The following is a 113,001-nucleotide window of genomic DNA, read 5'->3' as shown; positions in this document are numbered from 1 at the left end:
GGTGCGGTGCCCTGCGGATCGGGAACGACGACCGGTCGGCCGTGCGCATCCGAGCCGACGGTCACCCGCACCAGCTCACGCTTGGCGGCTCGCGCCCGACATCCGACGCACATCCGGACCGGTTCGCTCGCCACCAAGGGTCAACACTACCGCTCCGGGGCCCTGTTCCCGAACCCGGGCGCGTCCGGGCGGTGGGTAGCGTGCTGGGCATGACCGCGCTGCAGTGCGCCTCGACGCTCGTCATCGCCCGCCACGGCGAGGCGGAGTACGAAGCGCCGACGTGGCAGGAGGAGGGCGGCTCCCTCACCCTGCGCGGGCGGCAGCAGTCGGCGCAGCTCGCGGATTCGCTCGCGGACCGCCGGGTGGCCCACGTGTGGACCAGCACGCTCGCGCGTGCGGTGCAGACCGGCGAGATCGTCGCCGCCCGGCTGGGGGTGGGCGTCACCACCCGCCAGGCCCTCAGCGAGTTCCACGTCGGCGACCACCGCGGCGTGCCGCTCGAGGAGGACCCGTTCGCCGCGACGTACACCCGCTGGATGGAGGGTCACCTCGACGAGCGGGTGCCCGGCGGCGAGACCGGGCGCGAGATCGCCGAGCGGGTGGGCGAGGTGCTCCGCGAGGTGGCCGACGCGCACCCCGGCGAGACGGTGCTCGTGGTCTCGCACGGCGGCGCGATCGGCCTCGGCGTGCCGTACGCCGCCCGGATGGACGTGCCGCTGCAGCGGCTCGGCAACTGCGACACCGTCGAGGTGCTGGCCGACGCCGACGCCTGGGTCTGCACGCGGTACGGCGCAGCGGCCTCCGAACCGTCGTAGGGTCGACCCATGGGTGCCCCGGAGCCGGGAGGGTCGTCCGACTGGTGCGCCATCCCGCCGCGCGACCCCGCCCTCCAGGACCCGCCGATCCTGCGGCGGATCCGCGAGTCGGTGATCGGCGACGACCAGCTGATGCACGGTCCGTTCGGGCCGCGCCGGGTCACCTACGCCGACTACACCGCCAGCGGCCGGGCGCTGGGCTTCATCGAGGACTTCATCCGCGGCGAGGTGCTCCCCCGCTACGCCAACACCCACACCGAGAGCAGCGGCACCGGCCTGCAGACGACCCGCCTGCGCGAGGACGCCCGCGCCCAGATCCACCGCTCGGTCAACGGCGACGACGACACCGTGGTGATCTTCGCCGGGAGCGGCATGACCGGCGCGCTGGACAAGCTCGTCGGCATCCTCGGCATCCGGCTGCCCGCCGACCTCGACCACCGGCACCAGCTGTCGGCGCAGATCCCGCGCGAGCAGCGGCCGGTGGTCTTCATCGGTCCCTACGAGCACCACAGCAACGAGCTGCCGTGGCGCGAGTCGATCGCCGACGTCGTGACCATCCACGAGGACGCCGACGGCCACATCGACGTCGACCAGCTCCGCACCGAGCTCGAGCACCACGCCGACCGCGCGCTGCTCATCGGCTCCTTCAGCGCGGCCAGCAACGTCACCGGGATCGTGACGGACACGCACCGGATCACCCGGCTCCTGCACGAGCACGGCGCGCTGGCCCTGTGGGACTTCGCCGCGTGCGCGCCGTACGTCGAGATCGAGATGAACCCGCACGACCCCGCTGACACGGCGGCCCGCAAGGACGCGATCCTCCTCTCGCCGCACAAGTTCATCGGCGGCCCCGGCACCCCGGGGGTGCTCGTCGTGAGCCGCCGGCTGCTCACCAACTCGGTGCCCGACGTGGTCGGCGGCGGCACGGTCTCCTACGTCAACCCGCAGGAGCACCGCTACGTCCTCGACCCCGCTCACCGCGAGGAGGGCGGCACGCCCGCGATCGTGGAGTCGATCCGCGCGGGTCTCGTCTTCGGGCTCAAGGAGGCCGTCGGCGTGGCCACGATCCGGGCGCACGAGGAGGACTTCCTGCGGCGCGCGGTCACCGCCTGGCGCGACCACCCCGCGATCGAGGTGCTCGGCAACCCCGAGGCGGAGCGGCTCTCGATCGTGTCATTCGTGATCCGGCGGCCCGGCGGCCGCTACCTGCACCACAACCTCGTCGTCTCGGTCCTCAACGACCTCTTCGGCGTCCAGAGCCGCGGCGGCTGCTCGTGCGCCGGTCCCTACGGCCACCGGCTGCTCGGCATCGACCTGGAGCGCTCGCACGAGTTCGAGCGCGAGATCACCGGTGGCTGCGAGGGCATCAAGCCCGGCTGGGTGCGGATCAACTTCAACTACTTCCTGAGCGAGCCGGTCTTCGAGTACGTCGTCCGGGCGGTCGCGCTGGTCGCCGACCACGGCCACAAGCTCGCGCCGGCGTACCGATTCGACCCGATGACCGGCCTGTGGCAGCACCGCGCCGGGCCCGTCGAGCCGCCGCTGCGGCTGACCCACCTGGCCTACGACGCCGACGGCGCGCTCACCTACCCGCGCGAGCACGACAGCGCGCCGGAGTCGGCGCTGGCGGGCTACCTGGCCGAGGCCGTCGCGCTCTTCGACTCGCTCCCCGAGGTGACCTGCGAGGACGGCGTCGGCGACCGCGTGAGTGCCGACTTCGAGCACCTGCGGTGGTTCGACCTCCCGGCGGAGTGCCTCGACGGCTGACCTGTGGGGATCGGCGAGCTGGCCGGGACGGTCAGCCCGCGAGCAGCGCCTCGAGGTGGGGCCAGACCAGGGCGCCCAGGGCTGCGTCGGCCTCGGGAGAGCCGCCGTGGACGAGATGGGACGGCGGGTGCGGCGCCTCGCCGGGCAGCAGCACCCGGTGGCCGGCCCGCGGGTGGGTGAGCAGCTCGGTGCGCAGCCCCGAGGCGCTGCGCCGCTCGGCGATCCGCTCGGCGAAGTCGCACGAGGGCCAGAGCCGGTCGTCTCCGCCCGCGACGAGCAGCACCTCCCCCGCGATCCGCTCCACGGGGATGCGGGCGGCCGGCACCCGGTCGGCGTAGGTCTCCAGGCTCTGCTCGTACATGCCGACGTACTCCGGAGGGTCCGTGTCGGGCTCCCAGCCGTCGTCGTAGGGCACGAACGGCAGCGGCTCGCCGGCGCTGGTCCACGACGACCGCTGCGGCCGCTCCTGGCTCAGCGCGGCCCACGCGACGTCGCTGGGCGAGACTGCGACCACCGCGTCGACCTCCACGTGGCGCGCGCCCAGCAGGAGGGCGGCCTCCGCACCGCGCGAGGTGCCGAGCACGACCAATCGGTCGCAGCGCTCGTGCAGGGTCGACAGCGGCTCGTCGAACGACTCCAGCGGCACGCGGTCGACGGTCTCGCCGAACCAGCGGTACGACGCCGCGGTGGCACCCGCCTCGGCGAGCACCCGGCACCGCTGCTCCTCGACGCGGCCGCTGGAGCCGGACAGGACGAGGACGCCAGTGGGACCGTCGCCGACGACGTACGGGTCGGGCATCGCAGTCACCTTCCAGCCTCGGCTTGCGTGGTTTCGACGCGCCGACGCGACTTCGTCCCTCAGTCGCGTCGCTTGCTCAACCTGCGCCGACCCACGCGTCGCCTTCGTTCCTCAGGCGCCGCTGTCGGCTTGCTCGGCAGCCTCGTCGGACCTGATGTCGATCCGCCAGCCCGTGAGGCGGGCGGCGAGGCGGGCGTTCTGCCCCTCCTTGCCGATCGCCAGCGAGAGCTGGAAGTCGGGCACGACCACGCGCGCCGAGCGCGCGTCGAGGTCGACGATCTCGACGGAGTTGACGCGGGCCGGCGACAGCGCGTGGGCGACGAGCTCGGCGGGGTCGTCGGACCAGTCGACGATGTCGATCTTCTCGCCGTGCAGCTCCGACATCACGTTCCGGACCCGCTGGCCCATCGGGCCGATGCAGGCGCCCTTGGCGTTGACCCCGCTGACCGTCGAGCGGACCGCGATCTTGGTGCGGTGGCCGGCCTCGCGGGCGATGGCCGCGATCTCGACGGTGCCGTCGGCGATCTCGGGGACCTCGAGGGCGAACAGCTTCTTGACCAGGTTGGGGTGCGAGCGCGACAGCGTGATCTGCGGGCCGCGCATGCCCTTGCGCACCGAGAACACCAGGCACTTGATGCGGGTGCCGTGCTCGTACTTCTCCCCCGGCACCCGCTCGGCGGTCGGGAGCAGCGCCTCGAGCTTGCCGAGGTCGACCAAGACGTCGTCGGGGTTGCGGCCCTGCTGGATGACGCCGGAGATGATGTCGCCCTCCTTGCCGGAGAACTCGCCGTAGCGGATGTCGTCCTCCGCCTCGCGCAGCCGCTGCAGCATGATCTGCTTCGCGGTCGTCGCGGCGATCCGGCCGAACCCCTCGGGGGTGTCGTCGAACTCCCCGATCTTGGTGCCCTCGTCGTCGAGCTCCGCGGCGAAGACCGTGACGTGGCCGCTCTTGCGGTCGAGGACGACGCGCGCGTGCTCGGCGGCCCCCGGCGTCTTCTGGTACGCCGTGAGGAGCGCCTGCTCGATGGCCTCCACGAGCACGTCGAAGGAGATCTCCTTCTCGCGCTCGAGGCTGCGCAGGATGGTCAGGTCGATGTCCATGGTCAGCTCTCCTCGGTCTTGCGGTTGAACTCGACCTGGACCAGCGCCTTGGCCACGTCGGCGTACGTGACCTGGCGGCGGGTGCCGTCCACGTCGAGGGTCGCCGAAGCCTCGCCCGAGTCGATGATCCGGCCGGTGAAGGACTCACCGTGGACGTCGGTGACCGCGACCAGCCGGTCGGCGTTGCGCCGCCAGTGCCGGGGCAGGGTCAGGGGCCGGTCGACGCCGCGCGAGGTGACCTCGAGCGTGTAGGGCTGCTCGCCCATCACGTCGCTGGCGTCGAGCACCTCGGAGACCTTCTTCGTGGCGTCGGCGACGGCGTCGAGGGTGACCCCGTCGTCGCCGTCGACCGCGATCCGCAGGATCCGGCGCTTGCCCGCAGGGGTCAGCTCCACCGCCTCGACGTCGAGCCCGAGGGCACTCAGGGGGGTCGCGATCTCCTGCTCGATCTGCTCCCGGACGGCGTCCTGCTGCCTGGCCACGGAAAACGACCTCCTGTGTGCTGTTGTGGGTGCTGCCGACGTTCCCGGCCACCATAGCGGCCCCGGGGCGAGACGGCGGCTATCGTCGCGCCGTGCCCGACCGTCCCCTCGCCGCTGCGGCGCTGCGTCGACGTACGGCGATCCTCGGGCTGGCCGCGGCGGCCCTCGCCACCGGGTGCGACACCGGCGACGACCTCGGCGAGGGCTCCCGCAGCGCCTCGCCGTCGCGTTCCTCCGAGCCGTCTCCGTCGCCGTCGGCCTCCGCGTCGGCCGAATCGGCTCGGACGCCCGACCAGGCCCTCGTGGACGAGGTGCTCGCCGAGCTGACCGGCGCGCTCGCGGTGCTCGCCCAGGCCCGCAAGGCACCCCTGCTGCGACGCCCGGTCGCCCAGCTCCTGCGCGCCCACCGGCGGCACGTCGAGGTGCTCGAGGGCGACGCCGTCGTCCCGGACGCGACCGGTCCCACCCCCGACCCCGACGTCTCGCTCCGGTCGGTGCGGCGCAGCGAGACCACGCTGCAGGCGGCGCTGGTCGACGCCGCAGGCCGGGCCGAGAGCGGCGCGCTGGCCAAGCTGCTCGCGTCGATGTCGGCGTCGGTCACCCAGCACCTCGGCGTCCTGCCCCAGAAGGCCGGATGACGACCGAGCTCGAGGCCCTGCAGACGACGCTGGCGGCCGAGCACGCCGCGGTCTACGTCTACGGACTGCTCGGCTCGCGCACCTCGCAGTCGGCCGAGCGCGAGCTCTACGTCGCCCTGCGGGCGGGCTACGAGGCCCACCGCGGACGGCGCGACATGCTCATCGGCCGCATCGCCGCGCTCTCGGCGGTGCCGGAGCCCGCCGCGCCGGCCTACACCTCGCCGGCCGGCCTCGACACGACCGAGGGTCGCTACCAGGCGGCGCTGGCGCTGGAGCGGGCCTGCGCGTCGACGTACGCCGCGCTCGTGGGCGCCACAGCGGGCGAGCGGCGGCTGGAGGCCATCGCGCTCCTGAACGACGCAGCGGCCCGCGAACTGTCGTTCCGGGGAATTCCCGAGATATTCCCCGGAGCCGACGAGTACGCGGACCGCTGAAGGCGAACGCTCGGGACCCCCTGGCTTGGGCCGTCCCCACCTGCTTCGTCCTGACCACGACTATGCAATGCGGAGCCGGGGATCGCGAGGCGATGGTCTCTGCACAAGTCTGCATTGCAAGTTCTTGCAAAAGTTGTACTGGCGGGGGTATTCGCCCCCGCGGCGCCGCACCGCTGCGACTTCGTGCGTCGGCGCAGGTCAGAGGCCGTTTCTGACCAGCGCCGGCAGCTCAGCCACGGACTGCACGACGGCGTCGGGCGTCCCCTCGGTGTGGCCGACCTGCTCGGGCGGGATCGCGCTGTGGGGCAGGTGGACCGCCTTCAGGCCGGCGTTGCGGGCGCCCCACACGTCGTCGAAGAGGCGGTCGCCGACGTAGACGCAGCGCGCCGGGTCGGTGACTCCCACGGCGTCCATGGCGGCCGCGAAGGCCCGCGGCGAGGGCTTCGTCCACGGGATCTCGCTGGTGTAGACGGCGCCGTCGAGCAGCTCGAGGACGCCGTCGCGCTCGAAGAAGTGCTCGTGCCAGGCCCGCGGCCAGATCGTGTTGGAGAGCACCCCGACCTTGATGCCGTCGGCGCGCAGGGCCTCCCACGTCGGCCGCACCACCGGGTCGGTGTAGGTGTGCGGCTCCCAGAAGTCGTAGTAGGCCTTGAGCAGCTCGGGGTCGTGCGCGAGCCCCGCCTCGGTGAACAGGTCGGCGACCGTCGCGCTCTGCTGGTGGTCGCGGGAGCGACCCCAGATCGTGCTGCCCGCAGCGTGCAAGAGTCGCTGCGAGACCTCGACGTCGTGGTCGGCGTCGACCACGGCCTGGGCCAGCGCCAGCGACTCGGCGTGGAAGTCGATGTCGTGCCACGCGGTGAGCGTGCCGCCCCAGTCGAAGATCACGGCGTCGATCGGCATGGGCCGCACCCTAGTGTCCGGTCCGCGCACGTCAGGCCTTGACGACCGCCACCAGGTGGTCGACGACCGCGTCGACGGGGACGTCCTCGCGCGCTCCGGAGGCGCGGTCGCGGACCTCGATGGTGCCCTCGGCGAGGTTGCGGCCGACGACGACGATGGTCGGGACGCCGATCATCTCGGCGTCCTTGAACTTCACGCCCGGGCTGACCTTCGGGCGGTCGTCGTAGAGCACGTCGACCCCCGCCGCCGACAGCTCGGTGGCGATCCGCTCCGCGGCGGTGAAGACCTCGTCGTCCTTGCCCGTCGCGACCAGGTGCACGTCGGCCGGGGCGACGTTGCGCGGCCACGACAGGCCGAGCTCGTCGAGGGTGCCCTCGGCGATCGCGGCGACCGCACGCGAGGGGCCGATGCCGTAGGAGCCCATCGTGACCGTGACGAGCTTGCCGTTCTCGTCGAGCACCTGCAGGTCGAGCGCGTCGGCGTACAGGCGGCCGAGCTGGAAGATGTGGCCCATCTCGATGCCGCGGGCCGACTCGAGGATGCCGCCGTCGGTGTGGCCGCAGACCGGGCAGGGGTCGCCGTCGCGCACCTCGGCGACGTCGATGAGGCCGTCGCTGGTGAAGTCGCGGCCGGCGACCAGGTCGAGCACGTGGCTGCCGTCGACGTCGGCGCCAGTGACCCACGCCGTGCCGTCGACCACCCGCGGGTCGAGCAGGTAGCGGACACCGGCGGGCTTCTTCTCCCCGAGCGCGCCCGGCCCGATGTAGCCCTTGGCCAGGGTGGGGCGAGCGGCGAAGTCCGCCTCGCCGAAGGGCTCGAACACCACGCCCTCGCCGAGCTTGGACTCCAGCCGCTTGGCGTCGACCTCGCGGTCTCCCGGCAGCCCCACCGCCAGCGCCTCGACGGTGCCGTCGGGGTGGCGGACCGAGAACACGACGTTCTTGAGGGTGTCGCCGGCGTGCCACTCGCGGTCGGCGCGCGGGAACCGCTCGTTGAGGTGGGCGACCAGCGAGTCGATGGTCGGGGTGCCGGGCGTCTGCTCCGTGTGCGCGGCCGGCGCGTCGTCGAAGGGCCTGGCCGGGGGCCGCGGGGTGTCGACCGCCTCGACGTTCGCGGCGTAGTCGCAGCGCGTGCAGCGCACGTAGGTGTCCTCGCCGACCTCGGCCTTGGCGAGGAACTCCTCGGACTTCGAGCCGCCCATCGCGCCGGCCTCGGCCTTGACGATGACGTACTCGAACCCGAGCTTGTCGAAGATCCGGATGTAGGCGTTGCGGTGCCGCTGGTAGCTCTCGTCGAGCCCGGCGTCGTCGATGTCGAAGGAGTAGCTGTCCTTCATCACGAACTCGCGGCCGCGCAGCAGCCCGGCGCGGGGGCGCGCCTCGTCGCGGTACTTGTTCTGGATCTGGTAGATCGTCAGCGGCAGGTCCTTGTACGACGAGTACAGGTCCTTCACGACGAGGGTGAACATCTCCTCGTGGGTGGGACCGAGCAGGTAGTCGCCGTCCTTGCGATCCTTGAGCCGGAAGATGCCGTCGCCGTACTCGGTCCAGCGGCCGCTCGCGTCGTAGGGCTCGCGCGGGAGCAGCGCGGGGAACAGCAGCTCCTGGCCGCCGATGGAGTCCATCTCCTCGCGAATGATGTCCTCGATCTTGCGCAGCACCCGCAGCCCCAGCGGCAGCCAGGTGTAGATGCCGGGCGCCGCGCGGCGGATGTAGCCGGCCCGGACCAGGAGCCGGTGGCTCGGGACCTCGGCGTCCGCAGGGTCGTCACGCAGGGTGCGCACGAACAGGCTGGACATCCGCAGGATCATGCCGAGAAGGGTACGGGCGCGCCGCCGGCGACTTCGACGCGGTTTCGGTCCGGACACCGCTGCGGCCGGACCTGCAACCATTCTGCAGGCCCGGGCGTCTTCCCTGTGCTGACCAACTCCACCCGAAAGGACGCGCCATGCGCCCCCTGTTCCGCCCATTCGTGGGCACCCTCGCCGCCCTCGGCGCCGCCGCCCTGACCACCACGCTCCTCGCGTCGCCGGCGACTGCGAAGCCGGCCATCACGCTGACGCCGGGCGATCTGCCGCGCGGTGCCGACGTGGCCGTGCCCCACGTCGAGGGCACGACGGTGGTGGACGGCGCCGTGCGGGTCACGATCAGCGCCCCGGTGGTGCGGCTGCTCGGCAAGTCCGGGTCGGCGTACGTCGTCGCCACCGCCAACAAGCAGGGCGGCCACGGCCGGATCTTCCGGGTCACCGCGCAGGGTGACCGGACGCTGCTGACGAAGGCGAACGTCTACCAGACCATCCTCTCCGGGGACGGCGCCCGCATCGTGGCGACGAAGAACACCCGCACCTCGAAGAGCACGATCACCGCCTACGACGCCACGACCGGCGCCCAGCTCGCGTCGCGCAGCTTCAAGGGCTACCCCTCCGCGCTGGACGCCGAGACCGACCGGGTGCTGATCGGCACCGTCGACAAGACCCTGCTCTGGACGACGACCGGCGACTCGGTCGGGGTGGTCAACGCCAAGCCGGGCTACGTCGGCGACCTGTCGAGCGACGTGCTCGCGACGTTCACCAAGGACCCCTACGACGGCGGCTGCACGCTGGTCACCCGCATCACGACCGGCGCCAAGCTGTGGCGGTCGTGCACCGAGGCCGTGGCGGCGTTCAACCCCGACGCCACGCGCATCGCTACCGTCGGCATCCTCTCCGACGGCCCCGGCCCGGGCCGGGTCGACGCCCGCACCATCGACGGCAAGCACCTCGGCCGCTACCAGGTGCGCGCCAACTGGTTCGGGGAGATCACCTGGGAGTCGCAGACGGCGCTGCTGCTCGAGGTCAACGGCGCCCGCAAGGCGTTCACGGCCCGCTGCACCGGCACCGACTGCGAGCGCGCCAGCAAGCTGCGCCCGGCCGAGACGCTGCGGGCGGCCTGACCGGTCCGCGACGCGCGGTCCGCGCCCGGGGTCGAGACGACCTCAGCGCGCGGACCGCGCGGCCGCGACCGCGGCTCCGATCATCGGGACCTGCAGGGGCATACGGCCCCACGCGAGCGCCTTGAACGCCGTGCTGCGCGACCGGTTGCTGTCGAGCGCCATCTTCAGGTTGCCCGGCCAGACGCCGAGCAGCAGCGCGACGCTCGCCCAGCCCGAGACCCGGCGGGTGCGGGGCAGCGCCATCCCGACCGCGCACGCGAGCTCCGCCACGCCGCTCGCGAGGATCACCTCGCGGTGGGCCGGCAGCCACGCCGGCATCAGCGGCTCGTAGACCTCGGGCCTCGCGAGGTGGACCGCGCCGCTGGCGAGGAAGCCGCCGACGAGGAGGCGCGAGCTGCGCGGTAGTGGCATGGGCCGCAGGCTAACGCCCTGACCGGGCACCGCTGTCAGAACATCACCGTCGAGAACCGCGCGGTCTCGCGGAAGCCGACGCGCTCGTAGGCGCGCCGCGCCGGGGTGTTCCACTCGTTGACGTAGAGCGAGACCGTCGGGGCGATCTCGCGCCGCACGAGGTCGACCACCGCCGCCATGCCCGACACGGCGTGCCCCTGGCCGCGCAGGTCGGACGGCACGAACACGCCCTGGATCTGGGCGGCGTACGGCGAGGCGCAGGCGACCTCGGCCTTGAACACCAGCCGGCCGCCGTCGAAGCGGGCGAACGACCAGCCGCGGCTGATCAGCTGCTGGACGCGCGCCCGGTAGAGCTCGGCGCCACCGCCCACCTCGGGCGAGACCCCGACCTCCTCGGTGTACATCGCCACGCAGGCCGGGTAGAGGAGGTCGAGGTCGCCGCGGGTGGTCCGGCGTACGTCGGGATGGCCCTCGACCAGGGGCGAGCGGTCGATCTCGAGGTGCGGCTGCCGCCAGCGCAGCTCGCGCGGCCGCTCCCACTGGTCGGCGACCGTGTGCCAGAACGGCTCCACCGCCTCGTGGCGCCCGACGATCGTCGACGCGGTGCGGCCGCGCGTCAGCGCCCGCTCCCCGAAGGCGCGGGCGTCCTCCTCCGTCGCCTCCACCGGCACCAGGTTGGCGCCGACGTGGCACGCCGCGACCAGGTCGCCGCCGTCGAACCGGCCCCACACCTCACCGCCGAGCCAGCGCGGCTCGAGGTTGGTGGTGCGGGCGCGGTGGTCGACGAACACGTTGACGACCGGGTCCTTGCTGGTGAGCTCGAGGAACGCGTCCAGGTCGGCCGCACCGAGGGCGCGGACTCCGTGGCGCGTGGTGAGCACGGGACGAGCCTAGAGGTTGGCGCTCAGCTGACCGAGACGGTCGCGCCGGCGCCGTCGACGCTCTCCATGCCCTCGGCGATGCGCATGGCCTCCTCGATGAGGGTCTCCACGATCTGCGACTCGGGCACGGTCTTGATGACCTCGCCCTTGACGAAGATCTGGCCCTTGCCGTTGCCGGAGGCCACGCCGAGGTCGGCCTCGCGGGCCTCGCCCGGCCCGTTGACGACGCAGCCCATGACCGCGACGCGCAGGGGCACCTCGAGGCCGTCGAGGCCGGCCGTGACCTGCTCGGCGAGCGTGTAGACGTCGACCTGGGCCCGGCCGCACGAGGGGCACGAGACGATCTCGAGACGGCGGGGCTTGAGGTTGAGCGACTCCAGGATCTGGAGGCCGACCTTGACCTCCTCGACCGGCGGCGCGGACAGCGAGACGCGGATCGTGTCGCCGATGCCCTGCGAGAGCAGGGCGCCGAACGCCGTCGCCGACTTGATCGTGCCCTGGAACGCCGGCCCGGCCTCGGTGACGCCGAGGTGCAGCGGCCAGTCGCCGGCCTCGGCGAGCAGCTCGTAGGCACGCACCATCACGACCGGGTCGTTGTGCTTGACCGAGATCTTGAAGTCGTGGAAGTCGTGCTCCTCGAACAGCGAGGCCTCCCACACCGCCGACTCGACCAGGGCCTCGGGGGTGGCGCGGCCGTACTTCTCGAGGAGCCGCGGGTCGAGCGAGCCGGCGTTGACGCCGATCCGGATCGAGGTGCCGTGGTCCTTCGCGGCGGCCGCGATCTCCTTGACCTGGTCGTCGAACTTGCGGATGTTGCCCGGGTTGACCCGGACTGCCGCGCAGCCCGCCTCGATGGCGGCGAAGACGTACTTGGGCTGGAAGTGGATGTCGGCGATGACCGGGATCTGGGAGTGCTGCGCGATCTCCGGCAGCGCGTCGGCGTCGTCCTGCGAGGGGCACGCGACCCGCACGATGTCGCACCCGGTGGCGGTGAGCTCCGCGATCTGCTGGAGGGTGGCGTTGACGTCGGCCGTCAGGGTCGTCGTCATCGACTGGACCGAGATCGGGAAGTCGCTGCCGACGCCGACCTTGCCCACCTTGATCTGGCGGGTCTTGCGGCGCGGCGCGAGCACCGGCGGGGGTGCCGCGGGCATCCCCAGGTTGATCTCCGTCATGGTCTCCAGCGTACGGCGCGGGCGGAGGCCCTCCCCAATCAGAAGCGGGCCGTCAGCCGATGGGGACGTGGAGCGGCACCACGAAGTCGCCGACGATCAGCACCACGCTCATCGCGAGCATGAACGACGCCATCACGTAGGCGACCGGCAGCAGCCGGGCGGCGTCGACGTGACCCGGGTCGGGACGGCCGCGCAGGCGGGCGAGCCCGCGGCGTACGGCCTCCCACAGGGCACTGGCGATGTGCCCGCCGTCGAGCGGCAGCAGCGGGATGAAGTTGAAGGCGCCGATGAAGAAGTTGAAGCCGCCGATGAGCATCAGCAGGTAGACGATCTTCTGCTGCACCGGGAAGCCCTCGAGCGAGACGGTCTCGCCCGCCAGCCGGCTGCCGCCGACGATGCTCACCGGGCTGTCCTCGTCGCGGTCCTGGAGGCCGATGATGGCCTTGCCGACGCCCCAGACCCGTTGCGGGAGCCGGATGACGGCCTCGACGGTCTGCTCAGCGGTGTAGCCCATCTGCACGGTCGTGTAGAGCGGGCCGCCGGTGACGAGGTGGGTGGTCGGCTGGATGCCGAGGAAGCCGACCTCGACCATGCCGCTGCCGTCGGAGTCGGGCCGGGACTGGATGAGCGTGTGGACCGTGGCCTCGGCGGCGGTGCCGTCGCGGGTGTAGCCGATGACGGCCTCACCGTCGGCGTTGGCGCGGATCAGCTCGGAGAGCTGGTCGTAGGACGAGATCGCGGTGCCGTTGAAGCTCGTGATCACGTCGCCGCGCTCGAGGCCCGCCTGGGCGGCCGGGCTGACCGGGTCGCCGGGCTCGCAGGTGGTGCGCTGCTCGGTGTAGGGGATGACGCAGTCGCTGACGTGGCTGATCGCCGGCTGGCCGGCGTCGATCTCGCGGTCGGCCGGGTTGCCGTAGAAGGCGAACACGCCCCAGAACAGGAAGAACGCGATCGCGATGTTGACCGACGGGCCGCCGGCCATCACGACGACCTTCTTCCACCAGGGCATCTTGTAGAACAGCCGCGGCTCGTCCTCGGGACCGATCAGCTCCCACTCGGCCGCGCGGGCGTCGGAGATCAGCTGGGTGAACAGGCCGGTGTTGGACTTGCGGATCTTCGTGACCTGGTTGCCCTGCTCGTCGTAGGTCACGGTGCCGAGCTGCTCGGCGCCGGGCGGCAGCATCCCGACGATCTTCACGTAGCCGCCGAGCGGGATCGCCTTGACGCCGTACTCGGTCTCGCCGCGGCGCCGGCTCCAGACGGTCGGCCCGAAGCCGATGAAGTACTGGGTGACCTTCCCGCCGAAGGCCTTCGCCGGGATCATGTGCCCGAGCTCGTGGAGCCCGATCGAGATCAGGATCGAGCCGAAGAAGATCACGACCCCGAGCGCGTAGTAGAGGCTGCTCACCCTCTGTTCCCCCCTTGTCCTGCGACCACGCCACCCTGGACGACCTCCGCACGGGCCCACGCGTCAGCGGCGAGGACGTCCTCGACCGCCAGCGACGTCCCCGGGGTCAACGGTACGTCGTGGCGGGCGAGCACGGCGGAGATCGTTGGCACGATCTGCGTGAACGCGAGCCTGCCTTGTCGGAAGGCCTCGACACATACCTCATTTGCGGCGTTGTAGACGGCAGGCGCCGTGCCGCCGGTCGTCGCGGCCCGCTTCGCCAGTGCCACCGCGGGAAAGGCCTCGTCGTCGAGGGGGAAGAACTCCCACGTCTCCGGTCTGGTCCAGTCGACGGCGGGGGCCGTGTCGGGCACCCGGTCGGGCCAGCTCAGGCCCAGCGCGATGGGGATGAGCATCGTGGGTGGGCTGGCCTGGACCAGGGTCGCACCGTCGACGAACTCGACCATCGAGTGCACGACGCTCGTCGGGTGCACCACGACGTCGATTCGGTCGATGGGGATGCCGAAGAGCAGGTGCGCCTCGATGACCTCCAGGCCCTTGTTGACCAGCGTCGCGGAGTTGATGGTCACGACCGGGCCCATGTCCCACGTGGGGTGGGCCAGTGCTTCCTCGACGGTCACGTCGTGCAGCTCCTCGACCGTCCGCCCGCGGAAGGGGCCGCCGCTCGCCGTCAGCACCAGGCGGCGTACCTCCTCGGGCGCGCCGCCGCGCAGGCACTGCGCCAGCGCGCTGTGCTCCGAGTCGACGGGCACGATCTGCCCGGGCCGGGCGCGCTCGAGGACCAGCGGGCCGCCCACGATCAGGCTCTCCTTGTTGGCCAGCGCCAGGGTGTTGCCCGCGTCGAGCGCGGCCAGCGTCGGCCGCAGGCCCACCGCGCCGTTGACGGCGTTGAGGACGACGTCGCACGCCATCGCGGCGGCCTCGGTGGAGGCCTCCTCACCGAGGCCGGAGTACGCCGGCGCGAACTCGGCCACCTGCTGCTCGAACAGGTCGGGGTTGCTCCCGCCCGCGGTCAGCCCCACGACCCGGAACCGGTCGGGGTTGGCGCGCACGATGTCGAGCGCCTGGGTGCCGACCGACCCGGTCGACCCGAGGATCACGACGTCACGCACCGCACCATCCTCCCTCACCGGCCACGGACTGCGAGAACGGCGGGCGCGCCGCGTCGAAGCGGGCGCTAGATTGCGGAAATGAGCACCGGCGGCCCCTCGCTCCCCCAGCAGCGCAACCTCGTCACCAGCATTCCCGGCCCGGAGTCGCTGGCGCGTCTCGACCGCAAGAAGGCGCACGTCGCCGACGGGGTCGGCACGATGCTGCCGGTGTTCGTCGTCGCTGCCGGTGGTGGCGTGCTGGTCGACGCCGACGGCAACTCGCTCATCGACCTCGGCTCAGGCATCGCGGTGACCAGCGTCGGCAACGCCGCCCCGTCGGTGGTGTCGCGGGTCCAGGAGCAGGTGGCGGCGTTCACGCACAGCTGCTTCATGGTCACGCCCTACGACGGCTACGTCGACGTGTGCGAGCAGCTCGCCGAGCTCACGCCGGGCGACCACGAGAAGAAGTCGGCGCTGTTCAACTCCGGGGCTGAGGCGGTCGAGAACGCCGTCAAGATCGCGCGCGTCGCAACCGGCCGCGACGCGGTGGCGGTGTTCGACCACGCCTACCACGGGCGCACCAACCTCACGATGGCGATGACCGCGAAGAACATGCCGTACAAGAACGGCTTCGGCCCGTTCGCCGGCGAGGTCTACCGGGTCCCGATGTCCTACCCGTTCCGCGACGACCTGTCCGGCGAGGAGGCCGCGAAGCGCGCGATCGACGTGATGGACAAGCAGATCGGCGCCGACAACCTGGCGTGCGTGGTGATCGAGCCGATCCAGGGCGAGGGCGGGTTCGTGGTGCCGGCGCCGGGCTTCCTGCCGGCGCTGTCCGCGTGGGCGAAGGACACGGGGGTGGTGTTCGTCGCCGACGAGATCCAGACCGGGTTCTGCCGCACCGGCGACTGGTTCGCCTGCGACGACGAGGGCGTCGAGCCCGACCTGATCACGCTGGCCAAGGGCATCGCGGGCGGGCTGCCGCTCGCGGCGGTCACCGGGCGGGCCGAGCTCATGGACGCCGTCCACGTCGGCGGCCTCGGCGGCACCTACGGCGGCAACCCGGTCGCCTGCGCCGCCGGCCTCGGGGCGCTCGAGGAGATGCGCAGCCACGACCTGACGGGTCGCGCTCGCGACATCGGCACCCGGATGGCCGACCGGCTGCGCAAGATCGCCGCCGACCACCCGGTGATCGGCGACGTCCGCGGGCGCGGGGCGATGATGGCGATCGAGCTGACCACGCCCGGGACGCTCTCCCCCGAGCCGGTCCGCACGGCCGCGGTGTCGTCGTACTGCCACCAGCAGGGCGTCGTCACCCTCACCTGCGGCACCTGGGGCAACGTCGTCCGCTTCCTGCCGCCGCTCTCGATCTCCGACACGCTCCTCGACGAGGCGCTCGACGTCGTCGCCGAGGCGTTCGCAGCCACGGCGTGAGGGGTCGGTCCATCCGCGAGTGATGAGTTCCGGCACCCGCGCCCGTCACACCTACGACAGGGCACGACGAGGCGGAGGGATCACGCGATGGGTGCGGACATGCTGGTGGAGGGGCCGGGGATGAGCGAGGCCGGGCTGGGTGAGATCGACGAGCCGGCGTTCGCACGCCTGGCGGAGCGGCACCGGCGCGAGCTGCACGTGCACTGCTACCGGATGCTCGGGTCCTTCGACGATGCCGAGGACACCGTGCAGGAGACCTTCCTCAGGGCCTGGCGAGGCCGGGAGACCTTCGAGGGGCGGGCGTCGTTCCGCGCCTGGCTCTACCGCATCGCCACCAACGCCTCGCTCGACCTGCTGGCGAAGGTGCGGCCCCACCCCGCGACCGGCGGCGAGGTGCGGTGGCTCCAGCCCTACCCCGACGCGCTCCTCGACGAGCTGCCCGCGGAGGGTGCCGACGAGCCGGAGTCCGCGGCCCTCGCGCGCGAGACGGTCGAGCTCGCGTACGTCGTCGCGGTGCAGCACCTCGCGCCTCGACCGCGCGCCGTGCTGATCCTGCGCGACGTGCTCGGGTGGCCGGCGAAGGACGTCGCCGAGTGGCTCGGTGACTCGGTCAACTCGGTCAACAGCGCGCTCCAGCGCGCCCGCGCCGGCATGCGCGAGCACCTGCCGGCCGAGCGCCAGGACTGGACCGGCCGCGAGGACGACGCCGCGACGCGCGACCTGGTGCGCCGCTTCACCGAGGCCAGCGTGGCCACCGACGTCGACCGGCTCGCGGCCATGCTGCGCGACGACGTCCGGTGCTCGATGCCGCCCACCCCCGGCCTGCAGGTCGGCCGCGACGCGGTCGTGCACGACTGGGTCGCGGACGGGTTCGTCGGCATGCAGGGCCTGCGGGGGGTCCACACCGCGGCGAACCGGCAGCCCGCGATCGCGTTCTACCAGTGGCGCGAGCAGGAGGGCGCCTACCTGCCGCTGACGCTCGACGTCCTGCGCATCGCCGGCGGCGCGGTCGCGGAGATCGTGACCTTCCACGCCGACCAGTTCGCCCGCCTCGGGCTGCCCGCGCGGCTGGCGTGACCGCTCGCCTCGCGGCTAGCGTGACCGCACACTCGCCGACCCCACGGGCGAGCACGGTCCCGGAGGTCGCGCGATGCACGTGCTGTTCGCCGACAAGCTGCCCGCGCAGACGATCGAGGACCTCGAGGCGCGCGGCCACGTCTGTGTCGTCGAGCCGGACCTCTCGGCCGACGACCTGCCGGCGCGGATCGCCGGGTTCGACGCGTTGGTGGTGCGCAGCACCAAGGTGAAGCGGGCGGTGTTCGAGGCGGCGGACCGGCTGACACTGGTGATCCGGGCCGGCGCGGGCACCAACACCATCGACACCGACGCCGCCGCCCGCAGCGGGGTGTTCGTCTCCAACGTGCCCGGCCGCAACGCCGCCGCCGTCGCCGAGCTCACCATGGGGTTGCTGCTGGCGATCGACCGGCGGATCGCCGACAACGTGGCCGACCTGCGCAGCGGCCGCTGGGACAAGCAGCGCTACAGCAAGGCCGGCGGGCTCCTCGGGTCGACCATGGGCATCATCGGCCTCGGCTCGATCGGTCTCGCCGTGGCCGAGCGCGCCTCGGCGTTCGGCATCCGGCTGCAGGCGCTCGCCAAGCCGGACCGGTCGGCGTACGTCGTCGACCGGGCCGAGGAGCTCGACATCACGATGTGCGACTCGCTGGAGGACCTGGTGTCGTCGTCGGACGTGGTGAGCATCCACGTGCCGTCGGGCAAGGACACCCGGCACCTCGTTGACGCAACGTTCCTGTCGTGGATGAGGCCCGGCGCGATCCTGCTCAATACCTCTCGCGGCGACGTCGTCGACGAGGGTGCGCTGCTCGAGGCCCTCGACACCGGCGCGGTGCGCGCCGGGCTCGACGTCTTCGCCGACGAGCCGGGCTCCGGCAAGGGCACGTGGGAGTCGCCGCTCGGCCGGCACCCGCACGTCGTCGCGACCCACCACATCGGCGCCTCGACCGAGCAGGCGCAGCGCGCGATCGCCGCGGGCGTCACCGAGATCGTCGACGCGTTCATGTCGGGCGAGCCGCGGCACTGCGTCAACCTCGAGCCCGACCGGATCGGCGCGGTCACCCTGACGATCCGGCACCGCGACCGGGTCGGCGTGCTGGCCCAGGTGCTCGACCGGCTGCGCGCCGCGGGGCTCAACGTCGAGCACATGCAGAACCGCATCTTCCGCGGCGGAGAGGCCGCCGTCGCGTCGATCGACGTCGCCGGCCCGGCCCCCGAAGAGCTCCTGACGGCCCTGCGAGAGATCCCCGACGTCCTGAGTGTGTCCGAAGTGACGCTCGGCCCCGATGCCGAGCGCCGCCCGTGAGCACCGTCCGCCCGTTCCCGGCTCGCGTCGTCCGCCCGGAGTGGGCACCGCGCCTGGTCACCGGGCTGGCCGAGCTGCCCGAGGACACCGGCACGCTCCCGCCGATCGCACCGGTCGACCTCTCGGCGTACGACGAGTCGGAGGCGGCGCTCTACGTCTACCGGCAGGAGCGCGGCGACCTGTCCTGCACCGGGGTGGTGTGCGAGGTCGGCGTCGGCGCGTTCGTCGACGGCCAGGTGCGCGGGCACGAGGCCGTGCAGGCGCAGCGGGTCGAGAGCCTGGTCCACCACCACGCGACCACCGACGCACCACCCGCCCTCGTGGCGCTGCTCCACCACGCCGGCCCGGCGTACGCCCGGACCGTCGAGGAGGTCTGCGCCACGGCGCCGATCCTCGACTTCACCGGGCCGCGCGGCGTGCGTCAGCTGGTCTGGCGGGTGCCGCCGGGCTCGGCCACCCGGAGCCTCGCCGACGAGCTGGCGGCCTCGGACCACTACATCGCCGACGGCCACCACCGGGTCGCCGCCGCGCTGGCCGTGTGGCGCCTGGGCGGCGAGCCCCCCGAGGCCGGCGTGCTGTGCGTCGTCCACCCGATGGACGGCCTGCGACTCTCGGCGTTCCACCGCCGCGTCTTCGGCCCGGTCGACACCGCCGCGCTGGTCGGGCTGCTCGCGCCCACCTTCGTCGTCGCTGCGGCGCCCGCGCCGCCGGTCCCCGCGCCCGGGACGATCGGGCTGTACGCCGACGGCCGCTGGCACACCGCGGCCATCCGCTCCCCCCGGGCCGCGCTCGACGTCGAGGTCCTGCAGTCCGAGGTGCTCGACCGCCTGTCGCAGCCGGTCGAGATCGCGCCCGCGAAGACCCTCGTCGAGGAGCTCACCCGCCGCTGCGACTCCGACGAGGGCGTCCTCTTCACGCTCGCGCCTCCCCCGCTCGAGACGCTGACCTCGCTGGCCGACGCCGACGCGGTGATGCCGCCCAAGACGACCTACTTCGAGCCGAAGCCGTGCGCCGGCATCTTCCGGCGGCTCAGCGCCACGGGTCGGTGACGTCTCTGAGGTCACGCAGGATCTCGTGCAGCTGGTCGAGCCGCTCTTCGCCGACGTGCTCGGCCCACTCGGCCAGGACGCGCTGCACCTCGGCGTCGGCGGCCCGGACCACCGGGCCAGCGTGCGCGGTCAGCCGGACGAGACGCGCCCGGCCGTCGGTCGGGTCGGGGACGCGCTCCACGTAGCCCGCCCTCTCGAGCTGCTCGACCAGGAACGCGGCGGTCTGCTTGGTCACGCGCGCCTGCTCCGCCAGGTCGGACACCCGGGTGCCGTCCGGACCGATCCTGGCGGCGACGCGGGCCTGGGCCAGCGTGATGTCCGTGATGCCCGCCGCGACGACCGCGTCGAACGCGCGCTGCTCGAGGGCACGGTTCGCGACGAAGAGCAGGACGCCGAGGTCCTGGCGTTGACGGCGATCTCCCACCGTGCCAGATTAGACAGATAATCTGTCTAACTCGCGCACGTGGGAGGACGCGTCGTGGACCGCGAGACCATCTGGCAGCACATCGACGACGAACGGCGGTGGCTCGCCGACCTCCTGGACTCGCTGCCGGAGCACGCGTGGGCGACCCCGAGCCTGTGTGCCGGCTGGACGGTCCGTGACGTCGCGGCGCACCTGGCCCTGGCCCAGACCCGGGTCCGCGACCTGGTCGTCCCCGCGGTCCGCGCCGGGTTCCGCTACGACGTGCTGGTCAGGGACACGGCGCTGCGCAGCCCGCAGTCGCACGCGGAGATCGTGGCCACGCTGCGGGGATTCATCGGGTCGCGCAAGCGCGTCGCGTTCATCACCGATCTCGAACCGCTGATCGACATCCTGCTCCACAACCAGGACATCTGCCGGCCGCTGGGCATCGACCACCCGATGCCGCCCGAGGCAGCGGCCGCCGCGGCCGACCGGGTGCTGAGCACGCCCTGGCCGCTGCGGCGATGGGCGCCGCCGCGCGGGGTGCGCCTCGTCGCCACCGACGTCGACTGGTCCTACGGCAGCGGCCTCGAGACCGAGGCGACCATGCAGTCGCACCTCCTGACCCTCACCGGCCGGCCCCTGGCCTAGACACGGCCTAGTCGGACGGGTTCCGTCCGGAACGGGTGGGATGCTGCCGCGCATGGCCACCACGCACGAGCTGTCGATCACGTGGGCCCGGGCGCTGGGGTGGCGGCTGGAGCGGCAGCTGCTCGACCCGGTCGGGTCGATGTCGCCGGCCGAGGTCGTGCGCCGGCTGGGCGCCGTGCTGTCGATGGACGAGTCGCTCGCCGAGCTCGCGGTGCGCACGCGGCGCGGCTCGTCACGGGCCGGCGAGCTGCGGGAGGCCCATGCCGACGGCAGCGTGATCAAGGTGTTCGCCTTTCGCGGGTCGGTGCACTACCTCTCGCCCGAGGACGGCGGCCTCTTCCTCTCACTCCGTCAGGCCGGGCGCCAGTGGGAGCTGCCGAGCTGGGTGGACCACTACCGGCTCGGTCCGGCCGACTGGCCCGACTTCCGGGCGGCAGTCCGCGAGGCGCTGGCCGACGGTCCGCTGACCGTCGGTGAGCTCGGCGAGGCGCTGGCCAGGCACCGGGCCTACCGGCACCTCGAGCCGGTGTTCGCCGAGGGCGCCGGCACGCTGATCAAGCCGCTGACATGGCAGGGCGACATGTGCTTCGGCCCGGTCCGCGACGGGCGACCGACGTTCCAGCGGCTCGACCGCAACCCGCGGTGGCAGGGGATCCCCGAGCTCGACGACGCCGGCCCGCGCGCGATCGCGATGTACCTCCGCTCCTACGGCCCCGCCACGCCCGACCACGTCCACTACTGGCTCGGCAGCGGGCTGAGCGCGGGCCGCAAGCGCCTCGACCGCTGGTGGGCGGAGCTCGGCGACCGGCTGGTCGCGGTCGACGTCGAGGGCACGACGGCGTACGTCGTGGCCGAGGACGCCGAGGCACTCGCGGCGGCGCGGCCCTCGGACTCGGTCCGGCTGCTGCCCGGGCACGACCAGTGGGTGATGGGACCCGGCACCAAGGACGCGTACGTCACCCCCGCGCGGCTGCGTGACGCCGTGACCCGCAAGGCCAACCTCGTGCTCGCCGGCGGCGTCGTGCGCGGCACGTGGGCGGTCGTGCGCGACGAGGTCACCGTCAGCTGGCTCGACGAGGCGCCGCCGCCGCGCGCGGCCGTCGAGGCCGAGGCGACGCGCGTAGCGGAGATCCTCGGCTCCTGAGCCCTACCGCGCGCCGGTCATCGCCTCGGCGGCGTCGCCGGAGAGGCGCTGGGCGAGGTAGATCGGGATGACGGAGAACAGCACCAGCGCGGCCGCGACGCAGTTGACGATCGGGGCCGCGTTGGGGCGGAAGAGGTTCTGGAAGATCCAGATCGGCAGGGTGCGGTCGGTCGACGACGCGGTGAACTGAGTGACCACGATCTCGTCGAAGGACAGGCCGAACGACAGCAGCCCGCCCGCCAGCAGCGCGGACCGGAGCATCGGCAGCGTGACGAGCCGGAACGTCGTGAAGGGCCCGGCGCCGAGGTCCATCGACGCCTGCTCGAAGTTGCCGCCGAGACGGGCGAACCGCGCCTGCACGTTGTTGAACACCGTGACGATGCAGAACGTCGCGTGCGCGATCACGATCGTCCAGAGCGAGAGCTGGAGCCCGAGGATGGTGCGGAAGCCGTTCTGGAACGCCAGGCCGGTCACGATGCCGGGCAGCGCGATCGGCAGGATGATCAGGAGCGAGACGACGTTGCGGCCGAAGAACCGGGTGCGGCGCAGACCCATCGCCGCCAGCGTGCCGAGCACCAGCGCGATCGCGGTCGCGGCGAGCGCGACCCGCACCGACGTGAACAGCGCGTCGCGGGCGCCCTCGGAGTGCCAGGCGAGCGACCACCAGTGCGTGGTGTACCCGGGCGGGGGCCAGCCGAAGGTGCGGTCGGTGTTGAAGGAGTTGAGCAGCACCAGCAGCAGCGGCACGTAGATGACCACGAGCACCACGAGCGTGACGACCGTGACCGAGACGCGGAGCCCCGCGGGGAGCCTCACGAGCGGCACCTCACAGCTGCTCCAGGGCGCCGGTGCGGCGCGCCGCCGCGAGGTAGGCCAGCATCACGACGATCGGGATCGTCGCCATCGCGGCCGCGAACGGCAGGTTGTTGGCGGCGCCCTGGTTGTCGTAGACGACGTTGCCGAGCAGCTGCGAGGTGCCGCCCACGATCTTGACCGCGATGTAGTCGCCCATCGAGAGCGAGAACGTGAAGATCGACCCGGCTACGAACGCCGGGAACACCATCGGCAGCACCACCCGCCGCAGCGTCGTCCACGACCCCGCGCCGAGGTCGGCGGAGGCCTCGAACAGCGAGTTGGGCAGCCGCTCGAGGCCGGCGTAGATCGGCAGGATCATGTAGGGCAGCCACAGGTAGGCCAGCGTCATCGTGGTGGCCAGCAGCCCGTAGCCCGGCGTACCGAGGCCGAACGGCGACGCGATCGACTCGACCAGGCCGTTGGACGACAGCATCCCGCGCCAGGCGTAGGCCTTGACGAGGTACGACGCCCACAGCGGCATCAGCACCGCGATCACCAGCAGCCGCTGGTAGCGCGGCGAGGCTACCTTCGCCATGAACAGCGCGATCGGGAACGCCAGCAGCGCGTCGACCACGGTCACCAGCGTCGCGATCCCGATCGTGCGGAGCGTGATCGTCCGGTAGACCTCGATGGTGAACAGGTCGCGGAAGTTGTCGAGCGTCCAGGTCCGCTCGATGTTGCCGGTGAAGTCGTTCTGCGCCCACAGCGAGGTCACCAGCAGCGCCGCCAGGGCCCCCAGGTAGGCCACTCCCAGCCACAGCATCGGTGGCGTGAGGAGGAGGCCCACCCGGAGACCCGGGCGGCGGCTGATGAGGGACACCGGTCAGGTCAGCCCTTGATCTCCGTCCACGCGGTCGTCCAGTCGCCGTAGTCGGTGCACTTCACGTCGGTGCGACCGTCCAGGCACTGCTCGATCGGCGTGGTCCAGTAGTGGATCTGCGCGGCGTAGTCGGCGTCCGACACGTGGTAGGTCTCGCAGAACGTGTCGTCGGTGACCGAGTCGCAGGCCTTCGGGTTGGCCGGCGCCTCGCCGAACCACTCCGCGACCTGCGCCTGCGCATCCGGGCTGGCGATGTAGTCCATCCACGCGTAGGCGCAGTTGGGGTTCTTGGACTTCGAGCTGATCATCCACGTGTCCGACCAGCCCGTGGAGCCCTCGTCGGGCAGGAACGCCTCGACCGGCGCGCCCTCGCTCTGCGCGAGCGAGGCGATGACCTGCCAGGTCGTGCCGATCACGGTGTCGCCCTGCTTGAAGGCCTGGATCTCCTTCAGGTAGTCCGACCAGTACTCCGACACGTTCTCCTTCTGCGCCTTGAGCACCTCCACCGCCGCGGCGAGCTGGTCCTCGTCGAGCGCGTAGGGGTCCTTGATGCCGAGGTCGGGCTGGGTGTTCATGAGGTAGAGCGCCGCGTCGGCGATGTAGATCGGCGAGTCGTAGGCCGTCACCTTGCCGGCGTACTGCGACGCGTCGTCGAAGACCGCGGCCCACGAGGTCGGCGCCGGGCTGACGGTCTCGGTGTCGTACATCAGCAGGTTGGCGCCCCAGCCGTGCGGGACGCCGTACATCTGGCCGTCGACGGAGTTGTAGCCCTGGTCCTTGAGGAACGGCGAGATGTCGGCGTAGTTCTCGATCAGGTCGGTGTTGACCGGCGCCACGTCGCCGGCCGCGATGAGGCGCAGCGTGGCGTCACCCGAGGCCGAGACCACGTCGTACTCGCCGGTCTTCATCAGCTGCACGGCCTCGTCGGAGGTGCCGAACGGCTTGACGTTGGCCTGGCAGCCCGAGGCCTCCTCGAACGGCGTCACCCAGTCGACGGTCTCGTCGGTCGAGCCGTCCTCGGCGTAGCCCGGCCAGGCCAGGATGTTGACCTGCCCCTCCGGGTCGCCCAGCGACTCCAGCATCGGCACGTCGGGCGGGGTGAAGCCCTCCGAGCCCGGGTTGTCGCCCCCGCTCTTGTCGTCGTCGCCCGAGTCGGTGCCACAGGCGGCCATCCCCAGCAGCAGCACTGCCGCACCGGCGACGACCGTGATTCCACGGCTTGGTGTTCTCCTCATGATTCCTCCTCAGGTGATGGCGTCTCGGGGTCGGGAGCACGACCCAGGGCCACCAGGTGGTCGCGTCGCCACGACAGCACGACACGTTGCTGGCGCCGCTCGAGAGCGGCGTCGATGGAGCGGTCGGTGTTCTGGTGCGCGACCGTCAAGGTGGCGCCCGCGTCGAGCTCGACCACGGAGTGGGTGCTAGCGCCGAGGTAGACGACCTCCCGAACGACGCCGGGCGCGACCGCGGTGTTCCCGTCCGCGGCCGGCGCGCCGTCCTCGGCGTGCATGACGAGCTTCTCGGGGCGGATCACGAAGGTGCCGTCCTCGCCGACGAGCTCCTTCGCCACCTGGCCGTCGAGGAGGTTGGAGGTGCCCACGAAGCCGGCGACGAACGCCGAGGCCGGCTGCTCGTAGAGCTCGACCGGCGTCGCGAGCTGCTGGATGCGCCCGTCGTTGAAGACCGCGATGCGGTCGCTCATCGTGAGCGCCTCCTCCTGGTCGTGGGTGACGAAGACGAAGGTGATGCCGACCTCGCGCTGGATCTCCTTGAGCTCGACCTGCATCTCGCGGCGCAGCTTGAGGTCGAGCGCGCCCAGGGGCTCGTCGAGGAGGAGCACCTTGGGCCGGTTGACCAGCGCCCGCGCCAGCGCGACCCGCTGGCGCTGGCCGCCGGAGAGCTGGTGGGGCCGCCGCGCGGCGTACCCCTCGAGCCGGACGGTCGCCAGCGCCTCCTCGGCCCGCCTGCGCCGCTCGGGCTTGGCGACCCTCTTGACGCGCAGGCCGTACTCGACGTTCTGGAGCACGCTCATGTGCGGGAAGATCGCGTAGTCCTGGAAGACCGTGTTGACGTCGCGGTCGTACGGCGCCCGGTCGGTGACGTCCTCGTCGCCCAGCCGGATCGTGCCCGCGGTGGGTGGCTCGAAGCCGGCGATCAGCCGGAGGACGGTGGTCTTGCCGGACCCCGACGGGCCGAGCATCGAGAAGAACTCGCCGTCCTCGATGTCGAGGTCGAGGCCGTGGACGGCGCGCACCTGGTCGTAGTGCTTGCTCAGGCCCCGCACCGAGATCGCGGGTGAACCTGCACCGACCATGATCGCAACCTAGTGACGCCGGGCATCGAGTTCCAGCACCATTTCGGCACGTTGACGACCGTTTGCGCTGCCGGGACGGTCGAGAACCGCGGGATCCGTGTCGCGGGCACCTACTCCGGGCCGTGCTTCAACGCCGCCTCGGTCCTGGCAAGGGCCGCCTCGAGCTGCACCTCCGGCGTATCGGTTCCACCGACCTGCACCAGTCGCGCGGCGCCGACACGGACCGGCCGACCGTCGTCGCGCGGGTCGTCGGCGTGCATCGATCCGATGAGCGAGGCCTTCCGCCCCACCTGTTCGCACCGACCCGAAGCCCTGCCGGGCGTCCGGATCCGAGTTGAGTGCGTCTGGCGGCAGGGTGGCGTAGCCGAACGTAGCGATCGCCAGCCCGACTTGGCCTCCCACGCTGAGGCCGGCACGCAGCATCGTCGCTCGCTACGTCCGAATACGTGCGAGTCGCCGGTCAGCAGTCCGCTTGAGAGTGTGGTGCTGAAGATCAGCTCGTCTCATCCGCAGCACCACACTTGTGCGCGTTGCCACTGTTCGCACGCGGACGTAGCCGCAGATAGCGCGCTGCGGCCGGATCTGCTTGTTTGCTCCGATGTGCGCGCGTCAGGGTCTCGGATAGAGAACGGCCAGTCGGCGCTCGACCTCGTCGTGGTCGAGCCGACGCTGGCGCGCGACGTGATCCGGCGGCACCTCGCGACCGTGCGCGATCAACGCGCCGGCGTCGATGCCGTGCACGACGTCCAGCACGGCCCGCCATACACGGCGGACGATGCTGCGTTCGGCGGGCACCGGCGCGGCACTGCCGTTCAGGTGGGTGATGGACCTGGTGGGGACCGGGCGTGGGCTCATGCCCCCCACGATCCGCCGACCGGTGCGCTCGAAGTAGTGGCAAGATCGACAATGAATGCTAACTTCTTGCCATGCCTTCGCGACGGTCGATCGCCATACCGATCATCGACGGCATGACGCTCTTCGAGATCGGCATGCCACTCGAGGCGCTGGGCTACGACTGGGACCGCAACGCCAGTCCGTTGTACGACGTCGCCCTGTACGGCGACCTCCGCGGCGTGCGCGTCCATGGCGGGCCTCGACTGGTGCCGCACCGACCGCTCACCGCGCTCGCCGAAGCCGACACCGTCGTCGTGCCCGCGATCCGCCCCGAAGAGCCCGTGAACGCGGCACTGGTCCGCGCGCTGCGCCGGGCCGCGGCCGCCAACGTACGCATGGTCTCGCTATGCACCGGCGCCTTCGCGCTGGCCGAGGCGGGCGTCCTCGACGGGCACCGAGCTACGACGCACTGGCGCTGGGCCGACCTGCTGCAGCGCAGCTACCCGGCAGTCGACGTGGATGCTCGCGCGATCTACGTCGACGACGGGGTGCTCACCAGCGCCGGCTCGGCGGCCGGCCTCGACCTCTGCCTCCACCTGATCCGCACCGACCACGGCCAACAGGCCGCGAACACGATCGCGCGCAACCTGGTGATCGCAGCGCACCGCGACGGCGACCAAGCGCAGTACGTCGCCGCGGACCCGCTGACCCAGCAGGCCCACTGGCTCGACGAGCTCCGCGCCTGGCTGCACTCCCACCTGCACGAGGACGTCACCCTCCAGCGGCTCGCCCGGGCGGCAGCGGCGTCACCCCGGACCCTCGCCCGTCGCTTCCAGCGTGACCTCGGGACCACGCCGATGCGTTGGGTGGCGGCCGAACGGATCGCGATCGCCAAGACCCTGCTCGAGACGACCGATCTGTCGCTCGACCGGATCAGCCACGAGGCGGGCTACTACTCGCCTGCGACCTTCCGGGCGAGCTTCACCTCGGAGGTCAGGGTCACCCCTGGGCGCTACCGGCGCCGCTTCGCGAGTCGCACCGCCTGACCGGCCGGAAACTGGTTGGGCGGGCGTGTCCGGCCGTTGGCAAGAACGCACGAATCCAGCCGCGATCCGGTCGCTCCAGGGCCGCATCAGGCCGCGATCACCGGCCACAGCACGGCGACGACGCTGTCGGGGATGTCCTCCCTGGACTCGCCCCGGTAGAACGCGCCGAAGTAGCTGCCGAAGCACATGGTGGCGATGGTGTGCGCATCGATCCCCTCGGACACGGCGCCGCGCTGCTGCAGCTGGGCCAGCACGTCCTCCAAGAGCGTGACGCGCGGCTCGACGGCATGCTGCCGGAGCATCTCGAGCAGCTCGGGGGTGTGGATCACCTCGCCGGCGAAGTTGCCCATGAGGACCATGGCGTCCGGGTTGAAGTACGCCGGGTCCAGGCGGCGGACCGCTTCGGTGAAGGCCTCGCGGGGATCCAGGCTGGCGATGTCGATGTCGTACTGGTCGCGCTGCTTGCGGAAGCCGTAGTCCAGCGCATCGGCGACCAGCTCCAGCTTGGTGTCCCAGCGGCGGTAGAGCGTCGGGCGGCTCACCCCGGCGTCAGCGGCGATGTCGCCCAGGGTCATGCGCGAGTAGCCGTCGCGGACGAGCCGGGCGCGCGTCGCGAGGATGATGGCCTCGTCGAGGGCGGGGTTGCGCGGGCGTCCACCGGCTGTCATGGCGGCATCGTACCCAGTTCCGTTACAGCCTCTTGCCGTAACTGTTCGAGTTTCATAGAGTGCGCGTAACGGAACTCGCCGGCAGCCGGCGCATCGAAGGGAGTCGCAGGATGAAGGCACTCGTGGTCACGGACCCGGCCGCAGGCACGCGAGGCCTGACCCTCGTGGACCGCCCGATGCCGACGGCAGCGATCAACGACGTCGTCGTCGAGGTCCATGCCGCCGGTTGGGTGTCGACCGAGCTCGAGTGGCCGTCGACGTGGGTCGACCGCGCCGGCCGCGACCGGACGCCGTCCATCCCCGGCCACGAGCTGGCGGGCGTCGTCACCGCCCTCGGCTACGGCACGACGGGACTGTCCGTGGGTGAGCGGGTCGTCGGTCTCGCGGACTGGCACCGCGACGGCACGCTCGCGGAGTACGTCGCGGTGGAGGCGCGCAACCTCGCCGTCCTGCCGGACGACGTCGACGCGACCGTCGGCGCCTCCCTGCCGATCTCCGGCCTGACCGCGTGGCAGGGCCTCTTCGACCACGGCCACCTCGAGCCGGGCCAGCGCGTCCTCGCGCACGGGGCGGCCGGCGCGGTCGGGGCGATGGTGACCCAGCTCGCCGCCGACGCCGGCGCCCACGTGATCGGCACCGGCCGGGCGGCGGACCGGGAGACGGTGCTCGAGCTCGGGGCGAAGGAGTTCGTCGACCTCGACGGCGAGGACCTGAGCGAGGTCGGGACGGTCGACCTGGTCTTCGACGTCATCGGCGGCGCCGTCCAAGAGGCGTCCGCGAGGCTGATCACCGGCGGAGGCACGCTGGTCTCGATCGTCGGGCCGGTCGAGGCGCGCCCGGCGGACGGCGACGCGGTTGACTTCGTCGTCGAGGCGGACCGCGGTCAGCTGCGCGAGATCGTGACGCGCGTGCGCGACGGACGACTGCGCACCACCGTCGGCCGCACGGCCACCCTGGACGACGCCGCGGCGACGGTGGGCTCCGGCGAACGAGCCAGGGGGAAGACGATCATCCAGGTCCGCCCCTGACCCGCGGCGACGCCGACTATCCCGAGACCTCCTGCATCCCCCATGGGCTGCCGTAGGCGGTCAGCAGCTCCAGGAAGGGCACCGCGTCGAAGGCCTCCGGCCCGAGCACACCAGCGCCGGACCACGTGCCGGCGGCCAGCAGCTCGAGGGCGACCACGGGGTTGATCGCGGTCTGCCAGACCACGCACTGGTGGCCGTACTCCCGCATCGTCCACTCGTTGTCGACCACGTGGTAGAGGTACGTCGACCGCGCGGCGCCGTCCTTGCCCTTGCCCGTCACCCACAGGCCGGCGCAGGTCTTGCCCTTCATGCGCGGGCCGACGGTGGCGGGGTCGGGCAGCACCGCGGCGACCACGTCGCGGGGGCTGACCTCGACGCCCTTCACGCGCACCTTCTCGGTCCGGTCGAGGCCGAGGGTGTTGAGCACCTTGAGGATGTTGATGAACTCGTCGCCGAGGCCGTACTTGAACGTCGCCCGCTTGCAGTCGACCCAGCGCGGCATGAGGAGCACCTCCTCGTGCTCGACGTTCACGCACTCGACGGGGCCGATGCCCTCGGGGAAGTCGAAGACCTCCGGCTCGCTGAACGGCGCGGTCGTGTGCCACTCGCCCGCCCCCGATCCGTCACCAGCCCAGATCACCGGAGGGTTGAGGCACTCCTCGATCGTGGTCCACATGGAGAACGACGGCGCGAAGATCTCGCTGCCGTCGTCGTCGGTGACGACGAGGTTGGCGCCGTCGCGGGTGCCGAGCTCGTCGATCTCGCTGAAGAGGTGGTCGGCGGCGTAGCGCGCGAACACGTCGGAGAGTCCCGGCTCGACGCCGATCCCGACCAGCGCGAGCCGGCCCGCGGCCTCCCAGTCGCCGGCCACGGCGAACTGCTCGTCGCCGAGCTTGACGCCGGTCTTCTCGTACGGCGCCTCGGGGTGCGGCTTCGAGAGCGACATCGCCATGTCGAGGTAGTCGGCCCCGGCCGCGAACGCGCCGTTGAAGACCGGCATGTTGAAGACCGGGTCGACGGCGTTCATCACGTGCGTGATGCCGTGCTCGCGGCACAGCGCGGTCACGGACTCGGCGTCCGACGCGTCGACCTGCGCCGCGGTGTAGCGCGCATCGGTCGCCGCGGCCTTCTCGGCGCGTGCGAGGTCGTAGTCGGCGACGACGATCGTCTCGAAGAAGTCCCGGCGGGCGGCGATGGCCGTGAAGGCGCCGCCCACTCCCCCGGCGCCGATCAGCAGGATCCTCATTCAGTCCCCGCCTTCGGTTGCGAGGTTTCGAGACGCTTGCTGGGCAAGCTCCTCAACCAGCGGCGCACCGCTGGTTGAGGAAGGCGCGCTAGCGCCTGTCTCGAAACCAGGTGAGACGGCGTACCGGACCCGACCACGCTCACTCACCGATATACGACATCACGTGCTTGATGCGCGTGTAGTCCTCGAGGCCGTACATCGACAGGTCCTTGCCGTAGCCCGAGTGCTTGAAGCCGCCGTGCGGCATCTCGGAGACGAACGGGATGTGGGTGTTGATCCACACCACGCCGAAGTCGAGGCCGCGCGACATCCGCAGCGCCCGGGCGTGGTCCCTGGTCCAGACGCTGGAGGACAGGCCGTACTCGACGCCGTTCGCCCAGCGCAGCGCCTCGGCCTCGTCACTGAACTTCTGCACCGTCATCACCGGGCCGAAGATCTCCGACTGGATCTGCTCGTCGTCCTGCTGCAGCCCGGAGACCACGGTCGGGTCGTAGAAGTAGCCGATCGAGCCGTGCCGGGTGCCGCCGGTCTCGAGGTTGGCGTGGTCGGGCAGCCGGTCCACCATGCCGGAGACCCGGTCGAACTGGTTCTGGTTGTTGAGCGGGCCGTAGTAGGTGTCCTCGCTGTCCGGCGCGCCGGTCGGCATCCCCTTGGCCGCCTCGGCGAGGGCCGCGACGAACTCGTCGTGGACGCCGGCCCCGGCCAGCACGCGGGTCGCGGCGGTGCAGTCCTGGCCGGCGTTGAAGAGGCCGGCCCCGGCGATGCCCTCGGCGGCCTTCTCGATGTCGGCGTCGTCGAAGACGATGCACGGCGCCTTGCCGCCGAGCTCGAGGTGGACCCGCTTGAGGTCCGACGACGCCGCCTCGGCGACCTCCATGCCGGCGCGCACCGAGCCGGTGATCGCCACCATCGCCGGGGTCTTGTGCGAGACCAGCGCGCGGCCGGTGTCGCGGTCGCCGCAGACGACGTTGAGGACGCCCGGCGGCAGGAACTCCTGGCAGATCTCGGCGAGCAGCGTCGAGCTGGCCGGCGTGGTGTCGCTCGGCTTGAGGACGATCGTGTTGCCGCCGGCCAGGGCCGGGGCGATCTTCCAGATCATCATGAGCAGCGGGTAGTTCCACGGCGTGACCTGCCCGACGACCCCGACCGGCTCGCGCCGGATCCACGAGGTGTGGTCGGCCATGTACTCGCCCGCCGACCGGCCCTCGAGCACCCGCGCGGCGCCGGCGAAGAATCGGAAGTGGTCGGAGGCGTAGGGCATCTCCTCCGACATCGTCAGGTGCAGCGGCTTGCCGGTGTCCTTGCACTCGACCTCGTTGATCTCGTCCTTGCGCGCGTCGATCGCCTCGGCGATCTTGAGCATCGCGGTCGCGCGGTCCTGGGGCGTGGAGTCGCGCCAGGACTCGAACGCCGCGGCGGCCGCGGCGTAGGCGCGGTCGACGTCCTCGGCGCCCGACATGGGCGCCGCGGCGTACACCTCGCCGGTCGTGGGGTCGATCACGTCGTAGGTCTGCCCCGACGCCGAGTCGACGAGCTCACCGTTGATGACGTTCTGGAAGCGCAGGTCGGCCATGGCCGGAGCCTAGGCGGCGGACGACGGAATCTGTAGGGGCGGGGGCCGAATCGGTGCGGAATCAGTCGTGCACGGGCTCGCCGTCGATCCAGGTCGACACGACGCGGGCCGCGCCGATCTCCTCGGGAGGTCCCGCGAACGGGTCGCGGTCGAGCACGACCATGTCGGCGACGGCACCCGGCGTCAGCGTCCCGGCGTCGTCGCGGTGGTTGGCCCACGCGCTGCCGGAGGTGTACGCCGCGAACGCGACCTCGAGCGGCAGCGCCTGCCCGGGGAGGAAGGGGTCGGTGCCGGCGCGGCCGGGGTCACCGTACGCCGTGCGGGTCACGGCGGTGTGGATCGCGGCCAGCGGGTCGGGGGTCGAGACCGGCCAGTCGGAGCCGCACACCAGGCGGGCGCCGGAGCGGTGCAGGTCGCCGAAGGGGTACTGCCAGCCCGCCCGCTCCTCGCCGAGGAACGGCAGCGTCAGGTCGGTCATCTGCTCGTCGTGGCAGGCCCACAGCGCCTGCATGTTGGCGGCGACGCCCAGCTCGGCGAACCGCGGCACGTCGTCGGGGTGCACCAGCTGGAGGTGGGCGACGTGGTGCCGGTGCGCCGGGTCGGTGCCGACCATCGCGTCGAGGGTCTCGCGGACCGCGCGGTCGCCGATGGTGTGCACGTGCACCTGGAAGCCGGCGGCGTCGAGCGCGGCCACCGCCTCCTTGATCGCGTGCGCGTCGAGGAACGAGTGCCCGGCGTTGTCGGTCGCGTGCCCGCAGCGGTCGAGGTAGGGCTCGAGCAGCGCGGCCGTGCCGTTCTCCGCCACGCCGTCCTGCATGATCTTCACCGACGTGGCGCGGAAGCGGCCGCCGGTCAGCGCCTCGCGCCGGGCGACGAGGTCGGCGACCTGCTCGACCCCGCGCGTGCGGTCCCACCACAGGGCGCCGACGACGTGGGAGCGGAGCTCGCCGGTCTCCGACGCGGCGACGTACGTCGCACCCGGGTCGTCGATCCCGGAGTAGGAGCCGACGATCGCGTCCTGCCAGCCGGTGACGCCGAGCGAGTGCAGGTAGGACTGCCCCTCGAGCAGCGCGGCACGGTAGTCGTCGGCGCTGGTCACCGGGAGGTGCCGCGAGACCAGGGCCGTGGCGCCCTCGTGCAGCGTGCCGGTCGGGCGGCCGGCGGCGTCGCGCTCGATCCGCCCGTCCGGTGGGTCGGGCATGCAGGCGTCGATGCCGGCGAGCTCGAGCGCGCGGGTGTTGACCCACGCGCCGTGGTGGTCGCGGTTGGGCAGGAACACCGGACGGTCCGGCACGACCGCGTCGAGGTCGGAGGCCAGCGGCGTGCCGCCGGGGAACGCCGGCATCGCCCAGCCGCCGCCGAGGATCCACTCCACGTCGGGGCGGCTGTCGGCGTACGCGCGCACCGCGGCGAGGTACTCCTCCCGCGTCGCGAGCTCGGAGAGGTCGCAGCGCAGCCGCTCGAGCCCGCCCTGGATCGGGTGCACGTGCGCGTCGGTGAACCCGGGCGCGACGAAGGCCGCGTCGACGACCTGGTCGCCGTGCAGGTCGCTCCCGACGGAGACGATCCGCCCGGCCTCGACCAGCACGTCGGCGCGACCGAGGTGGCGGTGGCCGTCGAAGACGGCGCCACCGCGCAGGACGACGGCTCCCCCCACTACTGGCCCCACTACTGGCCCCACTACTGGCGGCCCTCGAGCAGCGGGCCGGCCGGGTCGTGGCTGATGCCGACCTTCGCCGCCGCGAGCCCCGACAGCGCCTCCAGGCAGACCCGGTTGGCGAGGAACGCCGTGATCTCCGCGTGGTCGTAGGGCGGCGAGACCTCGACGACGTCGATGCCGGCGACCGGCAGCTCGCGGCAGATCCGGCGCACGGCGTCGAGCAGGTCGCGGCTCGAGAGGCCACCGGGCTCGGGCGTGCCGGTCCCCGGCGCGTGGCCGGGGTCGCACACGTCGATGTCGACCGAGAGGAACACCGCGTCGCACTCGTCGAGCGCGATCTCGAACGCCTCGTCGAGGCACGCCGTCAGCCCGCGCGACACGATCTCGGTCATCTCGAAGGAGCGCATGTCCTGCTCGGCCATCCAGCCGAGGGTCTCCGGCCCGGGCCAGTAGCCGCGCAGCCCCAGCTGCAGGAACCGGTCGCCGCGCAGCGCACCCGACTCGATCAGCCGGCGCATCGGCTGGCCGTGGCCGTAGAGCGACCCGAACTCGATGTCGCCGGTGTCGGCGTGCGCGTCGAAGTGGATCATCGACACCTTGCCGAAGCCGAGGTGCCGGGCCACGCCGGTCGCGTCCGGCAACGTGATCGAGTGGTCGCCGCCGAGCACCAAGGGGATGCTGCCGGCGCTGGCGACGGCGTAGACCGCCTCCTCGAGCGCCAGCCGCGAGCGTTCCTGCTCCCCCGGCGGCATCTCGACGTCGCCGGCATCGACCACGCGCAGGTCCTGCAGCGCGTCGACCCGCAGCGCGAGGTGCGGCCGCGACCCGTCGTGCGGCAGGTAGTCGGTCTGCCGGATCGCCTGCGGCCCGAAGCGGGTGCCCGGCCGGTGCGAGGTGCCGCCGTCCCACGGTGCCCCGACCACCACGACGTCGGCCGCGGCCAGCGCGCCGGTGTCCTCGAGGTCCACGGGGTCGACGCCCAGGAAGGTGATGTCGGGGCCGAACTGCGCGCCGTACCGAGTCATGGCCTAGGTCTACCATCCCCGGCCCGTTCGTCTGATTCCGTCGCAGATCCAGCCATCAGCGACGAAATCCGTCGTTTCGATGTGGAGTTTCGGCGTACGTCGGAGCATCATGGGCGCATGGCACTCGATCCCGCTCAGCTCCAGCAGGCCGCCAAGGACCACCTCTGGATGCACTTCACCCGCCACGGCTCCTACCAGGACAACGACGTGCCGGTCATCGTGCGCGGCGAGGGCGCCTACATCTGGGACGCCAACGGCAAGAAGTACCTCGACGCGCTGGCGGGCCTCTTCGTGAGCCAGCTCGGCCACGGTCGCGCCGACCTGGCCGAGGCCGCGGCCAAGCAGGCCGAGCAGCTGGCCTTCATGCCGCTGTGGTCCTACGCCCACCCCAACGCCATCGAGCTCGCCGCCCGGGTCGCGGGCTACGCGCCGGGCAACCTCAACCGCGTGTTCTTCACCAGCGGCGGCGGCGAGGCCGTCGAGACCGCGTGGAAGCTCGCCAAGAACTACTTCAAGCTCACCGGCAAGCCGATGAAGCACAAGGTGCTCTCGCGCACCATCGCCTACCACGGCACCACCCAGGGCGCGCTGTCGATCACCGGCCTGCCGGGCCTCAAGCAGCAGTTCGAGCCGCTGGTCCCCTCGACGTTCCGCGTGCCCAACACCAACTACTACCGCGCCGAGGAGCACGGGTCGCCCCCCGGCTTCAGCCTCGAGGAGTTCGGCCGCTGGGCCGCCGACCAGATCGCCGTCCAGATCGAGAACGAGGGCCCCGAGACGGTCGCAGCCGTCTTCCTCGAGCCGGTCCAGAACGCCGGCGGCTGCTTCCCGCCCCCGCCCGGCTACTTCCAGCGGGTCCGCGAGATCTGCGACGAGTATGACGTGCTGCTGGTCTCCGACGAGGTCATCTGCGCCTTCGGCCGGCTCGGGCACATGTTCGGCTGCGAGCGCTACGGCTACGAGCCCGACATGATCACCTGCGCCAAGGGCATCACCTCCGGCTACGCGCCGCTCGGCGCGATGATCGCCAGCGACCGGCTGATGGAGCCGTTCCAGGAGCCCGGCGCGATGTTCGCCCACGGCTACACCTTCGGCGGCCACCCGGTCTCCACCGCGGTCGCGATGGCGAACCTCGACGCCTTCGAGAACGAGCACGTCCTCGACAACGTGAAGGACAACGAGGCGGCGTTCCGCGCCACCCTCGAGCGGCTCAAGGACCTCCCGATCGTCGGTGACGTCCGCGGCGACGGGTTCTTCTACGGCATCGAGCTGGTGAAGGACAAGGCGACCAAGGAGACCTTCACCGCCGAGGAGTGCGAGCGCCTGCTGTTCGGCTTCGTGTCCAAGCAGCTCTACGCCGAGGGCCTCTACTGCCGCGCCGACGACCGTGGCGACCCCGTCGTCCAGCTCTCCCCGCCGCTCAACTGCACCCAGGAGCACTTCGACGAGATGGAGCAGATCCTCCGCGTCGTGCTCGACAAGGCCGGCTCGCTCCTCTAGGCCGGAGCGCGGCCGGTCAGCGCGCCGTGTCGCTCAGCGCAGCCATGGTGCGCACGAGCGGTGCGCTCGCCACGAGCGCGAGCGCGAGGCCGGTCGCGACGGCTCCCACGCGCCGGTCCCGGACCCGCTCGCGCCGGCCACGCCGCTGCGGCCGCAGGGTGAGGCCCACCGCGGTGCCGGCCAGTGCTCCCTCGGCCAGCAGCCACCACCCGTGGGAGGCCTCGTCGAGGACCCGACCGACGTGCGGCACCGACGCGACGACGACGTCGGCCTGCTCCACGGCATAGGTCTGGGGGTCCGGCTCCGGGTTGGCGTCGCCCCTCAGCAGCAGGCCGCGGTCGCGGACCGAGACGACCCGGTGGGTCACCCGCACGCCGTCCTCGCCGACCACGCTGACGACGTCGCCCGCCTCGAGGGCCGAGACCGGACGCTCGACCGCGACACCCAGCGCGCCGCTCCTGATCGAGGGCGACATCGAGCCGGAGTGGAAGACCAGGAGCGTGGCGCCGAAGACCCAGCTGGCCGCGGCGACGACGATGCACAGCGCACCGAGCGAGGCGGCCGCGTTGAGGACGACCTCGCGCGCGAGGCGACGTGGGGTCACGGGCGCGCCTCGGCGGGGGCGGACGGGTGAGGGGTGGGCTCGGACGTGCCGTGCCAGGACGCCATCGTGCCGGTGGGTGCCAGCCCGAGCACGATGCCGAGGGCGAGCACGGCGCGGACGCCGTCCCACAGACGGCCCGAGCGGGCTCGGCTCGCGGCGCGGTGCCGGCAGGTCATGCGAGCTGCTCCACCCGGCGGCGGCGTACGACGCCCAGCCCGAGGAACGCCCACAGCCCACCGACGGTCGCCGTCCCGAGCCGCGAGCGGACCTCGGAGGAGATCGTCGGCCCGGACGCGCTCACGAGGCCCTCCCCGGTGCCGGCAGGGCGCACGTCGACGTCGACGCGCAGCTCCCGCACCGTGGCGGTCTTGCTCAGGGCGTCGACGGTGGCTCCGAGCTCGAGACGGCGCACGTCACCGGGGCGCAGCGCCAGCTCGCGAAGCGGCAGGTCCTCGACCTCCGGCTGGGTCGAGACCACACCCCAGGAGTCGTCAGAGGAGTCCCGCCCGCGGAGGACCAGCGAGACCTGCATGCGGCGTGAGCGGACGCCGTCGTTGCGCACGTACACCACCCCCGGGCCGGTCAGCGCCTCGGTGAGCGACGGGGTCCAGTGCACGCGGTTGGTGCTGAGCACGAACCCGTCGACCTCGCCTCCACCCGGCTGGGCCGGTGCGGGTCGTGACCAGAGCACGACCACGCAGAGCACGCCGAGCAGCGCCACCGCGGCGAGGAGCGCCCGGTCGTGGCGGACGTGGCGCCGCCTCACGCGTCCCGCTCCTGGCTCGGCAGCCGGGCACCGACGCCGCTGGCGACGAGGGCGGCCGCCCCCAGCACGATCGTCCAGACTGGGAGGAGGACGAGCCAGCTCCCGGATCGACGAGGTCGAGGTCCGGGGGGAGCGCTGGCGTTCATGCTGTGGGCGGCCGTTTCTCGTGAGGGAGCCTGGTCAGCTGGCGGGGTGCCGACCGCTATGGAAGCGACTCCGCGAGGCACAGGTCGGCGTTGTTACCGACCCGAAGACCTGCCGTGGGTGAACGCGGGCCCAACGGTCCCCGCACCCCGCCCGTGAGGGTGGGCCCACGTAGCCCAGGAGGGTGACCGATGCGGCCTGGGGTGGGCCTCCTCGGGCTCGGAAAGGGGGTCTGACCAGGCAGGACGGCCAACGGCCCGGATCCGGGGCAACAGTGGGGTAACTGCCGACCCTCGGGGCTCCACCCCCGACGGGTGAGCAGGTGACAGACGTCCTCCGACTCACGCACGCCGGCTGCCCGTGCTGGTAACAGTGCTCTCGTCGTGGCCTCGACCCCGCTTGCCTTGGGCGTCGTCACACAGGACCGAGCGAGGAGGGCCGACATGGAGGTGTGGGCAGAGTGCCGTGAGGACCCGGCGGAGGCGACGTCCTGGGGACCTGCCGGCCCGCGCTGGTCGAGCCACGCGCGGACCGAGGTGGTCGCGGAGGTCCGCGACGAGATGCGGGCGCCGCTGCTCGGGCTGGAGGCGCTGTTCGACGCGCTCGCCGGCCCGCCGATGCCGCAGGAGATGACCGAGCGCATGCACACCCACTCGAGGGTCCTCGCGCGCCGGGTCACGCTGCTGGTCGAGGACCTGGCCGTGGTCACCGCCTCGCACCCGAGCGCTATCCCGATGGTCTTCGAGGACCTCGACCTCGACCAGGAGCTGCGCGACTGCACGGAGTGCTTCCCGCACATCGCCTTCCGGATCGTGGGCGAGAAGGGCCTCCGGGTGCGCGCCGACGCACTGCGGGTCCAGCAGATCTGCGCCAACCTGCTGCGCAGCGTGCAGCGTCGCAGCAGCCTCCCGGTCTCCGTCCACGTGTCGGGCCGGCCCGGCTTCGTGGCGGTGCGCGTCGCGGACGCCGGCCCGCGGGACGGCTACGAGCTGTCGATCGTCAGGACCCTGGTGCAGGCCCACTCCGGCGTGACCGTCCACGACGCGGGTGGCGCATTGACGTTCACGCTCCCCCGCGCCACCTCGGTGTCGCCGTTCCCGGTGCCGACGCCGTGAGCGACGTCGGCGCGCATCACACCAGGGCGCGGGCTCGCCGCCTGGAGTTCAGCTCGCTGCCGACGACGATGACGATCGACACCAGGAACATCAGCGTGCCGACCACGTTGACCTGCATCGGCACACCGCGCTGGGCGACGCCCCAGACGTACATCGGGAACGTCGTGGTCTGACCCGCGTTGAGGTTGGTGACGATGAAGTCGTCGAAGGACAGCGAGAAGCTCAGCAGCGCGGCACCCAGGATGCCCGGGAAGACCAGCGGGAACGTGACCCGCCAGAACGTCTGTCTCGGTGTGGCGTAGAGATCCATCGCCGCCTGCTCGAGCGTGTCGCTCATGCCCGCGAGCCGCGAGCGGACCGTGACGACCACGAAGGACAGGCAGAACATGATGTGGGCGATCAGGATCGTCCAGAAGCCGAGCTGCCCCGCGAAGCCGGCGCCGACGAACAGCGCGAGCAACGAGGAGCCGAGCACGATCTCGGGTGCGGCCATCGGCAGGAAGATCAGCAGGTTCGCCGTCGACCGGCCCTTGAACTCGTGCCGGACGAGCGCGAACGCCGCCAGTGTGCCGAGCACCGTCGCGCCTGCCGTCGAGAGCAGCCCGATCTCGACGCTGCGGCCGAGCGCGGAGCACATGTCGGGGTCCTCGCAGATGTTGGCCCAGTTGTGCAGCGTGAAGCCGTCGAAGCGGTAGATCAGGCGGCTGGCCGGGTCGTTGAAGCTCATCAGCACGACCACGAAGATCGGGATGAACGTGTAGACGAGGACCAGGAGCCCGAGGATCAGGACGAGGTGCTTGCGGAGCCACGCCATCAGAGGAGCTCCTCCGTGCCGGCCCTGCGGACGTAGAAGAGCACCATCGCGACGATGATGATCATCAGGATCATCGAGAGCGCCCCGGCCGCCGGGTAGTTGTTGGCGTCGGTGAACAGGCTCTGGATGACCGACCCGACCATCCGCTGGTTGGGCGAGCCGAGCAGCTGGGCGTTGATGTAGTCACCGGCAGCGGGGATGAAGGTCAGCAGCGTGCCGGACACCACGCCGGGCAGCGAGAGCGGCCAGGTCACCTTGAAGAACCCGGTGATCGGGTTGGCGTAGAGGTCGCCGGCGGCCTCGATCAGCCGGTGGTCGATCTTGTCGATGCTCGCGAAGAGCGGCAGCACCATGAACGGCAGGAAGTTGTAGGTCAGCCCCGCGACGACGGCGACCGGCGTGGCCAGCAGCCGCCCGTCGGAGCCGAGGACGTGCACCGCCTGCAGCGTGTTCACCACGAACCCGTCGTCGGCCAGGATCAGCTTCCACGACAGCGTGCGCACCAGGAAGCTCGTGAAGAACGGCGCGATGACCAGCACCAGCATGAGGTTCTTCCAGCGGCCGGCCTTGAAGGCGATCGCGTAGGCGAGCACGTAGCCGAGGAGGAGGCAGAACGCCGTGGCGAGGGCGCCGTACCAGAGCGAGCGGAGCAGCGGCCCGCGGTAGTCCTGGAACACGTGCCAGTAGTTGGCGACGTGGTAGGTCATGTCGTAGCCGCGGGAGTCGGAGCCGCTCGGGTCGAACAGGCTGGTCGCGACCAGCGAGTAGAACGGGACGACGAAGAAGATCCCGAGCCACACCGCCGCCGGGAGCAGCAGCAGGTAGCCGGTCCGGCCGCGCTTGCGCCCCGAGACCGTGGACGTGTCGACGTCGGCCAGCGGCGCGGCGCCCGCGGCGCTAGCCATCCGCGTCCATCCGCTGGGCGCCGGCCGAGGCGTCCTGGGCGGCGTCGAGGAGGAAGGCGTACTCGGGGCGCCACGAGAGCTCGACCTCGTCGCCCGTGGCGAAGAGCCGGTGCCGGCCGGTGTTCTGGGAGAACACCTGCAGCTCCTGGCCCCACGGCATCCGGACGAGGTACTGGGTGCTGACCCCGACGAAGCTCACGTCGCTGACGACGCCGCCGGGGATCGTGTTGCCCGGCGCGTCGAGCTCCTCCCCCACCTCGCCGATCAGCACCTTCTCGGGCCGGATGCCGATCCAGCCCTGGTCGCCGTCGGTGTGCGCCCGGCTGGCCGGGACGGAGACGTCGACGCCGTGCATGTCGACCGTCACGACGTCGGCCGCGCGGCTCTTCACCGTGCCCTCGATGAGGTTGGACTGCCCGAGGAAGTTGGCGACGAACGTCGAGCGGGGGTTCTCGTAGAGCTCGGCCGGGGCGCCCATCTGCTCGATCACCCCGGCGTTCATGACCGCGACCGTGTCGGCCATCGTCATGGCCTCCTCCTGGTCGTGGGTGACGTGGATGAACGTGCGGCCGACCTCGGTCTGGATCCGCTTGATCTCGATCTGCATCGACCGGCGCAGCTTGAGGTCGAGGGCGCCGAGCGGCTCGTCGAGCAGCAGCACCTCGGGGCTGTTGATCAGCGCTCGGGCGAGCGCGACGCGCTGCTGCTGCCCGCCCGAGAGCTGGGTCGGCTTCTTGCGGGCCTGGCTGCTCAGCTCGACCAACTCGAGCATGTCGCGCACCTGGGCGTCCACGTCCTTCTGCTTGCGGCGGCGCAGGCCGAACGCGACGTTCTCGTAGATGTCGAGGTGCGGGAACAGCGCGTAGTTCTGGAAGACGGTGTTGACGGGGCGCTGGTAGGGCTTGGCGTAGGTGATGTCCTTGCCGGCCAGCGTGATCGTGCCCGAGCTGGGCGTCTCCAGCCCGGCCGCCATGCGCAGCGTCGTGGTCTTGCCGCAGCCGGAGGGCCCCAGCAGCGCGAAGAACGACCCGCGCGGCACGTCGAGGTCGAGCTCGCGCACCGCGTGGAAGGCGCCGAAGTGCTTGGTGAGCCGGCGCAGCGCGAGCCCGTCGTACGACGCGGGGTCGGCGAGCTCGTCCGGATCCCTGGAGGCCGGGGCCTCAGCCACCTGTGACATCGGCGAACTCTCCTTCGTACTGGGTGATCTGGGTCTCGTCGAGCGCCATGAACGACATCGTCTTCGCGAGCATCTCGTCGTCGGGGAAGATCAGCGGGTTGTCGACGAGGTCGGGGTCGATTTTCTCCATCTCCTCGCGGGCGCCCTTGACCGGACAGATGTAGTTGACCCACGCCGCGAGCTTCGCGGCGACGTCGGGCTGGTAGTAGTAGTTCATCCAGAGCTCGGCGTTGGCCTGGTGCTGGGCGAGGTTGGGGACCAACATGTTGTCGCTCCAGAGCATCACGCCTTCCTCAGGGGCGACGAACTTGATGGCGGGGTTGTCGACCTGGGCCTGGATGACGTCGCCCGACCACGCCTCGCAGGCCACGATGTTGCCGGCCGCCAGGTCCTGGATGTACTCGTTGCCGGTGAAGGCTCGGACCTGGCCCGCGCTCACCACCGACTGAAGCTTGTCGAGGGCGTTGTGCCAGTCGTCGTCGTCGAAGTCGTCGGGCGCCGCGCCGACCACCTTGAGCAGGAAGCCCATGGTGTCGCGCATCTCGGTGAGCAGCGAGATGCGGCCCTTGAGGTCCTCGCGGGTGAGCAGCTCCTCGAAGGTGCGCACCTCGTCGACCTCGTCGGCGTTGTAGGCCATCCCGGTCAGCCCGCTCTGCCAGGGCACGTGGTGGCTGAACTCGGGGTCCCAGGCGAGGCCGCGCAGCGGGTCGATGACGTTGGCGGTGACGTTGGGGATCTTGGAGACGTCGAGGGTCTGGATCCACCCGAGGTCGATCATCCGGGCGGCCATCCAGTCGGTCAGCATCATCATGTCGCGCTTCACCGGTTGGCAGGACCCGAGCTGGTTCTTCACCTTCGCGTAGAACTCGGAGTTGTCGTTGATGTCCGCGGTGTAGTCGACCGTGACGCCGGTGGTCTGCTCGAAGACCGTCGCCGTGGACGTGTTCTTGCGGCGCGGGTCGATGTAGGCCGGCCAGTTGGACACGATCAGCCGCTTGTCGGTGGCGGAGATGTCCGTGCCCACGCACTCCGCGGCGTCGACCTGCGCGCCCTCCACCCCGAAGAAAGGCAGCTTGAGCGCCGCCGCGCTGAGCCCGACGAACGCCACGGCACCGCCGCCGCGGATGACTCCGCGCCGCGTCAGCCCCCGGCCTCCCCGCGGGGCGGGTCCGAGCCGATCCGGCCCCGACGTCACCTGCGCGCCTTCAGCGAGATCCCCCACATTCTGCGGATCGTTGCACGTGAGCGCACCGCCAACAAGGGATCACGCGCCTTTCTGGGCTCCCGGCAACGAAATCGCTCGCCGAGACCCGTGATGAGGAGCCGTTCGCGCGGTGGGCGCGGTACGTTGCGGACCATGAGGGGTAAGCGCACCAGGGAGCGCCAGGTCCTCGACGACGTCTCCAAGGCGATCATCAGCCAGCTCCAGCAGGACGGACGCCGCTCCTACGCCGCGATCGGCAAGGTGGTCGGCCTGTCCGAGGCCGCCGTCCGGCAGCGCGTGCAGCGGCTCACCGACAGCGGCGTCATGCAGGTGGTCGCCGTGACCGACCCGATGGAGCTCGGCTTCGCGCGCCAGGCGATGGTCGGCGTGCGCGTGACCGGCGCGATCGAGCCCGTGGCCGACGCGATCGCCGCGCTCGACGAGGTCGACTACGTGGTCGTGACCGCGGGCTCCTACGACGTGCTGGCCGAGGTCGTCGCCGAGACCGACGAGCACCTGCTCGAGATCATCAGCGACCGCATCCGCGCGATCCCGGGCGTGCTCAACACCGAGACCTTCATGTACCTCCACCTGCGCAAGCAGACCTACTCGTGGGGAGTCCGCTGATCGGGCCATGCGAGGAACGAGCATCGGGCCGATCGATGGTGGTTGAGCAGGCCGTTCGAGCGAGCTTGCGAGGTCGGAACCGGCCGTGTCGAAACCTCCGCAGCGAAGGCTGGGACTGGTGACCTACCGGCACCTCTCGCTCTGGCACGAGACGACACCGACCGACTGGACGCCGCGGGCCTCCCTCGACGGTGACGCCGACGCCGACGTGGCGATCGTCGGTGCGGGCTACACCGGCCTCTGGACGGCGTACTACCTCGCGGAGGCCGACCCGTCGCTGCGGATCGTCGTGGTCGAGGCCGAGGTGGCGGGCTTCGGCGCATCGGGGCGCAACGGCGGCTGGTGCTCGGCGCTCTTCCCCACCGCGCTGGGCGAGGGGCAGGACGCCGCGATGCGCGCCTCGGTCGACGAGGTGCAACGGGTCTCGGCGGCCGAGGGCATCGACTGCCACTTCGTCAAGGGCGGGACGATCGTGCTGGCCCGCAGCCGGGCCCAGCTCGCGCGGGCGCGCGCAGAGTACGGCGACGCGGTGCTGTCGCCTGAGCAGGCCGCGCAGCACCTCCGGGCCACCCGGACCCTCGGCGCGACGTACACCCCCGACTGCGCGGCGATCCACCCCGGCCGGCTGGTGCGCGGCCTGGCCGAGGTCGTCGTCCGGCGCGGCGTCGTCCTCCACGAGCGCACGCCGGCGCTCTCGATCACCCCCGGCCTGGTGCGCACGCCGCGCGGGTCGGTGCGGGCGCCGTACGTCGTGCGCGCGACGGAGGGGTTCACCCCGCGGCTGCCCGGGCTGGCGCGGGCCGTGGTGCCTGTCTACTCCCTGATCGTCGCGACCGAGCCGCTGTCCCCCGGGGTCTGGGACGAGATCGGCCTGGCGCGGCGCGAGACGTTCTCCGACCACCGCCATCTGATCGTCTACGGCCAGCGGACCGCCGACGACCGGCTCGTCTTCGGCGGGCGCGGGGCGCCGTACCACCTGCGCTCGAGGGTCTCCCCCGCCTTCGACCACGAGCCCCGCGTCTTCGCCGGGCTGCACGCCACGCTGCTCGACCTGTTCCCGGTGCTCCAAAGGACGCGCTTCACCCACGCGTGGGGCGGCCCGCTCGGCATCCCGCGCGACTGGTGTGCCTCGGTCGGGCTCGACCGCGGAACCGGGCTGGCGTGGGCCGGCGGCTACGTCGGCGACGGCGTCTCGACCACCAACCTGGCCGGCCGGACGCTGCGCGACCTCATCCTCGACCGGCGCACCGACCTGACCGCGCTGCCGTGGGTCGGCCACCGGTCGCCCCGCTGGGAGCCCGAGCCGCTGCGGTGGCTGGGCATCAACGCCGGGCTGCGGGCCATGACGCTGGCCGACGCCGAGGAGCGGCTGACCGGACGACCGTCGCTGGTCGGCCGGGTGATGGCACCGCTCGTCGGGGGCCACTCGGCCTGATGCTGGCTGCCCAGGGCCGGTGCATGATGACCGGATGCAGAAGCGCGCCCTCGTCCGCCGCCCGGGTCCCCGCCTCGACGAAGGCCTGCTGACCCACCTCGACCGGGTGTTGGTCGACCTCGACAAGGCCAGGAGGCAGTGGCTCGGGTACGTCGCGGCCCTCCAGGCCGAGGGCTGGGAGATCTACGAGGTCGACCCGGCCGACGACTGCCCGGACGCGGTCTTCGTCGAGGACACCGCCGTCGTCTACGGCGACCTGGCCGTCATCACCCGCCCCGGAGCGGAGCAACGCAGGCCCGAGACCCGGGCGACCGAGGCGGCGCTCGCCGACCTCGGCTACCGGATCGCCCGCATCGAGGAGCCCGGCACCCTCGACGGCGGCGACGTGCTCAAGCACGGCGGCACGGTGTGGGTCGGCCTCGGCGGGCGCACCAACGAGTCCGGGCTCGACCAGCTGCGCGCCCTGCTCGAGCCGCTCGGCGCGACCGTCGTCGGCGTGCCCGTCACGAAGGTGCTGCACCTCAAGTCGGCCGTGACGGCGCTGCCTGACGGCACCGTGGTCGGGCACGACCCGCTCGTCGACGACCCGTCCGTGTTCCCGTCGTACCTCTCGGTGCCGGAGGAGCCCGGCGCGCACGTCGTCCTGCTCGACGGCGCGACCGTGCTGATGGCGACCTCTGCGCCGCGCACCCGCGAGCTGTTCGAGTCGCGGGGGCTGCGCGTGGTCGCGGTCGACATCTCGGAGCACGAGAAGCTCGAGGGCTGCGTCACCTGCCTCTCGATCCGGCTGCGGGGCTGAGCTGCGTCAGACCAGGCCGTTGGCGGCCGTCCTGGCCGGCTTCACCTGGGCGTGCAGCCACGCGTCGAAGAACGCCGTGAGGTCCTGCCCGCTGGTCGCGGCCGCGAGCGCCTCGAACTCCTGCACCGACCCGTTGCGGTAGGCGCGCTGCGCGACCCACGTGCGCAGGAGCGTCCAGAACGCCGTCTCGCCGATCCGGTGCCGGAGGGCCTGCAGCGCCATCTGGCCGCGCGCGTAGACGGCGCCGTCGAACAGGCGTGCCGGCCCGGGGTCGTCGACGGAGAGCTCCCAGAGGCTGCTGCTGTCCGGCACGGAGTCGTAGGTCTGGAGCAGCCAGTCCTGCTGCGGCTGCCCGCCGCGGAGCTCGACGCCGAAGCCCGCCATGAAGCTCGCGAACCCCTCGTTGAGCCACACGTCGCGCCACCCGGCGACCGACACCGAGTCACCGAACCACTGGTGGGCCAGCTCGTGCGTGAGCAGGCCGGGCTGCAGCCCGGAGGCATAGGGGTAGGTGGGGCGGGTCTGGTTCTCGAGCGCGAACCCCACGGTCAGGCCGGTCGCCAGGCCCCCCATCGAGGAGAACGGGTAGGGGCCGAGCACGCTCGACAGCTCGGAGACGATCGTGCAGGTCTGGCGTCCCCAGTACGCCGCGGCCCTGCGGGCCGGCTGGCCCGGGGTCGAGGTGGTGTTCCTGCTGACCGCGAAGACGTTGGGGACGCCGTTGCACGAGGATCGGTGGATCGCGAACGAGCCGGCGGCGAAGAACGCCAGGTAGGGAGCCATCGGCTCGACGGCACGCCAGTGCGTCGTCGTCCGGCCGCGGTGCGTCTTCTTCGAGACCCGGACGCCGTTCGAGACCACGTCCTTGGAGCGCGGCACGGTGACCCGGATGTCGAACGAGGCCTTGTCGCGCGGGTGGTCGTTGGCCGGGAACCACCAGGGGGCCATGTGCGGCTCGTTCATGGTGACGACCTCGTCGGGGCTCGCCAGCCAGCTGCGCTCGCCGCGGTAGGACTCGGAGGCCGGCGTGCCGGCGTACGCCACCGTGACGACGAACTCGGCACCGGCGGGGATCGGTCTGGCGGGGGTGATCCGCAGCTCGTGGCCCTGGTGGCGGACCTGCGCGCGGCGGCGGTCGACGCGCACCGAGCGGACCGGGAGGAGGAAGTCGAGGTTGAAGCGCGAGAGGTCCTGGGTTGCCCGGACGCGGAGCCGGGTACGGCCGCTCAGCCGGCCTGAGGCGAAGGCGTAGGCGTCGCGGACGTCGTAGTGCAGGACGTCGATGCCGCCGTTCCCGTCGAGCGGGAAGTAGGGGTCGCCGATGCCGGCCGCTCCGGGGGTGGGCGCCCGCAGGGCCTCCGCCGGCGCGCCGCCCAGCCCGGGGGAGGCCACGACCAGGAGGGCCGCGAGAGCACGGGCGGGGGCGATCACCCGGGCAACCTACCTGCGCCGGTCTTATTCGGTTGCCTCCGGCCGCGCGGGGCCGTCACCATGAGGGCGACGCCCGGGACCGGCCCGGTGCTCCACGAGAGGAGGGCGACGTGACCACGACTGTCGTCGGCCTGCCCGCAGACCGTTCCTCTCTCACCTCATGGAGCACCTCCACCGATGTCTCACGACTTCTCGCACGACCCTGGCTCGTCTGAGCCTGCCTTTCCCGACGGCTTCATCACCGACGCCTACCGCTACGTCCCGCCGCCCGACGACCTGAGCGACGTCGACGAGCGCTTCGTCTTCGACTTCCGGTCCTACGACGACCTCGACGACGGCCAGCGCTGGTCGACCTGGCTCAGCGTCGAGCCGCTCTCGCGCGGCCCCGAGCCGCGACCCGACTGGGTCGTGACCTCGCAGGGAGCCATCGACACCGAGCTCGGCGTCCTCAAGACCGGCAAGGAGGCCGACGTCCACCTCGTCGAGCGGGCCGACCCGCACGACCCCGACGGCGGTGTGGTGATGGCGGCCAAGCGATACCGCTCGTCCGAGCACCGCACCTTCCACCGCGCCGCGTCCTACACCGAGGGTCGCTCGATGAAGCGCTCGCGCGACGAGCGCGCCCTCAAGCGCAAGAGCACCTTCGGCAAGCTGGTCGCGGCCGGCGAGTGGGCGGTGTCCGAGTGGGGCGCGCTGGTCCGCCTCTGGAGCCTCGGGCTGCCGGTCCCCTACCCGGTGCAGATCGACGGGACCGAGATCCTGATGGAGTGGATCACGGTCCTGGACGAGGACGGCACGGTGCAGACCGCGCCGCGGCTCGCGCAGACCCGGCCCTCGCCCGAGCTGCTGGCGTCGTACTTCCAGCAGCTGAGCGACGCGCTCGCGACGATGGTGCAGAACGGCGTGGTGCACGGCGACCTGTCGGCCTACAACATCCTGGCCGCCGGCGACCGCCTCGTGATTATCGACCTGCCCCAGATCGTCGACCTCGTCGGCAACCTCAACGGCATGGACTACCTGCAGCGCGACTGCGCCAACATCTGCGGGTGGTTCCGGTCGCGAGGCCTGGACGTCGACGAGCACGCGCTGTTCGGCGAGCTGCTGGCGCACGCGTTCTGACCCCGCTCCACCGATCGTCTAGGTTGCGCTGGTGAGGCGCAGCCGCGGGCGGGTGGTGCACGTCGAGTCGCTGGCCGACTTCGACCGCCGGGTCGCGGCCGGGGCGACCCGGCTGAGCGGCTGGCGGGTGCGCGGGGTCGACCTCGGCGAGCGCGGCCAGGTCCTGGCCGGCCTCCAGGTGGCGGGGGCGACGTTCCTCGGGTGCAGGTTCGCCGCGGGAGACGCCGAGGCCCTGGAGCGCGGCGGCGCGGTGGTCCTGCCGGCGCTGACGGTCGCGCCGGTCGACGTCTACCGCGCGCGCCTCTACACCGCCGGCGACCTCTACGACCAGGCGCCGTACGCCGCGTCGCTGGACGGTCGCGCCTACGCCTGGTCGCAGACGCCCGGCGGCGCCGACGACGCGCTCGCCCGCACCCTGCACGACCACGCGATCGACGAGGCGCTGCTCGCCTGGATCGAGCGGAAGCGGCTCGTCGGCGTGATGGGCGGGCACGCGGCCGCGCGCGGCGACGACGCGTACGCCGACGCCGCCCGGCTCGGGCACGCGCTCGGGGCCCACCACGTGGTCGCCACCGGCGGCGGACCGGGGGCGATGGAGGCCGCCAACCTCGGCTGCTACCTCGCCGACTCCCATGTCTCCCGGGTCACCGACGCCGTCGCCGCGCTCGCCGCCGTGCCGGCGTACCGGCCCTCCGTCGACGCGTGGCTCGCACCGGCGCTCGAGGTCACCTCGGCGGTCGCCGAGCCGCACGACTCGCTCGGCATCCCGACCTGGCACTACGGCCACGAGCCGACGAACGTCTTCGCGACGGGCATCGCGAAGTACTTCCGCAACGCCACCCGCGAGGCGATCCTGCTCGAGGTCTGCGACGCGGGCATCGTCTTCCTGCCCGGCGCGGGCGGCACCGTGCAGGAGGTGTTCCAGGACGCGTGCGAGAACTTCTACGCCGACGAGTCCTCGGTCGCCGAGATGGTGCTCGTCGGCCGGACCTACTGGACCGAGACCCTGCCCGCGTGGCCGCTGCTCCGGTCGCTCTCCCGGGGGCGGCCCATGGAGGGTCGGGTGCACCTGGTCGACACCGTCGACGAGGCTGTCGCCGTGCTCGACCGGGCGGCGGAGGCCGGGTAGCGCCGGACGCGTGACCGCGCTCACGGCCGGTCGTTGGGCTGCTCGTGAAGCTCACCCGACGCGGTCTGTTCCGCTCCGGAGCCGTCGCGGGTGGCGCCGCGGCCGCCGCCGGCTCCGCCCCCGCTGCCATTGCCGACCCGGCGTGGACCACGTCGGTGCGAACGACGTCCGGTCCGACCGCTGGCACGACGGTCGCCCGCACGCTCGCCCGCGGCGCCGCCGGAGCCGGAGGCTACCGCCCGGTCGTCGAGGCGCCGGGCGAGACGTACCTGGTGCGGACCGAGCTGGGCGGCACGCCCTCCCCCGGGCGCGCCACGCAGCGCAAGCCGCTGATCGCCTTCGCCCAGCTGAGCGACGTGCACGTCGTCGACGCGCAGTCGCCGATGCGGGTGGAGTGGACCGACCGCCTCGACGACGAGAGCGCCCTGCCGTCGACCGGGCTGTTCGCCTCGGCGTACCGACCGCACGAGATGCTGACCGGGCAGGTCGCCGACGCCATGGTCCGCCGGCTCAACCAGATCGCCGCCGGCCCGGTCACCGGGAAGCCGCTCGCGCTCGCCATCCAGACCGGCGACAACTCCGACAACTCCCAGCTCAACGAGGTCCGCTGGAACATCGACGTCCTCGACGGCGCGCAGGTGCGCGTCGACTCCGGCGACCTCTCCCGGTGGGAGGGCGTGCACGACGAGGACCCGACCTACTACGACCCGCACTACTGGCACCCGCACGGCACCCCGCCCGGCAAGGCCGACGACCTGCCGCGAAGCCTGCGCGGCTTCCCGGTGGTGCCCGGGCTCCTCGACGCGGCTCGGCGGCCGTTCCAGGCCGAGGGGCTCGCGATGCCGTGGTACGCCGCCTTCGGCAACCACGACGGCCTCTCCCAGGGCAACTTCCCCGCCTCGACCCTCCAGCTCAACCTGGTCGCGACCGGCGCGCTCAAGCTGATGTCGACCCCGGCCGGGCTCTCCCCCGCCGCCGTCGTCAACGCCGTCCAGAGCGGCTCGTACGCCGCGCTGCTCGCCTCGCTCGCGCTCTCGCCGGCCGTGCGTCTCGTCTCCCCCGATGCGCGTCGCCGGCTGCTGACCCGCAAGCAGATCGTCGAGGAGCACTTCCGCACCGCCGGCCTCCCGGCCGGGCACGGGTTCACCGCCGAGAACCGTGCCAAGGGCACCGCCTACTACACCTTCGACCGCGGCCTGTGCCGCTTCGTGGTGCTCGACACCGTCAACCCGAACGGCTACGCCGACGGCTCCATCGACCAGACCCAGTTCACCTGGCTCAGGTCGGTGCTCGCCGCGTCGACGGACCGCCTCGTGATGGTCTTCAGCCACCACACCTCCGACACGATGACCAACGGGCTCAACGGCCCGGGCCTCGACACCGACACCCGGATCCTGGGCGACGCCGTCCTCGCGGAGCTGCTGGCCCACGACCAGGTGATCGCCTGGGTCAACGGCCACACCCACAAGAACCAGATCTGGCCGCGACCCCGCCCCGGCGGCGGCGGGCTGTGGGAGATCAACACCGCGTCCCACATCGACTGGCCCTCGCAGTCCCGCATCATCGAGGTCGCCGACAACCGCGACGGCACGCTGTCGCTGTTCACGACCGTCGTCGACCACGCCGGCCCGGCGTCGTACGGCGGGAGCCTGGCCGACTCGACCCACCTGGCCGGTCTGGCCCGCGAGCTGGCCGCGAACGACTGGCACAACCGCGGCGACACCTACCGCGGCGCCGCCAATGCCCGCAACGTCGAGCTGGTGCTTCCGGCCCCCGCGTTCCTGGGTTGACCCGGCGCGAAGTTCGCGCCGGGTCAACCCTCCGTGGCGGCCAGCTGGCCGCAGGCACCGTCGATCTCGCGGCCGCGGGTGTCGCGGACGGTCGTCGGGATGCCGCGCGCCTCGAGCCGGCGGACGAACTCGCGCTCGTCGGCCGGGTCGGAGGCCGTCCACTTCGAGCCCGGGGTGGGGTTGAGCGGGATGAGGTTGACGTGCACCCAGCCCCAGGTGCCGTGCTCGTGGAGCACGTCAGCGAGCAGGTCGGCCCGCCAGGCCTGGTCGTTGATGCCGCGCATCATGGCGTACTCGATCGAGACCCGGCGCCGGGTGGCGTCGGCGTACTCCCGCGCGGCGGCGACGGTCTCGGCGACCGAGAACCGCGTGTTGATGGGCACCAGCTCGTTGCGCAGCTCGTCGTCGGGCGCGTGCAGGCTCAGGGCGAGGGTGACCGGCACGCCCTCGTCGACCAGCTGGCGCATGCGCGGGACGAGGCCGACGGTGGAGACCGTCACGCCACGCGCGGACATGCCGAGCCCGTCGGGGGCCGGGTCGGTCAGCCGGCGGACCGCGCCGATCACGGCCTTGTAGTTGGCCAGCGGCTCGCCCATGCCCATGAACACCACGTTGGACACCCGGCCGGGGCCGCCCGGCACCTCGCCGCGGTCGAGCGCGCGTGCGCCCGCCAGCACCTGCTCGACGATCTCTGCGGTCGACATGTTGCGCTGCAGCCCGCCCTGGCCGGTGGCGCAGAACGGGCAGGCCATGCCGCAGCCGGCCTGGCTGGAGACGCACATGGTGACGCGGCCGGGGTAGCGCATCAGCACCGACTCGACCAGCGCGCCGTCGAAGAGCTTCCAGAGCGTCTTGCGGGTGGTCCCGCGGTCGGCCTCGAGGGTGCGCAGCGGTGTCATCAGCTGCGGCAGGAACGTCGACACGAGCTCGTCGCGCTGCCCCGCCGGCAGGTCGGTCATCTGCTCCGGGTCGTCGACGAGTCGCTGGAAGTAGTGGGCGGAGAGCTGCCGGGCCCGGAACGCCGGGAGGCCCGCCTCGTTCGCGAGCTCCAGCCGCTCGGGCATCGTGAGGTCGGCGAGGTGGCGTGGCGGCTTCGCGCGCCCCTTCGGGGCGTCGAAGACCAGCGGCAGCGGGGTCGGTTCGGACATCACTGCTCGACGAGGTACCACAGCACGAGGAGGGAGACGCCCACCACGACGATCGCCGTGAGGACCATGCCGATCCAGAAGTAGGTGCCGAACCTGCGCGTCCTCGCACTGACCACGAGCGCGAGCGGCACGACCAGGGTCACGAGCACGAACGGGAACAGCTCCTCGACGCGGTCGTTGTCGAACATCAGGCTGAGCACGCCGACGTAGATGGCCGGGATGAGCGCCACGAACAGCAGCCCGGTGAAGAACCCCGTCAGCGCCGCGAACGTCGGGTGGTCGCGGTGCCACCAGCTGGGCCGGCGCTCGTCGGCCTCGTCCGAGGGCGCGTCGACGACAGGCTCGCCGACGGCCTGCTCCTCCGTGCTCATCACCTCGATCGTAGGGGCTCGACGGTGATCAGGTCGGGCATCCGCAGGGCGCGCCCCCAAGCAGCGGCCGGCCGGCAACCACGACCGGCTCAGGTGAAGACGGCGTAGTGCAGCAGCAGCCAGATCGGCGCGATCGTGGCCAGGAGCGAGTCGAGCCGGTCCATCAGGCCGCCGTGCCCGGGGATCACCTGGCTCATGTCCTTGATGCCGAGGTCGCGCTTGATCACCGACTCGCACAGGTCGCCCAGGGTGGCCATCACGACCGCGATCGCGCCGAGCGCGACACCGACCCACCAGTCGCCGTCGAGCAGCAGCACGACGAGAGCGACGCCCGCGGCCACGGTGAAGACGATCGAGCCGCCGAAGCCCTCCCACGACTTCTTGGGCGAGATGACCGGCGCCATCGGGTGCCGGCCGAAGAGCACACCCGCGACGTAGCCACCCGTGTCGGAGGCGATGGTCACGAGGATGAAGGTGATGATGCCCGCGACGCCGTCGTCGTCGAGGCCGGCGCCGCCGCGCCCGCCCTCGGCGAGCATCAGGGCCACGAACGAGCCCAGGAACGGCACGTAGAACAGCGTGAAGATGGCCGCCGAGGAGTTCTGGACGTAGCCGTCGATGCCGCGGCGCAGCAGCCACAGCATCGTGGCCAGCCCGGTGACGGCGGTCGCCGAGGCCAGCGCTGGGGCACCCCAGAGGTAGGCCACCACGACCATCACCGTGCCGCCCAGCATGAGGGGCTGCTCGGGGATGTCGATCGCCTTGGCCAGGAGACCCTTGTGCAGCTCCCAGATCGCGACGCACACCGCGGCCGCGACGATGAACATGAACGCGGGCTTCCAGAAGAACAGCGACAGGCCGATCGCGCCGAGCAGCACGACGGCGGAGCCGATGGCCGCCTTCAGGTCCCGGCCGGCCCGGCCGTGGTCCTTGGCCGGCGCCGGGACGGTGCTCATCGGGTCATACCTCGATGAGCTCGGCTTCCTTGTTCTTGAGCATCTCGTCGATCGCGTCGGTGTGCTTCTTCGTGATGCCGTCGAGCCGCTTCTCGGCGCCGGTGACGTCGTCCTTGCCGACCTCGCCGTCCTTCTCGAGCTTCTCGAGGCTCTGCTTGGCGCTGCGGCGCAGGTTGCGGACCGCGACCCGGCCGTCCTCGGCCTTGGTGCGGGCGACCTTGATGTACTCCTTGCGGCGCTCCTCGGTGAGCTCGGGGAGCACGATGCGGAGCACCTTGCCGTCGTTGGAGGGGTTGACGCCCAGGTCGGAGTCGCGGATGGCCTTCTCGATGTTGGCCATCGCGCCGAGGTCGTAGGGCTGGATCAGGATGACCCGGGCCTCCGGCGCGGTGAACGACGCGAGCTGCTGGAGCGGCGTCGGGGTGCCGTAGTAGTCGACGAGGATCTTGTTGAACATGCTGGGCTGGGCCCGGCCGGCGCGGATCGCGGCGAACTCCTCGCGCGCCGCCTCGACCGACTTGTCCATCTTGCCGTCGGCCTCCCGAAGGATGTCGTCGATCACCACTGAACCCCTGTCCTGCTCCGTCGCGGGTGTTGCGAACGCCCGTCAGCCGGCGCTGACGAGCGTGCCAATCCTCTCACCCTGCACCACTCGCAGGATGTTGCCCTCCGTCTCCATGCCGAAGACGATCATGGGCAGCTTGTTCTCGCTGCAGAGCGTGAACGCCGTCTGGTCCATGATCCGCAGGTCGCGCGAGATCGCCTCGTCGTAGGTCAGGTCGTCGAACTTGGTGGCGGTCGGGTCCTGGTGGGGGTCGGCGCTGTAGACGCCGTCGACCCCGCTCTTGGCGACCAGCACGACGTTGCACTTGGTCTCGAGCGCCCGCTGGACCGCGACCGTGTCGGTCGAGAAGAACGGCAGGCCCATGCCGGCGCCGAAGATCACGACCCGGCCCTTCTCCATGTGCCGGATCGCGCGGCGCGGCACGTAGGGCTCGGCGACCTGGCCCATCGTGATCGCGGTCTGCACCCGCGTCTCGATGCCCATCTTCTCGAGGAAGTCCTGGAGGGCCAGGCAGTTCATGACGATGCCGAGCATGCCCATGTAGTCGGCGCGGACGCGGTCCATGCCGCGCTGCTGCAGCTCGGAGCCCCGGAAGAAGTTGCCGCCGCCGGTGACGACGGCGATCTGCGCGCCCGACCGGATCACGCCCGCGATCTCGCGGGCGATCTCCTGGACGACGTCGGGGTCGATGCCGACCTTGCCACCCCCGAACACCTCACCGGAGAGCTTCAGCAGGACTCGCTGGTAGGCGGGCACGCGGGACGCTCCTTGCTCGAGGTGTCGGGAAGCCTATCGGTGGGTCAGGCTCCCACTTCGATGCGGGCGAACCGCGTCACCGTGGTCGACGCCTCGTCGAGGACGGCCTTGACCGACTTCTTCTGCTCGGTGACCGACGGCTGCTCGAGCAGCACGACGTCCTTGAAGAAGCCGTTGAGGCGGCCCTCGGTGATCTTGGCGATCGCCTGCTCGGGCTTGCCCTCCTCGCGCGAGGTCTGCTCGGCGATCTCGCGCTCCTTGTCGACGACCTCGGCCGGGACCTCGTCGCGGGTGAGGTACTGAGGACGCATCGCCGCGACCTGCATCGCAGCGGCGCGCGCCGCGTCGGCGTCGCCGGTGTACTCCACGAGCACACCCACCGCCGGGGGCAGGTCGGCCGCACGCTTGTGCATGTAGGCGACCACGTCGCCGCCGAAGCGGACGAAGCGACCGAGCTCGATCTTCTCGCCGATCGAGATCGCGAGTCCCTCGACGACGTCGCCGACGGTCTGCCCGTCGAGCGGGACGGCCTTGAGCGCCTCGACGTCGTCGACCTCGGCCGCGGAGGCCGCGTCGGCGATCTTCTGGGCCGTGGCGATGAAGTCCTCGCCCTTGGCGACGAAGTCGGTCTCGCTGTTGAGCTCGACCAGGACACCCGGGGCGTGCGCCACCAGGCCGGCGGTCGCCTCGCGCTCGGCGCCGCGCTTGGCCGCCTTGGCGGCGCCCTTCACGCGCAGCAGCTCGATCGCCTTGTCGAGGTCGCCGTCGCTCTCGTCGAGCGCCTTCTTGCAGTCCATCATCCCGGCGCCGGTGAGCTCACGGAGCTTCTTGACGTCGGCCGCGGAGAAGTTAGCCATGTCGGGGTGCTTCTTCTTCCTGTTGTCAGTGAGTGACGGTGGTGACGCGGGCTCAGGCCTTGGCGTCGGTGTCCGCGTCGGAATCCGCGTCGGCGGCGGGCTCGGCCGGGGTCTCCTCGGCGGCAGGCTCCTCGGTCGCAGCCTCGGCGGCGTGCTCCTCGGTCGCAGCCTCGGCGGCGGGCTCCTCGGTCGCAGCCTCGGCGGCGGGCTCCTCGGCCGGCGTCTCCTCGGCGGCGGGCGCCTCGGTCACGGCCTCGGCGGCCTCGGTCGCCTCGGCTGCCTCGGTGCCGGCACCGGTCGACTCGGAGGCGGCCTCCTCGGCGTCGGCGGGGGCGCCGGTGGCGACCTCGGCGGCCTGCTCGGCGTCGCCGCCCAGGAGCTCGCGCTCCCACTCGGCCAGCGGCTCCTCGGCGCCCACGGCCTCGGCACCGTCGGTGCCGGCCTTCACGCCGGAACGCGCGATGAGGCCCTCGGCCACGGCGTCGGCGACGACACGGGTGAGCAGGCCGACGGCGCGGATCGCGTCGTCGTTGCCCGGGATCGGGAAGTCCACCAGGTCGGGGTCGCAGTTGGAGTCGAGGATGCCGATGATCGGGATGCGCAGCTTGCGCGCCTCCTCGACGGCGAGGTGCTCCTTGTTGGTGTCGACGATCCACACGGCGGCCGGGGTGCGGCCCATCTCGCGGATGCCGCCGAGCGACTTGTTGAGCTTGTCGCGCTCGCGACGCATCTGCAGCAGCTCCTTCTTGGTGCGGCTGCTGCCGGCCACGTCGTCGAAGTCGATCTCGTCGAGCTCCTTGAGGCGGTTGATCCGCTGGTGCACGGTCTGGAAGTTGGTGAGCATGCCGCCGAGCCAGCGCTGGTTGACGTAGGGCATCCCGACGCGCGTCGCCTGCTCGGCGATCGCCTCCTGGGCCTGCTTCTTGGTGCCCACGAACATGATCGTGCCGCCCTTGGCGACGGTCTCCTTGATGAAGGCGTAGGACCGGTCGATGTAGGCCAGCGACTGCTGCAGGTCGATGATGTAGATGCCGTTGCGCTCGGTCATGATGAAGCGCTTCATCTTCGGGTTCCAGCGACGGGTCTGGTGCCCGAAGTGGACGCCGCTCTCGAGGAGCTGGCGCATGGTCACGACTGCCATGTGAACGTCTTCTTCCTTGTGGTGGACATGCGCACCGTGTGCCGACCCTTGAGGCAGGGCTGGCCGGTGGCAGGTCCGATCGTTGTTTTCAGTTGGTCACGGTCCGGCCCTGGTGGTCACGGGCTCGGCCGTCCTGACGCCTGCGCGCGACCCGACCCGACTGTCGTCGGGACCGAGGGTCGTCGCCCACGGGTGATCGGGCCCCACAAGAGCGGCCCGTCGCGGTCTGCCTGCGTGCGAAGTCAGCCCCGGAGGGCTGCCCGTCAAGAGTAGTCGACGCCACGCGCCGTCCGCCAATCGTGCACAGCCTCCCGCCGGCGGCGGATGTCCACAGCGACGTCGTCGTCGCCCACCCCCGACCCGCGCCGGTCGGCAGGGTGGCGCCATGACGTCCGTGACCGGTCTCCTCCTCGCCGCAGCGCTGGTCCTCCCGGCCGCTCCCCTCGATCCCGCCGATCCCGTCGGGGTCTGGCCGCTGCGGCCCGAGCCCGAGGTGGTGCGCGCGTTCGACCCGCCCGACGCGCCGTACGGCGCCGGCCACCGCGGCGTCGACCTGCTCGGCACGGTGGGCCAGCCGGTCCGCGCCGCGCTGCCGGGCACCGTCACCTTCGCGGGACCGCTCGCCGGGCGCGGGGTGGTGGTCGTCGACCACGGCGCCACCCGCACGACCTACGAGCCCGTCACCGCGACGGTCGCGCTCGGTGCGCTGGTCGCGGCCGGCGCCCCGGTCGGCAGCCTCGACCTCGGCGGCTCGCACTGCTTCCCCCGCGCCTGTCTCCACTGGGGGTGGATCGAGGGCGAGACCTATCTCGACCCGCTGCGCCTGGTCGGTGCCGGACCGGTCCGGCTGCTGCCGCTGTGGCGCGACGAGCCGGTCGGCACCCCGACGGCGTGGGGCCTCAGGCCCTGGGGTGGGCCTGTCGGTAGGCCGCTCGCAACCGGTCCGTGGTGACGTGGGTGTAGAGCTGCGTGGTCGCCAGTGAGGCGTGCCCGAGCAGCTCCTGCACCGAGCGGAGGTCGGCGCCGCCCTCGAGGAGGTGGGTCGCGGCCGTGTGGCGCAGGCCGTGCGGACCGATGTCGGGAGCACCGGGCACGTCGGCGATGCGCCGGTGCACCAGCGTGCGCACCGCGCGCTGGTCGATGCGGCGGCCGCGGGCGCCCACGAACACCGCGGCCCCTGCACCGTCGGCGAGCAGGGCCGGCCGACCCTGCGCCAGCCAGCGGTCGAGCGCCCGCGCGGCCGGGTGCCCGAAGGGCACGGTGCGCTCCTTGCGGCCCTTGCCCAGCACCCGCACGACGTTGCGCTCGCGGTCGAGGTCGTCGACGTCGAGGCCGACCAGCTCACCGACCCGGATGCCGGTGGCGTAGAGCAGCTCGAGCATCGCCACGTCGCGCAGCCCCACCGGGCTGCCGTCGTCGGCGAGCTCGGCCGCCGACCGGATCAGCTCGCGCGCCTCGTCGGCCCTCAGCACCGACGGCAGCGGGCGGTGCGCACGCGGGGCGCCGAGGGTGGCGCCCGCGTCGCGCGGCGCGAGGCCGGTGCGGTGGAGCCAGGCGGTGAACACCCGGGCCGCCGTCGCCCGCCGGGCCAAGGTGGTGCGTGAGAGCCCGAGCGACTGCTGCTTGGCCAGCCAGCTGCGCAGCGACCGCAGGTCGAGGTCCGCCACGTCGGCGAGGCCCAGCCGCGCCGCGTGCTCGAGCAGGCCGGCCACGTCGCCGAGATAGGCCCGCACGGTGTGCGCCGTGAGGTCGCGCTCGGCGGCGAGGTGGCGCTCGTAGGAGCCGAGCACGCGCGCGAACCCCTCGGGCAGCTCGTCGGGGGCCGGCTCGGCCGCGGGCGGCGCGGTCATCCTCACAGGGTAGGAAGGACAGGGGCCCTCAGTCGCGATCCGCGCCGTCGGCGAGGCGCCAGCCTCGCGGGCTGTGCACGACGAGGTCGCGGCGCAGGAGCCCGTTGAGCGCCGAGCGCACGGCGACCAGGCCCATCCCGGCGGTGCGCGCGATCGAGTCGGACGGCGCCGGCGAGCCGACCGGCACGGCCTCGAGCACCTGGCGCTGCCGGTGCGAGAGGCCGTCACGCCGTCGGGTCGGACCGCGGGGCTCGTCGACGAGGTGGCTGCCCATCGCGCCAACCAGCTCGAGGACGTCCTCGGGCCGGGTCACCAGCGTCGCTCCGCCGCTCCGGATCAGCGCGTGGACTCCCTCGGAGGTCGCGCTGGTGACGGGGCCGGGGACGCCCATGACCGGGCGGTGGATCCGCGACGCCCAGCTCGCGGTGTTGAGGGCGCCGCTGCGGCGCGCCGCCTCGACGACGACGGTGCCGCGACCGAGTGCGGCGATCACGCGGTTGCGCGCCAGGAAGCGGGTGCGCATCGGGGCGCACCCCGGAGCCAGCTCGGAGACCACGGCGCCGTGGTCGGCGAGGTGGTCGAGGAGCTGCTGGTGGGCCGCGGGGTAGGCCCGGTCGACGCCGCAGGCCAGCACCGCGACGGTCGCGCCGTCGCCGGCCAGCGCGCCTCGGTGGGCCGCCTGGTCGATCCCGAACGCCGCACCCGAGACGACCGCCGAGCCGGTGCGGGCCAGGCTGGCCGCGAGCTCGGTCGCCTGGTCGGTGCCGTAGGTCGTCGCGGACCGGCAGCCCACGATCGCCACGGGGTCGACGAGCTGGTCGAGCCGCAGCGGGCCGCGGACCCAGAGCCCGAGCGGGACCCCGCCCATCTCGTGGAGCGGCTCGCAGCCCTCGAGGTCGGCCAGCGACGCCGGCCACTCGGGGTCACCGGGCACGACCCACCGGATGCCGCGGCGGGCGGCCCGGTCGAGGTCGCGCTCAGGGTGGGCGCGCTCGAGCCGCGCGGCCACGTCGGTCAGCACGCCGCGGGGGTCGCGGTCGGACAGGAGCGCGTCGTAGAGGCGGGTCGGGCCCAGCTCGGCGACCAGGCCTGCGATGCGCAGGTCGCCGGGCTCACCGAGCTGGCTGAGCGCCAGGCGCGCGAGGCGTTCGTCGGTCATCCTGCCCTCCGCACGGTCGCTGCGAGCAGGGGCTGACCGGTGCGGAGCCGGAGCGCGACCTCGGCCTCGGCGGTGCCGGGCCGCTCGACCTCTGCCAGGTCGGCGACCGTCCAGGCGAGGCGGTGGACCCGCGTCACGCCCCGGCGCGTGAGCTTGCCCGACCACAGCCAGTCGTCCACCAGGCGTGTGGCCTCGGGCGACATCGGCCACGTGCGGGCCAGGGCGGGCCCCGGCGCGTGGCCGTTGAGGCGCCACGTCTGCTCGGCGTAGCGGTCGGCCTGTCGTGCCCGCGCCGCCTCGACCCGGGCACGCACCGCCGCGGTCGGCTCCTGGACCGCCAGCGGGTCGCGGCGGGCGGTGGGCGTCGCCACGCTCAGGTGGCGGGTGATGTCGATGCGGTCGGTGATCGGGCCGGTGACCTTGCGGCGGTAGTCGCGTCGCCGGACCTCGGTGCAGGTGCACCGGCTCGCGCGGGCGTCGGGATGGAAGTTGCCGCACGGGCAGGGGTTGGCCGCGAGCACGACGATCGAGCGCGCCGGGAGCACGACGGACTCCTCGGCGCGGGCGATGCTGATGTCACCGCTCTCGAGCGGCTGCCGGAGCGCGTTGATGACGTCGGCGCGGAAGAGCGGGAACTCGTCCAAGAGGAGCACGCCGCAGTGGGCGCGGCTGATCTCGCCGGGCCGCACCCCTCCCGTGCCGCCGCCGACCAGGCTCGTGGTGCTGGCGTCGTGGTGCGGCGCGGAGAACGGCGGCCGGGTGAGCATGCCCTCGGCGGGGTCGAGGGCGCCCGCGAGCGAGTGGACCGCGGTGAGCTCGAGCGACTCCTCGCGGGTGAGGTCGGGCAGGACGCCGGGGATGCGCTCGGCGATGCTCGTCTTGCCCGACCCCTTGGGGCCGGAGAGCAGCAGGTGATGACCGCCGGCGGCGGCGACCTCGACCGCGAAGCGGGCGTCCTCCATGCCGACCAGGTCGGCGAGGTCGGTCTCCTCGCGGCGCTGGTCGCCGCGCCACGACAGCAGCCGGCTCCCGGACATCTCCGCGACCGGTGGGGCGTCGGGCACGGGCTCGTCGCGCAGCTCGGCGACCACCTGGGCCAGCGAGCGCATGCCGAGCACGTCGACGCCCGGCACCATCGACGCCTCGCGGACCTGGGGCTCGGGGACCACGACGTGGCGGATGCCGCGGCCGGCGGCCGCCATCACCATCGGGAGCACGCCGGGCACCGACCGCAGGCCGCCCGAGAGCGTCAGCTCGCCGATGAACAGCACCCCCGCCAGCGAGCCGGTCGGCACCACGCCGGTGGCGCCGAGGACCGCCACGGCGATGGCGAGGTCGTAATGGGTGCCGCGCTTGGGCAGGTCGGCGGGCGAGAGCAGGATCGTGGTCCGGCGGGTCGACGGCCAGTCGTATCGGCTGTTGATGATCGCCATCCGGCAGCGGTCGCGCGACTCGTTGAGCGCGCTGTCCGGGCGGCCGACGAGCACCGTCGCCACCTGGCCCGACGAGACGTCGGCCTGGACGTCGACGAGGTGGCCGACGGCGCCGTTGAGCGCCACCGTGTGCGTGGTCGCGAAGGGCATGTCAGGCCAGTCCCTCGACGTGGTCGACGATCGCGGCGCCCCGACGCGGGCGGAGCACGGCGACGAGGTCGACGCGGACCTCGTCGGGCCGGACGTCGTGCTCCTCGGCCCAGCGCCACACCAGGCGGTGCAGGCGCTCGAGGCGCACCGGGTCGACCGCCTGGTGGGGCGACCCGCACTGGTCGCCGCGCCGGGTCTTGACCTCGCAGGCGACGAGCACGTCGCCATCGCGCAGCACCAGGTCGAGCTCGCCCTCGGGACAGCGCCAGTTGCGGTCGAGCAGCAGCATGCCGCGCTCGGTGGTGAGCAGGCGGGCGGCGAGCGCCTCGCCGTAGGCACCCAGCGCTCGTCGGCTGGCCGCGGTCGTCGTCATGTGTGACCTCCTGCGAAGGAGGATCACCGCTGCTGCCGACGCGCGGGCAGCGCTCGGCAGCGACCTGTGGAGAAGTTCCGGGGTGCGGCCGGTTGTGGACGACTCGTGGCTACTTGATGAGCCGGACGGGGTCCCCGATGATCGTCGCGTCCCAGGTCGTCACGTCGTGCACGCTGCCGCTGGCGAACGACACCTGGACGCGGTACCAGCAGCCGCCGAACGAGTTCACGTTGCAGGTGTAGTCGCTCGGGATCGGGATGATGATCGTCTCGGTCTTGCCGTTGTTCCGCGACACGCCACCGGACTGCGTGAGCGGCGCGGAGCAGTTCGACAGGGTAGCCCCCGACCCGGCGGACCCGCCACTGGCCTTGCAGTTGCCGGGGAACGGCGTCGAGGTGATGGACCCGGTCGCGTCCGTCGGCGGCAGCACCTTGACCGACCCCGTGCCCGCGGCGTCGCCCGCGTCGAAGTAGCTGAACGAGATGGACTGACCGGCAGCACCCGGCAGCACCCGGATCAGGTTGAAGTTCGCGGTCGCCGTGTCGGCGTTGATGAAGATCGGCATGTGCTCGTAGCCCGCGACGGCGACGTCCTTCTCGCGACCCGACTGGGTGACGGCCCTCAGGGAGAACGCGTTCGAGCCCTCGCCGCTGGTGGTGTTGCCCTGCAGGGCGGCGGCCGCCATGTTGCCGGAGCGCTCCAGGCCGGCGCCGCTGCCGCCCAGGCTCACGTTGGTGCGGACCTGGAGGTAGTAGTCGCCGGACCGGGTGGGGCGGAAGGTGCAGAGGCTGACCCAGTTGTGGAACATCCGCGCCACGTCGGCGTTGTAGGTCGAGCCGCCGGTGGACTTGAAGACGTTGGCGCTGATCGCCGTGTTCGAAGGGTTGACGTACGAGCCGTACTGCTTGATGCAGGGGCTGCCACCCGTGTCGTTCTGCACCGGTGCGGCCGTCGGGTCGAGCGAGTCGGCCTGCTGACGGAGCACGAAGCTGGTCGTCATCGCGTGCGGGGGGTTGGCCCGCGACCCGTTGCCGGCGTAGCTGTCGCCCGTGCAGTACGTCGACGTGCTCGAGCCGTCCTTGCTGTAGCGGTTCTTGGCGTCCGCGTTGGTCACCCAGGAGTTGGCGTTGCCGGTCGAGCCGAAGCTGCTCGCTCCAGGGAGCAGCTCGCACGACTGGCCGACGTTCAGCATGATCGGGTCGTAGACCTGCAGGTTGATGTTGGTGTTGACCGCGGCGGGCTGGACCTTCACGACGAAGGTGTAGCCGAACGCCGTGGACGACGTGGCCGAGAGCTTCGGGCCGTACTCGTCGTTGACCGTGCCCGTGCAGCCGTCGACGCCGCTGGACTCGCAGTTCCTCGTCGAGTAGCGGTCGCCCTGCACCTTGCCGGTCTCCGGTCCCTCGAGCACACCCCAGAACGTCGGGGTGCGAGAGCAGTTGGGGAAGGGGGACGTGCCTTGCGCCGTGCCGGTCGGTGTGGGCGAGCTCCCCGCGGTGCCGCCGTTCGGCTCGTTGCCGAAGGTGTTGCACGGGCTGCCCATGGGTGCGGGGCCCTTGTAGTCCGCGGTCGCCGTGCGGGCGACGGTCGTGTCGGAGATGCCGATGAACCCGCCGAAGGTGTTGTCGATGCGGGAGCTGATCGTGACCTTGAGCTGGCTCTGCAGGTCGCCGATCTCGACCTTGACCACCACGTCGGGGCTGGCGTCGTCGTAGCCGTTGCGCTTGGCGACCTCCTTCGCCAGCGCGGTGGCGTTCGTGAGGTCGAACGGGAGGTAGGGCACGCCCGCCAGCGCCGCGGCGTCGGCGGCCTTCTGGACGCGGTTCATCTCGTCGTACCAGCGCGAGGTGTCGACGCTGATGGCCAGGCAGGCCATCAGGAAGCCGCTGGCCACGAGGATGGCCAGGAGGATCGTCACGTACCCGCCCTCGTCGCTGCGGCTGTCGGCCAGCCGGGCGATCCTCCGCTCGAGCGCGCCGGTGAGCAGGCCGCGGGGACTCGTCATGCGTGCGCCCCCGAGGCGCAGATCTGGGCCGGCAGCGGCTCGAAGTTCATCACCGCGTGGTCGTCGAGGGTCAGGTAGCTGCCGAAGAGACCGGTGAAGTTCTTGTGCCGGGCGACGAGCTGGATGCCGACACGGTCCAGGTTGCCCGGGAAGCACGCGTTGATCGTCGACGAGATCCAGGAACCGCTCGCGTAGCGGAACTTGTTCTCGCTGTCGCGCCACTTGAACATCACGCAGTTGCTGTAGCCGGCGCAGCTCGTCGGCATGGTCCGGTTGCTGTCCGCGCCCGGGTAGCCGTTGGCGTTGGCCTTGTAGACCAGGAGGTACTGGATCTGGTCGACCGGCATCGCGGAGCCGGCACGCTGGACGGCGTCGGCCGCCTGCTGGGCGAGCGCGGGGACGTTGGCCGGCACGCACGGCGGCGCACCGGAGCCGCTGGGGCAGACGCCCACGCCGGCGTTGGCGCCGGTGGAGGCGATGCGGGCGGCGGTCCGGGTGTCGGAGACCACGACCGCGTGGTCGCGCATCAGGAAGGTGAGCTCGATGATCCCGAGGAGGATCAGCAGCAGGATCGGAAAGGTCAGGGCGGCCTCGAGCGCCACTGCTCCGCGCTCACCGCGCGTGCGTCTCTGAACCAACCGCTGACGCACAGATCCTCCTACGAGCCGCTCCCTCACGTGCGAAAAGGCTTGCAGACCTCACCCCTCCGGGTACGGAAAACGGAGGGGAACCGACAATCAGGACTAGACACGTCTGCCCGAAAGGACGAGGCGCGGCACCCTCAGCCCGCGAGCTGGGGGTCGTTGCAGCTGGGCCGCGCCAGCGCGAACACGTCGGCACCGCCGACCGTGATGCCGAGCTGATGGGCCAGCACGGGAGCCAGGTTGGAGTTGAGCTGCGCCACCAGGCCGCTGTTGATGTTCCCGACGGCCGTGGAGATCACGGTGCTGAGTGCCGCGGTCAGGCCGGGGATCGTCGACGCCGCGACGGTGACCTGCGGACCGATGAGTGGCTTGAGCTTGACCGTCGCCCCGACCGGGACGCCCGGCGTGGACACGTTCGGGACCAGGACGCTGGAGCCGTACCGCTTGGCGGTGCCGTAGGCGTCGGGCGGGTGCCGGAAGCTGACGGTCCCGGCCGACATCCCGCCGTGGGTCTCCGCGGACGTCGGCACGTCGAGGTCCACGGTGACGACGCCGACGGCCAGGTTGAGGGTCGCGTTGACGTGCAGGTCCGCGGTCACCTTCAGCTCCGAAACGAGCCCCGACTGCACCTGGACGTCGATGCCCTCGGCGTTCGTCGCCAGGGTCGCGTCGCCGCAGACGATCCTGGTGAGCGTGCCCTCGGCCCCGGCCAGGAAGATCCGGCTCGCCACCGCGCTCTTGACCGTGAAACCGCCGAGCAGCGGCACGTTCACGGCGAGATCGGTCAGCGTGCCCGTGAGGTTGAGGTCGACCTGTCCCGTCGTGGCCTTGGCCTTGCCCACACCGCCGCACGCGAGCTTGGGCGCCTCACCGAGGACCAGCGATGCGGTGGCGCCGGTGTTGAGCACCGGCACCGTCAGCGCGAGCCCCGGGATCAGCAGCGTGTTGGACCCGTTCGCGAGGTACGCCGCACCCGTGACCAGGTCGAGGATGCTGAAGCTGGCGGCGAGCGCGGCCGAGTCGGCGGTCGTGATGTCGAGGAGGTCCTTGATCGCGATCGTCTGGAGCACGTTGGCGTGCGCGCTGAGGTACTGCAGGAGCGTGAGCGAGGCGGTCGGTCCCCCGTGGCTCTGCAGCACCGTGGCCATCGCGGCGTAGAACTGAGCGATCGTGAGCCCGTCGAGCTTGAGCAGCTCGTCCGGCGACCCGACACCGAGGCTCGAGACGCCGACCAGGTCGAGGAGGGTCACGTTGGCGGCAGCCAGCCCCTGGTAGCCGGCGAGCGTGCCGCTGATCGAGGTGGTGTTGAGCAGCCCGGGCAGCAACCGGTTGAGCAGGTCCGCCTGGGCGGTGTCGACGCCGACGGCGAAGGAGCCCAGCCGGAAGCACGACGACGGCGCCGGGACGGCGACCGCCGTACGCGTCGCGGAGCCGTGGGTCGGCATGAAGGCGAAGTCCACCGAGCCCGAGGCGGTGATCTCGATGGCGTTGGGGACCTCGACGCCGCTGACCTCCCGGGTGACGCCGCTGCCGTCGGCGTCGAGGCGGCCCGTCGCGGTGTCGATGTGCGCCAGCTTGGCGGTGACGGTCGGGAGGTCGCCGAGCACGTCGTCGTCGTTGCGGGCCACGCTGCGGCTGACGGCGGTGGCCAGGGTCGGCAGGCCGTTGTAGCCGCCGTTGATCTGGGCGGCGGTGCGCCCGTCGACCAGCCGCACGACGTCCAGCGCGACGACGTCGGCGAGCGTCTGCATGTCGCGGCGCACCACGCGCTGCATGCCGAGGTCGACCGCCATGGCACTCGACGGGACGAGCACCACCAGCAGCAGCGCCACCACGGGGATGATCGCGCCGCGCTCCTCGCGTCGGCGCATCAGCTCACCCGCGCCGTGGCGTCGTAGGTGAGGTGCGTGGGCAGCAGCAGCCCGACACCCGGGAAGTTCGGGAGGAGCGGGTTGTCCTTGTAGAGGTAGTCGAGGCTGACCGTCACGCAGTCCTTGGTGGGGTCGGAGGCACAGGCGGCCGTGGCCACCGAGCAGGTGCCGACCGTCTCCGCGTCCTTCTTCAGGGCCGACCCGCTCGCCGTGCCGGTGCAGCTGATGCCGTAGGCGTCGACCTCGAGGGCGTCGTTGATCGCGTCGAGCGCGGCCTGCTCCTTGTCGGTCGCGCTGGGGTACGACGAGACGGCGGCCGCGCGCGCCCCTTCCGCCGCGCCCTGGCTCAGCGCCTGGCGGAAGCTCAGCATGTAGCCGTAGCTGATCACGCCGAAGACCAGCACCATCAGCAGCGGTGCGACCAGCGCGAACTCCACCGCCGCCGCGGCTCTCTGGTCGCGTCGGCGCGATGCCCTCCCGACAGCTGTCACGACATGCTTTCTGTGCTCCCTCGTGCCCGAGATCGCCCCTCCCAAGGCGTCCCGGCGAGGCTAGGGCCGGTGGTCCCGTTCGTGAGGGACTTTCCGGGCTCCTATGGCCCGAACGGACTAGTGCCCCGCTCCCATCGGAGGGTCGTGAGCGTGGCGGCCCGCGTGCTGGTCCAGCCCGGCGTCAGGGAGTCTTTGGCACGTCGATGTCGGTCTGGTTGAGCTCCTCGACGTTCACGTCCTTGAACGTCAGCACCTTGACGGTCTTGGCGAACCGCGCCGGGCGGTACATGTCCCAGACCCAGGCGTCGCTCATCGACACCTCGAAGAACACCTCGCCGGCCTCGCTGCGGGCCTTCACGTCGACCTGGTTGCACAGGTAGAAGCGGCGGTCGGTCTCGACGACGTACTTGAAGATGCCGACGACGTCGCGGTACTCGCGGTAGAGCGTGAGCTCCATCTCGGTCTCGTACTTCTCGAGATCCTCGGCGCTCATGCTTCTCCGGGGCCCCCGCGGAAGCGCGAGCGCGCCACGCGAAGCGCCCTCTCCTCGCGGTTTCGTGGGGTGGTCATGAGACGGACTCTAGTCCGGCGATGTCGGTCTCCAGGCCCGCGGCCCGCCGGACGTTGACGAAGCGCATCCGGTGGACCGGCGAGGGGCCGTGCTCGGTGAGCGCGGCGCTGTGCACCTCGGTGATGTAGCCCTTGTGCGTCTTGAAGTCGTAGGCCGGCCACTCGACGTCGAGCTCGGTCATGATCCGGTCGCGGGTCACCTTGGCCAGCACCGACGCGGCCGCGATGCAGCCGGCGACCCGGTCGCCCTTCCACACCGCGAGGCCGGGCACGCCGAGGCCGTCGACCGGGAACCCGTCGGTCAGCACGTACGCCGGCGGCACCTCCAGCAGGGCGACCGCCCGCCGCAGCGCCTCGACGTTCGCGACGTGCATGCCGAGCCGGTCGCACTCCTCGTGCGACACCACCACGACCGACCACGCAAGGGCGCGGCGCACCACCTGGGTGTAGACCCTGTTGCGGGCCTTCTCGGTGAGCAGCTTGGAGTCGGCGAGCCCGGGCACGATCCCGGCCTTGCCCGGCGGCAGGATGCAGGCCCCGGCCACGAGCGGGCCCGCGCACGCGCCGCGGCCGGCCTCGTCGACGCCGGCGACCGGGTCGATGCCGTGGCGGCGCAGCGCGCGCTCGTAGCCGTAGAGGCCGGCGTCCCGCCGGACCGTCGCGCCACGAGGCAGAGCTGACATCGGTGGGCCGCCGGGCTACTTCGCGTCGGGGACCTTGTCGAAGGCGTCCGTGCCGTCACCGCCGCCGAAGCGCGACAGCGGCCAGATCAGCGCGAACACCTTGCCGACGACGAGGTCGGTGTCGACGTAGGGGTTCTTGGTGCACTCGGTCTCGCCCTCCAGGCACATGTGCACGGTGGAGTCGGCCGAGTGGGCGCGGTTGTCGCCCATGACGAAGACCGTGCCCTTGGGCACCGGGCCGATGCTCCAGCTGCAGTTGCCGGTCATCGGGCCGAAGCAGTCGTGCTGGTCGATCTGGCCCGGGAGCGTGTAGTCCTTCTCGTCGACCGGGGTGCCGTTGACCGAGAGCCGGCCGAGCTCGTCGCAGCAGGTGATGGTGTCGCCGGCGACGCCGATCACGCGCTTCACGAGGTGACCGCCGGAGGGGTAGAGGCCGATCTTCTCCAGCACCTTCGCGACGGGGTTGTCCGGGCCCTTGACGTCGTCGGCGCCGAGCCACCCGCCGGGGTCCTTGAAGACCACCACGTCGCCGCGCTCGGGGCTGCCGCCGCCCAGGTAGGAGACCTTCTGGACCAGGATCCGGTCGTTCTTGACCAGCCCCGGCTCCATCGACTCCGAGGGGATGTAGAACGCCTGCACGAAGAAGGCCTTGAGCACCACGGCCAGCAGCACCGCGATCAGCAGCAGGATGAGCGTCTCCTGCCAGACCGGGATGTGCGGTCGCGCGGCCTTCGACCCGGTCGACGCCGTCGACGAGGGAGCCTCGAGCCGAGAGCCGGCGCCGGTGTCGGCGTCCTCGATGGTCACGTCCGGGAGTGTAGATCGGGCCCGGATCAGGCCTCGCGGCGTTCCTTGATCTTGGCGGCCTTGCCGCGCAGGTTGCGCAGGTAGTAGAGCTTCGCGCGCCGGACGTCACCGCGGGTGACGACCTCGATCTGGTCGAAGATCGGCGAGTTCAGCGGGAAGGTCCGCTCGACACCGACGCCGAAGGAGACCTTGCGGACGGTGAACGTGCGGCCGACGCCGGAGCCGTGGATCCGGATCACGACGCCCTGGAAGATCTGGATGCGGGAGCGGTTGCCCTCGACGACCTTCACGTGGACCTTGATGGTGTCGCCGGCGCGGAAGTCAGGGACGTCGTCGCGCTTCAGGGCGTTGCCGAGCTCGGCAATCATGTGGCTCATGTGCTGCTCCTCGCGAGTGCCACAGGTCAGCCGCGGAATCGGAATGTGTGCATGGAGTTGTCGCTGGTGTCGCGAAGGCTGGCGGCTCCGGACTCCCCTGTGGCAGAGAACCGGCCGACTGAGCCAAGGAAAGAGTCTGCCACAGCCCGCACACCCGGGACCAATCACGAAACGCTGAGCGTGCGTCGTGGCGGTTTCGGGTCGACGCCCGCGAAGGTGTGTGGCGCCATGGGAGCGGTGGGAGCGCAGCGACCCGGTGGTTCCGAGCGGAGCGAGGCGCCCCGCGGATTCGGGGCCGAAGCTCGCGGGGGTGTTCAGCGGCGTCCTTTCGTGAGGAGGACCGCGAGCGGCGGCGCATCGAGGTCGGTCCGCACCCGGTAGCCGGCCTTCTTGTACATCCGAATGTTGTCGGCGCTGCGGGCACCGGTGAACAGGAGGTACGACGTGGCCTCGGGCGGCGCGACCGTCTCGATGTGCGCGAGCAGGGCGCGGCCGAGGCCGCGGCCCTGGAGGTCGGGAGCGACCATGATCCGGCCGATGTCCCAGACCGGTCCGCCGGGCGTCTCCTCCAGGCGGCCGCGGACGGCGCCGACCAGGCGGCCCGCGCTGCGGACGACCCAGGTCGACCACGCCGCCATCCACGCGCGGACGTCCTCGAGCGACTCGTGCAGGGCCGGGATGTCGGCGAGGCTGTCGTTGGCGAGCGCCTCCTGCACCCAGCAGGCGCGCTGCAGCGTCAGCAGCTCGCCGGCGTCGCCGGGCACGGCGGGGACGATCTCCCACTCGCTCGCGGCGAGGCTCGGGTGGAGCAGGTCCGGCCGCCGCTGCGCGGTGCGGCGCCGGGCCTCCTCGCGCCGCCAGGCGGCGACCGCGGCGTGGTCGCCCGACAGCAGCACCGCAGGCACCTCCAGCCCGCGCCAGGACGCCGGACGCGTGTAGACGGGGTACTCCAGCAGGCCGTCCTCGTGCGACTCCTCGACCAGCGACTCGGCGTTGCCCATGAAGCCGGGCAGCAGCCGGACGACGGCCTCGGTGATCGCGAGGGCCGCCACCTCGCCGCCGTTGAGCACGTAGTCGCCGAGCGAGACCTCGACGACCTCGGCCCGGGTGGCGGCGTGGTCGAGCACGCGCTGGTCGATGCCCTCGTAGCGGCCACACAGGAAGACCAGCCGCGGCCGCCCGGAGAGCTCACGCGCCAGGGCCTGGCTGAACGGCGCACCGGACGGGGTCGGCACCACGACCGTCGCCCCGTCGACGCCGAGCTCGTCGAACGCCTCGCCGAACGGCTCAGGGGTCAGCACCATCCCCGCTCCCCCGCCGAACGGCGCGTCGTCGACGGTGCGGTGCCGGTCGTGGGTCCACGTGCGCAGGTCGTGGACGTGCAGCTCGATGAGGCCCTTGCCGGCGGCCTTGCCGGTGAGCGACTGCTGCAGCGGCGCCAGGAACTCGGGGAAGATCGTCAGGTAGTCGAGCCTCACCCGGGCTCCTCGGGCCGGTCCTCGGGCTGGTCGTCGGGCAGGTCCTCGGGCAGGGGCGCGACGAGCCCGGGCCGGTCGGCGATCACGATCCGGCCGCCCGCGAGGTCGACCTCGGGCACCAGCGCCTTCACGAACGGCACGAGTGCCTCGCGCCCCTCCGGCGTCGCGATGCGCAGCAGGTCCTGGGCGCCGCCGTGGAACAGGCCGGCGACGGTGCCGAGCGGCGTCCCGTCGACGTCGTGCGCCGCGAGCCCGGCCAGCTGGTGGTCGTAGAACTCGTCGGGGTCCTCCGGGGACTCACCGGCCGGGATCGACGTGTGCAGCAGGATCCCGCGCGCCGCCTCGGCCGCGCTGCGGTCGGGCAGCTCCTCGAAGCTGACGAGCAGCACCGACTGGTGCCACCGGGAGGCCGAGACGGTCAGCGTGCGCAGGGACGACGCCGAGCCCGGCGGTGGCTCGGCGCGCAGCGTGCTGCCACGCGCGAACCGCCGCTCGGGCTCGTCGGTGCGGACGTCGACGGTGACCTCGCCGCGCAGGCCGTGCGGTTTCCCGATCCGGCCGACGACGACGTCGAAGCCGGGGGCGTCAGCGGCGCCGGTCGACATCCACGAAGTCGATCCGCGCGCCGCCCTTGCCGGCCAGGGCCGAGATCACGGTGCGGAACGCGGTCGCGGTGCGCCCGCCGCGCCCGATCACCTTGCCGAGGTCGTCGGGGTGCACCCGGACCTCGAGGATCGAGCCGCGACGGAGCTGCTTGTCGCGCACGACGACGTCGTCGGGGTGGTCGACCACCCCGCGGACCAGGTGCTCCAGCGCGTCAGCGAGCACGGCGCTCAGCCGTCGGCCTTCTCGGCGTCGGTCTGCGCGGCCTCGGCGTCCTCGGCGTTGTCAGCAGCGCCCTCGGGCGTCTCGTCGGCGGGGACCGGCGCGGCCTCCTCGGCGGTGGCCTCGACCGGAGCCTCCTCGGCGGCCTCGGCGGCCTCGGCGGCAGCCGGCGCCTCCTCGGCAGGAGCCTCGTCCTTGGCCGCGGCCTTCTTGGCGGCGGCCTTCTTGGCGGGCTTCTCGGTCACGGCGTCGCCCGAGGCGGTGCCGTGGGCGTCGGCCAGGGCCAGGTTGAAGGCCTCGAGCTTGTCGGTCTTCGGAGCCGCGGTCTTCAGCGTGCCCTCGGCGCCCTTGAAGCCCTTGAAGGTCTGCCAGTCACCCGTGATCTTGAGCAGCTTGGCGACCGCGTCGGACGGCTGCGCGCCGACGCCGAGCCAGTACTGGGCCCGCTCGGAGACCACGCTGATGTACGACGGGTCCTCCTTGGGGTGGTACTTGCCGATCTCCTCGATCACCTTGCCGTCGCGCTTCTTGCGCGAGTCGACGACGACGATGCGGTACTGCGGCACCCGGACCTTGCCCAGGCGCTTCAAACGGATCTTGACTGACACAGCTGTGGTGTCTCCTCGGATGTCATGTGGTGGTGGAGCCACGGCGCACGCGCGGGGTGACCTGCGTCCTGGATCTCCGATGGGCCTTGCTCCGCCGCGGGTGAGAGGGTCCGCAGCGTGCAGGACTCGACCGGCAAGTCTGCCAGACGGGCGCCGACGCGCCTAAACGGAGCCGGGCATGCACAATCTGTCCGTGCTCACGCCGCAACCCGCCGTTCCCGCGGCGCATCCCACCGACGTGCGCACCCTGACCCGCCGCCGCGTGACCGAGCGGCACCCGTGGCTCTACCCCGCCGCCGTGCGGGTCCACCAGGCACGTCGCCACCTCGCGTGGCTGACCTCCGACGCCCGCTGGGCCACCCGGGCGGCCGGCACCCCCGAGCTGCCCGTCCGCGTCAAGAAGCACGGCTCGCTGCTGCTGCGCGAGCTCTCCCCCGACGAGATGGCCCTCCAGCACAACAAGGTGGTCAACCTCCGACTGGCGAGCGCCCGCACCGACGGCGTGGTGATCCGGCCCGGCGAGACGTTCTCCTTCAACAAGATCGTCGGCAACTGCACCCGCCGCAAGGGCTACGTCGTCGGCATGCGCCTCTCGAACGGCGACGCGAAGGCCGGCGTCGGCGGTGGCATCTGCCAGCTCGCGAACCTGCTCCACTGGATGTTCCTGCACTCGCCGCTGACGGTGGTCGAGCGCTCCGAGCACAGCTTCGACCCCTTCCCGGACAAGAACCGCGTGCTGCCCTGGGGCGTCGGCTGCTCGATCGTCTGGAACTACGTCGACCTCGTGGTCCGCAACGACACCGACACGACGTTCCAGGTGCACACCTGGCTCGACGACAAGCACCTGCGCGGCGAGCTGCGCGCCGACCGGCCCGTCGAGCACTCCTACAAGGTCGAGGCGCGCGAGGAGGAGTTCGTGCGGGTCGGGGCGAGGATCTGGCGCCGCAACGAGATCTGGCGGAGCCTGGTCGACCGGCGGACCGGCAACGTGGTCGGCGAGGAGCTCGTCAAGCGCAACTGCGCGATCGTGAAGTACCCCCCGCCGGAGCACCTCGTGGTCGACCTCGACGAGGACGGCCGCCCGCTGCCGCGTCAGGCCACGACCCTGCCGCGCAGCACCACCCGCGAGGGACTCGTCAGCACCGTCACGTCCTGACGGGGGTCCGCGTCGTAGACCACGAGGTCGGCCGGCGCTCCCTCCTCGAGCGTGCCGTTGAGGCCCAGCCACTCGCGCGCCTTCCACGACGCGCCGGCCAGCGCGTCGGTGACCGGGATGCCGTACGACGCCAGCTCGGCGACCTCCCCCGCGATCCCGCCGTGCGGCAGCACGCCGCCCGCGTCGGTGCCGGCGTAGATGGGCACGCCGGCCTCGAACGCCGCCATGATCGTGTCGCGGCGCCGCGCGTGCAGGTCGCGCATCGTGGCAGCGTAGGCCGGGAACTTCTCGCCGGCCGCGTCAGCGTAGGTCGGGAAGTTGTTCAGCTGCATCGCCGTCGGCACCAGAGCGGTGCCGTGCGCGACCATGCCGTCGATGAGGTCCTCGGTGAGGCCCGTGCCGTGCTCGATGCAGTCGATGCCGGCGTCGATGAGGATCGGCAGCACCTCGGTGCCGAAGCAGTGCGCGGTGACCTTGGCGCCCAACGCGTGCGCGGTCTCGATCGCCGCCGTGAACGCGTCGGCCGGCCACGACGGCGCGAGGTCGCCGCGGTCTCGCTCGATCCAGTCGCCGACGAGCTTGACCCAGCCGTCGCCGCGCGCGGCCTCCTGCTCGACGTACGCCGTGAGGTCCTGGGGCTCGACCTCCCACGCGTAGTCGCGGATGTAGCGCCTGGTGCGGGCGAGGTGCCGGCCCATCCGGATCAGCCGCGGCAGGTCCTCGCGGTCCTGCACCCACCGCGTGTCGGCCGGGCTGCCGCAGTCACGCAGCAGCAGGGCGCCGGCGTCACGGTCGGCGACCGCCTGCGCCTCGGTCGCCTCGTGGTCGACCTCGCCGTGCTCGTCGAGGCCGATGTGGCAGTGGGCGTCGACCAGGCCCGGGACCACCCAGCCGCTGGCGACGGTCTCGGCGCCGGCCTGGGGCTCGAGGGTGATCCGGCCGTCGACCACGTAGAGGTCGCGGGCCTCGCCGTCGGGGAGGACAGGTCCGGAGACGCGCAGCGCTGGCACGTCTCCGGACCCTAGTCCCCCGGGTGAGGGTCAGGTGCCGAGGCCGAACCCGTAGCGGTAGAGCGCGTCGTAGTCGGCGTCGCCCACGTTGATGGGCTCCTGGGCGACCGTCCGCGGCCAGGTCACCGGGAGCCTGCCGGTGAACGGCTTCGCGCCGAACAGCACGTCGGCCACGCCCATCCCCTCGCTCCCGGGCAGCCAGGAGGCCACCAGCGCGTCGATCTGCGCCAGCAGCTCCGGCGGGATGATCATCGGCCGGCCGGAGACGACCAGGACGGTGCACGACGCGGCGTGCGAGCAGACCCGCCGGACCGCGAGGGCGTCGGCGTCGCTGAGTTCCATGGTCTTCTTCGGCCGCGGCTGACCGTGGTCGCCGGGGTCGTAGGCCCACTGTGGGCCGTTGACGTCGCCGAAGCCCTCGGCGTACGGCGTCTCGCCGACCACGACCACGCCCGCGGCGTTCGACGGGACCGGGTCGGCGGCCGTCTCGCTGAACTGCACCCTCCCCCTCGAGGTCGCACGCACCGCGTCGAGGACCGTCTGGCCGGGGATGACGTTGGTGGACCCGCCCTGCCAGGTGAGCGTCCAGCCACCGGCCTGGTTGCCGATGTTGTCGGCGTTGCTGCCGGCGACGTAGACCGGCTGCGACTTGTGCGTGCTGAGCGGGAGCGTGTGCTGCTTGTTCTTGAGCAGCACCTGCGACTCCGCGACGGCCCTCCGCGCGACCTTGCGGTGCGCCTTGCTGCCGATCGAGTCGATGTGGCGCCGGTCGGTGAACGGGTGCTCGAAGAGCCCGAGGTCGAACTTCGCGGTGAGGATCCGGGTGACAGCGTCGTCGATCCGGCTCATCGGCACCGTGCCGTCCTCGACGAGCGAGGTGAGGGTCGGGATGAACACGTCCCACCCGTCGGGGTTGTTGGGTGCCTGGATCGGCTCCATGAACATGTCCACGCCGGCCAGGACCGAGGCCCGCACCTGCTCGCGGTAGTCGCCCGGGAGCTGCCGGATCGCCCGCCAGTCGGAGACGACGATGCCGTCGAAGCCGAGCTGGTCCTTGAGCACGCCGGTGATGAGCTCCTGGTCGGCATGCATCTTGACCGGGTTGCCGAGGCCGTCCTCGGTCCAGTCGACGCTGGAGAACGACGGCATGACCGACCCGACGTGGTGCCTGCGCACGGCCGGCTTGTACGGCGCGAGCGCGAGCCGGTCCCACTCCTCGCGGGAGACCTGGTCGATGCCCTGGTCGACGGTGTAGTCGCCCTCACCGGTGCCGTAGGCGGTGAGGCCGTCGCCGGCGTAGTGCTTCGCGGTGGCGAGCACCCGGTCGGGCTTCGCCAGGTCCTTGGCGCCGTCGCCCTGGAGCCCGTCGATCGCGGTCTCCATCTGGATCGCGAGGCGGGGGTCCTCGCCGAAGCTCTCGTAGGTGCGGCCCCACCGGTCGTCGCGGGCGACGCAGACGCACGGCGCGAACGCCCACTGCGGTCCGCTCGCGCGGGTCTCGATGGCGGTCAGGTGCCCGATCTTCTCGACGAGGTCGGGGTCGCGGGTCGCGCCCAGGCCGATGTTGTGCGGGAAGACCGTGGCGCCCTGGAGGTTGGAGTGGCCGTGGACCGAGTCCACGCCGTACAGCAGCGGGATGCCGAGCCGCGTCTCGAGCGCGGCCTCCTGGTAGCGGTCCACCATGTCGGCCCACGCCTCGGGGGTGTTGCTCGTCGGCGTCGACCCGCCGCCGGACAGGATGCTGCCGAGCGCGTGGGTGGTGATCAGCGACGGGTCCGCGTCGACGTCGACGCGCTCGGCCTGGGTCATCTGGCCGATCTTCTCCGCCAGCGTCATCCGCGCGAGCAGGTCCGCGACCCGCTCGTCGGTGGACAGGTGGCTGTTCTTGTACGCCGGACCGGACCGGTGCCGGTCGGCCGTGGGTGCGGCCTCGCCGGGCGACTGGAGCAGCCCGACGGCCAGGACCATGACGGCGGCCAGGACGGTGGCCGTGACGAGGGCGGCGCCGGGACCGGCGCCGCGGTGGGTGCGCAACATCGCGTGTTTCTCCTTGCCCGATCAAGAAGCCGGTCGGCCTCTGCGGCCCACCGGGCGCGGCTGGCCCGCGCCCTTGCACCGTAGGAAGCCGGATTGATCCCGGTCAATGCCGAATCCGGCCGATCTCGCCGAGAGTTCCTCCACGTTCCGCACTAATCCTCCTAGGCTGTCGGACATGGCAGGTTCCGGTGCCCTCGAGCGGCTGCGGGCCGCCAACCAGCGCACGGTGCTCGGGCTGCTGGCCGGAGAAGGCCCGATGAGCCGCGCCGACCTCGTCCGCGCCAGCGGCTTGTCCCGCACGACGGTCTCGAGCCTGGTGGCCGACCTGATCCGCACCGGCCAGGTCACCGAGACCGACGACCGCGCCCGTCCGCACAAGGGCGGCAGCGGCCGGCCCCCCGTGCAGGTCCGGCTGAGCGCACCGGCCGGCGGGGTCGTGGGCGTCGACGTCGGTCACGGGCACGTGCGGGTCGCGGTCGCCGACCGGCTCGGGACGGTGGTGGCCGAGGACCACGCGCTGGTCGACGTCGACGCCCACGGCACCGAGGTGCTCGACCGCGCCGCGGCGATGGTGCGCGCGCTGGCCGCGCAGAGCGGGCTGGGCTCCGAGCTCCAGGCGGTCGGCATGTGCGTGCCGGCCCCGCTCGACCGGCGCTCGTCGCGGATCCGGACCGGCATCATGCCGGGCTGGCAGGGGCTGCTGCCGGCCGACGAGCTCGAGCGGCGGCTCGGCGTGCCGGTCCACGCCGACAACGACGCCAACCTCGGCGCGCTGGCGGAGCTGCACCACGGCATCGCCCGCGGTCGGCACGACGTCGTCTACCTCAAGGTCGCCAGCGGGGTCGGCGCGGGGATCGTGCTCGGTGGCCGGCTGCATCGGGGCGCGAGCGGGATCGCCGGCGAGCTCGGGCACGTGCAGGTCGGCGAGGACGGCCCGGTCTGCCGGTGCGGCAACCGCGGCTGCGTGGAGACGATGGTCTCGGCGTCCCGGCTCCTCGAGCTGCTGCGTCCGGCGTACGGCGAGCCGCTGGCGATCGACCAGGTGCTGTCCCTCGACGCCGAGGGCGACGCCGGGGTGCGGCGGGTGCTCTCCGACGCGGGCCGCACCGTCGGCCGGGCGGTCGCCGACCTCGCGAACAGCCTCAACCCCGAGCTCGTCGTCGTCGGCGGCACGCTGGGCCGCTCGCGCTCGCTGGTCGAGGGGCTGCGGGCCTCGATCGACCGCTACGCCCAGCCCGACACCGCCGCCGCCCTCGAGGTCGTCGCCGGCGAGCTCGGCGACCGCTCCGAGGTCGTGGGCGCCGTCGCGCTCGCCATCTCCCACGTCGCCAGCGCGACCTGATCACGGGTCAGAGCTGGTCGAGGAGCCAGGACGGGCCCAGCGAGGTGCCGCCGGCAGCGGTGACGCGCGACTGGAGCATGCGGTCGGCCGTCACGGCGGTCACCACGTCGCCGCGGGCGGACGAGGCGGCGACCTGGGCAGTGATCTCGTCGTCGCCGCTCCCCCGCGCGTGGACGGTGCGCACGTGGGCGTCGCGGCCGGCGGCGACACCGCCCTTGGCCGCACCCTCGAGCACGAGCACCACGTCGTCGTACGCCAGGTCGGCGGTGAGCAGCGACTCGTGCAGCCGGCGAGCGGCGCCGGCGCGGTCCTTCCACCAGCCGTCCGGCCGGCTGCCGACGACGTTGGCGCCGTCGACGACGAGGACGCGGGCCACTACTTGAGGAACTTGGAGAAGTCCTTGGGCAGGTCGAGGGCGGCCGCGGCCTTCTCGTAGTCGACCTCCTCCTCGCCGGCGGGCGTCCCGAACGGGTTGCCGGCGGAGGCGGCGGCCTTCTGCTTCTCGGCGGCGGCCTGCTGGGCGGCCTTGGCGGGGTTGCCGGAGACCCGCTTGCCCTTGCCCTTCTTGGCCTGCGCCTTCTGCTTGCCGCGCTTGCCGCCACCGGCCATGCCTGGCATGCCGGGGAGCCCGGGCATCCCGCCCTTGGCGAACTGCATCATCATCTTGCGCGCCTCGAAGAACCGGTCGACGAGGCTGTTGACGTCGGAGACCTGGCGACCGGCACCGCGGGCGATGCGGGCGCGGCGCGAGCCGTCGATGATCTTGGGGTTCGCCCGCTCGGCGGGGGTCATCGACTGGATGATCGCCTGAATCCGGTCGATCTCGCGCTCGTCGAAGTTCTCGAGCTGGTCGCGGAACTGGCCCATGCCGGGCAGCATCCCCATGATCTTCGACATCGAGCCGAGCTTGCGGACCTGCTGCATCTGCTCGAGGAAGTCGTCGAGGGTGAACTCGCCGCCCTGCCCCATCAGCTTGCCGGCCGCCTTGGCGGCCTGCTCCTGGTCGAACGTCTTCTCGGCCTGCTCGATCAGGGTGAGCATGTCGCCCATGTCGAGGATGCGGGAGGCCATCCGGTCGGGGTGGAACAGGTCGAAGTCGGTGAGCTTCTCCCCCGCGGAGGCGAACATCACCGGCCGGCCGGTCACCGACGCGATCGAGAGCGCCGCGCCGCCGCGTGCGTCGCCGTCGAGCTTGGTGAGCACGACGCCGTCGAAGCCGACGCCCTCGAGGAACGCCTGGGCGGTGTTGACGGCGTCCTGGCCGATCATCGCGTCGACGACGAACAGCACCTCGTCGGGCTGCACGGCGTCGCGGATGTCGGCGGCCTGCTTCATCAGCTCCGCGTCGACGCCGAGGCGGCCCGCGGTGTCGACGATGACCACGTCGTGGAGGGTCCGCTTGGCCTCGTCGATGGAGGCCCGGGCGACGGCCACCGGGTCGCCGCCGTGTTCGACTCCCTGGGCGTTGCCGGCCTCGGGCGCGAAGACGGGTACGCCGGCGCGCTCGCCGTTGACCTGCAGCTGCTGGACGGCGTTCGGGCGCTGGAGGTCGCACGCGACGAGCAGCGGGCTCTTGCCCTGCCCCTTGAGCCAGAGCGCAAGCTTGGCGGCCAGCGTCGTCTTGCCGGCGCCCTGGAGGCCCGCGAGCAGGATGACGGTCGGCCCGGCCTTGGCGTAACGCAGCCGGCGCGTCTCGCCGCCGAGGATCGTGACGAGCTCCTCGTTGACGATCTTGACGATCTGCTGGGCCGGGTTGAGGGCCTGGCTGACCTCCTCGCCCCGGGCCCGCTCCTTCACCGCGGCCACGAACTCCTTGACCACCGGCAGGGCGACGTCGGCCTCGAGCAGCGCGATCCGGATCTCGCGCGCGGTCGCGTCGATGTCGGCCTCGGAGAGCCGGCCCTTGCCGCGCAGGTTCTTGAACGTGTCGGCGAGGCGGTCGGAGAGTGTGGCGAACAAGGTCTTCCTCAAGGGGATCGGGGCGAGCAACCTCCCAAGCCTAACGAGGGGGCCGGGACGGCCGCGCCGACGTCACCGCGGTCAGGCGGTCAGCGCCGCCCGGACGGCGTGGGCGGCCTCGGCCGCACGGGTGTCGCTGAGCACGCCGGCCGAGGCCTCCTGCAGGTAGAACACGTCCACCGCCTGCGGGCCGAGGGTGTTCACGTGCGCCGACCGGACGGCGACGTCGAGCCGGGCCAGGGCCGCGCAGACGAGGTAGACCACGCCCGGTCGGTCGGCCGCCCGCACCTCCAGCACGGTGGCCTGCGCCGACGCCTCGGGGCGTACGACGACGGTCGGCGCCAGCTCCTGGTCGGTGCGAGGAGCGAGCCGGGGAGCGGGGTCGATCCGGCCCTCCTGGATGGCGTCGTACCGCTGCCGCAGCACGGCGCCGTCCACGTGCTCCTCGGCGACCTCCCAGAACGACACGGCGTACTGGTCCTGCGACCAGGCCCGCGCCGCGCGCACACCGATCCGCTGCAGCGCGAACGTCGCGGCGACGTCGGCGAGCAGCCCGACCCGGTCGGGCGCGATCACGGTCACTCGCGCGCCGTCGGCCACCGGCTCGGCCGTGACGGAGATCGCGCCCCGGCGGACCTCCTTCGGCACCGGCACCTCGTCGTTGGCCACCGGCGGCAGCACCGCGCCGCTGGTCAGCGCCGCCCGGGTGCGCCGGGACAGGTCGAGGACCAGCCCGGACCGCCACGACGACCACGCCTTGGGCGAGGCGGCGCGGGCGTCGGCCTCGGTGAGGACCGTGAGCAGGTCGAGCGCCTCCGTCGAGCCGAGCCGGGCCGCGAGCGTCTCCACCGTCGCGGGGTCGTCGGGGTCGCGCGTGGTCGCGGTCTCGGCGAGGAGCAGGTGCCAGCGCACCAGCAGGGCGACCAGCTCGACTCCCGACTCGTCGAAGCCCATCCGGGTCGCGATGCCCCGGGCGATCGGCTCCCCGGCCACGCTGTGCTCGGTGAGGCTGCCCTTGCCGATGTCGTGGAGGAGCGCGGCGACCATGAGCACGTCGGGCCGAGCGACCCGACGGATCAGGCCAGCGGCCTCGATGCAGGTCTCGACCACGTGCCGGTCGACGGTGAAGCGGTGGATCGCCGAGGCGTGCGGCAGGAGCCTGATCCGCTCCCACTCCGGGAGGATCTGCCCCAGTGCACCGGTCTCCTCGAGCGTCTCCCAGGTGCCGAGCAGCCCGCGCCCCGAGGCCAGCAGCCGCACCAGCAGCCGCCGCGCCTCCGCGGGCCACGGATCCGGCAGCGGCGCGCACTCCCGCGCGAGCCGGGCCGCCGTCGGCGGCGCGAGCACCACGTCGCGCTCGGCCGCCGCGGCCGCGGCGCGCAGCAGCAGGGCGGGGTCCTCGGCCGGGCGGGCGCGCCGGTCGAGCACCACCTCCCCCGCCGCCAGGGCCACCCCCTCGGCGAGGGGCGTCAAGGACGGCCGGCGTACGCCGACGCGGGCCGGCCGCGCCAGGACGTCGTCGACGCGGCGCCAGGTGAGCCGCGAGAGGTGGGTGATCCGCCTGCCGAGCGTGCGGACGTGCACCTGGGCCGCGCGGGCGTCGGCGCTGCCGAGCTGGGACGCCAGGGCGGCGCCGAGCTCGGTCCAGAGCTCGGGCGCGACCCTGTCGGTGGCCCGCCCCGCGAGGCCGTGCAGGAGGTCGCGGACGTCGAGCAGCGCCATCCTGCTGCGCTCGAGCTCGACGTGCGGGACGTCGACCAGCCAGGTCGCCACGAGCGACTTGAGCACGGTCGCGTCGCGGATCCCGCCTTCGGCCTCCTTCAGGTCGGGCACCGACTCGTGCGCGAGCTCGCCCATCAGCTGGTGACGCGACCGGACCAGCCTGTGCAGCTCGGGGAGGCGCTCGCGCGCCTCGCGGCGCCACTGCGCCAGCATCGTGGTGCGCAGCCGGAGGGTGAGGTGGGGGTCGCCGGTCAGGTGCCGGACGTCGAGGAGCCCGGAGGCGACCCTCAGGTCGGACTCGGCCGCCGAGACCATCTCCGGCAGCGACCGCACCGAGTGGTCGACGTTCGCGCCGGCGTCCCACAGGGGGTACCAGAGCCGCTCGGCGAGGTCGCGCAGCCGCTGCTCGTCGACGCCCGCGGCGTCGTCGCTGACCAGGACCACGTCGAGGTCGGAGTGCGGCGCGAGCTCGCCGCGGCCGTAGCCGCCGACCGCGACGAGCGCCAGCCCGACGTCGGGGCCGTCGACGGCGGCCCACGCCGAGGCGCAGAGGGCGTCCGCGTCCGACGTACGCCGGGCGCGCTCGTCTGCGGTCACACCACCCCGGCGCTCACACGGCCGACTCGTCGCGCTCGCCGGTGCGGACCCGCACGACGGTCTCGACCGGGCTGACCCACACCTTGCCGTCCCCGATCCGCCCGGTCTGCGCGGTCTTCACCACGATGCCGACCACGTCCTCGGCGTCGTTGTCGTCGACCACGATCTCGATGCGGATCTTGGGCACCAGCGCGATGTCGTACTCCGCGCCTCGGTAGACCTCCGTGTGGCCCTTCTGCCGGCCGTAGCCGCTGACCTCGCTGACGGTCATGCCGGTCACGCCGAAGGTCTCGAGGGCCTCGCGGACGTCCTCCCACTTGTGCGGCTTGATCACCGCGGTCACGAGCTTCACGCGCTGGCTCCTTCCGTGACGGGAACGGTCCGGGCGGCCAGGACGCCGGTCCCGCCGCCGCCACCGCTGGTGTGGATGTCGTACGCCGACTCGCCGTGGGCCACGAAGTCGATGCCCTCGACCTCGTCCTCCTCGGAGACCCGGAGCCCGATCGTGTACTTGATCGCCAGACCGACGACCGCCGTGAGGACGCCGGAGAACGCGATCGCCACCAGTGCCCCCAGCGCCTGGTCGCCCAGCGAGCCGAGGCCGCCGCCGTAGAGCAGCCCGTCGATGCCGCCCGCGCCCTCGGAGGTCGAGAAGACCCCGATGAGGACGGTGCCGATGATGCCGCCGACGAGGTGGACGCCGACGACGTCGAGCGAGTCGTCGTACCCGAGCCTGTACTTCAGGCCCACGGCCCACGCGCAGACCGCACCGGCGACGGCGCCGATGGCGACGGCGCCCTCGATGTCGACCGCGCCGCACGCCGGCGTGATCGCGACCAGTCCGGCCACGATGCCGGAGGCGGCGCCGAGCGAGGTGGCCTTGCGGTGCATGAGGTACTCGATCAGCAACCAGCCGAGGATGGCCGCCATCGTCGCGAGCGTGGTGTTGGCGAAGGTGCGGCCTGTCTCGGAGAAGAACTGGGCGGTGTTCTCCTCGTCGGTGGCGCCGCCGAAGACGATGGAGCCGACGTTGAAGCCGTACCAGCCCATCCACAGCAGGCCGGCGCCGAGCATGGTCAGCGTGAGGTTGTGCGGGCGCAGCGCCTCCTTGCCGAAGCCGATGCGCTTGCCGATCAGGACGGCGAGGACGAGGCCGGCCATGCCCGCGTTGATGTGGACCGCGGTGCCGCCGGCGTAGTCCTGGGCGCCGATCCGGCCGCAGATGAGCGAGTCGTCGGTGCAGCTGAAGACCATGTGGGCCATCGGGAAGTAGCAGACCAGCGCCCAGATCGGCACGAACGCCACCCAGGCGGCGAACTTCATGCGGTCCGCGACCGCGCCGCTGATGAGGGCGACGGTGATGATCGCGAACGTCGCCTGGAACATCACGCCGATGTAGCCGTCGGTGGTGACCCCGTCGAGCCAGAACAGGTCGAACGGGTCGTGGAAGAAGGTGCCCCCACCACCGAAGCCCATCGACCAGCCGACAGCGACGTAGAGGATGCCGACGATCGCCACCGCGATGTAGGACATCATCATCATGTTGAGCACGGACTTCGACCGGGACATGCCGCCGTAGAACAGCGCCAGGGCAGGCACCGTCATCATCAGCACGAACGCGGTCGCGACGAGCATGAACGCGTAGTAGCCGTCCACAGAACCTCCATCGGGGACCAAGGGGGCGGGCTGCGGCGCTCGGGTGACCACGCTGTCGTTGCCGGACCCGCCCTGTTGCCGAGAACCCTCGCGGCGCCGGGTTTCGCGACCGTCCGCTGCATGTTGCGGGCGTGCAACGGGTTCCCGGCGGGTGTTACTTCGGTGTTACGGAATGGCACTCGCTCGACCACCGCTGATCGAGCCTGTCGAGATCCCCGCAGCGAAGGCACCCGGGCGCACCCGCGATGATGGGGCGCGTGACCCAGCCTGACTTCGCGGACGCGTGGGCGCGGCTGGTCACCGCCTGGCTGGCGGCCGGCGAGGAGAGCGACGAGGGCCGGGCGCTGCTGCGGCGCGCACTCGGCGGCGGCGTGCACGCCCTCGACCTGCCGAGGGCCGGTGAGGTCACGGTCGGCCAGGGCCGGCGCTGCGAGGTCGCGCTCGTGCGGCTCGCGGGCGCCGTCGACGAGGCGGGGTACCTCGCGCACAACCAGGCCCAGGCCGAGCGCGGCGCGGAGGCGGTCGACCACTTCTGCCGTCGTGGCTGGCGCTCGCTGCGCAACCCGAGCCTCGACTTCGACGTGTGGTGGTACTGGGCGGAGCACCTCGACCCGATCGACGAGTCCGAGACCGCCACCAACCCGCTCGTGCACTACCTGCTCGACGGCCGGCACCGCGGGCTCCTGCCGCTGCCGCCGCGGCCCTCGCGGGCGACGTTCGTGCCGTCGGGTGCGCCGCGGCGGGCGTGCCTGTTCGCGACCTACGACCCGGACGGGCTGGTCGACGACACGGTGGTCGCCTACGTCGAGGAGCTGGCCCGGCACGCCGACGTGTTCGTGTGCGCCGACGGGTCCGTGCAAGAGGGGCAGCTGGAGCGGTTGTCGGCGGCCTCGGGCGCGTGGGTGCGCGCGCACGGCGCCCACGACTTCGGCTCCTGGAGCGCGCTGGCGCACGACCTGGTCGGGTGGGAGCGGCTCGCGGCGTACGACGAGGTGCTGCTCGCCAACGACTCGTGCTGGCTGGTGCGGCCGCTCGACGAGGTGTTCGCGCGGATGGACACAACGCCGGGCGACTTCTGGGGGCTCCAGCTCACCGCGCGGCGCTTCGAGCCCGAGCCGTGGCAGCCGCAGGTCGTCCCGCTCGAGGAGGTGAAGCGGTCGTGGCTGCCGCCGACCGCGTTCCGCTACCCCGAGCTGGTGCACGTCGGCTCGTACTTCCTCGCGCTGCGCCGGCCGGTGCTCGACGACCCGGGGTTCCGGCGCCGACTCGACGCCGTACGCCCGCAGCGCGACCGCGCCAACCTGGTGCAGAAGTACGAGACCGGGACGACGCAGTACCTCGTCGGCCAGGGCTTCGACCTCGCGACCTGGGTGCCCGGCCTGCGGCCCAACCACCCCGTCTACGGCCCCGGCGTCTTCGACCTCCTGGCCGACGGCTTCCCGCTCTTCAAGCGCCGCTTCCTCGTCGCCAACCCCTACGACACGCCCGACCTGGTCGACTGGAAGCAGCGCATCCTCGCGGCCGTCCCGTCCGCCGACGTCGAGATGTTCGAGCGCAACCTCCTCCGCGTTGCCGATCCTGACGACCTGGCCCGGTCCTTCGCGCTGCGGTCGGGATAGTCCCTGACGTCTGGGCCCGTGGAACCGGCGTTTCCGCAACACAAACGTCAGGGACTATCCCGGCGTGCGAGCCGAGCGAGCCTCGAGCGCGACCTCGATGAGGCGGGCGGCGCGGGCGGAGAAGGAGTGCTCGGTGCGGACGCGGTCGGCCGCGGCGCGACGGGTGGCGTCGTCGCCGAAGACGGCGTCGGGGTCGGGCAGGGTGGCGAGGCGGCGCAGGTCGTCGGCGTCGGTGTAGGTCTGCACGCCCGGGCCGAAGAGGTCGGCCAGGCCGGCGACCTCGTCGGTGACCACCCGAGCGCCGCTGGCGACCGCGTCGAAGAGCCGGTTGGACACGAACCCGTCGGCGCGCATGGCTTCGTGGTGGTCGTTGAGGACCACCCCTGCCGAGCGGTACGCCGCGGCGAGGGCGTCGTTCGGCACCGACCGGCCGCGGACGACCTCGTCGGGGACCAGCCCGGACCACAGGTCGCCGTAGACCGCGAGCGGGAGACCCGCGGCGAGCGCGTCGCGGACCACCGGCCGCAGCTGCCGGCGCGAGTTGCCGACGAACAGCACCGCGTCGCCGCTGTCGGGAGCGGCGGCGTCGGGGTGGAAGCGCTCGGGGTCGGTGGCCTGGAGGAGGGGTTCGATGCGCAGCGCCCAGTCGCGGGCACGTCGTTCGGCCCACGGCTGGCCGGCGGCGAGCACCCGGTCGTAGCCGCGCGCCTCCTCGGGCGTGACCAGCTCGGGGTGCGAGATCACCCAGAGCAGCGAGACCTGCTCGGGGCCGGGGTCGTGGCGCACCAGCCCGCGCAGCACGAGCACGACGTCGTCGTGCCGGCCGGTGGTCCGGTCCCACGCGGGGCGCCGGTCGACCACCACCTCCTGGCCGCGCTCGCGCAGGGCCGCGGCCAGCGACGCGGCGAAGTGGGTGTCGCCCCAGCGCTCGCCGCCCTCGCCCGCGGGCGCGGCGTTCTTGATCGCCCAGCGGAGCCTGGTGGACTCCGACACCTGCAGCCGCGCCTCGCGGACCAGCACCGGCCGCGGCACGCGCAGCCGCGGCGCGGTGCCGTGCCGCGCGGGGCCGGTGTCGTGGTCGACGACGCGCAGCCCCCGGGTGGCCCAGAGCGCGGCGTCGTCGCGCGGAGCGAGCACCCGTTGCCACCGCTCGAGGTAGACGGTCCGGTCGGCCGGGCCGTCGTCGTCGCCGGACCCGGGACCGACCACCGGCGCGGCGTCGAGCACCCGGAAGTGGCCCGCGCGCCGCTGGCTCAGCCGGTGGCACAGGTCGACCTCGGCCAGGGCGCGGCCGAAGACGGGGTCGAACCCGCGCAGGGCCACCGCGTCGGCGAAGCGGAGCGCGAGCGCCGACCCGGTGAGCGCGTGGAGGCGCAGCCCCTCGAGCCCGTACGCGTCCTCGGCCGGGAAGCCCTGCAGGAACACGTGGGGCAGCCCGCCACACGTCGGGAACGCCACGCCGGCGGACTCGACCAGGCCGGAGGGCCGCAGCACCAGGGGCGACGCGCCGAGCACGTCGTCGTCACCCAGCGCCTCGCGCAGCGGGCCGAGCCAGCCCGGGGGGACAGTGGGTTGACCGTTGAGGAAGACGACGACGTCGCCGGTCGCCTCCGCGAGGGCGAGGTTGCTGCCGAGGGCGGGACCGTGGTCGCCGGCCGAATGGTGGACGACCTCGATCTCGCCGTCGGTGGCCCGGAGCGACTCGAGGCACGCGGCGGCCTGCTCGCTGTCGTCGGAGGCCGGCACGATCACGCTGGTCAGCCCCGGGGTCGGCGTCCGCGCCTCGAGCGCGGCCCAGTCGACGAGGTGCCGGTTGAGCACGACGCGGCGCCAGTCACCCGGCGGCGGCCTCAGCGCGCGGCGGCGGTCGGGGAAGCGGCGGCGTACGCCGATGGTCCCGACCAGCTCGACGTGGGTGCCGTGACGCATCAGCAGGTCGAGCAGCCACGCGGTCGGCAGCGCGGGGTCGACCGGCCCGAGCCCGAGGAACGCCTCGCGCTGCGCGACCAGCCGGGCCGGCTCGACGTCGGGGGCGGCGGCGCGGAAGACGACCTTCTCGCCGTTGCCGCGCTCTCCCTCGAGCTCGTCGGCGACGAACGGGCTGCCGAGCGCGACCAGCCGGGCGAGGCGGTCGGGCACCCAGGAGTCACCGGCCTCGAGGAACGCGACCCACTCCCCCGTCGCCGACCCGACGTCGGGGACGACCTCCCAGTCGGTCAGCGTCTGCTGGTCGAGGCTGGCCCGCGAGACCGCACGCAGCTCGTCGTCGTACCCAGCGTCGAAGACGACCGAGACGAGCGGCATGCCGGCAGCCTCAGCCGAGCAGTGCGTCGACGAACGCCTCGGCGTCGAACGGCGCGAGGTCGTCGGGGCCCTCGCCGAGGCCGACGAGCTTGACCGGGACCCCGAGCTCGCGCTGCACCGAGACCACGATGCCGCCCTTGGCCGAGCCGTCGAGCTTGGTGAGCACGACGCCGGTGACGTCGACGACCTCGGAGAACACGCGGGCCTGGATGAGGCCGTTCTGGCCGGTGGTCGCGTCGATGACCAGCAGCACCTCGGTGACCGGGGCCTGCTTCTCGATGACCCGCTTGACCTTGCCGAGCTCGTCCATGAGGCCGGCCTTGTTCTGGAGGCGTCCGGCGGTGTCGACGATCACGGTGTCGACGCCGGCCTCGACGCCGTGCTGCACCGCGTCGAACGCGACGCTCGCCGGGTCGGTGCCCTCGGTGCCGCGGACGACCTCGACCCCGACGCGCTCGCCCCACGTGGCGAGCTGGTCGACGGCCGCGGCGCGGAACGTGTCGGCCGCGCCGAGGGTGACCTTGCGGTCCTCGGCGACCAGGATACGGGCCAGCTTGCCGACCGTCGTGGTCTTGCCGGTGCCGTTGACGCCGACCACCAGGACGACGCCCGGCCTGCCGTCGGCGCCGCTGACCTGGAGACGCCGGTCCATGGCCGGGTCGACGAGGTTCACGAGCTCGGCGCGCAGGGCCGCCTTCGGGTCCTCTGGAGCGCCCTCCACACGGAGCCGGGTGCGCAGCCCCTCGACGACCTGCTGGGTCGGACCGACCCCGAGGTCGGCGGTGAGCAGGACGTCCTCGATCGACTCCCAGGTGTCCTCGTCGAGCCGGTCGCGGCTCAGCAGCGCGAGCAGCCCGCGGCCGAACCCGCCCTGCGCGCCGGCCAGCCGCTGGCGCAGCCGGACCAGCCGGGAGGCGGTCGACTCGGGCTTCTCGATCGTGGCCGGCGGCGCACTCACCTCCACCGGCGGTGCGTCGGCGTCCTCGGCCGCCTCCGGCGGCTGGACGATCACCCCGGTGTGGGTGTCGGGCAGCGGCGCGGGCTTCCGCCCGCGCACCAGCAGCCCGACCACGGCGCCGATCAGCACCACGGCGACGACGGCGATGATGAGGATCAGCAGCGCCACGGAGGTCATGCCTCCATCCAATCAGGCGACCGGCCGCGGAGACCTAATCAGCGCAATCGCGCCGGATCGGCACTGTTTAACGCGTGAAACAAGACCGAATGGCCGCGATTGCGCTGGATCGGTCTTAGCAGGGTCAGCCCAGCAGGTCGTCGAGGCTGCCCTCGTCGGGGTCGGCGCGGCCCGGGCGGCTGCTGCTCCAGTCGTCGTCCTCCTCGGAGAACACCGAGATCACGACGAGCGCGACGACGACGACCAGGATCATCCCGATCGCGATCGCCGTCATGGCACCTCAACGGCTCACTACCGCACGAGTGACGCCACGGCGGCGCGGATCTCCTCGGGGATGGGTACGACGGCGCGGGCCGGGTCGGTGTTGTCGACGTAGACGTGGACGAAGGTGCCCTCGGCGGCGGCCTCGTCGTCCGGACCGGTCTGCGGCCCCTGGAAGATGCCGACCTTGTAGATGATCGAGGAGCTGCCCAGCCGCTCGACGTAGACCCCGACGTCGACCGGAGCCGGGTAGCCGACCTCCGCGAAGTAGCGGCAGCCGACCTCGGCGACCACGCCGATGGCCGGGAGCCTGCGGATGTCGGTGCCGGTCGCCTGCTCGAGGTGGTTGTTGACGACCGTGTCGATGATCTCGAAGTAGCGGGCGTTGTTCATGTGCCCGTAGACGTCGATGTCGGCCCAGCGGGTCGTGACCTGCTCCCAGTGGACGTACCGGTCGCGGGTGGGGCGGGTGGCGGGCACGGTGCCTACGCGGACTCGGCCTCGCGCAGCCGCTGGCTGATCACCGCGGAGACACCGTCGCCGCGCATGGTGACGCCGTAGAGCGCGTCGCCGACCTCCATGGTCCGCTTCTGGTGGGTGATCACGAGCAGCTGGGAGTTCTCCCGCAGCTCCTCGTAGATCTCGAGCAGCCGGCCCAGGTTGGTGTCGTCGAGGGCGGCCTCGACCTCGTCGAGGATGTAGAACGGCGAGGGGCGGGCCTTGAACAGCGCCACCAGGAACGCCACCGCGACGAGCGAGCGCTCGCCACCAGACAGCAGCGAGAGCCGCTTGATCTTCTTGCCGGGCGGGCGGGCCTCGACCTCGATGCCGGTGTTGAGCATGTCGCCCGGGTCGGTGAGGACCAGCCGGCCCTCGCCACCCGGGAACAGCCGGGCGAACGTCTCGTCGAAGGCCCGCGAGACGTCGGCGTAGGCCTCGGTGAAGACCTGCTCGACCCGGGCGTCGACCTCGCGGACGATGTCGAGGAGGTCCTTGCGGGTCTTCTTGAGGTCCTCGAGCTGCTCGCCGAGGAACCGGTGCCGCTCCTCCAGGGCGCTGAACTCCTCCAGCGCGAGCGGGTTGACGGTGCCGAGCATCGCGAGCTCGCGCTCGGCGGCGCGCAGCCGCTTCTGCTGCTCCTCGCGGACGAACGGCACGGTCTCCGGCTCGGCCGAGCCCTCCTCGGCGTCGACGGCCTCGGCAGCGGCCTCGGGCTGCTCGCCGTCCGGCCGCTTGTGGTCGACCGGGACCGGCTGGTCGGGGCCGTACTCGGCGACCAGCACGTCGGCGTCCATGCCGAGCTCCTCGAGCGCGCGCTCCTCGAGCTGCTCGATCCGCATCTTCTGCTGGGTCCGGGCCATCTCGTCGCGGTGGACGGAGTTGACGAGCTCGTCGTGCTCGCGGGCGAGGTCGCGCAGCCGGGCGCGCACCGCGAGCAGCTGCTCCTCGCGGCCCTGGCGCGCCCGCTCGACCTCCGCGCGCGCCGCAGCGGCCTTGCCGATCGACACGTCGAGCCGCTCGAGGACGTGGGCGACGGCCACGCCGACGGCCTGGGCCGCCTGACCCTCGCGGAGCAGGCGGGCCCTGCGCTCGATCTCGCGGGTCCGGGTCTCGCGCTCCTCGCGCGCGGCTCGCAGCAGCTGGTCGGCTCGCCCGTGCAGGGCCCGCGACCGCTCCTCGGCGGTGCGCAGCGCGAGCCGGGCCTCCATCTCGCTCTGTCGCGCCAGCCGGGCGGCCTCGGCGAGCGGCTCGCGCTCGTCGGTGACGACCTCGAGCTCGGGGTCCTCCTCCGCGCGGGCCAGCCGGCCCTCGAGCTCCTCCAACCCCTCGAGGTCCTTGGCCCGGGCCTCCTGGGCCTCGGCGATCGCGCGCTCGAGCCGCTCGGCCTCGCCGCGGGCGGCACGGGCCTGGGCGCCGTACTGGCCGAGCTCCTCGGCGACCGCGGCGAGGGTGGCGTCGGACTCGTGCAGCTTGGCGAGGGCGACGTCGACGCTCTTCTGGGCCTCGTGCCGCTCGCGCTCGAGGCGCGACATGTCGAAGCCGAGCCGCTCGCTCGCGGCGATCGCCTCGGAGAGCTGCTGGGCGGCCTCGTCGACGGCCGCCTGGATCTCGATCAGGCTCGGCTGGCTCGCCGAGCCGCCGGCAGCGACGTGCGCGCCGAGCAGGTCGCCGTCGCGGGTGACCGCGGTGAGCGAGGCGTCACGGGCGACCAGCGCCCGAGCCGCGGCCAGGTCGTCGACGACCGCGACGCGGTCGAGCAGCCGGGCCAGGGCCGGCCGCACGGTGTCGGGACAGGTGACCACGTCGAGGGCGTACGACGCGCCGTCGGGCAGGGCCGGCCAACCGCTCACGTCGTGGGACGAGCCCGAGCCGAGCACGAGACCGGCCCGGCCGAGGTCGTGGTCCTTCAGGTGGCCGATCGCCGCGACGGCGGCGTCGACGTTCTCCAGCGCGACCGCGTCGGCGGCGCTGCCGAGCGCGTGGGCGACCGCGACCTCGAACCCGCTGCGAACGGTCAGCAGCGCGGCGACCGAGCCGAGCAGCCCGGAGACCTCGTCGGAGGCGGCGAGCAGCGCGCCGGCGCCGTCCTTGCGGTTGAGCCCGAGCTCGAGGGCGTCCTTGCGGGCCGCGAGCGTCGCGCGGTCGCGCTCGGCGCGCTGGGCCTCCTCGCGGACCTTCGCGAGCCGGTCCTCGAGGTCGGAGAGCTGGGCGGCGGCGGCCTCGTGCTCGGCGTCGAGACCCTCCTCGCCGGCGTCGAGGCCCGCGACGCGGGTCTCCAGCGAGGTGAAGTCGCGCTGCGCGCGAGCGGCCCGGCTGAGCGCCTCCTCGTGGGCCTGGGTGAGGCGGCCGAGCTCGTCGTCGGCCGCCGCGGCGCGCGAGCGCAGCGCGTTGACCTGGCCGGTCAGCCTGGCGAGGCCCTCACGACGGTCGGCGGCCGCGCGGTGCTGGCCCGCCACGCGGCGCTCCTCCTCGGCCACGGCCTCCTCGGCCGTGCGCCGCGCGGAGACGGCCTGCTCGAGCGTGACGCGGTGCCCCTCGACCTCGGTCTCGATCGCGGCTTCCTGCTCGCGCACCTCGGCGGCCTCGGCCTCCATGGCCTCGGGGTCGCGACCGGTGGCGACCTCGCCGGTGCCGAGCCCCTCGGCGTTGCGGACGCGCTCGGCGGCGAGCGACTGCGTGCTGCGGAGCCGCTCGCGCAGGCCGGACAGCGCGAACCACGTCTCCTGGGCCGAGGCCAGCGCCGGCAGGTCCTCGCGGAGGGCGGCCTCGAGCTCGCTCTCGCGCTTGCTCGCCTGCGCCTGGTGGCCCTCGACCTCCTCGCGCCGCGCGACCAGGACCGACTCGTCGGCGAGCTCCTGCTCCAGCGAGGCGCGCGCGGTCACCAGGTCGTCGGCGATCAGCCGGGCCTTGGCGTCACGGACCGCGGACTGGACGCCGGCCGCGCGGCGGGCCACCTCGGCCTGACGGCCGAGCGGCTTGAGCTGGCGGCGGATCTCGCCGAGCAGGTCGGTGAGGCGGGTCAGGTTGCCGTCGCAGGCGTCGAGCTTGCGGAGCGCCTTCTCCTTGCGCTTGCGGTGCTTGAGGACGCCGGCGGCCTCCTCGACGAACCCGCGCCGGTCTTCCGGGGTCGCGTGGAGGATCGTGTCGAGCTGGCCCTGGCCGACGATGACGTGCATCTCGCGACCGATTCCGGAGTCGGAGAGCAGCTCCTGCACGTCGAGCAGACGGCACGGGTTGCCGTTGATGGCGTACTCGGACCCGCCGCTGCGGAACATGGTCCGGCTGATGGTGACCTCGGTGTAGTCGATCGGCAGCGCACCGTCGGTGTTGTCGATCGTGAGCAGCACCTCGGCCCGACCGAGCGGCGGCCGGCCGGCGGTGCCGGCGAAGATGACGTCCTCCATCTTGCCGCCGCGCAGCGACTTGGCGCCCTGCTCGCCCATGACCCAGGCCAGGGCGTCGACGACGTTGGACTTGCCGGAGCCGTTGGGCCCCACGACGCAGGTGATGCCCGGCTCCAGCTGGAGCGTGGTCGAGGAGGCGAAGGACTTGAACCCCTTGAGGGTCAGGCTCTTCAGGTACACGGGGCTCCCTCGCTCACGAAAGGCGTAGACGGCGGCTGACGCGGGGGAAGCTCAGCCCTCCGAACCCTACCCGCGGCCACCCCCCGGACCGTGAATCCGGGGCGCGGGCGGGCCGGGCGTGTTTCGGGCGCGTCAGCGGTACTTCTCGGAGACGGCCGCGAGCCCGGCGACCAGGACGTCGGCCGCGAACTCGAAGCGGTCGTGGCCGTCACCGGCCGTCAGCTCGGGCGAGTACCTCGTCAGCAGCGGGAACAGCTCCGGCGGCAGCTGGTTCCAGAGCGCCACCATCTCGGCGTCGATCGCCTCGTGGTCGGGCTCCTCGCCCGCAGGCGTGGAGTTCTGGCGCTGCGCCCAGAGCGCCTCCTCGTAGCCGACCGCGCTGACGTAGAGGGAGGCGAGGTCGCACATCCACGCGGCCGCCTGCGGCGAGATGCCGCCCGCGACGCAGATCGCCATGATCCCCTCGGCGGCCCGCATGGTGCCCTCCATGGTCGGGATCTGCGCCATCGCGGCGCGGGCCGAGCCCGGGTGGTCGCGGAAGAGGTCGCGCATCTGCCGCAGCACGTCCTTCAGCTGCTCGTCCCACCGGTCCGGGTCCGGCTCGGGGATCTCGAGCCGCCTGGCGATCCGGTCGATGACCAGCTGGTCGAGCTCGTCGCGGTTGGCGACGTGCTGGTAGAGCGAGGCCGGACCGGTGTCGAGCGCCTTGGCGAGCGAGCGCATCGACACCGCGTCGTAGCCCTTCTCGGCCATCAGCGCCATGGCCGTGTCGACGATCCGCTCGGTGGTCAGCCGCTCCTTGGGCTCCGGCCGGTCGCCACGGCGTGCCTTCGGCAGGGTCACCCGCACCCGGACGGGACCCGCCTGCCACGTGCGCTCGCGCTCCGGCGGATTCGTGGGATCGGGCATGTCGAACAGTGTACTTGACACGAACACCGTTCGGGTTTAGAACAGTGTTCGCATTCACGAACGCCGTTCGAACCCAGGAGTCCGCCATGACCACCTCGCCCGACACGACCGCGAGCCCGCAGTCCCCGGAATCCTCGGGGCCGCGGGGCTACCAGTACCGGTGGATGGTCATGGCGGTGGTCATCGTGGCCGACGTCATGGACCTGCTCGACGCCACGATCGCCAACCTGGCCGGCCCGTCGATCCGGGCCGACCTCGGTGGCAGCGAGAGCACCCTCCAGTGGGTCCTGGCGGCGTACACGATCTCCTTCGCCATCGGACTCGTGGTCTCCGCCCGGGCCGGCGATCTGGTCGGGCGGCGCCGGATGTTCATCATCGGCATGGCCGGGTTCACCGCCGCCTCGCTGCTCTGCGGGCTGGCGCCGACGGCCGGCACGCTGATCGCCTTCCGGGTGCTCCAGGGCGCCTTCGGTGCGGTGATGATCCCGCAGGGGCTGGCCATGGTGAAGCAGTCCTTCCACCCCGACGACCTGCAGAAGGCGTTCATCCCGTTCGGCCCGATCATGGGTCTGGCCGCCGTGCTGGGCCCGATCCTGGCTGGCTTCCTCATCGACGCCGACCTGTTCGGCACCGGCTGGCGGATGATCTTCCTCATCAACATCCCGGTCGGCGTCGTCGGCACCGTGCTGGCGGTCAAGTACCTCCCCGAGGTGCCCCGCAACCGCGAGACCAGGCTCGACGTCGTCGGCTCGCTGCTGCTGGCCGTGGCCTCGGCGCTGCTCATCTACCCGCTCGTCCAGGGCCGCGAGCACGACTGGCCGCTGTGGTGCTTCCTCATGATGGGCGCTTCCGCGATCACCTTCGCGGCGTTCGTGGTGAGCGAACGCCGCAGCGCGCACCCGGTCATCGAGCGCTCGCTGTTCCGCAACCGCGGGTTCGTCGCCGGCGTCGTCTTCCTCGCGACGTTCTTCGTCGCGATGAACGGCGTGCTGCTGATCGTCAACCTGTTCGTCCAGCTCGGCCTCGGCTTCACGCCCATGCGCACCGGTCTCGCGATGACCCCGCTCGCGCTCGGGCTCGCGGTCGGCGCCGCCACCTCGGGTGCGGCGCTCGGGCCGAGGTTCGGCCGCAAGGTCCTGCACGGCGGACTGGTCGTTATCGCGCTCGGCATGGTCGCGCTCTGGTGGACCATCGACCGCCAGGGCATGTCCGTCGGCGCCTGGGACCTCGCGCCCGCGCTGTTCGTCACCGGCCTCGGCAGCGGCGCGATCTTCGCCCCGCTGTTCGACATCATCCTGGCCGACCTCGGCGACCAGGAGGTCGGCACCGGCTCGGGCGTGCTGAACGCCGCGCAGCAGTTCTCCGGCGCCCTGGGCGTCGCGATCATCGGCACGATCTTCTTCCAGTGGCTGCCGGACGAGGGCTGGGCCGACGCCACCAAGGGCATCCTCTGGGTGAGCATCGCCTGCTACGCCGTGAGCTTCCTGGTGGCCTTCCTGCTGCCGAAGGAGGCACGCGAGGGCGCCGAGCTCGCGTGAGCTGCCCCGCCGCGGACGCGTGCCGGCACAGAGCCGAACTAGGCTCACGACCGTGCCCGACCAGAGCCTCCTCTTCGTCGCGGGACTCGGCCGATCGGGCACCACGGCGCTGATGGAGGTGCTCGTCGCGCACGCCGACATCGCGCTGGGGGTCGAGCGCTACAAGCGGCTCTACCCGCGTGACGCCGAGCCGGTGACCGCGGACCTGTTCACCGAGGAGCGCTTCTTCGACTTCGGCGACGAGCTCACCAACCTGACGCCCGAGCAGGCGCCGGAGTGGGCCTCGCACTACGACGCCATGCGCGCCAAGTGGGGCACCGCGCGCTACGTCGGCGACAAGATGGTCGCCATCCGGGTCCAGCACGTCTGGGAGACCCTCCCGGACGCGCGGTTCGTGTGCATCGTGCGAGACCTCGAGCCGGTCGCGGCCAGCTGGGAGGCCCGCGCTCAGAACCCCGACGACCTGGGCTGGGCCGCCGACCAGGGCGCGACGAAGGCGGTGGCGGGCTGGAACCGCTCGCTGCGCCGAGTGCGCCGCGCGGTCAGGCAGCGACCGGAGCGGGCCGTCGTCGTGGAGTACGACCGGTTCTTCGGCGACCCTGCCGGGACGAGCCTCGGCAACGTGCTCGAGTGGCTCGGGCTGGACCGGTCCCCGGAGATCGACGCGGCGTTCGCGCAGGCGCACTCGACGTACGTCGAGAAGGTCGCGCCGAAGCAGCGCATCCTCTCCCCCGAGACGCTGGCGTTCCTCGACGAGCACGCCGAGCGCGACGTGTGGGACCAGGTCACCGAGCGGCTCGCGATCTGAGCCGAGTCGGGCTCAGTTCGAGATCACGACGTACCCGACGCTCCCCGACGGCGGGTGCGGTCCCTGTGGCGCCGGACCCGGCCGGTGGGTCCGGCACGACCCGACCGGGTGGTCACCGCCCGGCCGTCGAGAGATCCTCGTCAGCGTGGGCGATGTGGCTCAGCTGGCGCCAGATGAGCACGACGAACACCGCCGAGCCCACGAACGCGAACCAGAACGGCGCCGTCACGCCCCAGTGCTGGGCGAACAGGCCGCCGATGGCGGCCCCGACGACGAGGCCACCGAAGACGCCCATCAGGTTCACCGCGCCGACGCGGCCCTGCAGCTCGGTCGGCACCGCCCGCTGCCGGACCGTGATGGACGTCGTGCCCCACACGAACGCGTGCGCACCGAAGACGAAGAACACCGGCAGGGCGACGTACGGCGAGGTGGTGCTCGCCAGCGCGAGGTGGGTGAGCGTCTCGATGACCAGACCGATCCGCATCAGGTTGCCGAGGCTGATCCGGCGGGTCAGCCAGCCGTAGGAGACCGTGCCGATCAGCCCGCCGACCGCCTGCACCGTCGTGACCAGCCCGAAGCCGACGCTGCCGAGACCGAGGTGCTCGGTCGCGTAGAGGACGAGCACCGACCACGCGGCGCCGAAGGTGACGTTGAAGATCAGGATCGTGAGCACCAGCGTCCGGACGGCGGCGTGGTGCCAGACCCAGTGGAAGCCTTCCACGATGTCGTGCCAGACCGGCCGCGCCTCGTCGGTCGAGCGGTCGCGCACCGGCAGCTGGAGGCGGGCGATCAGCATCACCGCCAGGAGCATCGTGAGCCCCTGGGCCGCGAACGGGATGAAGTGGCCGAGGGTGAAGAGGAACGCGCCGACCGGCGGCCCCGCGAGCTGGTTGATCGTGACGACGCCGGTCGTGATGCGGGCGTTGGCGATGGCGAGGTCGTCGCGGTGCACCAGCATCGGCACCAGGGTGCTCGAGCTGTTGTCGGCGAAGACCTCGGCGGTGCCGAGCAGGAACATCGCGACGAGCACGACCCAGATGGGCACGGTGTCGATGGCGACCGCGGTCGCGAGCAGCGCCAGGACCACCACCCGCGCGAGGTTGACGACCACGATGATCAGGCGCCGGTCGAGCCGGTCGGTGAGCGCTCCGGCCCACAGCCCGAACACCATCGGGGGCGCCCACTGGAGCAGCGCCGCGAGGGCGACGAGGAACTCCTGGTCGGTCTTCGAGGCGACCAGCAGCGGGCCGGCGGCCAGCGCGATCCCGTCGCCGACGTTGCTCGTCCACGACGACGCCATGAGCCAGCGGAAGCCGCGCCCCAGGCGCGGCGGCGCAACGACGTCGAGCAACCGGCCCACGAGGTCAGCAGGCTAACGACGTGAGGCTCGGCGTTCTACCTGGTTTGCCGGCAGCGCCGGGACCAGAGGGGGTGCCTGGGTGTCAGGCGGGCTGCATCTCCTGCATGCGGGGAGCGGTCTCGACCAGCAGCTCCTCGGCCCGAGCGGCCACGAGCTTGTCGTTCTCCTCGCTGAGCCGGAGCACGAGGGCCTCCAGCTCACGCACCCGCGCGCGCAGCCGACTGTTCTCGGCGGCGAGCCGGGGGTCACGCAGGTCGCTGTTCATGTAGCCGATCAGCGCCTTGGCCATAGATGTATGAACCTTCCGGGATGTGCGTGGAGATTGGTTCGGGGGGGAGGGGGTCCGGATGCCGGACCGACCGTCTTCAAGAGTCCCACTCGCAGCGCTTTCGGTCAATCTGCGAGCGCAGGGACCGAGCCTGCGCTCAGTCGGCCACGATCGGTCTGCTGGCGGTCCGTCGCGGCCGCCGCGGGGCCGGCTGGCAGACCGGGCAGAAGTAGGACGAGCGGTTCATGAACGCCACCCGCCGCACGGGCGTCCCGCACCGGTCGCACGGCTCGCCCTCGCGCCCGTAGGCGTGCAGCGAGCGGTCGAAGTAGCCGGACTCGCCGTTGACGTTGACGTAGAGCGAGTCGAACGACGTGCCGCCCTGCCCGAGCGCCTCGTTCATGACGTCGCGGGCGTGGCCGAGCAGCTCGCGCACCTGCGCCGCCGTGAGCTTCTCCCCCGCCCGCTCGCCGTGCAGCCGCGCCCGCCAGAGCGCCTCGTCGGCGTAGATGTTGCCGACCCCCGAGACGAGGTTCTGGTCGAGCAGCTGGCGCTTGATGCCGGACGCCCGGCGCCGCACCTTGGCGACGAACGCGTCGTCGTCGAACTCGGGGTCGAGCGGGTCGCGCGCGATGTGGGCGATCTCGGGCGGCAGCTCGGCGCCGCCGCCGGAGACCATGAGGCCGCCGAACATCCTCTGGTCGACGAAGCGCAGCTCCTTGTCCTGAGGAGGCGAGGGACGAGCCGTCTCGAAGGGGCGGTCGTCGGCCGCGCCCGCCAGCCCCAGGCGGACGCGCAGGTGCCGCTCGGGCTCGGAGTCGCGCGGCTGCACCAGCAGCTGGCCGCTCATGCCGAGGTGGCCGAGCAGCGCGTCGCCGTTGTCGAGCGGCAGCCAGAAGTACTTGCCGCGGCGCCGGGCGTCCTCGATGCGGCGGCCGGTCAGCGCCGAGGCGAAGCCCTGCGGGCCGCGCGGGTCGCGGCGCACCGGGCGCGGGTGCAGCACCTCGACCGAGGTGATCACGGCGCCGAGCACGTGCCGCGCCAGGCCGGCGCGGACCACCTCGACCTCGGGCAGCTCGGGCATGTCGGCGGGTCGGTCGCTCGGCTAGGAGCCCGAGGACGTGTCGGCCGGGTCGTCCGCCCCGGCCTCGACGGCGGCCGCGTCGACCGCGGCGTCGACGGCGGCGTCGATCGGGTCGCTGATGCCGAGCCGGCCGGCGATCTCGCCGTACGCCGTCTCGGCGGCCGCCTGCTCGGCCTCCTTCTTGGACCGGCCGACGCCGTTGCCGTAGAGCTGGTCCGCGACGCGGACCTGGGCGGTGAAGGTCTTCTGGTGGTCGGGGCCTTCGTCCTGGATGACGTACTCGGGGACGCCGAGGGCGTGCTCGGCGGCGAGCTCCTGGAGCGAGGTCTTCCAGTCGAGGCCCGCACCGAGCGCGGACGCCGCCTCGATCAGGGGGTCGAAGAGCCGGTGCACGACCTCCGCGGAGACCTCGATGCCGCCGCTGAGGTGCACCGCGCCGATCACGGCCTCGACGGTGTCGGAGAGGATCGACGCCTTGTTGCGGCCACCGGTCGTCTCCTCGCCGCGGCCGAGCTTGACGTGCTCGCCGAGCCCGATGCCGCGGCCGACCTCGGCCAGCGCCCGGGCGTTGACGACCGCCGCCCTCAGCTTGGCCAGCCGGCCCTCGGACAGGTCGGGGTGGGTGACGTAGAGGGTCTCGGTGACGACGACGCCGAGGACCGAGTCACCGAGGAACTCCAGCCGCTCGTTGGTCGGCAGCCCGCCGTTCTCGTAGGCGAACGAGCGGTGGGTCAGGGCGCGCTCCAGCAGCTCGGGATCCAGGACCGGATCGCCGAGCGCGGCGCGGAGCTGCGCGTAGTTGGTCAGGGGACCGGTCAGAGAACCTGGCGACGCTCGTTGCGCGCGCCGTACTGGCCGCAGGTGCCGCACGCGCGGTGCGGCAGGTGCTTGGCACCGCAGGCGGGGTTGGCGCAGGTCACCAGCGTCGGCGCGGTGGTCTTCCAGGCCGAGCGACGGTGGCGCGTGTTGCTGCGCGACATCTTCCGCTTCGGGACAGCCATGGTGTTCTCTCTCTCAGTTCTGCTCGGTCTGCGAGTTCTGCTGTGTCAGGTCGGCCAGCGCCGCCCACCGCGGGTCGATCGCCGCGTCGTGTGCATGACCGGGGTCGTCGGCCAGTCGTGCTCCGCACTCGGGGCACAGGCCGGGACAGTCGTCGGTGCACAGCGGCTGGAACGGCAGTGCGAGCACCACCGCGTCCCGCAGCAGCGGCTCCAGGTCGACCAGGTCGTCCTGCAGCATGCTGACCTCGTCGTCCTCCTCGGGGAGGGCGTGGTCCTCGTAGACGTACAGCTCCTGGAACCTCACCTCGATCTCGTCGGAGATCGGTTCCAGGCACCGTGCGCACTCCCCCGTGAGGGCGGCGTGCGCGGTCCCGGTGACCAGCACCCCCTCCATGACCGCCTCGAGGCGCAGGTCGAGCTCGACCGGCGACCCCTCAGGGACCTGAAGGACTTCGATGCCCAGATCTGCCGGCGCGGGCACCGTCCGCGACACCTCGCGCTGGGACCCCGGGCGGCGTCCGAGCTCGCGAGTGTCGAGCACGAGCGGCGCTCTCGGGTCCAAGCTTTTCAGTGTTCACTTCCGGTATCCGGCCAAACAGATCCAATCGAGAATCGTACGCGGGCCGGTGCACTGCGACCAAACCCGGCCCGCCGCGCTCCCGACGCGTGCATCTGCCAGGTCAGCCCGGGCCGGCGGCCTGTCGCGCCGCCAGCCTCTCGGTGAGCGGGCCGAGGACGAAGTCGGGGACCAGCGCGGAGACGTCGCCCCCGTAGGACGCGACCTCCTTGACCAGGCTCGAGGAGACGAAGGCGAGCGAGGAGTCGGTGGCGACGAACACCGTCTCGACACCGGTCAGGTGGGCGTTCATCTGGGCCATGGGCAGCTCGTAGTCGAAGTCCCGGCCCGACCGCAGACCCTTGACGATGGCGGTCGCGCCGACCTCCTGGCAGTAGGCCGTGATCAGCCCGGCGAAGCCCTCGACGCGCACGTTGTCGAGGCCCGCGACGCCCTGCTCGAGCATCGCGAGCCGCTCCTCGGGCGTGAACAGCCGGCTCTTGGAGACGTTGACGCCGACGGCGACGACGACCTCGTCGAAGAGCCCGGCGGCCCGCCGGACGATGTCGAGGTGCCCATGGGTGACCGGGTCGAAGGACCCGGGGCAGACGGCTCGGCGCATCTCTACTCCTCGGTGTCGTCGGGGTCCTCGGGGTCCTCGGGGCCCTCGGGGTCCGCGGCGGCGTGACCGTACCAAAGCGTGGTCTCGCCGTACTTGCGGCTGCGGGTGCCCTCGATGCCGCGCGGCCAGGCCGGCTCGGCGCTGCGCGAGGACCGCTCGACGACGACCATCGCCCCCGGCACCAGCCACCCCTGAGCGGCCAGCAGTCCCAGCTCCGCGCCCACCGAGGCGTCGTCGAGCGGGTACGGCGGGTCGAGGAAGACCACGTCGTAGGGCGCCGAGGGCGGCTTGCCGAGCGTGCCGGCGACCGCCGCGGCGACCACCTCGGCCTTGGGGCAGCCGATGGCGCGGGCGTTGTCGGCGATGAGCCGGGCGGTACGCCGGTCCGACTCGACCAGCGTGACCACACCGGCCCCGCGCGACCACGCCTCGAGGCCGACCGCGCCCGAGCCGGCGTAGAGGTCGAGGAAGCGCAGCCCCTGCAGGGACCCGCACCACGCCTCGATGCTGGAGAACAGCGCCTCGCGCACCCGGTCGGTCGTCGGACGCGTGTGCTGGCCGGAGGGTGCGGTGATCCGCCGCCCTCCCGCGCTGCCCCCGATGATCCTCGTCACGGGTCAGCCGACGCTGCCCACTAGGACTTCTCCATGAAGGCACTCTGCACCGATGCCTCCAGGGACTCCACCGCAGCCCTCAGCCCGGGGTGCCCGGCGAGCGTGTCGTCGGCGTCGAGCAGGGCCTCCGCCGCGCCCCTGGCCTCGATGATCGTGTCCTCGTCGCGGAGGACCCGGAGGTTCTCCAGCGTGGAGCGGTAGCCCGACTGCGAGCGGCCCAGGACGTCGCCCTCGCGACGCTGCTCGAGGTCGACCCGGCTCAGTTCGAACCCGTCGGTCGTGGCAGCGACGGCCTCGAGGCGCGCCCGCGCGTCGCTGCCGACTGGCGCGTGCGAGACCAGGAGGCACAGGCCGGGATGGCCGCCCCGGCCCACCCGGCCCCGGAGCTGGTGGAGCTGGGAGATGCCGAACCGCTCGGCGTCCATCAGCACCATCGTGGTGGCGTTGGCGACGTCGACGCCGACCTCGATGACGGTGGTGGAGACCAGGACGTCGATCTCGCCGGCCGCGAAGGCGCGCATCGTGCCGTCCTTCTCGTCCGGGGTCATCCGGCCGTGCATCTTCGCGACCCGCAGCCCGCTGAGCGGGCCCTCGGCCAGCTCGACGACGACGTCCTCGACGGCGCGCAGCGGCCAGGTCGTCGGCTGCTCGCCCTCCTCGGCGGCGGCGTACTGCCAGAAGTCGGTGTCGACGGCGACCTGCTCGGACTCGTCGCTGGTGATCCGGGGGCAGACGACGTAGGCCTGGTGGCCGTTCTCGACCTCCTCGCGCACCCGCGCCCAGACGCGGTCCATCCACGAGGGAGCCTCGGCAACCGGGACGACGTTGGTCTGGATGGCCGCCCGACCTGCCGGCAGCTCGGTCAGTGTGGAGACCTCGAGGTCGCCGAAGACGGTCATCGCGACGGTGCGCGGGATCGGGGTCGCCGTCATGACCAGGACGTGCGGGGGCGACCCGAGCGCCTTGTCGGTCAGCGCGGCGCGCTGCTCGACGCCGAACCGGTGCTGCTCGTCGACCACGACCAGGCCGAGGTCGAAGAACTGGACCTGGTCCTCGAGCAGCGCGTGGGTGCCGATGACGATGCCGGCCTCGCCGATGGCCAGCCGGGACAGCGGCCCGGTGCGCTGCGTCTTGGTCATCGAGCCGGTGAGCAGCTCGACCCCGACGCCGCCCGTCGCTCCACCCAGCATCGGGCCGTCGCCGAGGTCGCCGAGCAGGGCGGTGATCGACCGGTGGTGCTGCTGGGCCAGCACCTCCGTGGGCGCGAGCAGCGCGGCCTGTCCGCCGGAGTCGACCACCCGCAGCATCGCCCGCAGCGCGACGAGCGTCTTGCCGGAGCCCACCTCGCCCTGGAGGAGCCGGTTCATCGGGTGGGGCTGGGCGAGGTCGTCGTCGATCTGGGCGCCCACCTCGACCTGGCCCGCCGTCAGCTCGAAGGGCAGCCGCTCGTCGAACGCCGCGAGCAGCTCGCCCTGCCCGCCGTCACGCGCGCGCGCCCCCATCGCCCGGATGAACCGCCGCCGCCGGCCGAGGACCAGCTGGGTCACCAGGGCCTCCTCGAACCGGTAGCGCTTCTGGGCGCGGGTGACGTCGGCCCAGGAGTCGGGGGCGTGGATCCGGTCGAGCGCCGTGTGCGCGTCGAGGAGCCCGAACTCGGACCGGACCTGCTCGGGCAGGAGGTCGGGCACGTCGTCGACCATGGTGCGGGCGAAGGTGATCGCCTTCTGGAGGTCCCACGACTCGACGTCCTTGGTCGCGGGGTAGAGCGGGTAGAGCGGGCCGATCGTCTCCAGCGAGAGCGCGGCGAGGTCCTCGCTGGCCTCGCCCTCGGCGCCGAACAGCACCATCTGGGGGTTGGTCAGCTGCCACTCGCCGCGGAACGTGCCGACCTTGCCCATGAAGATGCCGCGCCGCCCCTTGCTCAGGCGCTGCTCGTTGTAGCGGCCGACGTGCGCCTGCTGGGCGAAGAAGGTCATCTGGAGCGACGGCCCCTCGGTGCGGAGGACGACCTCCTGGCGGTAGGCCTGACGGCCCGTGCGCCGGTCGCGGTAGGACCTGCTCGCCGAGCTTGCGATCTCGCCGACCACCGTGAGCAGCTGCCCCTCCTGCAGGTCGGCCAGCGACGACAGCGAGCGCGTCTCGAGGTAGCGGCGAGGGAAGTGGCGCAGCAGGTCGCCGACCGTCTCGAGGCCCAGCCGCTGGGTGATGCCCTCGTGGCGCGCCTGGGCCTTCCTGCCCTTGGCGACACCGAGCACCGACTCGACGGGTGAGTCGAGGCTGATCACCGGACCGCTCCCTTCCTACTCGACGGCGACGAGGAGCGGGTAGCGCTCCTGCCCACCGTCGTACACCACGACGTCGACAGCGGGGTGCTCCTCCTCGAGCCACGCCGCGCACGCCTGCGCCAGAGCACCGTCCGCGTCGTCCTCCCCGGAGACGAGCGTGACCATCTCGCCGCCACCGCCGAGCAGCCGGCCGAGCACGTCGTGGGCGACGTCCGTGAGGTCGTGGCCGACGACGACGAAGTCGCCCCCGATCGCGCCGAGCACGTCGCCGGGCTCACAGGGGCCGGCCATCGTGATGGCCTGCTTGGCCGCCACCGTGACCGCCCCCTGCCGCGCGTGCCGGGCGGTGGCGGTCATCTCGAGGACGTCCTGGTCGAAGGTCCGGCCCGGCTCGTGGACGGCGAGCGCGGCGAGACCCTGCACCTGCGCGGTCGTGGGGATCACCGCGACCCGCATGTCGTGGTCCTTCTCCGCGGTGCTCGCCGCGACGTGGGCCGCGCGGACCGAGTCGCTGTCGTTGGGGAGGACCACGACCTCCTGGGCGCCCGAGCGGACCATCGCGTCGAGCAGCATCCCGGTCGAGGGGCGGTTGCCGGGCCCGCCGCGGACCACGACGGCCCCCGCCTCCTCGAACAGCGCCGCCAGACCGGGGCCGGCCGCCACGGCCACGATGGCCCGGCCGACGCGGGGCCCCGGCTCGCGGGCCGCGACCTGCTCGGCGAAGTGCGTCACCCGCACGCGGTGGGGACGCCCGGCCTCGATGCCGGCCTCGATGGCCGCACCGACGTCGTCGACGTGGACGTGGACGTTCCAGAGCCCCTCGCCGCCGACGACGACCAGGGAGTCACCCAGCCCGCCGAGGGTGCCGCGCAGCACCCCGATGGCCTCGTCAGGCGCGTCGAGGAGGTACATCACCTCGTACGCCGGCCCGCCCGCCACGAGGTCGCCCTCGGCCGGGATGGGCTGGGGGATCCGGCGCCCCGCCTCGACCCGCGGCGGGCGCTTGCCGGTGAGCGCGGTCTCGGCGGCGTCGAGGATCACCACGACGCCGCGGCCGCCGGCGTCGACCACACCGGCGTCGCGGAGCGCCTTCAGCTGCTCGGGTGTCCTGGCCAGCGCCTCGCGGGCCGCTGCCGCGCTCGTGGTCAGCACGTCGCGCGAGCGGACCGTCGGCTCCGCCTCGAGGAGCCTGGCGGCCGCCTCCGAGGCGGCCCGGCAGACCGAGAGCATGGTGCCCTCGACCGGCGTACCGACGGCCGCGTAGCTCGCCGCCGTGGCCTGCCGCAGCGCGTCGACCATGACCGCGCCGTTGCGCTCGTCCCACTGGGCCTCGGCGATGCGCCGCATGATCGCGCGCAGCATCTCGCTGAGGATCACGCCCGAGTTGCCGCGCGCACCCAGCAGGGCCCCGCGCGTGAACGCCTCGAAGAGCCCGGTCCGGTCGGCCCCGCCGCTCGCGGCCTTGTCGCGGACCGCGTCGCGGGCGGCGGCCATCGTGAGGTACATGTTCGTGCCGGTGTCGCCGTCGGGCACCGGGTAGACGTTGAGCGCGTCGATCTCCTCGCGCGCGCCGGCGAGGGCGTCGACCGCGATGTCGATGAAGCCGAGCACGGTCGCGAGCTCGATGCCGCTCCCGACGGTGCCCGGTTCGCTCACGGGGGCGACACTAGAGCCTGCCTGGCGGCCCTGGCCTCAGGACCGGTCCGCGGTTTGGGCGGGAGCGTCCGGGTCGGATATTCTTCTTCGGTTGCCCGCACGCCGGGCACCCACGAACGCATCGCACACCATTCTCCAGGAGCTCATTGTGGCCGCCGTCTGTGACATCTGCGCCAAGAAGCCCGGCTTCGGCAACAACCGGCCGTGGTCGCGCAAGATCACCAAGCGTCGCTTCGACCCCAACATCCAGCGGGTCCGCGCGACCATCAACGGCACGCCGAAGCGCCTCAACGTCTGCACCGGCTGCATCAAGGCCGGGAAGGTGACCCGCTAGACACGCAGCACGTCCCACCAGGCTCGACCGAGGTTCCGACACCTCGGTCGAGCTTTTGCTTTCCTGCGCAGCCGTCTAGAAGTGGGTCCAGCCCGTCTCCCCGTCGTACGCCGCGCCGTCGACGGTGACGCCCTCCCCCGCGCTGACCGCGCCGATGACGCTCCAGCCGTCCGGCACCGCGCCGTCGGGGAACGTCGCCAGCAGCGAGTGGTCCTCGCCGCCGCCGAGGACGAACGAGACCGGGTCGGCGCCGGTGGCCGCGGCCACCGCGTGGAGAGGCTCCGGCACGTCGAGCGCCTCGGTGCGGACGTCGATCGCCACCCCGGAGTCCGCGGCGAGATGGGCGGCGTCGGCGAGCAGCCCGTCGGAGACGTCGATCATCGACGTCGCGCCGGCCTCGGCGGCGGCCGGGCCGGCGTCGTACGGCGGGCTGGGCCGGCGGTAGGCGTCGACGAGCACCCGCGGTGAGCGGAACCCGCGGCTGAGGACGGCCAGACCGCCGGCCGACCACCCCTGCCGACCCACGAGCGCGAGGACGTCACCGGGCCGGGCGCCGGAGCGGAGCACGGGCGACTGGGTGCAGGCCCCGATCACGGTCACGGCGATCACGACCTGGTCGCAGCGGGTCAGGTCGCCGCCCACCACGCTCGCGCCGACGAGGTCGCACTCGGCCGCGAAGCCAGCGGCGAAGTCGAGCGCCCAACGCGCCGGCAGGTCGGTCGGGGCGCCCAGGCCGATGGTCAGCGAGTGCGCCCGGCCGCCCATCGCGTTGATGTCGGAGAGGTTCTGCGCCGCGGCCCGGTGGCCGACGTCGGCGGCCTCCGCCCAGTCGTTGCGGAAGTGCTGACCCTCGATCAGCAGGTCGGTCGAGACCACGACGTGGCCCTGGCGCACGCGCAGCACCGCGGCGTCGTCGCCGGGGCCGACCAGCACCTGCTCGCCCTGGGGGAAGAGCTGCGCCAGCTCGGCGATCAGCCCGAACTCCCCGACGTCACCGAGCGTCGCCTCCGGCGGGATGGGCATGACCTCATTCGAGCAGATCGGCGGGCCCGCGTGTCGATGACGTGCCCTATGACCGGCGAGAGGCTCGCGATAGGTTGGCCCGGTTCCCCACACCCCAGAGCACAGCAGGGAGATCCGCAGATGGTGGTGCAGGCCTACATCCTGATCCAGACCGACGTCGGCAAGGCCGCCGAGGTGGCCACGGCGATCGCCCAGGTCAAGGGCGTCACGATGGCCGAGGACGTCACCGGCCCCTACGACGTCATCGTGCGCGCCGAGGCCCGCAACGTCGACGAGCTCGGCAAGCTGGTGGTCGCGAAGGTGCAGACCCTCGACGGCATCACCCGCACGCTCACCTGTCCGGTGGTCCACATCTGAGGTTCCCGACCGCGTCGTCGAGCGCCCCGCACCACCTCGTGGTGCGGGGCGCTCCGCGTCCCGGCGGTGTGCGAGGCTTGCCGCCATGTCGAGTGCCGAGGAGCTCACCGGCCCGGTCGCGGTCATCGCGGGCGGGCTGAGCCACGAGCGCGACGTCTCCCTCGCCAGCGGCCGCAACCTGGTCCGCGAGCTCGGTGCGCTGGGCGTCGAGGTGCACGCCTACGACTTCGACCGCAACCTGTTGCACACCCTCGAGCGCGACAAGGTGGTCGCCGTGCTCCCGGCGCTGCACGGGCAGTTCGGCGAGGACGGCGAGATCCAGACCCTCCTCGAGCTGATCGGGATGCCGTTCGTGGGCTCCCGCAGCCGCGCGTGCCGCCTCGCCTACGACAAGGCCACCGCCCGCGAGCTGCTGCGGCGCGACGGCATCCCGGTGCCCGACTCCGTCGGGCTGTCGGCACAGACCTTCCGCGACATCGGTGCGGCAGCGCTGATGGAGCACGTCATGCACCGCCTCGGCACCCGCGTGGTGGTCAAGCCCACCCGCGGCGGCTCCGCCCTCGGCGTCGCCGGCGTCGACGGGCTCGCGGCCCTCCCCTCGGCCCTGGTCGGCACCTACGCCTACTGCGAGGACGCCCTCGTCGAGCGGTTCCACGACGGCGTCGACGTCTCGGTGATCGTGCTCGAGACCGACGACGGGCTCACCTCGCTCGAGCCGGTCGCCATCGAGTACGAACGCGGCCACGAGTTCGACTTCTCGGCCCGCTACACCGCCGAGTTCGTCTCCCTCGAGCGGCCCGACCTCCCCGAGCAACAGATCGCCCGCCTCGGCGAGGTCGCCCGCCAGGCCCACCGCACGCTCGGCCTCCGCGACGTCTCCCGCTCCGACTTCATCGTCGGCCCCGACGGCTCCTTCGTCGTCCTCGAGACCGCGATCACCCCCGGCACCACCGAGACCTCGGTGTTCCCCTTCGCCTGCACGCTGAGCGGTACGTCGCTCGGCGAGGTCGCCCGCGACCTGCTGCGCCGGGCGATCGTCGCCGGGCCGCCCGACTAGGACCGACGGCGGTGCCAGCCGAGGCGTGACCTCGACCCCCATGATGGGAGCGAAGCGACCCGGTAGTTCCGAGCGCAGCGAGGCGCCCCGCGATCGGCCTGCGGGCCGTGGCGCCTGCGCCGCAGCGAGCGCCAGCGAGCCAGGCGCCGCGAAGCTGGCGCCACGGACTGGGGGCCGAAGCTCGCGGGGGTATTCAGCGCAGGCCGGTACGGCGTTCGAGAGCCAGCTGGATCAGCTCGTCGACCAGGTCGGGGTAGGGCAAGCCGCTGGCCTCCCACATGCGGGAGTACATCGAGATCGGCGTGAAGCCCGGCATGGTGTTGATCTCGTTGAGCACCACCTGCTCGTCGGGCGTCACGAACACGTCGACCCGGGCGATGCCTTCGGCGGCGATGGCGTCGAAGGCGCGGACGGCGAGGTCGCGCACTCGTTCGGCGACCTCTGGCGGCAGGTCCGCGGGGGCGTCGAGGCGGGCCGGCCCGTCGTCGATGTACTTGGCCTCGAAGTCGTAGAACGGGCGGGCGGCGTGGTCGACGACGATCTCCCCCGGCACGGAGGCCCGCGGCAGGTCGTCCCCTCGGCCGCCGAGCACGGCGCACTCGATCTCGCGGCCCTCGATCCCCTCCTCGACCAGCACCTTGGGGTCGTGGACCTGGGCGTCCTCGATCGCGCGCTCGAGGTCGGCCAGGTCGTCGACCCGGGTGACGCCGAGCGACGACCCGGCGCGGGCCGGCTTGACGAACACCGGCAGCCGCAGCTCCTTGACCTGGGCGAGGACGTCGTCACGGCGGCGCGACCAGTCGCGCGGGGTGATGACGACGTGGGCACCGACGGGGAGGCCGTGGGCGGCGAACACCATCTTCATGAAGTGCTTGTCCATGCCCACGGCGGAGGCGAGCACGCCGGAGCCGACGTAGCGGACGTCCGCGAGCTCGAGCAGGCCCTGCACGGTGCCGTCCTCGCCGAAGGGGCCGTGCAGCACCGGGAACACCACGTCGACCTGACCGAGCACCGCCGGCACCGAGCCGGGCTCGAGCACCTGGAGCTGGGGCCCGTCCGTCGACGAGGAGAGCATGACCTCGGAGCCGGACGCCGCGGTCACCTCCGGCAGCCGGTCGGAGCGCAGCTCCCACGCGGCCGGGTCGTCGGAGGCGACGACCCACCGGCCGTCGCGGGTGATGCCGACCGGCACCACGTCGTACTTGTCGCGGTCGATCGCCTTGAGCACACCGGCCGCGCTGGCGGCCGAGATCGCGTGCTCGCCGGAGCGCCCACCGAACAGCAGCGCCACGCGGACCTTGCGCTGACTCATGGGGTACGACCCTACTGAAGCGCGGCGGCCACCTCGTCGAGGCGCGCTCCGCGGGACGCCTTGACGAGAACTGCGTCACCCTCGCCCAGCTGCTCGCGGAGCCAGGTGACCGCCGCGGCGTTGTCGTCGACGAAGGCGCACGACCCACCGGCGTCGACGCCGCCGTCGTGGATGCCGCGGGCGCCGGCGCCCACCACGAGGAGCTGGTCGACGTGCTCGGCGGCGTACGCACCGAGCTCGCGGTGGCTCGACCCGCTGTCGGCGCCGAGCTCGAGCATCTCCCCCAGCACCGCGACCGTACGGCGCACGGCGGGGTCGGCACCGATCGAGGCGAGCGCGTCGATGGCCGCCCGCATCGACTCGGGGTTGGCGTTGTAGGAGTCGTTGAGCAGCACGACACCGCTGTCGAGCTCGGAGAGCTCCATCCGCCACTTCGAGAGGGACGTGACGCCGGCCAGCGCAGCGGTCACCTGCTCCATGGTCATCCCCGCGGCGAGCGCGGCCGCGGTGGCCGCCGCGGCGTTCATCGCCTGGTGCGCGCCAACGAGCTGCAGCGTCACCTCGGCGCCCTCCCCGCCCGCCACCAGGGTGAACGACGGCCGGCCGAGCCGGTCGAGCGTGAGGCCCTCGAGCCGGACCTCGGCCTCCGGGGCGGTCCCGAAGGTCTGCACCCGCCCGGGCGCCAGCTCCGCCATCGCGACGACCCGCTCGTCGTCGGCGTTGAGCACGGCGACACCATCCGGTCGCAGCGCCGCGACCAGCTCGCCCTTGGCCTCGGCGATCGCCTCGCGCGAGCCGAACTCGCCGAGGTGGGCCGTGCCGACGTTGAGCACGATCGAGATGTCGGGCGCGACGACGTCGGTGAGCGCGGTGAGGTGCCCGCGCCCGCGGGCGCCCATCTCCAGGACGAGGAACCGCGTGCCGGGCTCCACCCGCAGCGCGGTCAACGGCATGCCGAGCTCGTTGTTGAACGACCCGAAGGTGGCCACCGTCGGCCCCGCCTCGGCGAGCACGGCGGCCAGCAGGTCCTTGGTCGACGTCTTGCCCTGCGACCCCGTCAGCGCGAGCACCGTCAGTCCCTGGTCGCGCACCTGCGCCACGACGTGGGCGGCGAGCCGCTGGAGCGCAGCCTGCGGGTCGTCGACCACGACCGTCGGCAGCTCGGTGGCCCGGGTGCCGAGGACGGCGACGGCGCCGCGCCCGGCCGCCTGGCCGGCGTGCTCGTGCCCGTCGACGTGCTCACCGACGAAGGCGACGAAGAGGCTGCCCGGACCGGCCTCGCGGCCGTCGATCACCACCGGCCCCGTCACCACGACGCCCTCGGCCTCGCCGTCGACCCGGCCGCCGACGATCTCGGCGACGTCCTCGAGCGGCAGCGCGATCACCCGGCCACCCTAGGGTGGACGACATGGCCGAGCCGCTCCGACCCGCGACCACCGCCGTCCACGCCGGCCGCCCGCCGCACGAGCCCGACCAGCCGCTGAACGGGCCGATCACGATGGCGTCGACGTACGTCGCGGGCGGCGACCTCGAGTACGGCCGCTACGGCAACCCGACGTGGACCGCGTTCGAGGACGCGCTGGGGGCCCTAGAGGGCGGGCGCTGCCTGGCCTACGCCTCGGGCATGGCCGCGGTCACCAGCCTCCTCGACCTGGTCGCGCTCGGCGACAAGGTGGTCGTGCCGCGGCACTCCTACAACGGCACGCTGGTCTCGCTCGGCGACCTCGAGCTGCGCGGCCGGCTCAGCACCACGCTCGTCGACCTCACCGACACCGACGCCGTGGTCGCGGCGTGCGAGGACGCAGCGCTGGTGTGGTTCGAGTCGCCCACCAACCCCGCCCTCGAGGTGGCGGACGCTCCCGCGATCATCGCGGCCGCGCACGACGCCGGCGCCCGGGTGGTCGTCGACAACACGTTCCTCACGCCGCTGCTGCAGAAGCCGCTCGACCTCGGCGCCGACCTGGTGCTGCACTCCGCGACGAAGTACCTCGCCGGCCACAGCGACGTCCAGCTCGGGGCGGTCGTCACGCGCGACGAGGAGCTCGCGACCGTCCTCAAGGGCCGGCGCGACGTGCAGGGGAACACGCCGGGACCGTTCGAGGCCTGGCTCGCGCTGCGCGGGCTGCGGACCCTGCACCTGCGGGTCGAGCGCGCGCAGGCGAACGCCGCCGAGCTCGCCCGTCGGCTCGCCGACCACCCGCTCCTCACCGAGGTCCGCTACCCCGGCCTGGGCGGGATGGTCTCGATCGTGCTGCCCACCGCCGACCAGGCCGACCTGCTGGTCCGCTCGACGGCCCTGTGGGTGCACGCCACCAGCCTCGGCGGCGTCGAATCGTCGTTCGAGCGGCGTCGGCGCTGGAAGTCCGAGCCCGCGACCATCCCCGAGGGGCTGGTGCGGCTCTCCGTCGGCGTCGAGGACGTCGAGGACCTCTGGGCCGACCTCAGTCAGGCGCTGGACGGCGTCGCGCGTCCCAGTGGTTGAGGAGGTCGCGCAGCGACCCTCGCCGTCGGTGGTTGGGGAGGTCGCGCAGCGACCGTCTCGAAACCTCGTACGCCGGGGCTGGGACGCAACCGACCTCGGTCCAGCGGGTGCCACCGCTGCGGAGGTCTCGACAAGCTCGACCAGCGGTGGGCGGGCCGAGTGCCCTCCCTGCGGAGGTTTCGCGACAGGCGCTAGCGACCCTCGTCGTCGGT

Annotated in this window: 111 protein-coding genes and 1 pseudogene (1 of these 112 only partly in view); 31 read left to right on the top strand and 81 right to left on the bottom strand. The window is 72.4% G+C overall.

The annotated features are described in order from the left end of the window. Positions 1-113 carry the beginning of a YlxR family protein gene (locus tag G514_RS29030; RefSeq protein WP_051246993.1) on the bottom strand. The gene continues 193 nt to the left of window position 1, outside the view, so the window shows 113 of its 306 coding nt (coding positions 1-113); its start codon is at positions 111-113; its stop codon lies beyond the left edge, outside the window. 96 nt (positions 114-209) lie between these two features. On the opposite strand from G514_RS29030, the gene G514_RS29025 reads away from it, so the two are divergent. Further along, a complete protein-coding gene (locus tag G514_RS29025; protein WP_157544636.1) occupies positions 210-815 on the top strand; it encodes a histidine phosphatase family protein in 606 nt (201 codons plus the stop codon). Positions 816-824: 9 nt separating this feature from the next. Next, entirely contained in the window at positions 825-2,582 is a 1,758-nt protein-coding gene (locus G514_RS25285) for an aminotransferase class V-fold PLP-dependent enzyme (protein WP_084151838.1), read from the top strand. A 31-nt stretch (positions 2,583-2,613) separates the two neighbouring features. Here the strand turns inward: G514_RS25285 and G514_RS25280 are convergent, their stop codons facing one another. From G514_RS25280 to rimP, 3 genes are all read right to left on the bottom strand, one after another. Next, entirely contained in the window at positions 2,614-3,381 is a 768-nt protein-coding gene (locus G514_RS25280) for an acyl-CoA thioester hydrolase/BAAT C-terminal domain-containing protein (protein WP_051246989.1), read from the bottom strand. A 111-nt stretch (positions 3,382-3,492) separates the two neighbouring features. After that, positions 3,493-4,482, bottom strand: coding sequence for a transcription termination factor NusA (gene nusA, locus G514_RS0106685; RefSeq protein WP_028651128.1), 990 nt, complete (start codon positions 4,480-4,482; stop codon positions 3,493-3,495). A 2-nt stretch (positions 4,483-4,484) separates the two neighbouring features. Beyond that, positions 4,485-4,964, bottom strand: coding sequence for a ribosome maturation factor RimP (gene rimP / locus G514_RS0106680; RefSeq protein ID WP_028651127.1), 480 nt, complete (start codon positions 4,962-4,964; stop codon positions 4,485-4,487). Between the two features lie 92 nt (positions 4,965-5,056). Here rimP and G514_RS0106675 point away from each other — a divergent pair, with 92 nt between their 5' ends. After that, positions 5,057-5,602: a hypothetical protein gene (locus tag G514_RS0106675; RefSeq protein ID WP_028651126.1), complete on the top strand. Its 546-nt coding sequence runs from the start codon at positions 5,057-5,059 to the stop codon at positions 5,600-5,602. Continuing rightward, entirely contained in the window at positions 5,599-6,036 is a 438-nt protein-coding gene (locus G514_RS25275; protein ID WP_051246988.1) for a DUF4439 domain-containing protein, read from the top strand. The genes G514_RS0106675 and G514_RS25275 overlap by 4 nt, the downstream gene beginning before the upstream one ends. A 198-nt stretch (positions 6,037-6,234) precedes the next feature. Here G514_RS25275 and G514_RS0106665 read toward each other — a convergent pair whose 3' ends face one another. Beyond that, positions 6,235-6,936, bottom strand: coding sequence for an HAD family hydrolase (locus tag G514_RS0106665; RefSeq protein ID WP_028651125.1), 702 nt, complete (start codon positions 6,934-6,936; stop codon positions 6,235-6,237). A 31-nt stretch (positions 6,937-6,967) separates the two neighbouring features. Next, positions 6,968-8,746, bottom strand: coding sequence for a proline--tRNA ligase (locus G514_RS0106660; protein WP_028651124.1), 1,779 nt, complete (start codon positions 8,744-8,746; stop codon positions 6,968-6,970). A gap of 137 nt (positions 8,747-8,883) precedes the next feature. Between G514_RS0106660 and G514_RS0106655 the strand changes: the two genes are divergently transcribed. Beyond that, on the top strand, positions 8,884-9,867 hold the full coding sequence (locus G514_RS0106655; protein WP_157544635.1) for a hypothetical protein: 984 nt from the start codon (positions 8,884-8,886) through the stop codon (positions 9,865-9,867). A gap of 42 nt (positions 9,868-9,909) precedes the next feature. Here the strand turns inward: G514_RS0106655 and G514_RS0106650 are convergent, their stop codons facing one another. The 5 genes from G514_RS0106650 to G514_RS25270 are packed head-to-tail and all read right to left on the bottom strand — an operon-like array spanning position 9,910 to position 14,854. Further along, a complete protein-coding gene (locus tag G514_RS0106650; RefSeq protein WP_028651122.1) occupies positions 9,910-10,278 on the bottom strand; it encodes a DoxX family protein in 369 nt (122 codons plus the stop codon). Positions 10,279-10,313: 35 nt separating this feature from the next. After that, positions 10,314-11,159, bottom strand: coding sequence for a GNAT family N-acetyltransferase (locus tag G514_RS0106645; RefSeq protein ID WP_028651121.1), 846 nt, complete (start codon positions 11,157-11,159; stop codon positions 10,314-10,316). A gap of 23 nt (positions 11,160-11,182) precedes the next feature. Then, a complete protein-coding gene (gene ispG, locus G514_RS0106640) occupies positions 11,183-12,334 on the bottom strand; it encodes a flavodoxin-dependent (E)-4-hydroxy-3-methylbut-2-enyl-diphosphate synthase (RefSeq protein ID WP_028651120.1) in 1,152 nt (383 codons plus the stop codon). A gap of 52 nt (positions 12,335-12,386) precedes the next feature. After that, positions 12,387-13,742 carry a M50 family metallopeptidase gene (locus tag G514_RS0106635; protein ID WP_028651119.1) on the bottom strand — a complete coding sequence of 452 codons (1,356 nt, stop codon included), beginning with the start codon at positions 13,740-13,742 and terminating at the stop codon, positions 12,387-12,389. Continuing rightward, the gene (locus tag G514_RS25270; protein WP_036563857.1) at positions 13,739-14,854 is read right to left on the bottom strand and encodes a 1-deoxy-D-xylulose-5-phosphate reductoisomerase; all 1,116 of its coding nucleotides are present in this window, start codon (positions 14,852-14,854) and stop codon (positions 13,739-13,741) included. Before G514_RS25270 ends, G514_RS0106635 begins: the two co-directional genes overlap by 4 nt. 78 nt (positions 14,855-14,932) lie before the next feature. On the opposite strand from G514_RS25270, the gene gabT reads away from it, so the two are divergent. From gabT to G514_RS0106610, 4 genes are all read left to right on the top strand, one after another. Then, positions 14,933-16,267 (top strand): 4-aminobutyrate--2-oxoglutarate transaminase, encoded by a 1,335-nt coding sequence (gene gabT, locus G514_RS0106625; protein ID WP_211222060.1) that lies wholly within the window; start codon positions 14,933-14,935, stop codon positions 16,265-16,267. 87 nt (positions 16,268-16,354) lie between these two features. Continuing rightward, positions 16,355-17,344, top strand: coding sequence for an RNA polymerase subunit sigma-70 (locus G514_RS0106620; RefSeq protein WP_028651117.1), 990 nt, complete (start codon positions 16,355-16,357; stop codon positions 17,342-17,344). Between the two features lie 73 nt (positions 17,345-17,417). Continuing rightward, the gene (locus G514_RS0106615; RefSeq protein WP_028651116.1) at positions 17,418-18,647 is read left to right on the top strand and encodes a phosphoglycerate dehydrogenase; all 1,230 of its coding nucleotides are present in this window, start codon (positions 17,418-17,420) and stop codon (positions 18,645-18,647) included. Continuing rightward, on the top strand, positions 18,644-19,696 hold the full coding sequence (locus G514_RS0106610) for a DUF1015 family protein (protein WP_028651115.1): 1,053 nt from the start codon (positions 18,644-18,646) through the stop codon (positions 19,694-19,696). Before G514_RS0106615 ends, G514_RS0106610 begins: the two co-directional genes overlap by 4 nt. On the opposite strand, the gene G514_RS0106605 is transcribed toward G514_RS0106610, so the two are convergent. Next, positions 19,677-20,120 (bottom strand): MarR family winged helix-turn-helix transcriptional regulator, encoded by a 444-nt coding sequence (locus tag G514_RS0106605; protein WP_028651114.1) that lies wholly within the window; start codon positions 20,118-20,120, stop codon positions 19,677-19,679. The genes G514_RS0106610 and G514_RS0106605 overlap by 20 nt on opposite strands. Positions 20,121-20,174: 54 nt before the next feature. On the opposite strand from G514_RS0106605, the gene G514_RS0106600 reads away from it, so the two are divergent. Together G514_RS0106600 and G514_RS0106595 are read left to right on the top strand one after the other, a co-directional pair. After that, positions 20,175-20,750 carry a maleylpyruvate isomerase family mycothiol-dependent enzyme gene (locus G514_RS0106600; RefSeq protein ID WP_028651113.1) on the top strand — a complete coding sequence of 192 codons (576 nt, stop codon included), beginning with the start codon at positions 20,175-20,177 and terminating at the stop codon, positions 20,748-20,750. 52 nt (positions 20,751-20,802) lie between these two features. Continuing rightward, positions 20,803-21,894, top strand: coding sequence for a winged helix DNA-binding domain-containing protein (locus tag G514_RS0106595; protein WP_028651112.1), 1,092 nt, complete (start codon positions 20,803-20,805; stop codon positions 21,892-21,894). A 3-nt stretch (positions 21,895-21,897) separates the two neighbouring features. On the opposite strand, the gene G514_RS0106590 is transcribed toward G514_RS0106595, so the two are convergent. From G514_RS0106590 to G514_RS30165, 6 genes are all read right to left on the bottom strand, one after another. Beyond that, entirely contained in the window at positions 21,898-22,710 is an 813-nt protein-coding gene (locus G514_RS0106590; RefSeq protein WP_028651111.1) for an ABC transporter permease, read from the bottom strand. A 10-nt stretch (positions 22,711-22,720) separates the two neighbouring features. After that, complete coding sequence (locus tag G514_RS0106585) at positions 22,721-23,536, bottom strand: ABC transporter permease (RefSeq protein WP_245582122.1); 816 nt, start codon at positions 23,534-23,536, stop codon at positions 22,721-22,723. Between the two features lie 41 nt (positions 23,537-23,577). Beyond that, positions 23,578-24,804, bottom strand: coding sequence for an ABC transporter substrate-binding protein (locus G514_RS0106580; RefSeq protein WP_028651109.1), 1,227 nt, complete (start codon positions 24,802-24,804; stop codon positions 23,578-23,580). Then, the gene (locus G514_RS25265; RefSeq protein WP_036563854.1) at positions 24,801-25,883 is read right to left on the bottom strand and encodes an ABC transporter ATP-binding protein; all 1,083 of its coding nucleotides are present in this window, start codon (positions 25,881-25,883) and stop codon (positions 24,801-24,803) included. The genes G514_RS0106580 and G514_RS25265 overlap by 4 nt, the downstream gene beginning before the upstream one ends. 110 nt (positions 25,884-25,993) lie before the next feature. After that, a complete protein-coding gene (locus tag G514_RS0106570; protein WP_157544634.1) occupies positions 25,994-26,143 on the bottom strand; it encodes a hypothetical protein in 150 nt (49 codons plus the stop codon). A gap of 349 nt (positions 26,144-26,492) precedes the next feature. Further along, on the bottom strand, positions 26,493-26,738 hold the full coding sequence (locus tag G514_RS30165; protein ID WP_157544633.1) for a hypothetical protein: 246 nt from the start codon (positions 26,736-26,738) through the stop codon (positions 26,493-26,495). Positions 26,739-26,809: 71 nt separating this feature from the next. Here G514_RS30165 and G514_RS0106555 point away from each other — a divergent pair, with 71 nt between their 5' ends. Further along, the gene (locus G514_RS0106555; RefSeq protein WP_028651107.1) at positions 26,810-27,763 is read left to right on the top strand and encodes a GlxA family transcriptional regulator; all 954 of its coding nucleotides are present in this window, start codon (positions 26,810-26,812) and stop codon (positions 27,761-27,763) included. A gap of 86 nt (positions 27,764-27,849) precedes the next feature. Here G514_RS0106555 and G514_RS0106550 read toward each other — a convergent pair whose 3' ends face one another. Next, entirely contained in the window at positions 27,850-28,431 is a 582-nt protein-coding gene (locus tag G514_RS0106550) for a TetR/AcrR family transcriptional regulator (RefSeq protein ID WP_028651106.1), read from the bottom strand. Between the two features lie 110 nt (positions 28,432-28,541). On the opposite strand from G514_RS0106550, the gene G514_RS0106545 reads away from it, so the two are divergent. Further along, entirely contained in the window at positions 28,542-29,459 is a 918-nt protein-coding gene (locus G514_RS0106545; RefSeq protein ID WP_028651105.1) for an NADP-dependent oxidoreductase, read from the top strand. A gap of 16 nt (positions 29,460-29,475) precedes the next feature. On the opposite strand, the gene G514_RS0106540 is transcribed toward G514_RS0106545, so the two are convergent. From G514_RS0106540 to speB, 4 genes are all read right to left on the bottom strand, one after another. Then, positions 29,476-30,705: a saccharopine dehydrogenase family protein gene (locus G514_RS0106540; protein ID WP_028651104.1), complete on the bottom strand. Its 1,230-nt coding sequence runs from the start codon at positions 30,703-30,705 to the stop codon at positions 29,476-29,478. A gap of 139 nt (positions 30,706-30,844) precedes the next feature. Continuing rightward, positions 30,845-32,278: a gamma-aminobutyraldehyde dehydrogenase gene (locus tag G514_RS0106535; protein ID WP_028651103.1), complete on the bottom strand. Its 1,434-nt coding sequence runs from the start codon at positions 32,276-32,278 to the stop codon at positions 30,845-30,847. A gap of 61 nt (positions 32,279-32,339) precedes the next feature. Continuing rightward, positions 32,340-33,935 (bottom strand): amidohydrolase, encoded by a 1,596-nt coding sequence (locus tag G514_RS0106530; RefSeq protein WP_169576318.1) that lies wholly within the window; start codon positions 33,933-33,935, stop codon positions 32,340-32,342. 23 nt (positions 33,936-33,958) lie between these two features. Beyond that, a complete protein-coding gene (speB, locus tag G514_RS0106525) occupies positions 33,959-34,963 on the bottom strand; it encodes an agmatinase (protein ID WP_028651101.1) in 1,005 nt (334 codons plus the stop codon). 117 nt (positions 34,964-35,080) lie between these two features. On the opposite strand from speB, the gene G514_RS0106520 reads away from it, so the two are divergent. Beyond that, complete coding sequence (locus G514_RS0106520; RefSeq protein ID WP_028651100.1) at positions 35,081-36,463, top strand: aspartate aminotransferase family protein; 1,383 nt, start codon at positions 35,081-35,083, stop codon at positions 36,461-36,463. Between the two features lie 16 nt (positions 36,464-36,479). Here the strand turns inward: G514_RS0106520 and G514_RS29020 are convergent, their stop codons facing one another. The 3 genes from G514_RS29020 to G514_RS30160 are packed head-to-tail and all read right to left on the bottom strand — an operon-like array spanning position 36,480 to position 37,833. After that, a complete protein-coding gene (locus G514_RS29020; protein ID WP_051246984.1) occupies positions 36,480-37,067 on the bottom strand; it encodes a S24/S26 family peptidase in 588 nt (195 codons plus the stop codon). Continuing rightward, the gene (locus tag G514_RS0106510; protein ID WP_028651099.1) at positions 37,064-37,243 is read right to left on the bottom strand and encodes a hypothetical protein; all 180 of its coding nucleotides are present in this window, start codon (positions 37,241-37,243) and stop codon (positions 37,064-37,066) included. Before G514_RS0106510 ends, G514_RS29020 begins: the two co-directional genes overlap by 4 nt. Beyond that, positions 37,240-37,833 (bottom strand): hypothetical protein, encoded by a 594-nt coding sequence (locus tag G514_RS30160; RefSeq protein WP_028651098.1) that lies wholly within the window; start codon positions 37,831-37,833, stop codon positions 37,240-37,242. Before G514_RS30160 ends, G514_RS0106510 begins: the two co-directional genes overlap by 4 nt. 587 nt (positions 37,834-38,420) lie before the next feature. On the opposite strand from G514_RS30160, the gene G514_RS0106500 reads away from it, so the two are divergent. After that, on the top strand, positions 38,421-39,092 hold the full coding sequence (locus tag G514_RS0106500) for a sensor histidine kinase (RefSeq protein WP_028651097.1): 672 nt from the start codon (positions 38,421-38,423) through the stop codon (positions 39,090-39,092). Positions 39,093-39,108: 16 nt separating this feature from the next. On the opposite strand, the gene G514_RS0106495 is transcribed toward G514_RS0106500, so the two are convergent. From G514_RS0106495 to G514_RS0106480, 4 genes are read right to left on the bottom strand one after another with little or no spacing between them, the layout of a single operon-like run. Continuing rightward, positions 39,109-39,906 carry an ABC transporter permease gene (locus tag G514_RS0106495; protein WP_028651096.1) on the bottom strand — a complete coding sequence of 266 codons (798 nt, stop codon included), beginning with the start codon at positions 39,904-39,906 and terminating at the stop codon, positions 39,109-39,111. Beyond that, positions 39,906-40,811 (bottom strand): ABC transporter permease, encoded by a 906-nt coding sequence (locus G514_RS0106490; protein ID WP_036563850.1) that lies wholly within the window; start codon positions 40,809-40,811, stop codon positions 39,906-39,908. Before G514_RS0106490 ends, G514_RS0106495 begins: the two co-directional genes overlap by 1 nt. Next, positions 40,804-41,988: an ABC transporter ATP-binding protein gene (locus G514_RS0106485; RefSeq protein ID WP_028651094.1), complete on the bottom strand. Its 1,185-nt coding sequence runs from the start codon at positions 41,986-41,988 to the stop codon at positions 40,804-40,806. Before G514_RS0106485 ends, G514_RS0106490 begins: the two co-directional genes overlap by 8 nt. After that, positions 41,972-43,096 carry an ABC transporter substrate-binding protein gene (locus G514_RS0106480; RefSeq protein ID WP_245582121.1) on the bottom strand — a complete coding sequence of 375 codons (1,125 nt, stop codon included), beginning with the start codon at positions 43,094-43,096 and terminating at the stop codon, positions 41,972-41,974. The genes G514_RS0106485 and G514_RS0106480 overlap by 17 nt, the downstream gene beginning before the upstream one ends. Positions 43,097-43,345: 249 nt before the next feature. Between G514_RS0106480 and G514_RS0106475 the strand changes: the two genes are divergently transcribed. The 3 genes from G514_RS0106475 to ddaH all read left to right on the top strand — a co-directional run bounded on the left by G514_RS0106475 (position 43,346) and on the right by ddaH (position 46,053). Beyond that, entirely contained in the window at positions 43,346-43,819 is a 474-nt protein-coding gene (locus G514_RS0106475) for an Lrp/AsnC family transcriptional regulator (RefSeq protein ID WP_028651092.1), read from the top strand. A 118-nt stretch (positions 43,820-43,937) separates the two neighbouring features. Further along, the gene (locus G514_RS0106470) at positions 43,938-45,254 is read left to right on the top strand and encodes an NAD(P)/FAD-dependent oxidoreductase (protein WP_028651091.1); all 1,317 of its coding nucleotides are present in this window, start codon (positions 43,938-43,940) and stop codon (positions 45,252-45,254) included. A gap of 34 nt (positions 45,255-45,288) precedes the next feature. Next, positions 45,289-46,053, top strand: a complete 765-nt coding sequence (gene ddaH, locus G514_RS0106465; RefSeq protein ID WP_028651090.1) for a dimethylargininase — start codon at positions 45,289-45,291, stop codon at positions 46,051-46,053. 6 nt (positions 46,054-46,059) lie between these two features. Here the strand turns inward: ddaH and G514_RS25255 are convergent, their stop codons facing one another. Next, positions 46,060-47,484, bottom strand: coding sequence for a M1 family metallopeptidase (locus tag G514_RS25255; protein WP_051246980.1), 1,425 nt, complete (start codon positions 47,482-47,484; stop codon positions 46,060-46,062). Between the two features lie 177 nt (positions 47,485-47,661). Between G514_RS25255 and G514_RS0106455 the strand changes: the two genes are divergently transcribed. Genes G514_RS0106455 through G514_RS0106445 form a run of 3 tightly spaced genes read left to right on the top strand, consistent with a single transcriptional unit; the run spans position 47,662 to position 51,522 of the window. After that, complete coding sequence (locus tag G514_RS0106455; protein ID WP_028651089.1) at positions 47,662-48,603, top strand: serine protein kinase RIO; 942 nt, start codon at positions 47,662-47,664, stop codon at positions 48,601-48,603. A 31-nt stretch (positions 48,604-48,634) separates the two neighbouring features. Then, on the top strand, positions 48,635-49,732 hold the full coding sequence (locus G514_RS0106450; protein ID WP_028651088.1) for an LOG family protein: 1,098 nt from the start codon (positions 48,635-48,637) through the stop codon (positions 49,730-49,732). A 44-nt stretch (positions 49,733-49,776) separates the two neighbouring features. Further along, positions 49,777-51,522, top strand: a complete 1,746-nt coding sequence (locus G514_RS0106445; RefSeq protein ID WP_051246978.1) for a TIGR03767 family metallophosphoesterase — start codon at positions 49,777-49,779, stop codon at positions 51,520-51,522. Between the two features lie 23 nt (positions 51,523-51,545). Here the strand turns inward: G514_RS0106445 and rlmN are convergent, their stop codons facing one another. From rlmN to rpsB, 7 genes are all read right to left on the bottom strand, one after another. Then, positions 51,546-52,670, bottom strand: coding sequence for a dual-specificity RNA methyltransferase RlmN (gene rlmN, locus G514_RS0106440; protein WP_028651086.1), 1,125 nt, complete (start codon positions 52,668-52,670; stop codon positions 51,546-51,548). Continuing rightward, positions 52,670-53,041 carry a hypothetical protein gene (locus tag G514_RS30850; protein WP_028651085.1) on the bottom strand — a complete coding sequence of 124 codons (372 nt, stop codon included), beginning with the start codon at positions 53,039-53,041 and terminating at the stop codon, positions 52,670-52,672. The genes rlmN and G514_RS30850 overlap by 1 nt, the downstream gene beginning before the upstream one ends. 89 nt (positions 53,042-53,130) lie before the next feature. Continuing rightward, complete coding sequence (locus G514_RS0106430; protein ID WP_028651084.1) at positions 53,131-53,997, bottom strand: phosphatidate cytidylyltransferase; 867 nt, start codon at positions 53,995-53,997, stop codon at positions 53,131-53,133. Positions 53,998-54,001: 4 nt separating this feature from the next. Further along, a complete protein-coding gene (gene frr, locus G514_RS0106425; RefSeq protein ID WP_211222064.1) occupies positions 54,002-54,556 on the bottom strand; it encodes a ribosome recycling factor in 555 nt (184 codons plus the stop codon). A gap of 48 nt (positions 54,557-54,604) precedes the next feature. Further along, positions 54,605-55,318, bottom strand: coding sequence for a UMP kinase (pyrH, locus tag G514_RS0106420; RefSeq protein ID WP_028651082.1), 714 nt, complete (start codon positions 55,316-55,318; stop codon positions 54,605-54,607). Between the two features lie 44 nt (positions 55,319-55,362). Further along, on the bottom strand, positions 55,363-56,175 hold the full coding sequence (gene tsf, locus G514_RS0106415; RefSeq protein ID WP_028651081.1) for a translation elongation factor Ts: 813 nt from the start codon (positions 56,173-56,175) through the stop codon (positions 55,363-55,365). A gap of 52 nt (positions 56,176-56,227) precedes the next feature. Further along, the gene (rpsB, locus tag G514_RS25250) at positions 56,228-57,316 is read right to left on the bottom strand and encodes a 30S ribosomal protein S2 (RefSeq protein ID WP_036563845.1); all 1,089 of its coding nucleotides are present in this window, start codon (positions 57,314-57,316) and stop codon (positions 56,228-56,230) included. A gap of 385 nt (positions 57,317-57,701) precedes the next feature. Between rpsB and G514_RS25245 the strand changes: the two genes are divergently transcribed. Further along, a complete protein-coding gene (locus G514_RS25245; protein ID WP_084151833.1) occupies positions 57,702-58,268 on the top strand; it encodes a peptidoglycan DD-metalloendopeptidase family protein in 567 nt (188 codons plus the stop codon). Here G514_RS25245 and G514_RS0106400 read toward each other — a convergent pair. The 17 genes and pseudogenes from G514_RS0106400 to rpsP all read right to left on the bottom strand — a co-directional run bounded on the left by G514_RS0106400 (position 58,216) and on the right by rpsP (position 72,640). Next, on the bottom strand, positions 58,216-59,166 hold the full coding sequence (locus tag G514_RS0106400) for a tyrosine recombinase XerC (protein ID WP_028651080.1): 951 nt from the start codon (positions 59,164-59,166) through the stop codon (positions 58,216-58,218). The two genes, G514_RS25245 and G514_RS0106400, sit on opposite strands and share 53 nt — an antisense overlap. A gap of 28 nt (positions 59,167-59,194) precedes the next feature. Continuing rightward, a complete protein-coding gene (dprA, locus tag G514_RS25240) occupies positions 59,195-60,325 on the bottom strand; it encodes a DNA-processing protein DprA (RefSeq protein WP_036563843.1) in 1,131 nt (376 codons plus the stop codon). Continuing rightward, positions 60,322-61,908 carry a YifB family Mg chelatase-like AAA ATPase gene (locus G514_RS0106390; protein WP_028651079.1) on the bottom strand — a complete coding sequence of 529 codons (1,587 nt, stop codon included), beginning with the start codon at positions 61,906-61,908 and terminating at the stop codon, positions 60,322-60,324. Before G514_RS0106390 ends, dprA begins: the two co-directional genes overlap by 4 nt. A gap of 1 nt (position 61,909) precedes the next feature. Next, a complete protein-coding gene (locus tag G514_RS0106385; protein ID WP_028651078.1) occupies positions 61,910-62,281 on the bottom strand; it encodes a YraN family protein in 372 nt (123 codons plus the stop codon). 109 nt (positions 62,282-62,390) lie between these two features. Then, positions 62,391-64,286, bottom strand: coding sequence for a pilus assembly protein TadG-related protein (locus tag G514_RS0106380; RefSeq protein WP_028651077.1), 1,896 nt, complete (start codon positions 64,284-64,286; stop codon positions 62,391-62,393). Next, positions 64,283-64,888 (bottom strand): TadE/TadG family type IV pilus assembly protein, encoded by a 606-nt coding sequence (locus G514_RS0106375; protein ID WP_028651076.1) that lies wholly within the window; start codon positions 64,886-64,888, stop codon positions 64,283-64,285. Before G514_RS0106375 ends, G514_RS0106380 begins: the two co-directional genes overlap by 4 nt. A gap of 179 nt (positions 64,889-65,067) precedes the next feature. Next, on the bottom strand, positions 65,068-66,801 hold the full coding sequence (locus G514_RS0106370; protein WP_028651075.1) for a pilus assembly protein TadG-related protein: 1,734 nt from the start codon (positions 66,799-66,801) through the stop codon (positions 65,068-65,070). Then, entirely contained in the window at positions 66,801-67,238 is a 438-nt protein-coding gene (locus tag G514_RS0106365; protein ID WP_028651074.1) for a TadE family protein, read from the bottom strand. Before G514_RS0106365 ends, G514_RS0106370 begins: the two co-directional genes overlap by 1 nt. 235 nt (positions 67,239-67,473) lie before the next feature. Beyond that, positions 67,474-67,785 (bottom strand): DUF2469 domain-containing protein, encoded by a 312-nt coding sequence (locus G514_RS0106360; protein ID WP_028651073.1) that lies wholly within the window; start codon positions 67,783-67,785, stop codon positions 67,474-67,476. 73 nt (positions 67,786-67,858) lie between these two features. Then, entirely contained in the window at positions 67,859-68,545 is a 687-nt protein-coding gene (locus G514_RS0106355) for a ribonuclease HII (RefSeq protein WP_028651072.1), read from the bottom strand. A gap of 15 nt (positions 68,546-68,560) precedes the next feature. Next, complete coding sequence (gene lepB, locus G514_RS25235) at positions 68,561-69,352, bottom strand: signal peptidase I (protein ID WP_245582120.1); 792 nt, start codon at positions 69,350-69,352, stop codon at positions 68,561-68,563. A 26-nt stretch (positions 69,353-69,378) separates the two neighbouring features. Continuing rightward, positions 69,379-69,729 carry a 50S ribosomal protein L19 gene (gene rplS, locus G514_RS0106345; RefSeq protein WP_028651071.1) on the bottom strand — a complete coding sequence of 117 codons (351 nt, stop codon included), beginning with the start codon at positions 69,727-69,729 and terminating at the stop codon, positions 69,379-69,381. 314 nt (positions 69,730-70,043) lie between these two features. Further along, on the bottom strand, positions 70,044-70,445 hold the full coding sequence (locus tag G514_RS31065) for a GNAT family N-acetyltransferase (protein WP_281167605.1): 402 nt from the start codon (positions 70,443-70,445) through the stop codon (positions 70,044-70,046). 93 nt (positions 70,446-70,538) lie between these two features. After that, positions 70,539-71,207 (bottom strand): annotated as a pseudogene (gene trmD, locus G514_RS31060) (tRNA (guanosine(37)-N1)-methyltransferase TrmD); the annotation flags it as partial. Then, positions 71,204-71,812, bottom strand: a complete 609-nt coding sequence (gene rimM / locus G514_RS0106335; protein ID WP_051246976.1) for a ribosome maturation factor RimM — start codon at positions 71,810-71,812, stop codon at positions 71,204-71,206. The pseudogene trmD and the gene rimM, both read right to left, overlap by 4 nt. Continuing rightward, a complete protein-coding gene (locus G514_RS0106330) occupies positions 71,793-72,035 on the bottom strand; it encodes an RNA-binding protein (protein WP_028651068.1) in 243 nt (80 codons plus the stop codon). The genes rimM and G514_RS0106330 overlap by 20 nt, the downstream gene beginning before the upstream one ends. A gap of 5 nt (positions 72,036-72,040) precedes the next feature. Next, positions 72,041-72,640, bottom strand: coding sequence for a 30S ribosomal protein S16 (gene rpsP, locus G514_RS0106325; protein WP_028651067.1), 600 nt, complete (start codon positions 72,638-72,640; stop codon positions 72,041-72,043). A 193-nt stretch (positions 72,641-72,833) separates the two neighbouring features. Here rpsP and G514_RS25230 point away from each other — a divergent pair, with 193 nt between their 5' ends. Next, on the top strand, positions 72,834-73,796 hold the full coding sequence (locus tag G514_RS25230; RefSeq protein ID WP_245582119.1) for a VanW family protein: 963 nt from the start codon (positions 72,834-72,836) through the stop codon (positions 73,794-73,796). On the opposite strand, the gene G514_RS0106315 is transcribed toward G514_RS25230, so the two are convergent. Then, the gene (locus G514_RS0106315) at positions 73,733-74,806 is read right to left on the bottom strand and encodes an amidohydrolase family protein (RefSeq protein ID WP_028651066.1); all 1,074 of its coding nucleotides are present in this window, start codon (positions 74,804-74,806) and stop codon (positions 73,733-73,735) included. The genes G514_RS25230 and G514_RS0106315 overlap by 64 nt on opposite strands. Positions 74,807-74,836: 30 nt before the next feature. Next, positions 74,837-76,843, bottom strand: a complete 2,007-nt coding sequence (locus G514_RS0106310) for a glycoside hydrolase family 3 protein (RefSeq protein WP_051246974.1) — start codon at positions 76,841-76,843, stop codon at positions 74,837-74,839. 175 nt (positions 76,844-77,018) lie between these two features. On the opposite strand from G514_RS0106310, the gene G514_RS0106305 reads away from it, so the two are divergent. After that, complete coding sequence (locus G514_RS0106305) at positions 77,019-78,185, top strand: ROK family transcriptional regulator (RefSeq protein WP_028651064.1); 1,167 nt, start codon at positions 77,019-77,021, stop codon at positions 78,183-78,185. Positions 78,186-78,192: 7 nt separating this feature from the next. Here the strand turns inward: G514_RS0106305 and G514_RS0106300 are convergent, their stop codons facing one another. The 5 genes from G514_RS0106300 to G514_RS0106280 form a co-directional block, all read right to left on the bottom strand. After that, positions 78,193-78,561: a hypothetical protein gene (locus G514_RS0106300; RefSeq protein WP_028651063.1), complete on the bottom strand. Its 369-nt coding sequence runs from the start codon at positions 78,559-78,561 to the stop codon at positions 78,193-78,195. Further along, complete coding sequence (ffh, locus tag G514_RS0106295) at positions 78,561-80,144, bottom strand: signal recognition particle protein (RefSeq protein ID WP_028651062.1); 1,584 nt, start codon at positions 80,142-80,144, stop codon at positions 78,561-78,563. Before ffh ends, G514_RS0106300 begins: the two co-directional genes overlap by 1 nt. 81 nt (positions 80,145-80,225) lie before the next feature. After that, a complete protein-coding gene (locus G514_RS25225) occupies positions 80,226-82,463 on the bottom strand; it encodes a [protein-PII] uridylyltransferase (protein WP_051246972.1) in 2,238 nt (745 codons plus the stop codon). Between the two features lie 13 nt (positions 82,464-82,476). After that, positions 82,477-82,815, bottom strand: a complete 339-nt coding sequence (locus tag G514_RS0106285) for a P-II family nitrogen regulator (RefSeq protein WP_028651061.1) — start codon at positions 82,813-82,815, stop codon at positions 82,477-82,479. After that, positions 82,812-84,119: an ammonium transporter gene (locus G514_RS0106280; protein ID WP_028651060.1), complete on the bottom strand. Its 1,308-nt coding sequence runs from the start codon at positions 84,117-84,119 to the stop codon at positions 82,812-82,814. Before G514_RS0106280 ends, G514_RS0106285 begins: the two co-directional genes overlap by 4 nt. A 257-nt stretch (positions 84,120-84,376) precedes the next feature. On the opposite strand from G514_RS0106280, the gene G514_RS0106270 reads away from it, so the two are divergent. Further along, complete coding sequence (locus G514_RS0106270; RefSeq protein WP_169576315.1) at positions 84,377-85,738, top strand: rhamnan synthesis F family protein; 1,362 nt, start codon at positions 84,377-84,379, stop codon at positions 85,736-85,738. 54 nt (positions 85,739-85,792) lie between these two features. Here the strand turns inward: G514_RS0106270 and G514_RS29015 are convergent, their stop codons facing one another. The 6 genes from G514_RS29015 to G514_RS25215 all read right to left on the bottom strand — a co-directional run bounded on the left by G514_RS29015 (position 85,793) and on the right by G514_RS25215 (position 94,432). Continuing rightward, the gene (locus G514_RS29015; protein ID WP_028651058.1) at positions 85,793-88,042 is read right to left on the bottom strand and encodes a glycosyltransferase family protein; all 2,250 of its coding nucleotides are present in this window, start codon (positions 88,040-88,042) and stop codon (positions 85,793-85,795) included. Positions 88,043-88,052: 10 nt separating this feature from the next. After that, the gene (gene ftsY / locus G514_RS0106260; protein WP_028651057.1) at positions 88,053-89,177 is read right to left on the bottom strand and encodes a signal recognition particle-docking protein FtsY; all 1,125 of its coding nucleotides are present in this window, start codon (positions 89,175-89,177) and stop codon (positions 88,053-88,055) included. 124 nt (positions 89,178-89,301) lie between these two features. Continuing rightward, complete coding sequence (locus G514_RS30155; RefSeq protein WP_157544630.1) at positions 89,302-89,451, bottom strand: hypothetical protein; 150 nt, start codon at positions 89,449-89,451, stop codon at positions 89,302-89,304. A gap of 17 nt (positions 89,452-89,468) precedes the next feature. Further along, positions 89,469-89,918: an acyl-CoA thioesterase gene (locus G514_RS0106250; RefSeq protein ID WP_028651056.1), complete on the bottom strand. Its 450-nt coding sequence runs from the start codon at positions 89,916-89,918 to the stop codon at positions 89,469-89,471. 5 nt (positions 89,919-89,923) lie between these two features. Continuing rightward, positions 89,924-93,523, bottom strand: a complete 3,600-nt coding sequence (smc, locus tag G514_RS0106245; protein WP_028651055.1) for a chromosome segregation protein SMC — start codon at positions 93,521-93,523, stop codon at positions 89,924-89,926. Positions 93,524-93,655: 132 nt separating this feature from the next. Beyond that, the gene (locus tag G514_RS25215; protein ID WP_084151830.1) at positions 93,656-94,432 is read right to left on the bottom strand and encodes a TetR/AcrR family transcriptional regulator; all 777 of its coding nucleotides are present in this window, start codon (positions 94,430-94,432) and stop codon (positions 93,656-93,658) included. An 86-nt stretch (positions 94,433-94,518) separates the two neighbouring features. Between G514_RS25215 and G514_RS0106235 the strand changes: the two genes are divergently transcribed. Then, positions 94,519-95,970, top strand: coding sequence for a DHA2 family efflux MFS transporter permease subunit (locus G514_RS0106235; protein ID WP_028651053.1), 1,452 nt, complete (start codon positions 94,519-94,521; stop codon positions 95,968-95,970). Positions 95,971-96,022: 52 nt separating this feature from the next. Further along, the gene (locus tag G514_RS0106230) at positions 96,023-96,778 is read left to right on the top strand and encodes a sulfotransferase family protein (RefSeq protein ID WP_028651052.1); all 756 of its coding nucleotides are present in this window, start codon (positions 96,023-96,025) and stop codon (positions 96,776-96,778) included. A gap of 112 nt (positions 96,779-96,890) precedes the next feature. Here the strand turns inward: G514_RS0106230 and G514_RS0106225 are convergent, their stop codons facing one another. From G514_RS0106225 to G514_RS0106185, 10 genes are all read right to left on the bottom strand, one after another. Beyond that, on the bottom strand, positions 96,891-98,138 hold the full coding sequence (locus tag G514_RS0106225) for an MFS transporter (RefSeq protein WP_028651051.1): 1,248 nt from the start codon (positions 98,136-98,138) through the stop codon (positions 96,891-96,893). A gap of 82 nt (positions 98,139-98,220) precedes the next feature. Next, positions 98,221-98,427 carry a hypothetical protein gene (locus tag G514_RS0106220; RefSeq protein ID WP_028651050.1) on the bottom strand — a complete coding sequence of 69 codons (207 nt, stop codon included), beginning with the start codon at positions 98,425-98,427 and terminating at the stop codon, positions 98,221-98,223. 136 nt (positions 98,428-98,563) lie between these two features. After that, positions 98,564-99,490 carry a bifunctional DNA-formamidopyrimidine glycosylase/DNA-(apurinic or apyrimidinic site) lyase gene (gene mutM, locus G514_RS0106215; protein ID WP_028651049.1) on the bottom strand — a complete coding sequence of 309 codons (927 nt, stop codon included), beginning with the start codon at positions 99,488-99,490 and terminating at the stop codon, positions 98,564-98,566. 21 nt (positions 99,491-99,511) lie between these two features. After that, positions 99,512-100,351, bottom strand: coding sequence for a ribonuclease III (gene rnc, locus G514_RS0106210; RefSeq protein WP_084151840.1), 840 nt, complete (start codon positions 100,349-100,351; stop codon positions 99,512-99,514). Further along, positions 100,306-100,491, bottom strand: coding sequence for a 50S ribosomal protein L32 (gene rpmF / locus G514_RS29725; RefSeq protein ID WP_084151829.1), 186 nt, complete (start codon positions 100,489-100,491; stop codon positions 100,306-100,308). The genes rnc and rpmF overlap by 46 nt, the downstream gene beginning before the upstream one ends. A gap of 13 nt (positions 100,492-100,504) precedes the next feature. Further along, positions 100,505-101,032 (bottom strand): YceD family protein, encoded by a 528-nt coding sequence (locus tag G514_RS0106205; protein WP_245582118.1) that lies wholly within the window; start codon positions 101,030-101,032, stop codon positions 100,505-100,507. Positions 101,033-101,171: 139 nt separating this feature from the next. Continuing rightward, on the bottom strand, positions 101,172-101,669 hold the full coding sequence (coaD, locus tag G514_RS0106200) for a pantetheine-phosphate adenylyltransferase (RefSeq protein ID WP_028651046.1): 498 nt from the start codon (positions 101,667-101,669) through the stop codon (positions 101,172-101,174). A 2-nt stretch (positions 101,670-101,671) separates the two neighbouring features. Then, positions 101,672-102,283 carry a 16S rRNA (guanine(966)-N(2))-methyltransferase RsmD gene (gene rsmD, locus G514_RS0106195; RefSeq protein WP_028651045.1) on the bottom strand — a complete coding sequence of 204 codons (612 nt, stop codon included), beginning with the start codon at positions 102,281-102,283 and terminating at the stop codon, positions 101,672-101,674. A 20-nt stretch (positions 102,284-102,303) separates the two neighbouring features. Further along, the gene (locus G514_RS0106190; RefSeq protein WP_028651044.1) at positions 102,304-104,568 is read right to left on the bottom strand and encodes an ATP-dependent DNA helicase RecG; all 2,265 of its coding nucleotides are present in this window, start codon (positions 104,566-104,568) and stop codon (positions 102,304-102,306) included. A 15-nt stretch (positions 104,569-104,583) separates the two neighbouring features. After that, positions 104,584-106,224, bottom strand: a complete 1,641-nt coding sequence (locus G514_RS0106185; RefSeq protein WP_084151828.1) for a DAK2 domain-containing protein — start codon at positions 106,222-106,224, stop codon at positions 104,584-104,586. Between the two features lie 148 nt (positions 106,225-106,372). Between G514_RS0106185 and rpmB the strand changes: the two genes are divergently transcribed. After that, positions 106,373-106,558, top strand: coding sequence for a 50S ribosomal protein L28 (rpmB, locus tag G514_RS0106180; protein WP_028651042.1), 186 nt, complete (start codon positions 106,373-106,375; stop codon positions 106,556-106,558). A gap of 75 nt (positions 106,559-106,633) precedes the next feature. On the opposite strand, the gene G514_RS0106175 is transcribed toward rpmB, so the two are convergent. Further along, complete coding sequence (locus G514_RS0106175; protein WP_211222063.1) at positions 106,634-107,575, bottom strand: thiamine-phosphate kinase; 942 nt, start codon at positions 107,573-107,575, stop codon at positions 106,634-106,636. 126 nt (positions 107,576-107,701) lie between these two features. Between G514_RS0106175 and G514_RS0106170 the strand changes: the two genes are divergently transcribed. Further along, complete coding sequence (locus G514_RS0106170) at positions 107,702-107,938, top strand: Lrp/AsnC family transcriptional regulator (protein WP_036563840.1); 237 nt, start codon at positions 107,702-107,704, stop codon at positions 107,936-107,938. A gap of 85 nt (positions 107,939-108,023) precedes the next feature. Further along, a complete protein-coding gene (locus tag G514_RS0106165) occupies positions 108,024-108,995 on the top strand; it encodes a D-alanine--D-alanine ligase family protein (protein WP_028651039.1) in 972 nt (323 codons plus the stop codon). Positions 108,996-109,188: 193 nt separating this feature from the next. On the opposite strand, the gene G514_RS0106160 is transcribed toward G514_RS0106165, so the two are convergent. Then, positions 109,189-110,307, bottom strand: coding sequence for a D-alanine--D-alanine ligase family protein (locus tag G514_RS0106160; RefSeq protein WP_028651038.1), 1,119 nt, complete (start codon positions 110,305-110,307; stop codon positions 109,189-109,191). Positions 110,308-110,318: 11 nt separating this feature from the next. Further along, positions 110,319-111,692, bottom strand: coding sequence for a UDP-N-acetylmuramoyl-tripeptide--D-alanyl-D-alanine ligase (locus G514_RS0106155; protein ID WP_028651037.1), 1,374 nt, complete (start codon positions 111,690-111,692; stop codon positions 110,319-110,321). 23 nt (positions 111,693-111,715) lie between these two features. Between G514_RS0106155 and G514_RS0106150 the strand changes: the two genes are divergently transcribed. After that, positions 111,716-112,789 (top strand): trans-sulfuration enzyme family protein, encoded by a 1,074-nt coding sequence (locus G514_RS0106150; protein ID WP_036563880.1) that lies wholly within the window; start codon positions 111,716-111,718, stop codon positions 112,787-112,789. Positions 112,790-113,001 lie beyond the last annotated feature (212 nt).

It is taken from the genome of Nocardioides halotolerans DSM 19273 (assembly GCF_000422805.1).
GTDB classification, from domain to species: domain Bacteria; phylum Actinomycetota; class Actinomycetes; order Propionibacteriales; family Nocardioidaceae; genus Nocardioides; species Nocardioides halotolerans.
This window is presented reverse-complemented; position numbering and strand designations above follow the sequence as displayed.

Coding starts and splice junctions, on each gene's coding strand:
- G514_RS29025 (WP_157544636.1), top strand. CDS start 210: ATGACCGCGCTGCAGTGCGCCTCGACGCTCGTCATCGCCCGCCACGGC.
- G514_RS25285 (WP_084151838.1), top strand. CDS start 825: ATGGGTGCCCCGGAGCCGGGAGGGTCGTCCGACTGGTGCGCCATCCCG.
- G514_RS25280 (WP_051246989.1), bottom strand. CDS start 3,381: ATGCCCGACCCGTACGTCGTCGGCGACGGTCCCACTGGCGTCCTCGTC.
- nusA (WP_028651128.1), bottom strand. CDS start 4,482: ATGGACATCGACCTGACCATCCTGCGCAGCCTCGAGCGCGAGAAGGAG.
- G514_RS25275 (WP_051246988.1), top strand. CDS start 5,599: ATGACGACCGAGCTCGAGGCCCTGCAGACGACGCTGGCGGCCGAGCAC.
- G514_RS0106665 (WP_028651125.1), bottom strand. CDS start 6,936: ATGCCGATCGACGCCGTGATCTTCGACTGGGGCGGCACGCTCACCGCG.
- G514_RS0106660 (WP_028651124.1), bottom strand. CDS start 8,746: ATGATCCTGCGGATGTCCAGCCTGTTCGTGCGCACCCTGCGTGACGAC.
- G514_RS0106655 (WP_157544635.1), top strand. CDS start 8,884: ATGCGCCCCCTGTTCCGCCCATTCGTGGGCACCCTCGCCGCCCTCGGC.
- G514_RS0106650 (WP_028651122.1), bottom strand. CDS start 10,278: ATGCCACTACCGCGCAGCTCGCGCCTCCTCGTCGGCGGCTTCCTCGCC.
- ispG (WP_028651120.1), bottom strand. CDS start 12,334: ATGACGGAGATCAACCTGGGGATGCCCGCGGCACCCCCGCCGGTGCTC.
- gabT (WP_211222060.1), top strand. CDS start 14,933: ATGAGCACCGGCGGCCCCTCGCTCCCCCAGCAGCGCAACCTCGTCACC.
- G514_RS0106620 (WP_028651117.1), top strand. CDS start 16,355: ATGGGTGCGGACATGCTGGTGGAGGGGCCGGGGATGAGCGAGGCCGGG.
- G514_RS0106615 (WP_028651116.1), top strand. CDS start 17,418: ATGCACGTGCTGTTCGCCGACAAGCTGCCCGCGCAGACGATCGAGGAC.
- G514_RS0106595 (WP_028651112.1), top strand. CDS start 20,803: ATGGCCACCACGCACGAGCTGTCGATCACGTGGGCCCGGGCGCTGGGG.
- G514_RS0106580 (WP_028651109.1), bottom strand. CDS start 24,804: ATGAGGAGAACACCAAGCCGTGGAATCACGGTCGTCGCCGGTGCGGCA.
- G514_RS25265 (WP_036563854.1), bottom strand. CDS start 25,883: ATGGTCGGTGCAGGTTCACCCGCGATCTCGGTGCGGGGCCTGAGCAAG.
- G514_RS0106570 (WP_157544634.1), bottom strand. CDS start 26,143: ATGCACGCCGACGACCCGCGCGACGACGGTCGGCCGGTCCGTGTCGGC.
- G514_RS30165 (WP_157544633.1), bottom strand. CDS start 26,738: ATGAGCCCACGCCCGGTCCCCACCAGGTCCATCACCCACCTGAACGGC.
- G514_RS0106555 (WP_028651107.1), top strand. CDS start 26,810: ATGCCTTCGCGACGGTCGATCGCCATACCGATCATCGACGGCATGACG.
- G514_RS0106550 (WP_028651106.1), bottom strand. CDS start 28,431: ATGACAGCCGGTGGACGCCCGCGCAACCCCGCCCTCGACGAGGCCATC.
- G514_RS0106545 (WP_028651105.1), top strand. CDS start 28,542: ATGAAGGCACTCGTGGTCACGGACCCGGCCGCAGGCACGCGAGGCCTG.
- G514_RS0106540 (WP_028651104.1), bottom strand. CDS start 30,705: ATGAGGATCCTGCTGATCGGCGCCGGGGGAGTGGGCGGCGCCTTCACG.
- G514_RS0106535 (WP_028651103.1), bottom strand. CDS start 32,278: ATGGCCGACCTGCGCTTCCAGAACGTCATCAACGGTGAGCTCGTCGAC.
- speB (WP_028651101.1), bottom strand. CDS start 34,963: ATGACTCGGTACGGCGCGCAGTTCGGCCCCGACATCACCTTCCTGGGC.
- G514_RS0106520 (WP_028651100.1), top strand. CDS start 35,081: ATGGCACTCGATCCCGCTCAGCTCCAGCAGGCCGCCAAGGACCACCTC.
- G514_RS0106510 (WP_028651099.1), bottom strand. CDS start 37,243: ATGACCTGCCGGCACCGCGCCGCGAGCCGAGCCCGCTCGGGCCGTCTG.
- G514_RS0106500 (WP_028651097.1), top strand. CDS start 38,421: ATGGAGGTGTGGGCAGAGTGCCGTGAGGACCCGGCGGAGGCGACGTCC.
- G514_RS0106495 (WP_028651096.1), bottom strand. CDS start 39,906: ATGGCGTGGCTCCGCAAGCACCTCGTCCTGATCCTCGGGCTCCTGGTC.
- G514_RS0106490 (WP_036563850.1), bottom strand. CDS start 40,811: ATGGCTAGCGCCGCGGGCGCCGCGCCGCTGGCCGACGTCGACACGTCC.
- G514_RS0106485 (WP_028651094.1), bottom strand. CDS start 41,988: ATGTCACAGGTGGCTGAGGCCCCGGCCTCCAGGGATCCGGACGAGCTC.
- G514_RS0106475 (WP_028651092.1), top strand. CDS start 43,346: ATGAGGGGTAAGCGCACCAGGGAGCGCCAGGTCCTCGACGACGTCTCC.
- ddaH (WP_028651090.1), top strand. CDS start 45,289: ATGCAGAAGCGCGCCCTCGTCCGCCGCCCGGGTCCCCGCCTCGACGAA.
- G514_RS0106455 (WP_028651089.1), top strand. CDS start 47,662: ATGTCTCACGACTTCTCGCACGACCCTGGCTCGTCTGAGCCTGCCTTT.
- rlmN (WP_028651086.1), bottom strand. CDS start 52,670: ATGTCCGAACCGACCCCGCTGCCGCTGGTCTTCGACGCCCCGAAGGGG.
- G514_RS30850 (WP_028651085.1), bottom strand. CDS start 53,041: ATGAGCACGGAGGAGCAGGCCGTCGGCGAGCCTGTCGTCGACGCGCCC.
- G514_RS0106430 (WP_028651084.1), bottom strand. CDS start 53,997: ATGAGCACCGTCCCGGCGCCGGCCAAGGACCACGGCCGGGCCGGCCGG.
- tsf (WP_028651081.1), bottom strand. CDS start 56,175: ATGGCTAACTTCTCCGCGGCCGACGTCAAGAAGCTCCGTGAGCTCACC.
- rpsB (WP_036563845.1), bottom strand. CDS start 57,316: ATGGCAGTCGTGACCATGCGCCAGCTCCTCGAGAGCGGCGTCCACTTC.
- G514_RS25245 (WP_084151833.1), top strand. CDS start 57,702: ATGACGTCCGTGACCGGTCTCCTCCTCGCCGCAGCGCTGGTCCTCCCG.
- G514_RS0106400 (WP_028651080.1), bottom strand. CDS start 59,166: ATGACCGCGCCGCCCGCGGCCGAGCCGGCCCCCGACGAGCTGCCCGAG.
- dprA (WP_036563843.1), bottom strand. CDS start 60,325: ATGACCGACGAACGCCTCGCGCGCCTGGCGCTCAGCCAGCTCGGTGAG.
- G514_RS0106390 (WP_028651079.1), bottom strand. CDS start 61,908: ATGCCCTTCGCGACCACGCACACGGTGGCGCTCAACGGCGCCGTCGGC.
- G514_RS0106385 (WP_028651078.1), bottom strand. CDS start 62,281: ATGACGACGACCGCGGCCAGCCGACGAGCGCTGGGTGCCTACGGCGAG.
- G514_RS0106380 (WP_028651077.1), bottom strand. CDS start 64,286: ATGACGAGTCCCCGCGGCCTGCTCACCGGCGCGCTCGAGCGGAGGATC.
- G514_RS0106370 (WP_028651075.1), bottom strand. CDS start 66,801: ATGCGCCGACGCGAGGAGCGCGGCGCGATCATCCCCGTGGTGGCGCTG.
- G514_RS0106360 (WP_028651073.1), bottom strand. CDS start 67,785: ATGAGCGCCGAGGATCTCGAGAAGTACGAGACCGAGATGGAGCTCACG.
- G514_RS0106355 (WP_028651072.1), bottom strand. CDS start 68,545: ATGTCAGCTCTGCCTCGTGGCGCGACGGTCCGGCGGGACGCCGGCCTC.
- rplS (WP_028651071.1), bottom strand. CDS start 69,729: ATGAGCCACATGATTGCCGAGCTCGGCAACGCCCTGAAGCGCGACGAC.
- rimM (WP_051246976.1), bottom strand. CDS start 71,812: ATGTCGACCGGCGCCGCTGACGCCCCCGGCTTCGACGTCGTCGTCGGC.
- G514_RS0106310 (WP_051246974.1), bottom strand. CDS start 76,843: ATGTTGCGCACCCACCGCGGCGCCGGTCCCGGCGCCGCCCTCGTCACG.
- G514_RS0106305 (WP_028651064.1), top strand. CDS start 77,019: ATGGCAGGTTCCGGTGCCCTCGAGCGGCTGCGGGCCGCCAACCAGCGC.
- G514_RS29015 (WP_028651058.1), bottom strand. CDS start 88,042: ATGCCGCTCGTCTCGGTCGTCTTCGACGCTGGGTACGACGACGAGCTG.
- ftsY (WP_028651057.1), bottom strand. CDS start 89,177: ATGACCTCCGTGGCGCTGCTGATCCTCATCATCGCCGTCGTCGCCGTG.
- G514_RS30155 (WP_157544630.1), bottom strand. CDS start 89,451: ATGACGGCGATCGCGATCGGGATGATCCTGGTCGTCGTCGTCGCGCTC.
- G514_RS25215 (WP_084151830.1), bottom strand. CDS start 94,432: ATGCCCGATCCCACGAATCCGCCGGAGCGCGAGCGCACGTGGCAGGCG.
- G514_RS0106235 (WP_028651053.1), top strand. CDS start 94,519: ATGACCACCTCGCCCGACACGACCGCGAGCCCGCAGTCCCCGGAATCC.
- G514_RS0106220 (WP_028651050.1), bottom strand. CDS start 98,427: ATGGCCAAGGCGCTGATCGGCTACATGAACAGCGACCTGCGTGACCCC.
- mutM (WP_028651049.1), bottom strand. CDS start 99,490: ATGCCCGAGCTGCCCGAGGTCGAGGTGGTCCGCGCCGGCCTGGCGCGG.
- rpmF (WP_084151829.1), bottom strand. CDS start 100,491: ATGGCTGTCCCGAAGCGGAAGATGTCGCGCAGCAACACGCGCCACCGT.
- coaD (WP_028651046.1), bottom strand. CDS start 101,669: ATGCGCCGAGCCGTCTGCCCCGGGTCCTTCGACCCGGTCACCCATGGG.
- G514_RS0106170 (WP_036563840.1), top strand. CDS start 107,702: ATGGTGGTGCAGGCCTACATCCTGATCCAGACCGACGTCGGCAAGGCC.
- G514_RS0106165 (WP_028651039.1), top strand. CDS start 108,024: ATGTCGAGTGCCGAGGAGCTCACCGGCCCGGTCGCGGTCATCGCGGGC.
- G514_RS0106160 (WP_028651038.1), bottom strand. CDS start 110,307: ATGAGTCAGCGCAAGGTCCGCGTGGCGCTGCTGTTCGGTGGGCGCTCC.
- G514_RS0106150 (WP_036563880.1), top strand. CDS start 111,716: ATGGCCGAGCCGCTCCGACCCGCGACCACCGCCGTCCACGCCGGCCGC.